This is a genomic window from Paenibacillus sp. GCM10027629 (assembly GCF_042676425.1).
Taxonomy (GTDB): Bacteria; Bacillota; Bacilli; order Paenibacillales; family Paenibacillaceae; genus Paenibacillus_K; species Paenibacillus_K terrigena.
Genome location: NZ_JBHTGZ010000017.1, coordinates 173,015 through 288,357, shown reverse-complemented (window position 1 = coordinate 288,357; position 115,343 = coordinate 173,015). Strand labels below are relative to the sequence as shown.

The window sequence follows — 115,343 nt, the reverse complement described above, 5'->3', positions numbered from 1 at the left end:
CCGACGAGTTTTTGAACAGCTTCTTTCGCGATACCGCTAAGCTTTAAGTGCAATCTCGTATCCTGTGTCCATCCCTGCGAAAAATCAGCAATCGTCCCCGTATACCTATCATTGATTCCTGAAGTTGCCTTGTCAGTTAAGGAATTCGATGTGACCCAGTGTCCATCATACGTATAGAAACTTCTCTTCCCAGACTTATCTTTGCTGATCATTCCATAGAATCCTTGGAACCTCTCCCCATTCGGCAATTCATACACGACGTTCGGCGCCTCTGACAGCACGCATATTAGTGTATCTACCCGACCATTTTTCAAGGTGATTTCAAGCGCTCTAGCTTCAGTATCCGCGACTCGTTCCCCTTTAACGTAGACAGGCAGTTCCTTCACGCTATGAATGAATGGTGCGTCCGTGTATGGCTCCAACACCGAGGTGAATACATGATCGCCGGGTTGTTGCTTCACGAGCATATACGTCAGTCGCTTCGGATTCCCCTCCTTGTTCTGCGGCGGGACGCCGTCAGCCAGAGCTGCTTCTTCATATTGGCCCAGCATCGTTAAGCGCAGCTTCGGACGAATGCGCGAGCCTTTATCCGTTACGCCTTCGTCGTCAGCCGTCCAGCTAGCTTGGAACATGGATTGCGGCTCTGCATCTCTCTCGACTTGCGTTAAATAGTTATAGCCGCTTGTATGCGTCTCGGAGTACCCTTCATCTGCAAAAGCAATGTCTTTCCCTGCATAGGTCCCTGTAGGCTGACTAACCAGTTTAAGCCCTGATGTCCCGACACTTCCTGCCGGACCGTGGAAGCTATATACGCGTTCCTTATCTCCATTGACATGGAATAAATCAACTGCATATGAATGCTCAGTATCAACCGGAACGAGCGCTAGCGTCCGCCGATATTCTTGTACGCCTTCATAGGCTTGCATCGCACGAACATCAATTAGTTTCATCATAGGACTCGCATCAAAGTGTAATGGATCTCCCGTCCACACCTGCGCATCTTGTGGAGCATCGCCATAGACAACCGTATTATGAGCGATCGTATTGGACTCCCATCGATTACGGAGCATATTCTCATCAGCGAATGTTACATAGCCCAGATCTGGCGCGAGATCCACCCCATATCCGTAGAGTCCGATGTTGAGTGCATCCCGATGTGCGTGTGATGTGCCATTCCGTCCATAATACATCCAGGCTTCCACTGGGTTACTTCGTAATACGCTAAAGCCATACCCTGTTAAATTGTTGCTCTTAAATACATACGTCCCTTGCTTTCGTATAATATCCACAAACTGCTTCAATAGATTTTTGTTCTGCACTTGTGTAATTTCACCATGGATTCCTTCCGTTTTATTGCCATTGAGGAAGTAGGCTGCTTGAGCAAACCTCGGATCCCGATATTTCTCAAATGCTTTCCACGCATCTTCCCATCTTGCATAGATCCGAGCTTGGCCTGTGCTCCCCGAATCACCAATGGAAGGCGTATACTTCCCCTGCATAATAAAGTCCATGAACGTACTAAACATTTTTTTCACTTTAGGGTGTTGGTAGAGATCCGCGCCTTCTACGCCATCATAGTCTTCTAACATATCAGCGATCTGTCTGATCTGCTGAATCCAAGTCGCGTTGTATTCTGGGGAAGCTTCATCGCCGTAACCATCGCGATCGATATGATTCGCCAGCACATCATACACTCCGCCGCCATTGATCTGCCATTCACCATCCTTTTTCTCAAGCTTTCCAGGGCGGAATATAAAATCGATCCATTCCTCCGTCTCAGGCTGACGATGATACACAACGGCTGCAAGAGCGACGACACTTTGATGGGAACCAAAATTCCCTGAGATTTGAGCTTTTTTCACAGCTGGAACGACTTGGCGGACAATCCGGTCTTCAATATTAATCCGAATCGCACTCGCTGAATCCTTTTTAACAGATAGGTTATACCTAATTGACTGCTTCTTTAGAAAAGAAACATACGATGCCTTATCATTTAATAGAACTGGATAGAAAGCGTCATAGCTCAATAACAATTCTTTGACGAGACTAACTTCTGCGATAGAACCTAACACCTTCCCCTGGCCCGTACCGCCATGCGCATTTTTGAATCCATCTTCCCAGCGATACTTCGAAACATCCATATCGGGATATACATCAGCTATTCGATCTAGTAATACAATGCCCAGCTCAGCATACGCCGAATCTCCTGTATATAGATAAGCTTTACGTAGATATTCTAATGCATCCACAATCCAATCAGACCATAACACATGATTATAGTAAGCGATAAAAGTGAATTTTTCCCCATTCGTATGCACATATCCGTAGCCATCATCAACACCGAACCCCGCACCTTGATCCTTCATGGTTGTATTGACAAGCAATCCACGATCAGCGCGTTCCGAGTCAAATATACCTTGTTCATTTAATCCACTGTTGTAAAAAGCAGCAAAATCATTTGTAGGGAAATAATGACCATCTAATTTATTTTTTACTTTCCAAGGGTGTTTGATGGGATCAATCTCGTAGTTTTTTCTATCATTCTGAGGTGTGTTTAAATCCCCCATTAAGCTGCCTTCCTCTTCGTTGACATCATAGCTTCTAGGTATAGACTGGGGGGTTACGATATTCCAAATCTGCTCAAAGGTAAGCTTGCGATAAGGCGCTGCTACTCGAATCGCCACATCCTGTTCATATGCCGCCCACGCATAGTTTTTAATATTATCCATAATGGCTTTTCGTTTCTCAGCTGTATAGAATGTACTTCCCGTCTTCACGATATGTCTAGTAGCGCCGTCCATTCGATCAAATCGACATGTCATACCAACAACGAGCACTATCATAAAGACCATAAAAGCTAATACCCGAAAGGATCTTTTTCTCATGACATCTATAATCTCCTTGTACCAACCCATTCTATTATTCATCCATTCTATAAAAAAGGCGTATTTATACCTGAAACCATTACTTCAATAGCTTCATATACTAATGGAGCAAGATCAATTTCTAGTAAAGGAAGTGAGAATATGATCATTTCTCCGATTACCCCGCAGCAAAGCGGAGCCGTATATGATGGTAAAACAGATGATACCGCCGCGCTTCAACGAACCTTGAATAATGCTGCTTATACAGGTGCCACCGTCTATTTCCCGCCTGGGCCAGGTCTTCTCGTCAGTCAGACTATTCATATCCCTCTCAATGTCTCCCTTGTTATGGATGCCCCCCTTATCTACAACGGACCGAATTCTCAACCTTGTCTCATCATTGGATCTGAGACAGATTCTGTATGGTTAACGTCGTATAAGATCAATGTAAAAAGTAAGCAGGTATCGGACTGGCAGCAAGAAACCAACATTGGCGTTCAAATGATCAACCTCATTTCGTGTTCCATTCATATCGTACAAGCGGATGGGTTCACCATAGGCGTGCAGGCTGCAGCGGTATCTAAAGGCTTCTCCTATAACCAACTGGAGCTTGGCCAGATCATGAACAACAAGATCGGACTCGATTTATCTGCAATTAAATCCGGTTGGGTCAACGAAAATTTATACACGAACGGTAGATTTGGTTCATGGAGTCATGTGAATCCTTCCTTGAGCCGCTATGGCGTTCGTATTCTATCTCCTGATCAATCGTATCTGTACAACAATAACAACAACTTCTATAAGCCATGCTTTGAGTTAGGCCAATCCCTGTTAAGCGGAAGTGCGGAGGCCATCCCGATCCTCATCTATCATGGTGAACAGAATGCCTTTTACGATTGCCGCAATGAAGATAACAATAAATTCTTCGCACGGGTATTAAACCAATCTTCCAATCATATATTTACAACCGGCTACGGTGAATGTTCATATGAAAATATTGACGATCAAAGTCAATATCCTGTTAGTACGGTCGCCGCACGAGCAGAATTATTCTCCTCATTAAGCGGCCATCTTATTTTTAATTCAGGCGCAATTTACAAGAAAGCTTGTTATTACAACGGAAATACGCTAGTTAATGTGCCAACGGTTAATATGATGAGTTCCACTCAAGTTACTGCTAAAAAATTTGCAAATATGAAACTTAACCTTGATTATTTGGAGCTAAACAGCGCCGCTTTGGGTATTTTCGTCGATACGACAGAGTCCAGTCGATTTGTATTGAAAAAAGACGTCGAATCTGGCTACGGTGGACGGGTTATTATTGTTTGCTTTAACAAAAGCGGAACCGTTCTTGGAAGTATAATCAATGGCGTTCCGACAGTAAAAGGAGCCTCAAATGCTTCCCCATACTTTAGCCCCTCTGTCTATGGAGGAGGAGGTGTTGGAGGCTATATTACAGGTTCCGATACGGAGACAGATTATTATTTCTGGATTCACCCGAATGTTGCATATATTCACGTCATGGTAACGGGCGGCAGTAATCCTCTCCGTATACGAAGCTTCTGCTTATATGCTTTTGATACGATCGCTACAGTATGGACGGGGTATGAAGAGATTATTCCGGGTGTGAATCTTGGCATTACCCCCCCAACGATAGGTACTTGGGAGAAGGGGCGTCTCATCATGAATGACAATATTACTCCGTTAGGCTCATCGAGCAGCCGTTACATTGTTGAGGGCTGGCAATGTATTGCCTCTCCGAACCAGTGGGTTGAGAAGCGAATCAATATTAACGGATAGCGAGTCCGATTAGGAATGGATTGCGCTAGAACGAGCTTGTAATTGCTCATAGAGTCTGTTGATTACTCTCTCCTGCTCTTCAGCAGAAAGATTTGAACCGGAAGGAAGGCATATGCCTTCATTGAACCATTTCTCAGACACAGAGAACTCTCTATGATGAGGAACATAGAGACAATCTTGATATATAGGCTGCATATGAAGAGGCTTCCATACGCGTCGTGATTCAATGTGATCTTCTGCTAATGCAGCCATCATCTCCTCAGGTGTTACGCCCGATACTTCTCTGTCAAGTAAAGTCACCGTTAACCAGTTGGTAGCTCTTTCATCTCGGGACTCATTGATGAATTGCACCCCAGGAATATTCGCAAGCGAATGCTTATACCGCTGGTGGATGGATCGCCTAGCCTGTATTCTACTTTCGATCACAGCCAGCTGTCCTCTTCCGATTCCTGCAAGAACATTACTCATCCTGTAATTAAAGCCGATTTCGGTATGATGATAATAAGGAAGTGGAGATTTCGCTTGGGTCGCCCAATATTTGGCCTTCTCAATATCCCCTTCATCTGCACTGACAAGCATACCACCTGCCGTTGTCGTAATAAGCTTATTTCCATTAAAAGAGTATATCCCATATCGGCCCATCGTGCCGCAGCTGCGCCCTTTATACTTGGTTCCTAGCGCCTCCGCTGCATCCTCTATCACGATTAATTCGTAATGCTCGCAGATTCTCATCAGTTCATCCATTCGAGCACTATGTCCATACAGATGAACAATGACAACCGCTTTAGGACGATGTCCTAAGCTCAACACCATCTCACAAGCTGTCCGCAGCGCATCCGGCGACATATTCCAAGATTCCGGTTCACTATCTACGAATACAGGGATCCCCCCTTGATACACAATGGGATTGGCGCTTGCAGCGAATGTTAGCGAGGAACATAGCACATAGTCACCCGGTCTTATATCCGCTAGCTTTAATGCCAAATGAAGCGCAGATGTTCCTGAATTTAAGGCTAGTGCAGCACTCTGATCCACATAGGTGCATACCTCTCGTTCAAACCGGTCCAAGTGAGGTCCAACGGGAGCGAGCCAATTGCTCGTAAAAGCTTGCTCCACATATTGGAGCTCAAGCACTCCCATATGCGGAGGGGATAAATAGATTTGATCAGACACCCACTTCACACTCCTTCTGCGCGATAACTTGAAGCTCTGGATTGCGATAGCTTGGAAAATAACTGACTTGATCCGTAGATTGGAGATTTAACCGTCTCTCCAACTCTCTATACCAGTATTCATGTCTAATTTTCATCCCTACATAGTAGTTGCAAGGCTCATCACGGTTAAACCCCTTCTTGAACCTATACAAGGAATCATTGCCCGCGTATCCTCCCCCCAGATGTATAAAGGAGTAGCCTTGCTCTTTAAAATGTATCGCTGCATAGTACATCATCGCATTATTAGGAGATACATGAAGATATGCTGGATCGGAGGCACCCAGGTGATAGTGTACACTCTTCCCCATATGTATAAAGAGTGCAGTACTCACGACGACGCCTTCCTCGTTATATACTTCCAGTATCGTAATCTTATCTTCTAATGTTTGGAACATCTGATGGAAATAAGAAGCTGGGAAGAAATAATATGCCTGCGCATCCTTACGGTTCATGGTCTGGTGGTACATGGCGATAAAGGTCTCGATATTCGAAGAATCTACAACCCGGTACTTCAAATTCGCCTTCAATGACGTTCTAAGCCGGTTGCGATTGTGTGCCGTAAATCGAGACATAATGACATCTACTTCTCGATCAATCGGAATCGAAATCGTATTTCGAAGGAAAATCGGATCAACTGCCGGGTAATCCTTCTCATTCTCAATAAATGGACTAAACCTGACAAACTCAGAAATAATACAATGCTGCTGGCAGTATTGCTGAAATGCATGTGCAAACGCACTGACTAATGCTACCCGATCCTGCCTTTCGCCTAACGAGCATATGGGGCCTCCGTAACCATAGGGCGTAATGATATCATACAGCTTGGGATCAGAATCCTGTCGCAAGGCCTGCAGATACGGCAGCGTATAAACCTCACGAAGTAAAAAAGGATACAGCACAAAGCCGGACTCATCTTTATATACAAATAATTGGGCTTTTCCTTCTTGATTGGCTTCATATAAGGCGCAATAGCCTGATAACCAATACACATCTGGATGCTCCGTTTGATAAACCCACTCATCCCAACGTTCGGCTTGCTCTAATGACAGAACTTCTACGTTGTTCACTCTTAACGTCCCCTTCCAGTAAAAAAGACTGATATATGGGCCTATATGGATCCCAGGTCCGGCCAGATAGATTGGAATTATGCCATAGAAGAACAAACTGTCCCCCGTATCGGCGAACCTTCTGCTGCAAGTCATTCATCCGATCAAGCATATCTTGCGGTGATAAACCAAGGTAACCGACAAGGCTTACTTCCATAACGGTTAAAGGCATCTCTCTTAGTGTAAGTTCGCATCGGTTGTGCACATCAAACACCTGATACGCTTGACAAATCCCGCTTCGAAATCCACCATCCTCTGCGAATCCTAATGTGCTGTCCAGCTTCATCCCGGCTTCTTCCCATATTCTCCACGTCTGATCAGCATCAAATCTCAAATAATGCTGCCTTCCCTCGTCGATCTCACATTGAGCCACTTCCTCTAATCGAAGCTTTTCAGCAATAAACTGCTCTTTATTGGTAAATGAATGGTAACTTGGATGAAATCCAAGCTTGTGCCCGCGATGTTGAATATGCTTAAGTAACCGTTGACACGCTTTACTCTTAATGGCATATCGATTATCGTACTCGCTGATGCCGCCCGACATAAAATAAAATCGAGACTGAACTCCAATCCGCTCTGAGATGTCCATGAGCCAATCAAACGTCAAGTAGGGGTCTTGTTCCTGACCTCGCTTCACTCTTACATAGTTTTGTAATACCCGGTAAGCTTCAACCGGCTGCATCTGCAAGCAAGTTCGTCCAAGTGAACGAAGAAGTCTGAACTTTCGTCCCCAATATGCCAAATCATCTACATCATGCGTAATAACCATCTCAAAGGAAGCTGCTCTACGTTCCTGTTCAATTCCAATCAACTGCAGCAAGTTCCACAGCATTTCCGCTGTTTCATTAACGACGGGCCGCTTCCAGTATTGATATTTATAAGCAAGACTACTCTTCAAAGGAAATCTTCCGTGCATATCTCTCTCAGAAGAGGCCAACTCTTCCCAACGCGTTAACATGAAGAATACCCCTGCCAGGAGGTCAGCTTCACAGATAAGATCCCCTTCATCCACCCTAAGCACCGCTTCCCCGAACAACACAGGGAGGCTTCCTTCCGGCGCTGCATCATGATGCCAGTCCTTCACTTCAATCTTGGAAACATCCGTATGCCAATATACTTCGCCATCCTTGAACTGGCTGAAAAAAACATCTCGTATCCATAAGTTTCTCCCATTCGGCAGCGCAATGATGGTGTAATCCATGGATAGATTGGTTTCATGAATATGAACCGAGTAGCTAAGACCTAATAATTCACCCAGCAATTGACGAATGACATAATTCCGTTCAGGGATAAAGGTCGAGGGGATTTTAATGGCTAGCATGTGTATCACCTTCTATCTCATAATGAACGAACCGATGTTTCCCCCTGTTTAACTTCAGTTTGCCGAAGTGAGTGTCCGCCTCATCCGTAAGCTCTCATTGACAAGCTTCATTGCAGTGGATGTGCAATGGGGATTCCCGTCCGTTATTAGAACTTTTCGCTCCTCCCCAAGCTGTTGCAGCGCTAAGACCACCTGCTTGACACGAAGAGCTTCGCCGCGCAATCGATAATATTGATCTTTGAGCAGTCCGACCGCCTCTTCACCAAACGCGCCTTGGAGCGTGAACGAACCTAATCCATAGCACTGGTTCATCGCTTTCGCCTCTGCCCAATTCATCATTCGAATACCGTTATAATCGTATGAATCCACTTCGAAAGATGCTGCATCCTCTAATTCCAACTCATACCATCCAGAGATATGCTCACTGTCAAACCCTAAGCGCTCATAGAATCTTCGAGCACCTTGGTTCCAGGTGAACACGTCTAAGCTGACGTGAGAAATTCCACTCTTACTAAAATGCAAAAGCATCTCTTGCAAATATGTACTCCCCACACCTAAACAACGAATCGCATCATTCAGGAAAAAATTATTAAGCACAACCGTCGTACCTCTAAGCTTCCATTCTGAAAAGCCTTGCAGCTGACCACTTTGATAAAATCCATGAAAACGATCATTCTGGCAACGAAGAGGGACTCCAGCATTTTGCTGCAAAAAACTGGCATATCCATGGGCAGAAAATACCGTCCGTTCAAAGACTTCTCGTGGGAGCCAACGTGCAGTATATATAGGCACTCGCACATAATCCTCTCGATGAAGAGGTCTAATCTCAATGTCTTTTCTGTCCAGCTTATATGTCTGTGGGAGCCAATCATCTAACAAGATCATCCGGTCACCTCGCTTTCCATTCGTTCCATGTCTAGATCAGGCTCTTGCCATACTCCAGGCGTAGCAACATCGGCATGAAAGACGACCTTCTTAACCGTTGTTAGCAGAATACGAATATCTTCACGAATCGATAAAGTCTCTACATACTGGACATCTAACTCTAAGCGTTCATTCCATGATAAATAATTGCGTCCATTGATCTGAGCTAGACCGGTTATTCCCGGCCGTACCCGAAACCTTTTGCGTTCTCGATCGCGATAATAAGGCAAGTATTTCGTCAATAATGGACGAGGTCCAACCAGACTCATATCGCCCTTCAACACATTCCAAAGTTGAGGCAGCTCATCTAAGCTCGTTGATCGAAGGAATGAACCGAATGCAGTCAATCGAAGTTCGTCAGGCAGCAATTCTCCTAGTGAATCCCTCGCATTCGTCATCGTACGAAACTTATAAATATGAAAGATCTTCTCAAGACGTCCCGGACGCTTCTGAATAAATACAGCAGGGTACCCTAAGAACAAGCATACGCCGATCGCCGTAAGCAGCATGATTGGACTCAGCACAATCAGGAGCACGAATGAGACGGCAATGTCCATCCCTCTCTTGATAAAGAATGTCATGTCATTGCGACTTCAGCAGCTGTGCTTCAGGCACTTCGCGAAGAATCCGGGCAGGAGCCCCCATCACGAGCTGTTGCTGTTCGATATCCTTCGTTACGACACTGCCTGCTGCGGCCGTCCCTTCCCGTTGTACAATCACGCCCGGCAATGTGACGACCCCCGCCCCCAAGCGGCCGCCTTGCCTGATCGTGATCCCTTTCATATGCTTGAAGCGTTCCGCTGTCCTACCCATAAAATTATCATTACTTGTGATGACGCCTGGTGCTATAAATACATCATCCTCTACATGCGAATAGGCTGTCAGGTAAGCGTTCGTCTCAATCTTGCAGCGCTGCCCAATCTCACAGTCATTTTCAATCGATGCTCCTCTGCCAATGATTGTTCCGTACCCAATCTGAACGCGTTCTCTTACCGTTGCCAGGTCAGCCACGAATACGTGCGGACCTAATCTTGCTCCTGCATATACAATCGAGGAGGTACCCAGTGTACTTCCATCTTCTAAGACCGCTGGCTCAAGCTGGCCATGACTCGCAAGTATCGAACGTTTCGCACGAAAAGGCTGCTTGCCTACGACCGCATGATCCATGATGGTTACTCCTTCACCGATACTTGCGCCCTCTTCAATGCATACATGATTACCGATACGAACGCCGCTGCCAAGTGTGACCCCTTTACCAATAATCACCCCATGACCTAACGTTACATGATTCCCGATTACCACTTCATCACAAATGACACAAAAATGCCCGATCTGTATCCCCTCACCTACGACCACACTATCCCCTACGACAGCAGTCTGACTGATGAGTTTATGATTTTGATAAGGAGATCCTATTCCATTATTCGACATCAATATGACTCCCTCTCTACATGTTTATCGTCTTACGATACGAAGAAGCGGACTGAACAGGTTCTAGTTCGTTCAGATCCTCTCGCATGACATCGGCTAATCGCTTCGACAGCGATCCCCATTCATGCATCCTCTCAACATACCTTCGTGCCCGCATGCCCATCGCAATACGTTCTTCATTCTGATTCATAAGCAGGAGCATCTGCTCAGCCAAGACTTCTGCCGATACGCCCACCGCACCAATTTGCTCTCGTTCAATGATCGAATCCTCCAGCGAGCCGACCATCATCGTCGGCAGTGCCGCCGCCATATAATCGTAGAACTTATTAAAGCTCATTCCCCACTTATATACGCCGGCATCCTTCAGAGCGAGGAGCCCAAAATCAGATCGATTCAATAACGTAGGAATGCTTTCTTTCGGAATCGCCGGGAGAAACTCAACCCGGTTCAATCCCATTTCATTCGCTAGTTTGACGAGGCGCTGTTTTTCAGGTCCTTCGCCAACGAATAGAAACCGAATTTTAGCCTGCTTCTGCTCCAGCTTCCTTGCCGTCTCGAGCAGCAGTTCAAGACCGTCGGATATGCCATGTGAACCGGTATACACGGCTACCAGATCGGTATGACTACGCTCAAAGAAATCATCATAAGATGCAGGAAGCTTCCGATCTCCGGCTGAAAACCGTGATATATCCACACCATTAGGTAGATAGATGGATTTGTAGCCTAATCCCGTTCTTTGTTCGATATAGTCTGGTGCCTTTTCGAACAGTACGATGATTCGCTTAGCCTTGCGATATAAGTAAGATTCAAGTCGATATAAGCACCATACGATTGGATGCTTCTCTTTCACCTTACCGAAGTCGATCAGTGTCTGCGGCCATAAATCCCTCTCCTCAAAGTAAAAAATGGCTTGATGGCGCTTGGCCAGACGAGCTCCAAGCCATGCTGCCAATGGATGCATGAGTGAGCCGATCACGATATCTGGCTTATTAACGCAGCTTCTGCCATAGCGATAACAGCGATAAGTGAAATCAAGCATATTTTTGACTCGACGCCAATTGTTCCTTGTATAAGCCGAAGTCTTAAACCAGACAAACGTGATCCCGTCGATGACTTCTTCCTTGTACCATCCACGATCTTCTTCAGATAGACGGTTCGTTCCTGTCTGATGCCCGAAAGCTGATCCAAAGATATGTACCCGAAATCCTTGCGAGTTCAACTGTTTCGCAAGATCATAATGGCGGGTCCCGCCGCTCCCACCAGGGGCAACAGCATAGTGATTAATAATCCAGACCGTCTTTGTTGACGCATTCATGCCTTCACCTCCACCTTCCAGGAGCATTCCGCCACTTCAAATACATAATCAAGAGCGCTGAGTCCGTTCGTAAATGATTGCTGCCCCCGTTGCGGATATATAATTGGATCGTATTGAACGTACTCCACTAGAATCCCTAGTGCATGAAATACAGACTCATCCAAATATTGACGACCGCTTGGTCCAGACAAATACACGGTTCCGCCCACTTCGTTCACCAGCTGGGCCAAGTACTCAGATTTCGTTCCTACAACGGGAAGCTCACTTGCTAGTATCAGCTCCGTATCAATTTGAAGCATCTCCTTGATAAGCCGAATCCCCGGAATCGAAAATGACGTTAATCGCTCCGCAGACGAATCATAAAGTTCTCTGATTAGCTCTATTCGCGCTTCATACATTGGGGCTTGTCGATAGGCTTCATGAAGTATATTGAAATGCTCCTCCTGCCATTGACGCGTATTTGCAATGAACACCTGATCCGTTCTCGCACCGTACAATCCTTCCTTCACCACAGGAATCGTCAACCACTTGACACCATACGAGGTAAGAATTTGCGTTCGATTCTGATAGCTATTCTTCGTAAATTGAACGGTATCCAGCAGAATAAAACGATCCGCCTGCCTCATCTTGTCGAAGTAGCCCAGCCATGGAAATACATTAGGTTGATGAATGCTCACTTTCATAATTTCACCCGCAATGGCTCGTAAGCTTCGGCCCACTCAGCACCGATCTGTACACCTCGTACTCTTGCTAGCCCATATATAAATTCTTCGGAGAAATAAGACCGCTGCAATTTTAGCTGTGAGTGGTAGTTGGTAAGTGCCTTCCATTTCAGATCAACATGTCTCTTACTCACGGTAGCAAAAGCCCGATTCTCGGTCTGAAGTTGATTCCATGGCAGCTCGTAGCCAAATACAGATTGTTCTTTAAAGGCCCTCATACCTTCCGAATATATCGTCTGGTGATCCTGATGGAGATCTACTGAAGAGGGAAGAAGAACCATATCAGGTTCTACTTCTCTTTTCAATACGATGAGCTGATCCAATATTTCCTGTCGATACGCTGGAAACTTCCTAACAGGAAAGGGCAACACGTAACGCCGATCGTGTGGAATGCCCAGATCCTCCATCGACGCATAGAACTCCTGTACAAGTGTATCTCTCGGCATATCTTGCGGCACGGATTCTTCGGCTGTCGAGAATGCGGCAACAACCACTTTGGCACCTTGTTCGATTCGCTTCGCTATGAGCGCACCGCAACCAAGCTCCGCATCATCCGTATGAGGAGCCAGAATAAGCAAGGTCGAACAAGAACCTTCGATTTGAATCATTTTCCAACAACCTTCCTCTCTACAATATCAAGCTTGTAGTCTTGGAGCGGTGCCGCTCGGTGTAGAAGCTCCTGGTAGAGGTCAATGAGCTTACTCTCCTCTGCATTCCAGTTGTAATGCTGCAGGACAGCCTGTCTTCCCTTCGCTCCCATCTTCCTAGCTTCTTCCGGATTTGCAAGAAACCACTCTATGTGACCGACAAGTTCGCTAACTTCAAACGGCGGGATACAGAAACCACTCCCTGCTTTCTCCACAATCTCTTTCCACTTCGGAAAATCAGAAGCAATGACGGGTAGTCCAGCTGCCATATATTCAAAAAGCTTGATTGGGAGCGCATCGACATAGTTGACCGTTGGATGAAGTACAACCAAACCGACAATGGACTTCTGAATCGTGTCAGCTACCTGTGCTCGATTCAACTGGCCGAGTTCGCGCACCTTCTTCCAGCCTGGGTGCTGCACAGCCCATTCTCGCTCCGTTGCATTGGCAAAGGTACCGGCGAGCATTAACTCTACTTGCGGCCCACAATGGTGCAAGGCTTCCAACATCACCTCAAGACCACGAATTTTCGAGATTGAGCCGACATAACAGACGGAAAATTCCCGAATTTCTTGATGTTTGAGAGGTTCGACATGAAACTCTTCAAGCTTAGGATAATTACAGACGGTCATCACTTTAGCCCCATAGTTCTCGAATCGAGCAGCAATATGAGGTGTAGCTGTAATCACTGCACTAAAACGTTTAGAAGCATAACGTTCCAGCCACTCCACCGACTTGGCAATCCCCATTCGGAGCCTAGAAGGGATCCACTGCTTGCTCATCACCTGTTTAGGAACATCTTCATGAACATCGTAGATGACTTTTTTCCCTCGAAAACGAAGCCATAATCCTACCGGAATCAACTCCGGATCATGAAAATGATAGATATCCGCATTCAACGCCATTGCTCTCTTCAGCAATGCTCGCGTAGTTGTGAACATGCGATCAAATCTTGATTTGGGCTGAGGGAGAGGAATGATCTGTACGCCACTAATGATTTCTTCACGTTCATGAGGAACTATAAAAGCTACTTCATAACCTGCTAGAGCCAAGGATTGAGACTCCTTGTATACGATTCTAGAATCATGTGCATCGTGTACCGAGCTTAGAATACATACTCGAGCCTTCTTTTCGTTATTTGTGCGCTCCATCGGATTCGGCATTCAGCAAGGAAGCTGAGCCTCCCTTCCTTTCGCGTGAGTGTACAGCCATAAGCAACCCCATCGCTGCAAAAAACACTCGATTATCTGGCATGTCGCCGCTAACAAAAACATTAAACAGCATATAGATTGCCATCATAACGAGCACGATCATCGTTTGGGATAATGGTTCCCTGTAAATCAGGACAATGCTCCTGATCGAGTAAGACAATAAGATCAGCAGAAGCAGTATGCCTACTATCCCTAATTCAACCAACACTTCTACGAATAAATTGTGAGGATAGTCCCTGAAATCATCCATCTTGGTAAGTATCGGCCATGAACCAATCCCATTCCCGATGAACGGATGATTCATCCAGAGCTGAATGGCATCATCAGCATTATTCACTCGTGTAGCTGCCGAGCTGCCAATCCCATCACTCCCGGGCAGCAATAGCTCCAACCGGCTTAGCGTCTGCGGCGGACTGCCCGACTGTGACCATGCCCATGCCGAGAGCACAAGAACTGACATGAATAGCATTAACACCAAGGCAAACCGCTGGATATACAATCGATTTCGTCTGACGGACAACATATAAGGCATCAACATGACACAAGACACGATAAAAGCAAGAAAAGGTCCTCTGCCACCTCCAACCAATAATTGAAACAGACATAAACCTAATACGAGGAAAGAAACTAAGTTCCCTCCAATAGATCCTTTGCTTAACAATCCGTAACAGAGACTTACGATGGCTCCAAGACCAATGATCTGTCCAGCACCTAAGTAAGTCCCCCCCATGACGTTCACGAATCCCCCGTTGCCATTTTGCATATAAACAAGGACCCCTTCGAATGCAATCCATACTGCAAATAGCAACAGGGCCTTCTGAAATCTGGCGACACGTATAGGATCCTGTGCAATAACCCATGCACTTCCAATCGAGGACCAGCCCACGAGAGTAATCATTTTGGTCGCTTTATCCGTGGCGTAGATCACGCCAGGCGTCCACAGCAGTGAAACAATAGCGAAAAGTGCGAAAGCAAGATAAGCGATGCCGAACAAGATGGCCGTTCGCTCTACATACAGATTTGATTTGAGCATGATCCAAAAGCCTAGCAGAATCGTCAGGACCATCATCAATAGCGTCAGATCTATCGGGATCCACGCAAATCGAGGGTCGGACTTAAACACCCCTGCGAATAAAAATAAAATAAAAAGCATTTCAAAAGAAAACACTGTATATGCTGCCGAAACGAGCCTCTTATACCACATGGCATTACCTCATGATTTGCTATAGATGATAATACATTTTGGTGGAAGGATAATGGTTCTTCAGCGCATTTCGAGTATCGAATAATACGCTAGCTTCCTTGGCGATTTGTTCATAGTTGAATAAGGAGTGGTCTGTCGTAATGACTGTAATATCCGAGGTTGCAAGCCGCTCATTCGTGACGGGAACGGACTCATAGGTGTAGTTATGGTGCGTGAAGCTCGTAATGTGTGGATCTGAGTAGATGACTCTCGCTCCCAGAGACCTTAGCGTATCAATAATTGATAGAACAGGGGACTCCCTAAAATCATTAATATCTTTTTTATATGCAACGCCTAATAGATAAATGGTAGATTGCCTTACAGACTTCCGTTGCTCATTCAGAATCGAGGTGATTCGTTGAACAACATAAGCAGGCATCGAACGATTGATATCTCCCGCTGTCTCAATCAGCCTCATCTGGTAGTTATACTCACGCGCCTTCCAGCTCAAGTAGAAAGGATCGATCGGGATGCAGTGGCCTCCAAGTCCCGGACCTGGATAGAATGCCATAAATCCATAAGGCTTGGTTTGGGCTGCTTCAATCACTTCCCACACATTGATGTTCATCCGATTGCATAGAAGCGTCAGTTCATTGACGAGCGCGATATTGATATTACGGAACGTATTCTCGAATACCTTCTCCATTTCCGCCACAGCGGGAGAACTCACCTCAACCACTCTTCCATCCGTAATCGATCGATAGAGAGCCGAGGCTGCTTTCGTGCAATCGCTCGTCATCCCACCAACAACTTTCGGCGTATTCTTCACATTGTATTGTTTATTACCTGGATCAACACGTTCTGGCGAATAGGCCAAGAAGAAATCGACGCCACAAATGAGTCCGGTTTTTTCTAAAATTGGCTTCACCAGTTCTTCAGTTGTTCCAGGATAGGTCGTACTTTCTAATACAATCAGCATGCCTGGCTTCAAAAATTTCGCAACTTCTATCGTAGATTGACTCACATAGCTCGTATCCGGTTGATGATATTCATCGAGCGGCGTAGGGACACAAATCGTGACAGCATCTACATCGTAGATCCGCGAGAAATCACTCGTTGCATGTAATCGACCTACATCGACCATCGCCTTCAGCTCTTCATCGCGTACATCGCTAATATAGTTCATACCTTGGTTAATGAGATCAACCTTCATCTCTTGAACATCGATACCAACCACATGATATCCGGCCTTTGCTTTCTCAACAGCAAGCGGTAGCCCTACATACCCAAGTCCAACTACGGCAATGGTTGCCTCTTTGGAGAGAAGTTTCGAAATAAATGTATCCAGATGCGACACTGAAGTGGAGGATGCGAATAAACTCATTGGCTTAACCCCATCTCTCTGCAAAAAGTATGAATCGTATCCACAACATACTGCTGATCCTCGTCGGTTAGTTCAGGATACAAAGGTAATGCAAGACCATAACGTGCAGCGTCTTCGGAACAAGGAAGTGAGCCTTCCTCATATTGAAGCCCTCGGTATACTTCCTGTCGATGAAGGGGAACTGGATAGTAGATGCCAGAGTCAATTCCGCTTGCATTCAAACGCGCTAGTAAGGCATCACGGTGCTCGGTCTCAATAATATAAAGGTGGTAGACATGTTCGCGATCTTTATTCGCAGCAGGACGATTGATCGGTAAATGAGCGAGCAGCTCATCATAGCACTTCGCCTTCTGAATGCGGGCAGTTGTCCACTCCGGCAGCTTCCGCAGCTTCACTCGAAGAAGAGCAGCTTGAAGCTCATCAAGTCGGCTGTTATACCCCAAAATCGCATGATAATATTTTGGATTTGATCCATGGACGCGAAGAACTTTCACCTTGGCATATAACGCTTCATCATTCGTTACAATCATCCCTCCGTCACCGAAGCCGCCAAGATTCTTCGTTGGGAAGAAAGAAAAGCAGCCGGCTGTACCCATAGAGCCTGCCATCTTGCCTTGATAAGAAGCCCCCAGCGCCTGGCAAGCATCTTCAATGACATGTAGCCCATGCTCCTTGGCGATACGTCCAATTTCATCCATATCTGCAGGCTGACCAAATAGATGGACGGGAATAATCGCCTTCGTCTTAGGCGTAATAGCTTGTTCTATCGATTCAGGTTGGATCAGGTACGTATCCCGATCAATATCGACAAATACAGGGGTCGCGCCTAGGCGAGAAATCACTTCCGCGGTTGCAAAAAAAGTATAGGGTGTCGTTATGACTTCATCTCCTGGTCCAATTCCAAGGGCATCCAACGTAAGGAGCAGTGCATCCGTTCCATTAGCGACACTAATGGCATACTTTACACCGATGTATTGTGCAATCTCTCGCTCGAACTCAAGTACTTCAGGCCCCATAATATAATGACCTTTCTCAAGCACTTGTTCCGCTGCTTGAAGCAGCTCTTCTTTAATGGACTGATAGGATGCTTTCAGATCCAATAAAGGTATCATTTTTTTCTCCATTGTCATCATAGAGTCATTCATTTTTGCTTCCCCCTCAACCCATTCATTTCTGTATTCTTATATCAATTGCCGTTGTTCATGTTCAGCTGCTGCATAGATATCTAATACGAGCTTTAGTGCAGCTCTCCCATCTTCCCCCTGAATCGAAGGTCTCTCATCTTGTTTGATCGCTTTGACCATGTCCCGTATAATCGACAAATGACCGGATTCACCATACGGTTCCGCATTAATGCGCTCTTTCAATTGTAAAGACTCTTCGTCCGTCATCGATTCGAACTTCCATTCCACGATGTGATGAGCCGTGGGTCCTCCTCCGATAACTACCGTGCCATACTCACCGAATATTGCTATTTGTTCCTCTAAGCTTGTCGGATATACGGTTGATGAGACCTCCACAGAACCGAGAGCCCCATCCTTGAAGCGAAGAGACGCGATGGCTACATCTTCCGTCTCGATCTGGCGAAAACGTCTTGCCGACATCGCCTGTACTTCGGTTGCATCACCGAGAAGCCAAGCAATCAAGTCCATTGCGTGTATTCCTTGGTTCATCAGGACGCCTCCATCCATAGCCTTCGTTCCGCGCCAATCCGCAGATCCGAAATACCGATCATCCCGATTCCAACGAACCAATGCAGAGACATGGCTGATTCGACCAAATCTCCCTTCATCCCACATTCGCTTTAATTCAAGCATCGCTGGTCGATATCGATTAGGATGAACAACCGAAAGCTTAACTCGGTAGTCATGACAAGCTTTAATGATGGCATCTGCATCTTCTAAAGTTAGAGCAATCGGTTTCTCTACAACGATATGCTTCCTTGCTTTAGCCGCAGCGATAGCCATTTGGCTATGTAATCCGCTTGGCGTGCAAATGATGACCGCATCAATCTCTTCATCATGGAGCAGTTCGTTATAACTCGAATACATCTGTACATCGAGCAATGGACCGACTGCCTTCTTCATACGTTCTTCATCTGTATCACACACGGCATGTAATACCGCGTCGTCAAGCAACGCAATCGCTGCAATATGCTTCGAAGCAATGTGCCCACACCCTGCAACTCCAAAACGTATCATGGTACCATTACCACTCCTTCAATGATTGGTGTCTCTATACATGTCGCAGCAAACCGTATATACGTTTTCAGTGTTTCGCTGTCCTCCTCTAACAGTTCTTGTGTATGTGTGTATATTTTGTCTATGAATGACGTATTCAGAACCGGAGGTGTAGCGACATAAATTCGTTCGTTCGCTGTTTTTCTAAGTCCCTCGGCCTCCGTAGAGAGCTCTTCATAGAGCTTTTCCCCCGGACGTATCCCTGTTATTTGGATATCAATATCTTCATAAGGCTCATATCCAGATAAACGAATGAGATCTTGAGCTAAATCTAAAATCCGCACAGGTTTACCCATATCTAAGATAAACACTTCTCCGCCTTGCGCTAACGCGCCAGCTTGTATGACGAGTGAGACGGCTTCTGGAATGGTCATGAAATAACGCGTCATCTCTTCGTGCGTAACGGTCACAGGTCCGCCTGCTTTGATTTGTTCTTTAAATAAAGGAACAACACTGCCACGACTCCCTAGAACATTACCGAACCTCACAGATACAAACTGTGTTTCACTGTGTTCATTCAGCTGTTGAATATACATTTCAGCAATACGTTTTGTAGCACCCATGACATTTGAAGGTCTTACAGCCTTATCTGAAGAGATAAGCACGAAAGTATGTACTTTATATTGCACTGCACAATCCGCGACATGCTTTGTACCGAACATATTGTTCATCACGGCTTCTACAGGATTGGCTTCCATTAAAGGCACATGTTTATGAGCGGCGGCATGGAATACATATTGCGGCCTGTAACGGGCGAACACTTGCTCCAAGCGTTGTCGATGCTGAATATCCGCGATTATCGGATAAATATCCAGTTCAGGAAACATCCCTCTTAGTTCAAGTTCAATGTTATAGATACTGTTCTCTCCATGGCCGAGTAAGAGAAGTTGCTTAGGCTCATGCGCTGCAATCTGTCTGGATAGCTCTGAACCGATTGAACCACCAGCCCCCGTTACAAGAACCACCTGGTCACGTAAATGATTGAATGAGTCACTTAAAGCTAGCTTCACAGGTTCCCTTCCCAATAGATCCTCAAGCTCCACGTGTCGAACATCACTGACAGATAACCTACCATTCATCAAGTCACTTAAGCTTGGCATTGTGAGAATACTTGCTTTGGTCACTTTACATGCATGAATGATTTCTGCCAAACCTTTGCGCGGCATAGAAGGAATCGCAATGATAATTTCAGAAATTTGATATTGCTCTGTGATCTGAAGAAGATGCTCTCTCCCCCCTGCTATAGGAACTCCACATACCTGACGATTTCTCTTGAGAGGATCATCATCAAGGAATACGACAGGGATTTTCGTCGAGCGCTCATCATCTATCATTTTCTGAGCCACAAGTGAACCACAGTCCCCCGCTCCATATATTAATACTCTTCGCCTAAGCTCTCTGGAATTGGGCGATACCTTCATCCGAATACTTCCTCCATTCCTAACCCCGTCCGTTGAGATCAGCCTGATTGATGATACTGCCGATAATCTTTCCATTCACACACTCAATGGATTCTTTCACTTTTTGCAATATGTCCGTAGAAACCTTGTTATGCTTAACCACCAATAACGTCCCACAGCATTTCGCCGTCATCACGAGTGCATCCGTTACATTAAGAATCGAGGGAGAATCAATCAGGATATAATCGAATTTAGTAACTACCTCACGAAGAAGCTGATCCATCTTCTCTGACCCTAGCAATTCAGACGGATCGGCTTCCGTAATCGTACCTGGGAGTAAATAAAGGTTCTTGACATCAGTTTCTTGAATAATCACCTCTGGAAGTCGATCACCTTCTAAGTAATGACCAAGGCCTATCATATTCGTTGCGCCAACGACCTTATGCAGCTTTGGTTCGCGAAGATTGGCATCGATGAGCAGTACTTTTTTACCTTCAAGTGCAAAGGCCACGCCAATATTCGCTGCAATCATGGTCTTCCCTTCCCCGCTGTATGCTGATGTAATGAGCAAGGTTTGACATCGACTTTGTGTGAGCATTATTTTTAGCTTCGTCCTAAGAAGTCGGAAAGTTTGCGCCAATGAGGATGTTTTCTTCATATTGATGAGGAGAGGAGTCTTAGACCGTAGCCGTAACATTTTTTTCACCCGCCTGTTTATTCCTTGTCTTCTTTGGATTATTTAGATCACTTCGCTTGTATTTATGTAATGTCACGAGGGGAGTTAAACCAAGCTCAACAAGCTGCTTCTCCGTTTTGACTTTGTTGCTTAGCAGTTCTTTAGCAGTGATAGTGAACATCATGATCATGAATATTGCGAATCCAGCGATCAATGTGTTTCGAGTTGCATTTGATTCAATCTCTGGATTGAAAAATTTTTGTTCCTTGGGATCGTCTAGGATCGTAATATTATTCATTCTGTACAGAACAGACACTTGATGCTTTAATTCGTTGGATAGTTCATGTAGAATATCGGCACTGCGTTCACGATTCGAATTCCTGACTGTAATGGTTAGAACAGGCGCCTGTTCACTGGTAGACACACTTACTTGCTCGGCTAAAGCCGTCGTAGCTAATTCCCAATCCGGATTACGATCCAGCACGGCTCCAAGTACACTTGGTGTCTTCAGCAGCTCCTTAAATGTATTCATAAGGGAGATATGCAGGTTCATCTTCTCAATGGTCATTTCCGAGGTGCCATCAGAGCTATTCAAGATCAACTTCATTGAAGAACGATATACAGGCTGATCATTCACGAACAAAAACGTTCCAATGACGGTTGTGGCCAAAGCCGTGACTCCAATTAATATCCATTTTCTTAGGTACAGGATGCGTAATAATGACAATAATTCGATGATGCTCACCCTCCTTCTTCATTCTAGCGTTCAAAGTTTTATACGCTTTTCCATCATCACAATTCGGCAAAATGTGACAATGCGTATCGATCATACCTCTCACCTGATTCCCTATTTTTGCGACTATTTCACTAATGCACAGCTGTCAGAAATATAGTAAAATGATATTCTAGTGATCCGATGACACACTTCGTAACAATGTGCTATATAATTGATGAATTCGCTCTTGCTCAGGAATGATTGATCTTAGATAGTCATGGAGTAATTTACTTAAGAGGAGCCTCTCAGCCTCAGTCTGAAGCAGCGTAACGCCGTATTCGTACAAGTTCTCTTCTTCAGTCCTCCACTCAACAGCGCCCCTCAGTTCCAAATGAACCTGAAGTATTCGCATTTCAATTCGTAATTCATAGTGGGACTCTACAGGGAACTTGAGGTGCGAGCAAATTCGCAATCCTGAAGGACTCATGTGGACGATAAGCACAGGATGTGCATTGCTCTTCACAGGCTCACCATTTACGGCTTCAATACGCAACTGGCCGATCAGAGGTGGGATGAGCCGAAGTCTGATATTCTTTCTTCCAATAGGTTTTTGTTTATGTTGCATACACCGATTCCTTCTTTTATTCATGGGAATGAGCAGGATTAACCTAGCTTAAAAAAGGGAATAATGCTACTTGTTGTTTCAAATTATCGCTTTACGATACATTTTGTATCATTGATGACACTATTAATTTACGATACAATTTGTAACATGTCAAGCGTTTTTTATCGTTGTCGATTTTAGATTGCATAGCATCCTTGGGGAGGAAAACATATGAAAAACGGGAATCGAATCTCAGAACTGCGGGAGCAAAAAGGGTGGACGCAAGAGGAGTTGGCAACGATGATCGGCATCAGCCGAGCAGCACTGTCACACTATGAGAAGAACCGCAGAAAGCCAGATTTTGAGACGTTGACACAGCTAGCCGATTTATTCCAGGTCTCCATCGACTACCTCATCGGTAGAACGAATACCTCACAGCATGTTCTAGATCCTGAAATCGAACACTTTACGGAGCAATTAGAGCTCTCCGATTCAGAACTCTTAGAGCGATTTAATCTAACCGTCGATGGACAACAATTAACGGATGATGAAGCCCGTCGCTTTATCGCATTTGTACGCGCCGAACGGATGATGAAATCATAAGAAGAAAACATAACAATCCTCAATCAAGTGAATGAAATCTCTCGCCATTCATTTGACTGAGGATTGTTCGTTTGTTAAGAAGGATCTGGCAGCACACGCTTCTGAATGATCTCCAAGGGCCACCGTTTCTCCTCAATTCCGAGCTGATGTAGCATCTTAATGACATCGATCTCAATCTTAGCCAGTGCATCCGCTTCCTTGTGAACCGATACGGTTTCAAAAGCTTGCTCTTCGCTCATATTATGTACCCTCGCTTTTTAATATATTTCTATGTATCACGTATCATCATCTGGCAGCATTTTGGGCTTCCTAATGAAGCACAAGCCTTATTATAAGGGAAGCGATCACAGGATGTTGTCGTTATCTGGAAGGGATGAACAGGTTTTTCATTCTTTTTTTGTCGAATCCATTTAGGTTTAGTTTAAAGTGTTAAAGTGCAGTTAGAGGAGATGCTTCGACCAAAAAAATATTAGATAAACCCCTTCGTTTGCGCATTGGAGGGATGGGTATAGGGTTCCAATCGCTGTTAAAATCGTGTCCACCTGAATGGATGTAATAGCGGTTTTTGACACGATTTTAAAGGCGAACGCTTCGCTTTTCCACACTATAATTAACACAAAAAACCTCAACCCGTTCAAAACGGATTGAGGTATCTCTATCTCGACTACACCTTCACAACTTCACGCATACTGGTCTCGAAAGCCGACATCAGTGCATTCTCGCCCTCAAGACCTTTCGCTTCAGCCTTCGAGATGTATTCAAGCATTTTCTTATAATCTTTAGGAATGACACGTACAAAACTCGGAAGCGTCGCATCCCAATTGGAGAGGATCCGTTGACCAAGCTCACTGTACGTGTAACGAACATGCTCTTCGATCATCATACGTAATTCCTTCACTTCTTCCGTATCCTCAACACGTTCGAGCAAGACCATCTCCAGGTTCACACGGTTCACGAAGGACTGATCCGTATCGAGTACATACGAAATCCCGCCGGACATCCCGGCTGCGAAGTTACGTCCTGTAGCACCAAGAACAACAACACGACCACCCGTCATATATTCGCATCCATGATCACCAACGCCTTCAACGACAACATGTGCGCCGGAATTCCGAACAGCAAATCGTTCCCCAGCAATCCCGTTAATATAGGCCTTACCGGATGTCGCGCCGTAGAAAGCCGTATTTCCGATAATGACGTTCTCTTCTGCCTTGAATGTCGCCTTCGCAGACGGTCTGACGATCAACTTACCACCGGACAATCCTTTACCAACATAGTCATTGGAGTCACCCTCTACGGCCAAGGTCATCCCCTTCGGAATGAAGGCGCCAAGACTTTGGCCTGCCGTACCTACAAAGTTGAAACGGATCGTATCTTCTGGCAAGCCTGCTGCACCATAACGGCGCGTCACTTCGCTGCCAAGAATCGTACCCGCTGCTCGATCCACGTTCGTGATCGGAAGCGTCGCTTCTATTGGTGTTCCCGATTCTAACGCCTGCTCAGCAAGCGGAACTAGCTTTTTCATATCGAGCGTCAACTCTAGACCATGGTTCTGCGACTGTACGCAATAACGTTCGCTGTCCTCAGCCATTTCCGGTTGATATAACATCGATGAGAGATCGACGCCTTTGGATTTCCAATGCATAACCGCTTGCTTCGAATCCAGATACTCCGTACGTCCAACCATTTCATTCACGGTACGGAATCCGAGCTCAGCCATAATCTCACGGAATTCCTGAGCGATGAAGCGCATGTAATTCGCCACATGCTCAGGGTCCCCTGTGAAGTTCTTACGCAGCTCTGGATTTTGTGTCGCTACCCCTACAGGGCACGTATCCAACTGGCAGACACGCATCATGATACAACCAAGGACGATTAACGGCGATGTCGAGAAGCCATATTCCTCAGCACCTAGCAATGCAGCAATCGCCACATCGCGTCCGTTCATCATCTTCCCGTCCGTCTCCACTACGACGCGATCCCGGAGGTTATTAATCATGAGCGTCTGGTGTGTCTCTGCAAGTCCTAACTCCCAAGGCATCCCTGCGTGGCGGATCGATCCCTGTGGCGAAGCTCCAGTTCCGCCGTCATAACCACTCACGAGAATGACATCTGCGCGGCCTTTTGCAACCCCAGCAGCAATCGTCCCCACACCAACCTCGGATACGAGCTTCACATTGATGCGAGCACGTGGATTAGCGTTCTTCAGGTCATAGATCAATTCAGCCAAATCTTCAATCGAATAGATATCATGATGCGGCGGCGGCGAGATGAGGCCTACGCCTGGCGTTGAGCCACGAACTTCAGCAACCCAAGGATAGACTTTACGTGCTGGTAGCTGTCCGCCTTCCCCTGGCTTCGCGCCTTGCGCCATCTTGATCTGAATCTCATCGGCATTCACGAGGTAATTCGATGTTACACCAAATCGGCCAGAAGCGACCTGTTTGATCGCACTACGCCTTGAATCCCCATTCGTATCCGGAATGAACCGAGCTGGATCTTCGCCACCTTCACCGGTATTACTCTTTCCTCCGATGCGGTTCATCGCAATCGCAAGGCTCTCGTGCGCTTCTTTACTAATCGAACCGAAGGACATCGCCCCTGTCTTAAAGCGGCTCATAATCGACTCAATAGATTCCACTTCATCAATCGGTACAGGCGTCCCTGCATGCTTAAAGTCTAACAACGAACGCAATGTTAAGTGCTTTTTGTTCTCACCCTGCACAAGGTTCGAGAATTTCTTATATAATTTGTAATCATTCGTGCGGCACGCATGCTGCAGCGTATGAATCGTCTGTGGGCTAAATAAGTGGTCTTCACCGTCTTTACGCCATTGATACTCACCGCCCGAATCGAGCGTTAGGTCATTCGCTGTTCCTTCCTCAAAAGCACGGCGATGGGGCGCAAGCGCTTCTTCCGTAATTTCCTCAAGACCAATCCCGCCAATGCGAGAAGGCGTCCATGTGAAATATGCATCAACAAACTCTTCTTTCAATCCAACAGCTTCGAAAATTTGCGCTCCACGGTACGATTGAATCGTCGAGATGCCCATTTTGGATAGAATCTTCACGACACCCTTCGTCGCGGCCTTGATGAAGTTCTTCACGGCTTTCTCATGCGTTACACCGCGCAGCAACCCTTGACGGATCATATCATCGAGTGTCTCGAACGCAAGATACGGATTCACCGCACTAACACCATAACCTAATAACAGGGCAAAATGATGTACTTCACGCGGCTCGCCGGATTCGAGCAGGATGCTGACCTTTGTTCTTGTTCCTTGGCGAATTAAGTGATGATGGAGCGTCGATACGGCGAGAAGAGCTGGAATTGCCGCATTCTCCGCATCAATCCCACGGTCAGATAGAATAATGATATTATGTCCCTTGGCAATGACACGATCCGCTGCTTCACACATCACTTGCAGCGCATCACGCAGCCCTTTGCTTCCCTCATTCGCAAAGAAGAACATCGGAATCGTAATCGACTTGAAGCCTGGTCGATGAAGATGACGCAGCTTCGCGAACTCTTCATTCGACAGTACTGGCGTACTTAGATGAATTTGACGGCAGCTCTCCGGCTCCGGATTTAATAGATTCCGCTCTGGGCCAATCGTTGTTCCCGTCGCAGTAACGATTTCCTCACGAATCGCATCGATTGGCGGGTTCGTCACTTGCGCGAACATTTGCTTGAAATAGTTATATAATCGTTGCGGATGATCCGATAACACGGCCAACGGTGCATCGTATCCCATGGATCCAATTGCTTCCTGACCAGTTGTCGCCATCGGTTCTAGCACTTTGCGCAGCTCTTCATAGCTGTATCCGAAGGCAAGCTGACGGCGGTGAACCGCTACGCGGTCCGGTTCAGGCATTTCCTTCGCATCCGGTAAATCCTCAAGGGCCACCAAATGCTCATCCAGCCATTCCTGATACGGGTGCTCCGCAGCGATTTGCGCTTTCACTTCCTCATCCGAGATAATGCGGCCTTGCGCCGTATCCACGAGCAGCATCCGACCTGGACGCAGACGTTCCTTATAGAGGATACGCTCTTGATCCAGCTCTAGTACGCCAGCCTCTGAAGCGAGTACGATCATATCGTCTTTGGTCACCACATAACGTGCCGGGCGAAGACCATTTCGATCTAGAATCGCACCGATCTGAACACCATCTGTAAAGGCCATTGCCGCTGGGCCATCCCACGGTTCCATTAACGAGCTGTGATATTGATAGAAGGCACGCTTCGCTGGATCCATACTTTCATGGTTCGACCACGGCTCAGGTACCATCATCATCGCAACATGCGGCAGGGAGCGTCCCGCCAAATATAAGAACTCTAGCGTATTATCGAACATTGCCGTATCCGAACCGTCCTGGTTAATGATCGGCATAATCTTCGCTGTATCTTCACCGAACATATCCGATGCAACCAGCGTCTGACGCGCATGCATCCAGTTCACGTTCCCGCGAAGCGTGTTGATCTCCCCGTTATGAATCAAATAACGGTAAGGATGCGCCCGCTCCCAACTCGGGAATGTGTTCGTACTGAACCTTGAGTGAATCAGCGCAATCGCTGACTCCAACGCCGAATCCTGTAGATCCACATAGAAATCTCCGACTTGCTCTGTCGTAAGCATCCCTTTGTAGACAACCTTACGGCAGGAGAAGCTTGAAATATAGAATGTATCCGCACCTTCGCCACCCGCATAACGGATCGCTTGTTCAGCACGTTTACGAATCACATACAATTTCCGTTCAAATGCAAGATCATCCGCTGCAGCAAGCGCCTCGGAACGTCCGATCATCACTTGACGCACATAAGGTTTAACTGCCTTTGCCGATTTTCCTAACTTCTCGTCGTTCGTTGGAACCGTTCTGTAACCTAACAGCTGCTGTCCTTCCTCTTGTACGATCGACGCAAGAATCGCTTCATGCTTCTCCCGTAACGCTGCGTCTTGCGACATGAACAGCATCCCTACGCCATATTGTCCCGCTTCAGGAAGCGTTACACCCATCGCGCCCATTTCTCGAGCTAAGAAACGATGCGGGATTTGAATCATAATCCCTGCGCCATCGCCTGTATTCGGTTCACTTCCTTGACCGCCACGGTGCTCCATGTTCACCAAGACGGTTAGCGCTTGTCGTACAATTTCGTGCGACTTTTGACCTTTGATGTGCGCAACGAACCCCATACCACAGGCATCTTTTTCATATTGTGGATCGTATAATCCCTGTTTCGGAGGCAGGCCATTACCGTTCTGTATCATCGTAGCATCGCAACCTTTCAAAGAGTAATAGAGGTTGTTCAAAAAGTCATCTTTTGATCACGATGAGATTCAAGTAGCGGATTCGACATCGAATCTTGCGCTCACCCTCGAAGTCCGGTACTCATTTAGGTTTTGCCTAAACTCCGTTCCTCCTCCTTCAGGTTCTCCCAACCTTCTCGGTGCTAAAAATCTGATTTTTTGAACATGATTTAAAGTATAAAAACGTATACAGTCTCAATATTGTTCAATCATTGTATCACCCGCAAAAAGGTCAACACAATTTAATTCTTTTTATGGTCGTGATAAGAAAGTTTATACTATTTTCGGCAAAAAAATCTAAAGTTTGTGCAAAAATGTACATGGTAAAACGATAGAAAAAATGCTCCAGAAGCGCATAACTGTGCATTCTAGAGCATTTCTCACATTCTATACGATTATACTAACGCATTTTCCTTTTTATTACCATACACAGCTTGGAAGAATACGAATGTCAAGATCAAGAAAATGATCGCGAAAATGGATAAGATCCCTGCATTATTCCACATCATGGCATGATCGCCCATCGAAATAATCGCTTTAAACCCATTTACAGAGTACGTCATTGGCAGCCAAGCGCCTAGCACTTGATAGAACTTCGGTGTCAATTCCACAGGGAACGTACCGCCGCAAGTTGTCAATTGTAGAATCAAGATCACAATCGCAGCGAATCGTCCAGGGTTACCTAACACCGTTACAAGACCTTGAACAATGAACATATACGTTAAGCTCGTGATAATACTGAATACCACGAATAAGGACACACTTTCCACTTCTAATCCTAATCCGTACAGAAGAATAGCATCTGCGAATAACGCTTGAAGCACACCTATACCAATCAAAATAAATGTTTTACTTACGAACCGACTCCAGCCTGATGCATTCGCAACTGGGCTTTCACGCAGTGGAATGACAATCGTAGAGATCAAGGCACCGACGAATAATCCGAGCGATAGGAAGTAAGGCGCAAATCCAGTACCATAGTTCGGTACTTTGTTAATGCTCTTCTCTACCAGCGTTACCGGTGACGCGAACATATCTACACGTTGGTCCGTACCTTGAATGCCCGATGTTTTGTCTGCTGCTTCATTCAGCTTCGTTGCCAGTTCGCTAGAACCGTCTTTCAACTTCACAAGTCCTTCTGTTAATTTCCCAGCACCGTCATTCAATTGCGTTGAACCACTGGATAATTTAACAACTGCATCGCCAACTTGCTTAATTCCTCCAGGGAGCTGCGATGTTCCTGCTGCGAGCTTCTCTGTCCCTGCAGCGAGTGCCTTACCACCAGCAGCCGCTTCAGACAACTTCGTACCAAATTGCGTCATGCCGCCTTGCAGTTGTGCTTGCCCTGCACCAAGCTGTGTAGCCCCTTGGCTTAGCTTAACTTGGCCATCATGCAGATCCGCTGTTCCTTTCGCAAGCGCTTGGCTCGCTGCTAATAGCTGCTGTAACGCAGGGTTCTGTTCACTCTTCGTCGCTTGAATGTATTGTTCAAGACCTTTCGAGAGCTGCTCCGCGCCGCTCGACAATTTTGCACTGCCGTCCACCGAAGCGTTCAAGCCTTGTGTCAATTGATCTGCCCCTGCATTGGCCTTATTCGCCCCTTGCAGCAGCTGTTGTTGTGCTCCGTTCAATTGTGCAAGACCGCCTGATAGCTGCGACGCACCCTTTTGAAGTCCTTTTGCACCTTGATCTACAGCTTGAGCTCCACTATGGAGCTTATCTACACCTGTCTTCAATTGACTTGTACCCGAGACGAGCAAGCCTAAATTTTTCTTGAGTAGATTCGCGCCAGATTCCGCATCATTGACGCCGTTCGTTAACTTCGTTGCACCGTCGCCAGCTGTCGTAAATCCTTCTGAAACTTCCGTCAGCTGATCGAATACGGTCTCTGTATAAGATTTCGTCACCTCTGCCGATACTTCAGACTTGAGGGTCTTCATCCCCGAACCACCGAGTTGCGCCGCTAAGTAGTTATGTCCTTCATTGGACTCGACAATAATTTCTGCTTGCTGCGGTTGATCTTCCATGAGCGTTGTTGCTTTCTTTGAGAAATCTTCAGGAAGCTTTACCGTTAGATAATAGCGGTTATTCCGAAGTCCATCTTCCGCTTCCGCTTCATCGACGAAATGCCACTCAAAGGACGGATTTTCTTTCAATTTCTTCACAACATCCGCACCGACATCAAGTGATTTCCCTTCATAATTCGCACCCTTATCTGCATTAACGACTGCAACAGGGAGCTCGTTCAACTTCGCGTAAGGATCCCAGAACGTTCCGAGGAAGATCCCGCTATACAGTAATGGAATGAACAAAATCGCAATAACAGGAATTAATACTTTTGGACTTCGCACAATCGTGGAAATCTCTTTAGACAACACCGACAAACCTTTCATATTTCTTTCTCTCCTCTATCTTTAATATATTAAGATTGTACTAAATGACCATTATTGTCATTTAGTCAATCTCGGTGAAAATAAAAACGTCATCGATTCATGACGCTCTTACAACCTACGCTTTAGGCGACAATCCTTCTATAAAATACAACCGAAAATACTCTTTAATGGATTCCTTTTCGAGCGGTTCATGCGTTTTTCTCCAATCGGCTGTCAAAGCCACATACAGCTTCAACATGACAAATGAGGTGACCCCTGGATCGCATGCTCTCAATTCGTTCTTAGCAATGCCACGGCGAATCTCTTGTTCTATATAATGAAGAATCATCGATTCAATCTTGCTTAAGCCTTCGTTCGCCTTCTGGGTCCCGAAATCCCGTACTTCATGAGACAACTGAATGATCAACTCATGATGACTGCGATAATCCAGCAATCGATCTAGAACACGATACAGATTATCGAAGAACGGCTTATCTTCCTGAATTTCACCTTCAACGATATGTTTCATCTCTTGAATGACCTGCTGCAAGATCTCATCAAACAATTCTTCTTTATTTGCGAAAAAAGTATAGATCGTCCCTTTTCCAACGTTCGCAATTTTCGCAATCTGATCCATTGTCGTCGCTTTGTACCCGAACAGCGCAAATGATTTGGATGCTGCTAGAACTACTTGTTTCCTTCGATCAATGATCAACGTACAAACACTCCTTTCTTTCGTGTATAATATAATGGAGCCGAAAACGGACTGACCAGAATTCCGAATTGGTCATTTGGTCATTCATTACTTTACCATGCCTTTTTACCAATTGCAAGCAAAACAAATTCTTTTTTCATTCATTCTTTCTCTTACATATTTATATATTTATGGATATTTTACATTGAATGGTCTATCCAATACAGCAATCCTTCGTTACAATGGAGTATAAGAAGTAGGTGAAAACATGCGAAAGAAACGGGTCCTTCTCTTATCCGAAGCATTCGGAACGGGTCATACCCAAGCTGCTTATGCCTTAGCTGTTGGCCTTAAGCAACTGTCCCCCCAAGTGCATACGCGGGTTATAGAACTCGGTAAATTCCTAAATCCTACGGTAGGTCCCTTAATCGTCTCTGCCTACAGGAAGACTGTGAGTACGAGGCCTGAATTAGTCGGTAAACTATACCGTAATAAATATAAAAAACCATTAAACCGCATTACCCAGCTCGCGCTGCACCGAATTTTCTACGCGCAAGCCGCGAGTGTGGTTCGTCATTTGAAGCCGGATATGATTGTATGCACACATCCGTTCCCGAACATTGTGATTTCAAGGCTCAAACGCCTCGGGCTGGATATTCCATTATTTACGCTCATTACGGATTATGATGCCCACGGTACATGGATCAATCCGGAAGTGAATAAATTCCTCGTCTCAACACCGAGAGTTAGAGAGCTGCTGCTCGCACGAGGCATTCACCAGAGCCGGATCGAAGTAACCGGCATTCCGGTACATCCGAACTTCTGGAAGCCGCATAATCGCGATGAAATTCGTGCTGAGTTCGGATTCCAAGCCGTACCAACCGTAATGGTCATGGGCGGCGGATGGGGGCTCGTATTTGACGAAGGGCTGCTTACCTATATGGCCCAGTGGAAAGATAAGATCCAGTTCATCTTCTGTATGGGCAGCAACCAGAAAATGATTCAGAAGATGCAAGCCGATCCGAATTATCAACATCCGAACATCCACATTCTCGGTTATACGCACGAGGTGCACAAAATTATGGATGTCTCTGATCTGCTGATCTCGAAGCCCGGTGGAATGACGTGTACGGAAGGACTTGTCAAACGAATCCCTATGCTCTTCTATGATCCCATTCCTGGGCAGGAAGAAGAGAACTGCGAATATTTCGTCCAAAATGGACATGCAGAAATACTTACATCGACCGATACACTGGATAGGTGGTTCTCGCTCCTTGTAAATGATTACGAGGCCGTCATAAGCCGCCGTATTCAGTTGACACAGCAGTTGACCGCATCCTCATTCGACCATCCTTCTCACTGCTCGCAAGCGGTACTTGATCTTTTATAAATAAAAGGCTATCCGAACAAGGTCTTACAAACCTTGCAGGACGGCCTTTTTTCATTGCCCTTCAGGGCCCATTTCCGATTCTATCGATTTGGTTAGATACCCATAAACAACAAAACCTTAACCTTTTTCAGCTTATCTGAAAAGAATTAAGGTTTCTCGTCGTTACTCCCCGTGGTGTTCGTAAGGCTCCATATGAACATGGACATTCATAATATTGTGTTTCTTCATCATCCGTCGTTCGATTTCATCACTAATTCGATGCCCTTCCGCTATATTCAATCCCGGATTCACTTGAACCACAACATCGACGAGCACTTTATTCCCATGTACCCGCGCTTTCATATCTTTGATCGTCTCGACACCTGGAATTCGGGCAACACTCGTACGAAAATTTAACAGCTGCTTCTCATCGAATCCATCCGTCAACACCAATGTAGCATCCGTGAAAATATCCCAAGCGGTTTTACAGATCAATACAGCCACGAACAGCGCAGCAACCCGATCGAGCCATGGAAGCCCGAACTGTGCCCCTATAATTCCGATCGCCGCGCCAATACTGACGAAGACATCGGAACGGGTGTCTTTGGCCGCAGCCATTAACGCTTGGTTATTAATCTGAATGGCGAGCTTGCGATTATACCGATAGACAAAATACATGAACACCGCAGAGATCAGCGCTATCCACGCCGAACTCATATTCGGCACCTGCGAGCCTCCGCCTGCTACCCAATTACGTATTGTCTCGATAAAGAGCTGAATGCCGACAGTCGCCATAATGAACGAAGCGAGCAGCGCTGCAACGGTCTCTGCCCTAAGATGCCCATAGGGATGGTCTAGATCCGGCGGCTTCTGCGAAATTCGAAGTCCAACGAGTACCGCCACCGACGCAATGATATCCGTTAAGTTATTTAAACCGTCTGCTGTCAGCGCGCTCGAACCAAAGATCACCCCGCTGATCAACTTGAATGTGGATAAGATCAAATATGAGATGATGCTAATCCATGCGCCACGCTCGCCTTTTTTCATATCTGAGTATGCGTCCAGAACAACACCTCCAATCACCTTTCTAATCTATTCATCAATATTCCAATTTGAATACATTCTTTATCATTGTCTCCTTGAAGCGGACCTCAAAAACGTATACAATGAAAAGGTAACAAAACCCTATCGTACCGAAGCACACGCTTCGATATATTGAAGGCAGGTGGAACGGAATGTCCGAAACCAATGAACCGAAAAAAATAAACTTGGCTGATGCCATCAAACAAAAGCTTGCCCAAAAAAAGGAACAGCAATCCCAGCAGAAGAATCAATTTAATGGTGCTGGCGGCGGGAAAAAGCTCGTATCGCAAAATAATAAAAAGCCAAATAATCAGAGACGTCGTACAGGCGGATCGTAGGAGGAAAGACCGGGAAACGGTCTTTTTTCTTTTTGTGCGGGAGGCGTGATGAATTTAGCAGGCTGGGGAGGGGGCTGGGTATGTCCGCTATCGTCGCTGTTGAAAACGGGAAGGTATGATTGGATTTTGTGTAGGTAACTTCCCGTTTTCAAAGGCGAACGCTGTCGCTCTCTATCGGACATACCCTGCTCCCCTTTTGGCCTGCCAAATTCATTCAGCTTGCCGACCGTTTCACGGTCGGGGGAGGGCAAAGCAGGGTTCACTCCCGGCTGCGCGACGGGGTGGCGATATTGTTGGTTTCGTACACGGCTGCGCTCGGTGAGGCGGCTTAGTTGGGAGAATACTCGACTGCGCACGGGGTGGCGGCTTGTAAGGTCATCAATCGGGCGAGATTGGCGCAGATGCTCCGTTCACGTCACCTTCGGGTTACATTGCTTACAAGATGACCGGAGTTCGTACCTTTCACCTGCTCCATCTTTCACCAACCTTCTATCTCTCATCATCCATGTGATATGGTTGGCAATGCCTCTCGACTACTTCACCGCGCGGCTATGTTGGATATTTGCAGTAACTTCGGCTCGAAATGCGGCGATTGAGCTGCTACAGTGGATTTTTGCACTAACTACGGTCGATTTGGGCAATGTAAAGGTGATATTGGGCATGCTATCCTGCAGGAATCCAGTATAGATGAGGCGCACTGCCCTTTTTACATCGCTATGTTGGATGGAATCCAATATAGACGCGCAGAAGGCATCTTAAATGCGATGAAGGTGCGTTGATCACTCAATGCGATGCGTTAAGAGCACCGAATCAACGCGGCACGGCAAAACCTCCATGCCACGCGCTACAGAAGCTTCATCACGCAAAAAAAAGGCTCACCCTTATTCGTATCCGAATCTGGGTAAGCCTTTGATTAGTTCCACCACTTATAATATACCGTCGCGTAAGAGGTTGGGCTTGTAATCTGTGGATCGATCACGAGCGTCTTACCACCAACAGTGACGGTGACCTCTTTCTTGTTCTTCTCGGCCTCTTCGATCTTCTTGAAGAAAGTGTTATCAACCTTGAAGCCGTACAAATTCAGAATATCGAGCATCATGTTGCGCTGCACGATATCTGTGCAGTTGGATAAAGATACCCCGCTGAAGCCCTTCAACTGCTGTTCGAATTGAACGGCAACCGACGTATCCGTCTGGTTCTGCTGCAATGTTTTCGTCAGAATGATCTTGTTCACACCGTCATCGTACATCCGGTATCCGGTGTAATTCGGGAATACTTTTTTCCGAATCGCTAGATACATCTCATCTCGGTACGTATCCCATGCCGTCGGCAGCTTCGGTAATCGAGCCTCTGACGTCACTTCGAGCGGTCGATCATACATCTCCTGCATGCCGTGATCCACCAGATTGCGAATCAATTGCAGCACTTCGGCGCGTGTAATCGTCGCTCCACCCATGAAGCCCTGGATGGTATTCTCGCCTTTGATGCGGCCGTTCGCATATTTTTTACCCAGTACATATTGAATGGCTTGATCACCTGAGAAATTCACGCCATCGCTGCTCGAGACGAGCTCTGCCACATGCGCTCGATTGACGTAGCTATTCCGGTTTTTCGGATTATCATATCCATCCACCGGATAGTTCTTAAAATGAAGAAAATCATAATATTTGTCTGACCAGTTGTCAGTAATGAAATTATCTTCCAAGTCCTTGCCCGTAATCCCCACAACGAGCATCCGAATGAATTCCGCCTCCGTCACGTTCTGATTCGGCATGAACATCCCATTCGCGTAGCCCTTCACGATTCCTTTCTCAACGCCCCATTCAATCGTCGTCTTCGCCCAGTGATTCTGTATGTCGTTAAAAGAAACACTACTCGCCGCAGATGCATTACCTGCCAAGAGCAATCCTCCTAAAACGATAGCCGAAAAAACTTTGTAAAGCGTTTTCATACCTTGACCTCCATTGTCATGTTCTTCCACCTTATCCCGCATGGGAGTAGGCCTACCGAACACATTCTACCTGCCTCAAAATCAGACGGTCAAGCATAATAGCCACAAAAGTCGAAAGTTAGGTGAATCAGACTAATCCTGTCGAATCAATAGGAGACTTAAGCACTAGGACTGACGGTTTCTGATTTGTGAACCGAGTCCGGCGTCAATGCGATCCAAATCGAACCGCATAACAAGATGATACAGAGTGCAAATCGAAGCAGATGATTCACCTGATACAAAAGTGTGCTCGCGAGAGGAGTGATGATCGCCGAGACACCATTAACGGATTGCGTCAGTCCTGCCACAGCCCCTTGCTGCTCTTGTGAGACGGCTAGCGACGCCCCCGTCATATATATACCCTAGCAATTGCAGTCCACTGCCGATACCGAGGATGAAGAACGCTACACAATAGGTCCAATGCGATTCCGTGACGAGCAAAATAACGAAACCAATCACGGTCATCAAAGTCCCGATCCAGATCATCTGCAAAGGGGTAAATATCCGCTATCATCAAAATGAGCTGCGTTATCAGCATCGCAACGCCGGTTAAGGTCAATGCCAGCGCGAGCATTTTGGCCGTTGAAGCAACCGATAGCCCCAGGCGATCCTGGAAGAGTAGAAGGCGGCAAAACAAAAAAAGAGCGCAAGCCATTGCTGGCCCTGCACTCTTTTTCAATAAGCTTAGTTATATATCTTCTCACGCAATTGTTTGATTTCGTCGCTCTCCAGGTATTCATCATACGACATTTGACGATCGATGATACCGTTCGGCCCAATCTCAATAATGCGGTTCGCAACCGTCTGAATGAACTGATGGTCATGGGATACGAAGATCATGGTCTCTTTGTAGTCGATCATACCATTGTTCAGTGCTGTGATGGATTCGAGATCCAAATGGTTCGTCGGTTCATCTAAGAGCAGCACGTTCGCGCCATGAAGCATCATTTTGGATAACATACAGCGTACTTTCTCGCCCCCGGACAATACGGAAGCTTTCTTCAATGCTTCCTCACCAGAGAATAGCATACGTCCCAAGAATCCGCGCAAGAACGTCTCGTCTGGATCTTTAGAATATTGACGAAGCCAGTCAACCAAGTTGATGTCAACGCCGTCGAAGTATTCTGCGTTATCTTTCGGGAAGTAAGCCTGGGACGTCGTAATCCCCCATGAGAATTCACCGCTATCTGCTGTCTTCTCACCCATCAGGATTTGGAACAACGTCGATTTCGCAAGTCCATTTGGTCCCACAAGCGCGATTTTATCGCCTTTGTTCACGATCAGGTTCAAGTTCTCGAACAACTTCTCGCCATCCACGCTCTTCGTCAAGCCTTCAATCGTAAGGATTTGTTTGCCGCCTTCACGATCTGCTTTGAAGTTAATGAACGGATATTTACGGTTCGATGGACGAATGTCATCAAGCGTAATTTTATCGAGCTGCTTCTTACGGGAAGTCGCTTGCTTCGATTTGGAAGCATTCGCGCTAAAGCGTTGAATAAACGCTTGAAGCTCTTTAATTTTCTCTTCCTTCTTCTTGTTCGCATCGCGTACAAGTGTCAGAGCCAATTGGCTAGACTCATACCAGAAGTCATAGTTACCGACATACATTTGGATTTTACCGAAGTCAATATCCGCAATATGTGTACATACTTTATTCAAGAAGTGACGGTCATGGGATACTACGATAACAGTACCTTCATAATCCATCAAGAAGTTCTCTAACCAGCTGATCGATTCGATGTCCAAATGGTTGGTAGGCTCATCGAGCAGTAGGTTGTTCGGTTGGCCGAACAAAGCTTGTGCTAAGAGAACGCGGACTTTCTCGTTACCGGAGAGTTCCGCCATCTTCTTGTCATGCAAATCACGAGAAATACCAAGACCGATTAAGAGCGCCGAAGCATCTGACTCGGCCTCCCAGCCGTTCATCTCAGCGAAGTCGCCCTCAAGCTCACCCGCACGCAGACCGTCTTCTTCTGTAAAGTCGGCTTTGGCGTACAGCGCATCTTTTTCCTTCATAATGCTATATAGCTTTTGATGACCCATAATAACGGTCTCGAGTACCGCGTATTCATCGTATTCAAAATGGTTCTGCTTCAATACGGCCATACGCTCGCCTGGCGTCATGCTAACGTCACCAGTGTTCGCTTCAATTTCGCCCGATAGAATCTTAAGGAACGTCGATTTGCCCGCTCCATTCGCTCCAATTAGTCCGTAGCAGTTGCCCGGTGTGAACTTTATATTGACATCTTCAAATAGCGGGCGCTTGCCGTAACGCAAACTAACGCCTGTTACTGTAATCATGAATTAATCCGTCCTCCCTTAAAATAAACCCAAAATCCTTACCAAATCCCTATTATAGCACAAAATGGTCCGATAAACGTACTGTTTCGCCGTGTGCGGGCACAATAATTCGCTCTTTCGCAATATTTTTGCGTCTGCGTTCCGTTTCCAGCCGATCGAGTGCTTCCTTAGGCGTATCATCTGCTAATCGGAATGCTCCATAATGCATCGGAATCAACACTTTTGCACGCGATTCGACGAACCCTCGCAGCGCTTCTTCCGGCGTAACATGCTGCGTTTGCATGAACCATTCAGGCTCATACGCGCCAATCGGCATGAGTGAGACATCAATGTTGAACCGCTCGCCAATTTCTTTGAATCCGCGAAAATACCCCGTGTCCCCCACAAAATGAATCGTTGGATACGGCGCCGTCGAAGACGGAATCGGTTCAATCATATATCCGCCCCAATGGGACGTGTTCGTATCGGTTAAGGTACGTCTTGTCCAGTGCTGCGTCGGAACGAAGGTGATCTGCACTTCGCCCAGGGTCAACGCTTCCCACCAATGCAGCTCTGTCACGTTGCGGAAGCCTTTGCGCAGCATTTTGCTCTTGAGTCCGGCAGGCACGACGAGCATCGTCTTCTCGTTGTACAATTTCCGAACGGAACTGATATGCAGATGATCATAATGCGAATGCGATATTAAGATCACGTCCATTGTCGGGAGCGCTGCAAGCGGCACACCCGGTTCTGAGAGGCGGCGTTGGAGACCCATACGCTTCGCCCACACAGGGTCGGTCACGATATTTAAACCAGCATATTGTATGAAAAAAGTGGAGTGCCCGATCCAAGTCACCGTTGGCTCGGTGCGATTTCCCTTTAAATATTCAATGTCCGGTTCGACATTCGGAACGACGAAGGTATAATCTTTCTTCTTCGCGCGCCGTTCTTTCTGCCACTGTCTTAAGCTCTTGAGGTCATTGTTCATCTTCTTGAAGTCTAAATTGTGGAATCGTTCTTTTGCCATGCCTTCTGCGCTCCTTTCCCGTAATTCTACTATAGCAAAATTTGGACGCAAAACAAAAAAATCCGCTCTCCCTCAGAATTCACTTACGTAAAGATACCGGGGCGGGGTATAATAAGATAACCCCACAAAGTCCAGACCTGGCTTCGAAGCTGATTCAGTTACTTTGCGGGGGGCCTGAAAATATATAAATTCTAGTGCGATAAACAAAGAACGTTGTAAATCCATAGGAGGAAGAACAATGAAATTAATATCAATTGAACCCACGCCAAGTCCGAATTCCATGAAGCTTCATTTGGATGAGAGCCTTGCGCATGGCGTTCGTAAAACGTATACGCATGAAAATGAACGCTCTGCACCACCTTTTATTCAACGCATGCTGGCCATTAACGGTGTGAAAAGTGTGTTCCACACTGCGGACTTTGTGGCGCTTGACCGCCACCCGCGCGGAGATTGGGCCGCTATTCTCGGCGAGGTGCGCGATATTTTCGGCGCTGCTGACAGCGCGCCGCTCGCCGCATGGGATCCAAATGCGGCGGTAAGCTACGGTGAGGCACAGGTATTCGTGCAATATTTCCGCAGCATTCCGATGCAGATCCGCGTCAAAGCTGGCGTCAGCGAGGAGCGGATCGGGCTAGGTGACCGCTTCACGCAGGCGGTCACGGCGGTGGCGAGCGCGACGATGATTAAGGAGCGCCGCTTGGTTGAATTTGGCGTGCGCTATGGCGAGCTTGCCGACATCGCACGTGAGGTAGAGCAAGAGCTCGAGGCGGCTTATCCGCCTGAGCGGTTGCAAGGCCTTGTCGAGAAGGCGATCGCGCTCGGTGCGAGCGAGGAGCCTTTGATTGAGGAGCGCGGCGAGCTGACGGACAGCGAGCTCGAGGCGCTCCTGCGCGACGCGGACTGGCGCGTGCGGTACGCCGCGCTAGACCGCATGCAGCCGAGCCTGGCGCGGCTGCCGCTGCTGGCGGAAGCTTTGCGCGATGCGCAAAGCTCGATCCGCCGCCTCGCCGTGGTATACCTCGGCGAGCTGCGTGCGCCTGAAGCGATGCCGCTCCTTTTCGCGGCATTGCGTGATTCGTCCGCAGCCGTGCGGCGGACGGCAGGCGACACCCTGTCCGATCTAGGCGATCCCGCCGCAATCGGACCGATGCTTGAAGCGCTGAGCGACTCGAACAAGCTCGTTCGCTGGCGCGCCGCCCGCTTCTTATATGAAGCCGGCGACGAATCCGCGCTCGACGCGCTTAGAATCGCGACGGCTGACCCCGAGTTCGAGGTCAGCCTGCAGGCCAAAATGGCGGTCGAACGCATCGAATCCGGCGAGGCCGCAGCAGGCACAGTCTGGCAGCAGATGGCGCGTCGCGGCGACGAAGCGTAAATCGCCTAGTACGCCAACTAAGACCCCCATTCGCACACATTTCGCTCAATCAACCTGCCTGCCTTATTCAAAAAAGGGAATCCCCCTTTTCCTGGGAACTCCCTTTTCCTTTTGATATTTTCAAGTTATACTATCCGTATATTGCAGGTCGTGAAGCACACGCCGCTTTGTACCTTACTTCACCTTAGTGGGTGAGTATGTGTCAGAGCGGCTTTTTTGCGTCCTGTCCTGCGACCATAAACACGAAAGGATGTGTTGAGTCATGTCAAGATTTGACCAAGCATTCGAAGAGTGGATGCATACTAGCATCACGCAAGAGCAAAATCAAAGAAGACGTGAAATACTCGAGAAAGGACTTGGTCACGGTACCATTGAATTTTTGCGAAGCGTCTGGTTCCCTGCCGTGAAAAACTTCGATCATCTGCAACCGGAATGGGAAGTCCGCGATTTTCATAACGGCTATAGGTATCTGGATCTTGCCTATATGCCTGGCGGCGATGTCAAAGGTGGGATCGAGATTCAAGGCTATGGTCCTCACGCAAGGGATCTCGATGTACGACGGTTTAAGGACTTGTGCTGGCGCCATTGTCTGTTAGCACTGGACGACTGGCTATTCCTGCCCATTGCCTATCTATCGATAACTGACGAACCTAAGCGTTGTCAGCAGCTCGTCCTTTCTTTTATCGGTAAGTTCATTTCAACGGATGTACCTGCACATTTGTCCTGGCTCGAAGCCGAGACCCTACGCTATGCGAGACGACTTATTCGTCCATTTACACCTTCAGAACTGGCAATCCATCTGCGCGTGACAGACCCACATGCGAGACGAATCCTTCATAAGCTAGTCGAGCTCCAACTTTTGTTCGTGGTCAGCGGCAATCGACGTTATCGTACATACGGTTTACGAACCCAATAACTCTTATTTGCTCAAAAAACTGCATTTTAGAATTCTAACGAACTCCAACGGCGCTATTCCTCGTAAAAGTGCTTCAAAACAACCCAAATAGGCACAATAACGCTTCTGGAGTTCGTTAGCTCGAAAAAAGGCCCGTTTTCTCACGAATAAGCATTATACGATTCGTTAACGCGAGTGACTTCACTCATGTGACGTCCCACAATGGTAATTGAGTGTGATAAGCCACATCAACGCGATCTCACTTTCCGCTTACGAACCCAGTAACTCTTATTTGCTCAAAATTCCGCATTTTCGAATTCTAACGAACTCCAGCGGCGCTATTCCTCGTAAAAGTGCTTCAAAACAACCAAAATAGGCACAACAACGCTTCTGGAGTTCGTTAGATCGAAAAAAAGCCCATTTTCTCACGAATAAGCACTTTACGATTCGTTAGCCGCGGACTAGACTGGCATTCAGATACCCAAATCCCACATTAACCCCCTCAACCGAAACCGCTTACCTCCAACTGACGTACAATATACAAAGGAGATGATCTCATGTTCTTTTTCTTCGGTTTAATCATCATTGCCATCGGTCTGCTGAATATAATCAAACCATCCTTTGCGTGGTATATCAAAGAAGGCTGGAAGGTCAACGGCGATTCTGAACCCAGTGATTCTTACCTCGCCTTAACCCGATTCAGCGGCATTTTCGCTATCGTCATAGGTTGTATCATCATGTTCGTGGGGTCCTAATTTTTGTATACCCGCTACACCTTCGCAAACTGCGTCTCATACAACATCGCATACACACCATGCTGCGTAAGCAAGTCCTGATGCCGCCCACGCTCCACTACGCGGCCGTCCTGCACGACTAGTATCTGATCAGCAGCCAGAATCGTCGATAGGCGATGCGCGATAACAAGTGTCGTACGGCCCTTCATCAGCTCCTGCAGCGCTTCCTGCACATACCGTTCGGACTCCGAATCCAGATGCGAGGTCGCTTCGTCGAGCAGCAGGATTGTCGGATTTTTCAGAATCGCACGCGCGATCGATATCCGTTGCCTTTCGCCCCCTGACAAGCGATGTCCGCGTTCTCCGACCATCGTGTCATACCCATCCGGCAGCGATTGAATGAATTCATGAATATAGGCTTTGCGGCAAGCCTCTTCAATCTCCTCCTGCGTCGCATCTTCGCGTGCGAACCTCAGGTTCTCCCGTAATGTCGCATGGAACAAGAACGATTCCTGCGTTACATAGCCAATATGGCGGCGCAATTCTGCGAGCTTCACGTCCCGCAGGTCCATATCATCCACCTCGATGCAGCCCTCGGTTGGATCGTAGAGCCGTGCGATGAGACTAATTAACGTCGATTTCCCAGCACCGCTCGGACCAACGATCGCGACCACCTCATTTGGTTTCGCCTCGAACGTGATACCCTTCAGCACGAGTTCATCCTCCTGCACCTTAGAGCCCGCTTCGAGCCGATCATCTCCATGGTCGCCATCGCGTCCCTGCTTCCCGCCAGCATAACCGAACTTCACATTCTGGAATGTGACCCGACCTGCCGGCGCGTCCAAAGCCTTCGCATGCGGTCCATCTTCCATCTCCGGCAACATATCCATGTATTCGAAGATTCGACCGAACACGCCCAGCGCCGTCACAACTTCTACATGCAAATTTAGCAAAGTTCCGAACGGCTGATATAACCGTCCCAAATAGGCGGCAAAAGCGACAATCGCCCCTACCGTCATCGTTCCTTGAATCACCGCAAATCCGCCATACAAATAAATAATGGCGGTGCCGATCGGCCCCAACACGCCGACGAACATCATGAACCAGCGTCCCATCAGATTCACCTTCAGCTCCATGTCCATCACTTGCTTATTCGTCGCTTGGAACTGTGCGGCCTGACTTTGTTCACGCCCGTAAATCCGGGTCAACAACGCGCCCGAAATCCCGAACACCTCGCCCAGCTGGGAGGCCATCTGTGCACGCACCTTCTGCGTTTCCTGCCGCATTTTTTTACGAAGGCGAGATACCTTGCGCACTGGAATCATCGAAATCGGCAGGATAATCATCGACAACAGCGCCAAGCGCCAATCCAGCACGAACAGGATAACCGTTGTTGTCACGACAACCACACTCTGCGTTATCGTATTGACGACCAGATTTGTTACCACGCCTTGTACCGCCTGCACATCTTCGGTCACCCGCTGAATAACTTCCCCAGATCGCGAATTCGTGAAAAATCCGATCGACTGCCGCTGTAAATTGCTGAACAACCCTTGTCTCAGATCCCGCATAATCCCCTGCGCGACTTTAAAATTCATATAATTCTGCCACACCCCAATGACGCCGCTAAAGACTGGCAAGCCGATCAACAGCGCAGCCATCACGATCAATTGTTTACGATCCCCAGCTGGAATCGCATCGTCAATAATCACTTTCATGACAAGAGGGGGGCCGAGTCCAATCACGGCACCCGCCAGGGCAAGTAGAATAATAAAGCCGAGCAGCGCACGATATTCCCGGAACAACTTCCACACCCGCCGAAGCGATACTTCTTGCACACTATCTTTTAATGTTTTCTTCGGAATCGCCCTTTCCGATCCCTCTACACCACGCCATGCATGTCTCATCCCTATAACACCTCAATTCTCTTCGTACATTATAGGCTGATCATGAGGGACATTTCATCCTGAATTTCAAAAAAAATCCCCCTGTCAAGTAAACGTCATGCGCTGTACCAGCACCGTTCACTTGAAGGAGGATTTAGAACACTTAAAAGTTATAAACCTATTTTACGATGATCTTCCCTGTCATAAAATTATGTGGTTTACAGTAAAACTCATACTCCCCGGCTTCAGTGAAGGTCATTGTAAATGTATCATTCTTCCCAAGGGATTCACTGTTAAAGGAACCGTCCTTTGATGATACTGTATGATCCACATCATCCAGATTGGTGAACGTAACCGTGGAGCCGGCCTCTATTGTCAACTTATCGGGTTTAAAGGCGAATTCAGAAATACTGACCGTATATTTCTTGGCAGATTCCGCCTTATCCGCTCCTTTCGGCTGATCAGACGCTGCCTTTGTCGTAAAAGTGATCACTTGCTTCACTTCCGGCTTAATTGGTTGGTGATTATTCCCTACCAGCTGGACCGTCAAGGTGTGCTTGCCCGGTTTAACATGCTCGAAGACGGCGGGTTCACCGTTAATCATTTTATAGGCCACTTTGGGATCGCTTGCGTCGGTATCCAGCCAAATATGGACATGCCCCTGGCCTTCATGTGGCTCCATATGCGTGCGGAAATCTGTGAGCGCATGGTTAAACACAGCAACTCCGACTTTTACCTTATCCGTATACAAAATTGCATCTTTCGTAGGGCCCAGAATTCTTAATGAAGGCTTATTCGTTGATTGTAAAGAAACCGTTTGCTTGGCGGCATCGTACTTCACATCCACCCCTAAATTCTCCGATACGAATCGGATCGGAACCATCGTAACGCCTTTTACGACCCTTGCCGGTTCATCTAGGGCTACAGGAACACCATTCAAGGTTGCCGTCTTCGATTCTAGTGGAAGCAAGTAGGTGTTAGTTCCTTTGGTGACCTTAACCGTTTTGGTCGCGGCTTCATAACCAACGACAGCACCGATGGCTTCTGCTATTGGTCTATAGGGAACGAGCAGTCTCCCATGACTGAGCAACGGCTGCTCACTGAAGGTAATCGCCTTGCCGTTGAATGTCGCGGACACACTGGCTGGCGACACTGGCGCCTGCGCTGCAACAGGCACCGTTCCGAGCATGGCTGCGAATAACGCAGTCGTGAGAAGCATTTTACTAATCTTGTTCATGGTTGATCCTCCTTAAATGTACCGTACTTGACGGTGAATGCCTTTATTTAAAGGGAACGAACACATGAGCAGTCCGGTTTGATGAGATGACAAAAAAATTTTTACGTACCCAGCACCTTCTTACCGCGAGGCTTCTCCCCGACTGCATCGGGCTCTAGCGTAATACCAATGGCTTCAAAAGGAACTTGTTGCTCTTTCATATCATACGTAAGCACGCCATTTCCCTGCTCGTCGACAAGAAACACCCCTGCACTCCTGCGCGTTCCATTGTGGATGAGCCACACTTGATAGGCTTCCTGCCCCTCCGCCTGCGATAACCCTTGCACGCTAAATACGAGCTTCTTCGCATCGCCTTGCTGCATCAGCCACGCACTGCCTCTAGCTGCATCTCTACCCGAGTCCGCGGCGTTCAATGCAAAGATTTGCAGCACTTGCGTCGGGAGGCTCGGATTGGTCTCCATCGCTCCAAGCTGATTCCTTAGGTGGTTATTATTCCAGGAAACCCCAGCCAGTAGAAGCATAAGAACTGCTGCTGCGATCCATCCGGTATTCATGGACCATTTTTTCTTCATCACAGGCTGCTCTGCCTTAAAAATAGAATCCATGACCTCGGATTTCAAATCCGCTGGTGCCTCTATTTCTTCCATCTCATAAGGGATTGCATACCACACATCTCGCATCTCTTCCAATTCTTTCCGACAAGTCTGGCAAGATTCGATATGATGTTCAATGCGTATCCGATCTTCTTCATTTATTTCACCGAACATATATTCAATGAGTTGATCTGTTCCGTGGCAGTTTGGGTTCTCCATTTACGTCTCCTCCTTTTCATGCACCAAGTGATTTCTTAGTATTTTCAACGTTTGGTGAAGTCGGCTTTTAACCGTACCTACGGGTTCGTTACGCATCTGAGCGATTTCACGAAGCGAATAACCTTCCCAGTATAAGCATTGAATGAGTTCGACTTGGCTCTTCGATAGATACTGATAGGATCGTTTCACTTGTTCCCGGATCAGCTTCTGTGACACGACATGCTCCGGCGTGTTCTCTGTTCGGTCGGGCATGACCTCCCATATCTCCGGGTCCATCGTAACCGCTGTCTGATCTCTCCTCTGTTTACGGATATGGTCAATCGTAATATTCCGTGTCACCGTAATCAACCAATTGATATATTCGCCCTTACTTGGATCATATCCCGTCCGGGTCGTCCACAAGCGCGTAAACACAGACTGCACAATGATTCTTGCTTGTTGTTCATCTTTCGTTGACTTCATGGCAAAAGAGTACACGAGCTTCACATATCGATCATATAACTCTTCCAAAGCCGGGCGATGCTTGATTATCACAAGCTGCATGAGTTCAAGATCTGTCTTATTCTTCACGAGATCCGCTCTCCCTCTTTTCTGGTCCCTGTTCTTGCACCCATTCTACCACAGATTTCCCCATGTTCTTTCGAAATTCTAGTCCATCGATTTTTACTGAAAAATGCTACCCAATAGCCGCAATTGTTCGATCGATCCCGATTGAACACCGTAGCCCTGTCCCCCTCGTTCTGGCTCCCTAATCAACGAATTGGAAGCAACTAACATTGATCCTACGTTGGTTCTCAGCTATACTAAGACTCAAATTTGCAATTGAATAGAAAACCCTCATCTTACGAAGGATGAGGTAGAGGTCGCGGTTGTTAAGAGTAAGAAGCGGAGAGCCAGAGAAATGCTCAATGATGCTATTCTGAAAGGAACCACCGCCGAAGTTCGTCAAGGTACTCTGCCTTTGCGTGCTGGGGCTGCTGCTGAATAAGCGCAGAACTGTCACATGGGATGCATCCCATGTGTTGTGCTATCTTATTCGTACATCGTAGGAGCCGTAGGGGTTGAAATTGAACCGCCGTACATCGCTACGGCGGTTTTTTGGCATTCTAGCAGCATAAAGCCTTATATCGTTCTGACATCTAAGAAGGAGTGTTATTATGTCTAAATCCACATCCCAAGCCGCTCCGGAGCTCAAACGCTCCCTCAAAGCACGCCATCTCACAATGATCGCGCTTGGCGGCTCCATTGGTACTGGCCTGTTCCTCGCATCAGGCGGTGCGATTGCTACAGCTGGACCTGGTGGTGCATTGCTCGCATATTCCGCTGTTGGCATCATGGTATATTTCCTGATGACAAGTCTCGGGGAGCTCGCCACTTATATGCCGGAATCCGGTTCATTCAGTACCTACGCAAGCCGTTTCGTCGATCCGTCGCTTGGCTTCGCGCTTGGCTGGAATTTCTGGTACAACTGGGCGATTACAATCGCCGCGGAGCTCTCTGCTGCGACGCTTATTATTAAGTACTGGTTCCCGGACACCAATTCCTTCATCTGGAGTTTCCTGTTCCTTGCCATTATCTTTTTACTCAATGCACTATCTGTCAAAGGCTACGGTGAGTCGGAGTATTGGTTCGCCTTGATCAAAATTGCTGTTGTCATCGTCTTCCTCATTGTCGGTGTGCTCATGATCTTCGGAATTTTGGGCGGCAAATCTCCTGGCTTCAGCAACTTTACTATGGATGGCGGTCCGTTCCACGGCGGATTCTTGACCATTCTCGGGGTCTTCATGGCTGCCGGATTCTCTTTCCAAGGAACAGAACTAATCGGGGTTGCTGCCGGGGAGAGCGAAAATCCTCGTGAAAATGTACCTCGTGCCATCCGTCAAATTTTCTGGCGTATTCTCATTTTCTATATTCTCGCGATCTTCGTCATTGCGATGTTGATTCCGTATACGAATCCAAACTTGGTGCGCGGCGGTTTGGAAGACATCGCGATTAGTCCATTCACGATTATTTTCGAGAATGCAGGACTTGCTTTTGCAGCCGCTGTGATGAACGCCGTTATTCTAACGTCGGTATTATCCGCCGGTAATTCAGGGATGTATGCATCCACCCGTGTCCTATGGGTTCTCGCAAAAGAAGGCAAAGCACCGAAATTCCTTGGCAAACTGAACCGCAATGGTGTACCGATCAATGCACTGTTGATGACAACAGCCGTAGGCATGCTCGCTTTCCTCGCATCCTTCTTCGGTGACGGTGTCGTATACACCTGGCTGCTTAATGCCTCCGGTATGTCCGGGTTTATAGCTTGGGTCGGTATTGCGATCAGCCATTATCGGTTCCGCCGAGCGTTCACAGCGCAGGGCCGCAGCCTCGATGAGCTCCCGTATCGCGCCAAATGGTTCCCATTCGGTCCGATCTTCGCGTTCATCGTCTGTATGATCGTTATTCTCGGTCAGAATTTTCAAGCTTTTCTTGGCGATACGATTGATTGGAACGGTGTGCTCATCTCCTACATTGGACTGCCGTTATTCATCATCGTCTGGCTCGGCTACAAATTCATTAAGAAGACGAAAGTCATTCCGTTACATGAATGTAAGTTGGATCCTCCAACAAAATAAACCTTTAAGAGGTTGTTCAAAAGGTCATCATTTGATCACGAAGTCATTCGAGAAGCATAATCAACATCGAATCTTGCGTTCACCTTTGAAGTCCGGTACTCATTTAGGTTTCGCCTAAACTCCGTTCCTCTAAAAGTTTTTCGAAGAAAAACTCGCTACGGAAGCATATGCCCTTCAGGTTCTCGCAACCTTAGCATATGCTTACGATGTAAGTTTTCATAGAAAACTTTCAGGTGCTGAAATGCCGACTTTTTGAACACGCACTTTAAATGATAAACAGCCTCTCGATCCACGTTCAACGTGATTCAAGAGGCTGTTCTTATATAACTATGCGTGAACTGCTTGCTGCTCCCGCAAATGCGTTAAACAGCTCTTCGGCGTTCGGCCGACCATTAACGCGCCATTCGCGACATACCCTTCTTCTCGGTCGCGAAGCTCATGAATAAGACGTGATCTACCTAAGGCAAGCTCCGCTTCGTATGCAGCATCGGCCACTAAGTTTCGCAGCTCCTGTGGATCTTCATCCAGATGGAACAGCTGCTCCTTACCTGTCTGCGAATACCAGATGTATTTCCAATGCCCATCTGTAATATAGTGATGCGACAGGGCGCCATACGCATGCTCACCATGTAGGTAGGTTCGCCATGAGCGCTCCTCTGAATCATTACAGAGAGGTACGACGCTTTGTCCATCGACGCAATCCGGAATCGCTGCACCTGCTGCATCGAGGAGCGTCGGCATAATATCCCGCATCTCGATCACTTCGGAGACAACGCTGCCTGCTTTGAATCCAAGCTTACCGGTCCGGTCGCTAATAATGAACGGCACTTTGGCACTGCCTTCATAAGCAAGCGCTTTCCGATAATAGTGATGATCCCCCATCATTTCACCATGATCCGAAGTGAACACGATCACCGTATTATTCAGTTCTCCATATTCACTCAGAGCATTGATCAAGCGCCCAATTTGATAATCCAAATGTGTAATTAAGGCATAATACCCGGCTCTTGCTCGTTGCAATTCATCCGCACGCAGCTTCTTCAATCCCGTGACTGGACTTGCACTGCCTGCTTCTGCTGCGAACTCGTTGACCCAATCACCGACAGGTGGGTCTGGCAATGTCTGATGGATATACATATCCAAATACGCCTGCGGCGGATCGAAAGGCGGATGCGGACGGACGAAAGAGGTCCAGAGGAAGAACGGCTTGGACGGATCGCGGCGGCGCAGGAAATCTATCGATTGGGACACTGCCCAATTCGTCGGGTGCAGCCGTTCTGGCAAATGCCAAGGTAAAGTAACCGTCGAGGCATTACAATCGAGCGCCATATCCATGATGTCATGATGCGAACCAGCTTGATCACGCAGCCATTGCAAGTAATCATCGCATTCATCGAAATGTCCTGCCGCGGATTGAACCTTGCGATCACGATTATAGTGCATATAGCCATCGTGCAGCACGACATTATGGAATCCACAGAGATTGCGCGTTGGATACACATGCATTTTGCCAACACATTGGGTATGATAGCCCGCATTCGCCAGTTCACCCGCTAGCATATGCTCATATTGCCAAGGCACCCGATCTTCGTAGCCGACCCTACCATGCGACTGCTGGCTCATCCCCGTCATAATCGCCGCCCTCGCCGGTACACAGCTTGGTGTTGCCGTATACGCATTGCGAAACATTACGCCGCTTTCTGCGAGTCCATCCAGATTCGGTGTGCGTACAACCGGATGCCCGGCCGCACTTAGACAATCTGCTCGCATCTGGTCCACGGTAATCAATAAAATATTCGGTTTCATTCCTCTACCTCCGCCTCATGTTAGAATCATTATACGATTTGCGCTTCCAGCCTTAGGAACGATGAAGTGCCTCCAGCGCCGACTGCTCTTCCGCCAAGAAAAACACATGACTGCCTTGATTGCACTCGTAGATGAAATCTCTCAGGCTTTTACTGGTATATCCGCTATAATCCCCTACAACCGCGATTTTGAGCTGGTAATTCATATATTTCTGTAGAATCTCACCTGCCAGCTTCGTACTTAAATCGAAGAAGCTTTCCGTAATATTGGATTTGTGAAGGATGATCTTATCGCACTCCTCTTGATACCTCACCGTGGCCATCAAATCCAAAGCATCTTGTACATCCTGGATTAGCAGCCCATCATTCTCTACAATAGCCACCTTAGAATTTCCTTGTTGATCAACACGAATATGCATAGCCTTACTCCTTTCTCCATTCATAACGCTGTACTTTACCTGATTTTACCACGAATTTGATTCAATCAGTAGATAACACGGCACGACCATTTTGGTCGATATTTACAATTTGTCGTTGTTATGATATTATGCAATTACGTAATTACGTATTTAAATAAAATAACGAGGTGATCCTGTTGAAACGGAATGTTGAAGCAGAATTAGATGCACTAAAGGTACAGATGACCGAACTTCATGCACTTGTGAGACAACTAACCGTGTCAAACCCTACGCCTACTGCTAACCCCGCATTAAACCGCGTTGCTGCCCATCCTATCCAGACGGAAGTGCCGCAAGAATCAATCGACCATGGCGGTGTCTATTTTTCCGGGCAATATCAGGGGGCCTTCTCCCAATATCGATGGGAACCACAAGAACGCCGCATTAGCCAGCTGCTTGATCTGGATGGCGACAAAGTTGCCAAGGTACTATCCGTACTTGGACACCGTCAGCGCTTAGATATTTTGCGCGCCGTCATGCAGGAACCCCTAACAGGGGCTGAGATTGTAGAACGCTTGAATATGGGTACGACCGGTCAACTCTATCACCATATTAAAGCTTTGCTCGGCGCAGATCTCCTAGTCCAGGAGGAACGCGGCGGCAAATATACTTTGCCTGAACGACGTGCTCTCCCACTGCTCCTTCTGTTCGCTTCATCGGCCGAACTGCTCGATACGAGCGATTACATGGAACTTGCTCATGTGCGAGAAGATGCAAGCGGGTATCTGGGCAGCTCGCAGGACGTCTATGATCCGCATTTACTCTTAAGATCCGTCATTGAGAACACCTTGCTGGAACACCAAGCCGGTTATTGTTCAGAGGTTAGCATTATTTTGCACGAGGATGGCAGTGTGACGGTCGTAGATAATGGCCGAGGGATTCCAGTCGTAGCATTCGCAGGCTCATCCAAACCGCACGTGCAAGCCGTGCTCACGGAACTCCATGAGAATGCCAGTGCATCCATCCATGCCTCGAACCGTAACAAAGGGATCAATATCCCCGTCGTCAATGCGTTATCAGAGAAACTATCGGTTGAGGTTCGTCGGGAGGGCAAAATCTACCGTCAAGACTATAAGCACGGCATCCCGCAATCGAATGTGCACACCGTTGGACTCACGCGCGATACAGGCACGAGCATGACCTTCCTGCCAGACCGCGACATCTTCCGTAAGTCCTTCGATCGCAATCGGTTGGCTCAAGAGCTTGATGAAATCTCGGCCCATCATGCAGGTTTGGCTCTGCATTTTCTACAGGACTAACAAATAAGAGCAGGGTACGAGGTACCCTGCTCTTCTGGGCTGATTAGGATCCCCAGAACACTTCTGTCTCATAATCGAAGGACACTTGACCACCCTGTTCGTTACGTACAAATAATTCACGCAATGCATCCATCATCGCATCGTAGCTCGGATCCCCTGGTACGGGAATGTAAGAGGAAGACAAAACTCGTCCCGCTAGCCCTTCTAAATCGAATAATTGATGATTCGGGAATCTTCCGATCTGCATATCCCCTGTTTCGAAAAATTGCATCAATGCATCAGGCGTAATATTTTTCTGCGTCACCGTCTTATAGTCCGTACCGAACGTATGTAGAAACTGATCATATTCTTCCCGAAATGGCGTACCCTGCGTCAGACGATTGTTCCAGATCAGAACGATTTTTCCATTCGGCTTCAGAATACGCTGGAACTCTACCCGCGCTGCCGCCCGATCGAACCAATGGAACGACTGCGCACAGACAATAAAATCGACAGAATGGTCCAGTAGTCCTGTCTCTTCTGCCGACCCTGGCACGGCACGGTAATTCGACTCTCCGCCAAGGTCCTTCTCGGCTGCTTCACGCATCTCCTTATTCGGCTCGACTGCAATCACTTGACTCCCGCGATCCAAGAGCAGCTTGGAGAAAATCCCTGTCCCTGCACCGACGTCCGCTACAACACAATCCTGTTTCAATCCAATGACACCGTACAAATAATCCATGACTGCTTGCGGATAACTCGGACGGTACAACACATACGTATCGACCCGGTTCGAGAACCGCTCCTTGCTATTCATAAGATCACGCTCCTTCACAGATCATCATTGCAGGTCAAAGCGTGATTGGCAACTTATATATTCATGCCTGAAAAAAAGACGCCCCTTACGTGGAAGCGTCTTTCTCCTCTTCATTCTTACCGCCGGCGCATCTTCGCAATCTGCGGAAGGACCAACCCTAACGCAATCAAGAGACAAGCCGTTACAATGTTCATAATGAATTGGAAGTACCATTCGCTGGTATAGGCTTCAACCTTTGGGAACATCCCCATAATACAGGCGAATGCGGTGAAGATGAAGCACCATAGACCGATGATGAAACCCCATGTTTTATTTTTGACAAATTGGTATTCCGACTTGAACTTATCCGCCGCCTTCATGAGCGCCATGAAAGCAAGGAAGACGAATAAGTAACGAAGCGGCATGACGATAGAATTGAGGTCAAGCAGCCAATTGTAGAGAGAATTCATGTTGCCGATCCCGAGCGCCGGAATGATAATCAGAATCCCGACCAAGATCCCTGTCATTATATAGCCATTCACCGGTGTGCCGCGGGAATTGGTCTTCATTAAGCCTTCCGGGATGTACCTGCGGTCCGCATCACTTAACAATACTTTGAGCGGTGCATCGATAGAGAATGCAAGGGCCGAAATCTGCGCGAGCGTATTCGCGATCGCATACAGAATCATGAGACCATTGCCGAGTCCGTAATATCCCCCAAGGATCTGGAAGGCATAATACTGCCCGTTCATCTTCAGATCGGCTGGAATGTTATTCGAGTCGAACATCAGTCCCATCGCGAAGGAGCCAAGCAAGGCGCAGATCGCAACCATAATTGCAAGTGCAATCATCCCGCGCGGGAATTCTCGTGCCGGATTACGCGTCTGATTGACGTAAGGGGATATTTTCTCCGCTCCGCCAACCGCGAAGACGAGCATGGAGATCGTCGTGAAATAGGCGAAGTTAAAGTCAGGAATAAAGGTCTTGAACGTAATATTCGCCGTCGCAATCTTCGCCCCCGTCAAAGCTGGAGCTGTAATGGCAAGCAGTATGTACAGCAGTGACATAATGAAGACTGCAAGGCCTGCGATCGTGCCGATCCGCTTCAAGGAAGCAAGCCCATAAGATGCAATCCATAAGAATATCAGGAAGACGACAAGACACGCCGTCTGAATGAGAATGGGAGAATATTTCGATGTCAATCCGCCCGTCCCTGTAAATGCCCAGCCCAGTGCGATCAGAATCCCTTGCGGCTTCTGGGCCAAATAAGGCACATGAACCACCCAATACGTCCATGCGGCGAAAAAAGCAACGGTTGGACCCATCGTTTCTTTGATCCAGCTGCTGACACCGCCTTTCCCTTCCTTGAAGGTAGAGCCCATTTGACCGACCATCAGCGCATAAGGAACGAAATATAACGCGATAATCAGAATCCATGATGTAATAACCGTTAGTCCCTGGTTTGCATAGTTGTTAACAACATTCCCGAATCCCCATACTGACACGAAGGCGATTAAGGCAACGTTATACCAGCGGAGCTTTTTCTGTTCGATGCTATTCATTTGTTCTACGTCTTGCTCCTCTCTAAGATGTACCGTTTAGCCTAATTAATCTACCCCTATCGTTTCCAATTCGCTATGAATTAAGCCACAATGGCACAAAAAAATCGGCCCTATAAGGACCGATTCATTGGAGCGGCTTGCTGAGGCTGCAGCTCCTTGAACGATTGACGATACAAGTAACCAATACCCGTTGCCACTAAACTTAATAACCCACAAATGACGTAGATGGCTGCAATGCCGAACAGATCCGAGAGAACCCCAAGCACTACCACCGATATGCCGAAAATAAACGTGTTGAGCGTAGACATCGCTGCGAGCACCTTCGGCAGCAGCTCTTCTTCCACGCTAAGCTGTCTGATCGTCGTAACCGCTACCGTACGCATTTCAACAAGAGGACCCATAAATAATGCGAGTGCTAGAGCAATCCAAGCGCTCGTCATATATCCAAAAATCAGGGTCAACACACCGTAGCCGATCATTCCGATCATCATGGCACCAAAGCGGTTGCGGTTCAACCATGAACTGATCGCAACAATACACAGACCGCCAATAATCGCACCGATAAAGTAGGAGACATTGATATACCCCCACCACGTCTCATCGCGGTGAAGCACAGTCTTCACGTAAGCTAACAAGAATGCACCTGCCCAGACCGAACCAGCTAATCCTTCTAAGAAATCCATGATGGCTAGCGACCGAAGTGCAGGACGTGACCAGATAATCAACCAGCCTTCGCGAAGACGCTGCCAAGCGCCTGCTTTAGGCGCCTCCTTTGATTCAACATCCGATGCTGACTTCTTCTCGCTCTTCCGCTTCGGTTCATGCACCATCGAGGTCATCAAGAACGCGAGGAAATACATCACCGCGATGCTAAGGAGGGTGTACGTTCCGCCGAGCCAATTGAACACGATGGCACCACCGGCCCAGCCTGCGAGCTGAACGATTTGATTGGCTGTCCCGAACACGCCATTCGCCTTCATGACATGCTCGGAATTGTCGAGCAACCTCGGAATGAGGGCACTGGTAGCTGGCGAGGTCCAACCGTCAAGGAATGCCCACACCATAATGAGGAGGAGCATTACCCAGAGCGTCTCCGGACTAAGCGACTGCCACGCATACCAGCCAATGATACAGAACAAAATGAACTGCAAAAATTGAGAGCTTTTTAATAAAAACGTTAATGGATAACGATCTAGTAAGAGCGGCGAGATGAGCCCGCTAATACTCTGACTGATCATTCTTACTAGTGGAACAAGTGCAGTATACGTTACCGAATTACTAATATGATACATGAGCGTAACGATCGTAATGGTCGCCATTACATCAGCGAGATTGGACAACGTCTGACCGAATACTAAATTTCTGACTGAACGATTAATCACGGAATCTATTCCTTTTATTTCAGAGTTATTTCGAGCAAAATATCACCCGTATTCTCAAAATCACGGTAGCTGTATCGAATGGACCCTTCGAATCCGCTTATATCTTGCAGCGCTTTACTGAGGTCATCAGACAGTGTTGCCTTGCGTGTGTAGCGTATTTTTACCGATGAATTCCCTGCACGCACAGCCTTCTCAATCTTCGCAGATAGTGCCGACACGGAAGAGACAATGTTCTCCGGATTCAAGTAAATATAATTCAGGTCAGTCTCCAGCTTGGTATAGAATGCAGTGCGGCTCTGATCATCCTTCTTCAGCCGTTCTAGCGTCATGTCATAAGACTCAGCTGCTGCAGGATATACCTTCGTCCACTGATGATCCGCTCTGAGCTGCTTATCTGTACGCAAATAATAATTATAGCTAACTTTGCCCTTCTGGTCCGGAACAGGGTCATCCCAAGTCGTATCCAGGTGATACCACTTACCATCGAGGTTCACGACATTCCATGCATGCAGCTGCCCCCCGGCCTTTCCTTCGGCAATCCGATTCGTAATTCCCGCTTCCTTCAACATGCGGTATGTCAATAAGGCATAACCTTGACAGACCGTCTTGCCTTCTTTCAATCCCAAATACGCAGTATCATTCTTCAGGGATGTGTCATAAGCCAAATTCAAGACGACCCAGTCATGAATGGCTTTTACTTTCTCATGCGCGTTCATATTCTTGTTAATGATTGTAGGTAGTACGCGCTTCACCGTACTTGTCACATACGCCGTCTGATCCGCGTCCTCACGGTACTCCATATAAATCGTAATGCTCGAGGATAGCAGCGAGCTTTTGTATTGATAGGAATATTGACGGACCATAAACTGAACGTAAGGATCCATTGCAATTGCGTCCTGCAATGCCTTCTCGATCTTGGACTTGGATACACTGCCATTAATAGAGTAAGTCATGACCGTATCGCGGTTCAGCATCGACTGATAGATTTCCTTCGTAAGTCCTTCCATGGAATTCACCGTGGGCGTATCCACCGCCGCCGTGACAGGATTATTGATTACTTCAATCAGCGCAAAACTCAGCGTACTTGCGAACAAAATTTTGAAAATATGCTTTGCGAATCGAGGCACAACTCAACCCCCTTGTGAACTATCGTTGAATTTCAGAATCAATTCGTCCCTGAATTTCAACCAGCTTCATAATGGTCTCCGCTGCTTCTGCACGTGTGACCGTAGATTTCGGATAGAACTTGCCTCCGTCCGTGCTCATAATGCCTAATTTCAGCATAAGGGCAACGACACCTTTGTTCTGCACCTCAGCGGCATCCTGCAACTGCGTCACTTCCAAATCTTTGGATAAGAATTTCGCTAGTTGCTCGTATTGTAGTATACGAGAGACCGATTCGGCAAGTTGTTCACGGGTTAATTCGGTCTCAGGTCTCAGAAATTCGGATGGATTTCCCTTCAACCAACCCTTGGAGATGAAGAAGGATACAGCAGAATAATAAGTGCTGTCGGATGTTATATCCTTGAAAAGCGGCTTATCATCACGGTTAGACGCATAAGGCTGCACCGAATTGCTGATCCATTGTATCCAATCGCCGAACTTGATCTTATCATTCGGTTTCACCAACCCATCGACATCCGATTTCAACACGCCAGCCTGAAGCAATTTTTTGAAAGCAGCCTCCGAAGTCGTGCCTTGGATATCTTTAGCATTCAACGCATCCTGGTTGTTCCTTGCGTTATACCAGCCTGCTTCGAATTTACCTGTTATAGCGTTTAGTACAGTCTCATTCTCTGGGTTGAATTTGGGGCTATAGACAAGTCTTTGCTCTGATTTGATATTTGGGTTTGCATTGCTGTCATAAGGTCCAACACGTGAATAACGAAGTTCCATCCCCAGATGATCTAAATACGTAGAACGCGCTTCTTCAGCAGTCATGGATGGCTTAAGACCTTTCACGCTTTCTAGGTTCAACGGTTGGATCGACGTCTCATAGTTCACAAGCTCCCCACGGCTGCCTAGCTCCATTCGGACGCTATTAAAGCTCACTGGAATACCACCCACAAATTGCTGGTACTCGAAGTGAAACCCGCCATTATCCTGCACATTCTGCTCTTTGGATGGGGTGCTCAGTTTCAAATTTGTCGCTGCTTCTGGATAGAGAAGATTGATCCAGTAGTTGGCTTTTTTCTCTGCGTCCGATAGGCTGATCTCCGGATTCTTCTTCTCGGTCATGTTCTCATTACGGTACGGCCGATATGGATTTCCAATCGATAGAATTTGACCCGTCGCTGCATGGATGCGTGCGACAAATTGATTATCGTACCCCCCATTTGGCCCCGACCCCGCAGGGTTATCCCACGACAAGTACCACATTTTCACCTTCGGGTCATACCAATCATTCTGGATATGCTGATTCGTACGCGTATTAGCGGCAGGCGGCTTCATCACGTTCAACGCAATCTCTTTTGCCTGCTCATCAGTCAACTCGCTACCTTGATACGCTGCAAACAGCTTGGCTGTTGGTGTAATACTTTGATATGTATTTGGCTTCATATTCGCTTCTTTGCCGGTTGTCACATCGACGAATTTGCCACTCTTCGCATCCAGAATACCATATTGGATATTCGTCGGTTGATAGGCGAGCATCATTTCCTTCGATGGTCCATAAGGCTCACCCACAGGCATATAGACGAGCTCCATTTTCAAATTCTCTGCATACAACGATTTCGCTTTCTCTGCCGTAATGGATGGAGTCGCCGATGGATAGCTCAGTTCCGATTTGGACCGAGTATAACCAAAGATGTTGCCTTCCCCATCGATGGACACGTAGATCGCTTCTTCCGAAGGCAGCCCATTTACAGGGATGTTATATGAAAAAGAATACCGTGCAGGTCCGAACAGGCTTGTGCCATAATCATAATATGTTGAATCTTGCCCTTTCAGCTTCTGCATATCTACGTTTGGTGCTACACGCCCAACTAGCTTCTTCACGAGTTCTTCCGCTTGTTCTCTCGTGTAGGTCGGCGGATATTTCACTTTGTCTCTGCTTAGATCCGTCCATGGAGAGAAATTCACCTGCAAAATTTCACCGGTCAGTGCATCGACACGACTGTCGAACCCGTAACCGTTATTCCCTACTTGATATTCCCATTGAATGGTCCAGACCATTTCATCGCGAGGCGGATAGACATTCGGATTCCCTAACGTAACGGACTGTACCTCAGCATCTTTAAATTGCGGGAAAAATTCTCTGATCTTTGCTACAGCCTGATCTTTGGTAATGACAGGGTTTTTCTTCACTGATTTGTCCGTTGTGGCCTGGGTGCTACTACTTGCCGAAACCGAAATAGTGTCTGTTTTTACCGTCTTTTCATTTACGCCGTAACTTTCAGCCGCTGCAACTTGTTGCATTAGACATACACTAAGCGTTGTAGCAATAGCTGCTTTTCTAATCAGCACCGCTTGGCGATTTTTCTTTTGCTTCAATGTCATCGCTCCTCCTAATCGCATACCAGATATTTCCTTACATATCATGTTAAACGGTTGAAGAGGAGAAAAGTTCCTATAATTTCGTTATATCCCAGAAATTAGGACCTCTGAGCCATTCCGTGCTCCGAAGCCGTAGGGAAATGCTGTCGAAAAAATGGAATAACATGCCCCCAGAATTGATGATCTTTCTCCGAACAGCTGTGACCTTCAATATCAATGAATAAATGCTCGACCTTCGTGCTGACATGATCAATAATGTATTGTAATTCTGAATGTGGGATAAACCCATCATGCCGTGAATGGATGAAGAAGACAGGAATCTTCGCGCCCTGCGCATTCCGATTGAGGACATGGATGACGTTCATTTTCTTGAACAGCTGTGGTGTGATCCGGGCACGAAGCAGCCAGATGAACATCACCATATAAGCGAGTGGAAACATGGGGACATGAATGCGGCTGCATTCCGATTGAAGCACGGTACGAAGTCGTATAGGCATCGAATCGGTGATAACCGCTTGAACGGAAAGACCGAGATCTAGGGCTAGAATTGCGCCCAACCCACCGAGAGAATGACCAACAACGCCGACCGCATCCTGCTGAACATCAGACCTAGAACGCACGTATTCAACGGCTGCCAGAAGATCATCACGAAATGTATAGGAGGAGGAGGCTGGTATCTCTTCGCTGTCGCCATGACAACGAACATCGAACAAGAAGACGGAAAACCCGGCATCATATAAGGGATCGACATACCGTAGGGAATATGCGCGATTCGAACCCCAGCCATGGACAACAATGATCGTCGGTGCCGTCATATGCGCCTGTGACGTGACATCACGACTCGGGATGAACCATCCGCAGCACTGTTTGTCGCTGCTACGGAACTTTACCTCTTCATAATGCTGCTTCGGTAATGCATCATTCACACGCCGAAGCGGCGTCTGCGTTCTTACCCCGAGCAACCACACCAGTACAAGTATGAGCGCCACCACAAGAATTGCTACCTGTAAGATCATTATTCCCTGCATTCAAAGCACCTCCGACAGCACTTTCATGCCAATTAAAAGTACCTCTAGTGTTCCCCGTTTTGCAGAAAAAAGTGATGAAAACCGGTGTGAAAACTGCCCAGTGTCACCTGCGTATTCCAAGTCTTGCGTGATGCAGTTTCATGCGGGAAAATTTTGCAGTTATTATGGGCGGGTTGCGCCACTACGAGAGGAAATAACTGCGGTTATGCAGTTATTTTGGGTAGGTAGAGCCAATGCGAGCGAAATAACTGCACTTTTGCAGTTATTGGGGGCAGGGAGTGCCTCTACGAGCGAAATAACTGCACTTTTGCAGTTATTTGGGGCGGTATGTGTCTTTACGAGCGAAATAACTGCACTTTTGCAGTTATTTGGGGCGGTATGTGTCTTTACGAGCGAAATAGCTGCATTATTACAGTTATTTCGGGTAGGCAGAGCCAATGCAAGCGAATTAACTGCTGCAGTTATTTGGGTAGGTAGAGCCAAATCCGAGCGAAATAGCTGCACATTTGCAGTTATTTGGGGCGGGATGTGTCTCTACGAGCGAAATAACTGCACTTTTGCTGTTTTGGGTGGTATGTGTCTTTACGAGCGAAATAACTGCACATTTGCAGTTATTTCGGCGGGCGGAGCGGGGCGTGCCACGCAACCATCCTAAAAAAGACTTCCATATCCCCACGGACATGGAAGTCTCCACACTGCCTGTCTATTCAATGGGTCGTATTAGCCGCATTCACATACGCCCGCGCATTCGCTGTCATCTGCTCGAAGTCTCCGCTTGCGATCAGATCCGGTCGAACCAGCTTCGTACCGAGACCAACTGCAGCAGCACCGGCCGCGAATGTCTCTGCAATGTTGCTCAGATCGACGCCGCCCGTTGCCATGATCGGAATATGATCAAGCGGTGCACGAATCTCACGCAGATAGGACAGTCCGAGCGATGCCATCGGGAACAGCTTCACCAGCTTCGCCCCAGCGTTCCAAGCACGAACGATCTCGGTCGGGGTCATGACGCCGGGCCAGACATCCACGCCACGTTCTGCGCCGTAGGCGATCACCTGCTCATCTAGATTCGGTGAGATCAAGAACTGTGCTCCTGCAGCAATGGCTTCCTTCGCCATCGCTACATTTAAAACGGTACCGGCTCCAATATATGCTTGTCCGACGAACGAATCGCGCCATCTCGCAATAATCGGCAGCGCTCCAGCCGTATTCATGGTTACTTCCATAAAAGCAACGCCGCCATCGACAAGCGCCCCTGCGGCTGCATCCGCCTGATGGTCTGCAATGCCGCGGAAAATCGCGACGATGCGATGCTGTAATAATTGCGTCGTTAAATCCAACTCCACTCGTCCTCTCCTACCAAATCGTCCCTAAGATCGCGGGGCCCATAACATAATGGACACCCCGACAATACAAATGCCTGCGCCAATCCAGTCATATACGTCTGGTGTTTTCCGGTCCACGAGCCATCCCCATAAGACAGCAAGAATAATGAACACCCCGCCGTATGCTGCATAAACCCGGCCAAAGGAGGGGAATTTCTGCAGCGTCGGTATCACACCGTAGGCGATAAGAATCGCCGACCCAAGGAGGCCATACCACATCGGTTTGGCCTCACGCAGCCATAACCAGACCAAGTAGCCGCCGCCAATCTCGGCGAGTCCTGCGATAATGAACAAAATAATAGCAATCATCATTGGAATTCGTTGCTATGCTTGCTTGGACACGCTGCTATTCGCGAATGCAGCACTTCCAATAACGCCGCCGTTATCGATAAGCTCTCCGACACGAATACTGAGGCGCTCCAGATACCCTTTGTAGACTGAACGATGCAATTCTTCGCGCATAGGTTTGAGCAGACGTTCTCCTGCCATCGCGCCGCCCCCGCCAATCACAACGACATCAGGGCTGAACAAGCTGATAGAATAAGCAAGGCCTTTTCCAAGCACCTTACCGGTATAGTTCATAATTTCAATGGCCAATGCATCTCCAGCATCGTAGGCCTTCGACACTTCCGCCGCCGTAAGCTCACCCTTGTCATAGACTTCACGTAGCGAGCTCTCACGTCCCGCAGCTAGCGCTTCGGTTGCTTGACGCGCAATCCCTGTAGCAGACACAACCGTCTCCAAGCAGCCCGTTAGTCCACAACCGCATGGCGTCTTCTCGCCATCAATCGTGACGTGTCCAAGCTCTCCTGCCATATACCCGCTTCCATAGAACAGCTCACCGTTCGATACAGTCGCTGCCGCAAGGCCCGTTCCAATCGTAACGCCATGTACGACATTCGCGCCTTTACCGGCACCTTTCATCGCTTCACCAAAAATGTACATCCGTACATCATTATCTATAAATACAGGTACGCCAATTTTCTCACTCAATAAATCTGCGAATGGAAGGTCTCTCCACTGCAAATTCGAGTTGAACGTGACATACCCTCTCTTCGGATCAATAAATCCAGGGATCCCTGCGCCAACTGCCTTTAATTCGCTACGATCCACTTTCGCATGATCTAGCAATTCGTCGATCATCGATACCATTTTGTTCAGCACGTGGTCGCTGCCTAGATGCCGTTCGGTCGGCCGCTTAAGCGTTTGCAACAAGTTGTATTCCATATCGACCAGACCGCATACAATATTCGTTCCTCCAACATCAATCCCAACCAAATAACTCACAACTTCTCCTCCTGCTCTCTAAAGGAAATAGATTCATATAATCTATCGATTATTATATCATATCGGTTCCCGTGGATTCGGAAAATTCTTAATTTCGCCCCATTTGGAAAAGGATTATTAAGGTAAATGTCGGCAGCATTCTATATAATACTATTGTGATACTCGTCACACGATCTCGTTATCGAATTCATTTACGGGGGTTATTCTAGTGACCATTGTTGATATTAGTCAAATTGATGCATCGCTATTCATTACGATTGCCGTCTTCTTGATGGTAATTTGCCCACTGCTTAGCCTTGGGGTATTGCGGCTCTTTCAGGAGAGAAAGCGTGCTGGACTATCCTATATCGGGGGATCCATTGCCGGCTATATTATTTTCCTCGTCGTCATTAAATTGTTTTTCTGATTTCATCGATCAACTACATATTTTCAGATGACTTTATCCCACCCTCGTGCTTAGCATTTTGCGGCGCGCTGGTGGGATTTCTATTTTGTACCTCTCACTTGCGGTTGAGATTTTCCATCAATTTCACTATAATAGAACGGTTGTGCTGTTTACATCTAGAGGAGGATACATCATGAACAATGATTCCACATCAATGCAAACCTCGAGATTGCATTATTTTATTATGATTACGGTTATTATTGTGACGGGCGCGAGCCAGGGACTTCTGCTGCCGCTGCTAACGGTTCTGCTCGAGCATATGGGCGTCTCATCCGACTTGAACGGATTGAATGCGGCGATGCTCTATATCGGTATCTTCTCAACTCTCTTTTTCGTGGAGAAATTATTAGCCTATTTCGGGTTCAAAAAACTCATTTCACTCTCATTGATGCTCGTCATCATTGCTCTCGTACTGTTTCCGATGTTTAATAGCATTTGGATCTGGTTCGCGCTGCGTTTCTTAGTCGGTGTCGGTGACAGTGCGCTGCATTACGCATCCCAACTCTGGGTGCTTACATCGAGTAATGAACAGAATCGGGGACGCAACCTCTCCTTCTATGGCATGAGTTACGGGATCGGGTTCAGCATTGGGCCGCTCGGCATGAATTTGCTTGTGTTCGGCGATTGGGTGCCTTTCGCAGCGATCGGCGTGCTATGTACCATTGTGCTGCTCCTTATTGTGTTCATTCTGCCTGACTATCAGGTCATGGGTACCAAAAAAGATGCGCCTGTGCTGGAACGCCGCTATACACGGTCTTTCCAATGGGCATGGTTCGCACTCTTACCGGCTTTCCTATATGGCTACACCGAAGCATCGATGAACAGCAGCTTCCCGATTTATGCGCTTCGGATTGGACTGGAACAGAACTGGATTTCCTTCCTTCTGCCGTTCTTCGGCATCGGAGGACTTATCCTGCAATTGCCGCTTGGCGTGCTAAGTGACCGGATTGGACGAAAAAAAGTGCTCATGGGCGCTGGCTTCCTCGGTGGGATTGCCTTCTTACTCATTCCGCTCTATGGAGCGAATCCGACGGCCATTCTGATCCTATTCATGATCGCTGGCGGCATGTTAGGTTCCTTCTTCTCGCTAGGACTTGCCTTCGCCGCAGATATTCTACCCAAAGCTTATCTGCCTTCGGCCAATGTCGTTGCCAGCTTCATCTTCAGTATCGGCAGCATTCTTGCACCGAACTTGGCTGGGATCGGCATGCAGCATATTTCCATTTCATCGCTATTCTGGCTTCTTGGCGGTATCTTCATCGTGTTCGCTGCGCTAGGATTCTGGTTCAGACAGAAACAAGGAGAGTCCGTGCGTATTCGTGAATCGGCGCTTGACGTCTAGCCGTACGTACGCGTATGATACAGGAAATGGAAATAACTTACTGAACGACGTTGAAAAAGGGTAAGTAAAAACGCGAATGAGGACTTGCAGAGAGCCGGTGGGAGCTGTGAACCGGTGTCCAGCGTACTTTGAATGGCCTTTGGAGTTGTCTCCCGAACCGTATCTACGAGAGTAGGGAGTACCGGGTTTCCCGCCGTTATCAAGGGAGCGATATCGATGAGCTGTGCCGGTGTTCGGCAATGCATCAGCGATTCCGTATCGTTAGAGCGGATCTGTCCTCCCCTTTCCTGGGCGTGTGACGATTCATAAAGGTGGTACCACGAAGCTTTCGTCCTTTCTATAGGCGAAAGCTTTTTTTGTTCAATTTGACATGTTGAGGGAGGTGATGGTCATGGAAGATGGTTGGTGGTGGGCGTGGTTCGTTCGTTGCATATGTTATCACAATGAAAAAGGACACCAGCTGCGTGCTGCCGTGTTCCTAAGGAGGAGCTTATATGACACAAGAACGCGTATTAACAGGAGATCGCACAACAGGCCGACTTCACCTTGGCCATTACGCCGGAAGCTTACAGAACCGTGTACAGCTGCAGCATCAATATGATACATTCATCATGTTAGCCGATGTGCAAGCTCTAACAACTCATTTTGACCGCCCCGAGTTGATTCGGGAGCATGTACGCGAAGTTGCACTCGATTATTTGGCGGTGGGAATCGATCCGGAGCACGCGAATATTTTCATTCAGTCCATGATTCCGGAAATTGCTGAACTGACCGTATTCTTCTCGATGTTCGTGAAGGTGAATCATCTGCGTCACAATCCAACGATCAAAGCGGAATCCAGAGGCGGCTCATTTGATGAGCTCTATTACGGCTTTCTGGGATATCCGATTAGTCAAACAGCCGATATTACGTTCTGTAAAGCAACGATCATCCCCGTCGGCGAGGACCAACTTCCGCATTTAGAAAGTTCACGTTACATTGTGCGGCGGTTCAACGAGCTCTACGGACCTGTGTTCCCTGAGCCTCAGGCCTTGCTGAGCAAGTTCCCTCGACTCATCGGGCTTGACGGCAATGCGAAGATGAGCAAAAGTCTCGGGAATGCTATCGCCTTAAGCGCGAGTAGCGAAGAGATTGCACTCAAAGTGCGGAAAGCCGTGACCGACCCTGCACGGATTCATAAGAACGACCCGGGGCACCCGGAACGCTGTCCGATCTACCATTACCATCAAGCTTTTCGAGCGGATGAAGCAGCCGAAATTCATGCTGCATGCGAGCAAGGCACCATCGGCTGTACGGAGTGCAAGCATCGCATCACGAAAACCCTCCAAGATCTGCTTGGACCTATGCGGGAGCGTCGAGCTGCCTATGAAACCAAACGCGGATTCGTTGATGAGATGCTCCAGCATGGAACCGAACGTGCTCGCGGTATCGCGCGCCATACGATGGAGGAAGTACGTGAAGTGATGGGGATTCAATATTTTAAGTAAATAGATTGCAAGAAGGGAATGAATCGCACATGATCCATTATCTCGAATACTGCTTAAGCAAACCAGGTACTAGCCTGACTTTCCCCTTCGGGAATGAAGTGCGCGTCCTCAAGGTAGGAAATAAAATGTTCGCACTCATGTCGTCCGACGATCCAGCACCCGACATCAGCTTGAAATGCGATCCCATTCGTGCCGCTTCGCTTCGGGAACAATATGCGGAGATCAAGCCCGGCTACCATCTGAACAAGAAGCATTGGAACACCGTCACCCTAGATGGCAATCTTACGGACGAAGAGATAAAGATGCTGATCGATCATTCGTACGAGTTGGTCTTCAAAGGGTTAACGAAGGCGGAGAAAGCCGAAATTACGGGGTAAGTTAAAATTGGCTAGGAAGATGAAGCAAGAGATGTTCTTGCTTCATCTTTTTTTTGGGGGACAGTATTACATTGTACAATGCTTGTTCCCTGCTGCTATGTTGGATTTCGTACAATATAGGACGTAGATAATAACCCTTTGCCTCGTCTATCATGGATCTGAGCAGGATAGAAGACCATAAATGGCTTGTTTGCTCCGAAATAACCCCAAGTTACTGCAGGAATCCACTATAGTATAAGATTGCTTCTTATAGGACCCAAGTTACTGCAAATATACAGGTTAGCCACGTTATCTCGACTGGAGTAGGGTTATCCCAAGGATCCATGCTAATCAAGTCTCGTAACGTTCCTCTCGTCCATGCTGCCTCCTCCATACTCAATAGAGACGCCCATCTTGGTCTAGACCCAGATAGGCAGCTCCTTTAAGAAGTAAGATTATGCTTTCGCAACATGCTCCGCATAATGCCGTCCCCAATGCGGTCTTGTCCCATCAAGATCCGTGAAGTCGTACACCTCTGACAGTCCCCATGTGCTGTAGGTTCCGCCTGTTTTCTCGAATACGTTCGGATCGCTCGCCAGCGCAACGACAGCTCGGCCGATATAATATGGCGTCTCGGATGCGATGAAGTTAGGGTCCTTCTTCGCGCCTTCCTGCCAATTCGCTTCGGTAACACCGAAGTGCTCCAGCATCTCCTCCGACCGCAGAAATCCTGGCGTTAACGATAGTGCCGCTACACCATGAGGACGCAAGTCCGCAGCCATCGCTTGCGCCAGGTGAATGTTCGATATCTTGGCCAAGCTATAGTACAGATTACCGCGATAATCATAGCTAACCCCGTCTGTAATTTCGAGAATCAACCCTTGCTTATTCTCGACCATGAGCTGCGCCGCATAGTAGCTTGTAACCATGTGCGTTCGTACGGCTCGCTCCTGCACGAGCAAACCTTTCGCAAGTGAATGCTCCCAGAACGGTTTCGTCCAATCGACCAGCGATTCGCCACCCCAAATATCATTGACGAGAATATCCAGACGTCCTTGCTCCTGCTTCACACGCTCAAATAGGGCAACAACTTCCGATTCCTCCGTATGGTCCACACGAATAGGAAAGGCTGTGCCGCCTCTTGCCTGAATCATCTCCGCTGTCTCATCAATCGTCTCGCTGCGTCCGATATCCGATAGAGATCCGCGGACACTGCGCCCCGTCACATAGACCGTCGCTCCCGCTTCCCCCAAGGATACAGCAATCGCCCGCCCTGCACCGCGAGTTCCTCCTGCCACAACAGCTATTTTTCCTGCCAGCGATTTGATCTGCATAGAACTTGTCATAAGAATCGTCATCCACCTTTCCTATTTGCTTGTTACCTGTGTCTAATGTATCATCCCTATGATGACATCTATTGTCATATATGAAATTCAGTTTGATCCAAGGAGGTCTTCAGCATGCGCGGTGACCGATTATTATCCATTCTGTTATATCTTCAGAGCCATGGCAAAATGACAACATCCGAACTCGCAGCAAGACTCGAAGTCTCTGAGCGAACCATTCATCGGGATATGGAAGCCTTGAGCACGGCTGGGATTCCTGTCTATGCAGAGCGCGGCTCAAGCGGCGGATGGGCGCTCATGGAAGGATACCGCACCAATCTTACGGGATTGCATGCGGACGAGATGATGTCGCTGCTGTTAGCTCATCCCTCGGAGACGTTGTCTGAACTAGGTCTACATAAAGAATATGATTCCGCCCTGCTCAAGCTGCTCGCTTCTTTGCCCAAAACCCTCCAAGCGGATGCTGAATTCGTCCGGGAACGCATTCATATTGATGGCGCGGGCTGGAGCACTGGGGGCAGCAGCGCTTCCTGGCTATCAGTCGTCCAAGAAGCCGTGTGGGAAGCAAAACAGCTACTCATTCACTACTCTTCATCCTCACAGTCTGAGGTGACCGAACGGATGATTGAACCGTTAGGCCTCGTCGTCAAAGGCAACGCGTGGTATGTCGCCGCTCGTACGCTTGAAGGAACGTACCGCACGTACCGCATCTCCCGGATCAAGCATGCCAACAAGACGGAGCACTCCTTCGATCGCCCCGCCGACTTCAACCTTGCTGCTTACTGGGATGCATCCGTGCAGAGCTTCAAGACCAACCTTCCTCGCTATGAGGCCGTCATTCAGGTACATAACGCCATCCTAACTCGGATTGAGTATGCACGATTCGCAACCATCTTACACAAAGAGCCCCTGCATGACGTTCCCCAGTGGAGCACCGCACGTATTCAATTCGATACGCTCGAATCCGCAGCTTCCTACCTGCTAGGCTATGGGCCCGACGCCGTGGTCGTAGCCCCGCAGGAGCTTCATGATCTCGTCGTGCGGCAGGCTGAGGCCATTGTGAAGGCGTATCGATATGCAGCGAACGACAAAAAGGGCTGAACAGTCTATGTCTCTGTTCAGCCCTCATCACACAAATCCGTTAACGATTCGATGTAATTATAATATCCGAATACCCTAGTGTTTTCAATTGTGCTTGTGTCATGAAGACATGGTCATTCATGATCCTACTGTTATCCGAGGTAAGTTCGATTTGCCGTGAACCGACTTGGATCGTGTAGCGATATCTCGGTGCTGCTGCACGATCCTTAGCGGACTCCAGCTTGACTTGCCAATGCAGCTTCTGCGCCAGCTCACGCATCGGAATCCATTGCGCTCCATCTCTGTTGAAGACATATGGGACTGCAATCTCTTTGCCGTCAACATGAACAGTATGCAATGTATCCCTTACGACAGCAACCGGGTGAACCGGGAGCTTCCAGACGTCCAAATTCGCATCGAGCTTCGGTTGCTGTTCATATCCTGGCGGTGACCAAGCAAATAGACGGCCCCGCTCCGTATCATCAACTAGAGGACGTGACTTTTTCGTACCAAGATCATATACCATTTCTTGTCGAGACGGTTCATTATGCACATAAACCATCAGGTTGCTCTTGATATCATAGGCATATAATGTCCCTAACAAGATCCGCTCCCACTTCCCAGATGCAGGATCGTATGTCACAATCTCATTCTGACGGTCTTTCTCACTATAGCGCTTCAAAATGATCCGATCGTCTGCCGTCCAAGCCGCTCTTGCATTTCCGTAGCTCTCATTCCACTCTACAATCTCTCCTGTTTCGACATTACGCATCCAATAAACATAGCGTTTGTCACCCACAGTGAGATAATACGATTGCTCGATAAAAGCCCACTTGCGATTCGGTGACAGTATGAAGTTCGGACCCTCGTGGACCGTGTCCTCCGTCCAGTCATAATAAGAGGGTTGGAATTCCATATCCACATTGTACGGAATCCAGACGTTAGGCGCGTCCTTTGGGGTCCCTTTACTTACCCAAGTAAATCCTTCTCCCCACCGACTTAGGCTTCCATCCGGCTTGCGTTCAACGACGGCACTCCAGTAGATATCTCCATCATGTCCACTCACATTGTAATAAACCGTTCCCCTCTCCTCATCGATATACCCAACGTATTGATTCTCAATCTTCGCGACGTCTGGACGATTCTCCACGACCGTACCTGCCGGCGCATTCGACTCTGCTGCATAACTCACGCTATTACCCATCAGCAGCGTAGCGCTCAGAGCAGTCAACGCGGCAATTCTCCACTTCCCGTTCGTTCTCACAAGTAACACTCCCCAATAGGAATAAAATGATAGGTTGGAAATTAATGTAATTACCATCCTATAGACGCCCCTTCGCCAGAAAGGTTGCAGTCCACCACTAATTCGTATTAAAGACACTATCCGTAATCATCTTACTAAATACATCCTGCGCGTCAGGCGAGATCTGCGTTCTGACCGGTTCGAGTAGGGACTGGACTTCTTTATTACGGAAATCGTAACGATTCGCTCGAAATACCTTAGCAAAATGCGCTAACGTCTTGTCCAAGGCTTCCGGCGTCACACCTTTAGCCGGTCCTTCTCTTTTCAACAAAGTCATATATCGGTTCAAATAATCGGCCTTATCCTCAATTCCTCCGTCAAAAATGTACGCAACCCGTCTCGATATCTTCTTCTCGCCCGAACTTGATGCACTTGTAAACGGTGGGAGCCACCCTTCATTCTGATAAATGATCACAATATCATAACTGTCTGCGGTAATTCGCGGATCCGTGAAGTCGATTAAGAACTGCCGTATCCCCGGATTTACGTATATTTCTTTAAGCCGGATTCCTTTCTCCTTCTCATTGTCCGCATAAGGTGCAGGCACGAGGTAAGCTCCCACGGCATTGCCCTTGAACTTCACGATCGCAGCATCATCTTTGGACGAATAATATTCCGTACTCGAGACGGCTATGGATGGGAACCATGCGCTTTTAGCCGATGGATATATATAGAAGGCGATCATGAAAATAAACATCATCACGACGTACAATCCATAGCTTTTACCGATATATCTCTTGGTGGAAGTCACACGAATGATCAGATAAAAGCCCAAAAGCACGAGCGCGATCACCACGGCAACGATGAGATAACTGATCGAATCCAGCTGATGATTTTGCAATACATTCACCAATAAGTAGATAAATAATAGCGGAAATGCGAGCGCGCATAAAATGCTTAACCCGCAGTAGTAGAGCACGATCGTAAAATACTTCTCAATCTTAGCCAGTGTAATGCGAGAATCTTGTATGAAATAGAATGCAAAATGAAAAAGATAGAACACAATGGGGATAAAAATAGAGCAGACCATACCCTTAATCATATAAATCACGAAATTCCACATCATATTCAAATCGATCTGATCATCGACATAAATATCCCGCTCCATAGCACCCACCGTATTAAAAATATAGATTAACGCCATGATAATCGCGCCAATGATAATCGTGTGACGAATATTAATGCGATCCACCGTCGTTATCCCATCCTCGAGAAGGGCAGGTACGGTCGGCTTCTGAGGCTGCTTTCCGGTCCTCCACCTCCATTTCCATCGTTTCTGCTTGTACGTCTTCGCACGAGACAATTCGACTTCATTTTCCATCGTTTTTCTCCTCTCCCTTTAGAATAAGTACGGCTGCTCGAACTCCTCCGTCGCCTTAAGTTCCTCCACCTTCGCAACACATTCCGGGCCATCATTCTTTACGCTTCCCACGGTGCTGGACACCGCGTAGCGCATCATTTCGGATTCTGGATAAGGTTTCAGCAGGGTCAGCAGCTTGTCCGGGTTCGACTGATGGCGGTCCAGCCAGTAAGCCTCATCTTCCTTCCGCAAAATGACCGGCATCCGATCATGCACATCGGACACCAGGCCGTTCGGCGTCGTCGTAATAATCGAGAACGTGCTGATCTTCTCGCCGTCTTCCGGGTTCACCCAGCTATCATATAAAGCCGCCATGCTGAAAATCCCTTCATCCCTCCGCATGAACCGCATCGGCTGCTTCTTGCTTCCAATCGCCTTCCATTCGTAAAAGGAATCCGCTGGAATGATGCATCGTTTACGGTAGACTAGATTACGATACGAAGGCTTCTCCAGCAGCGTCTCCGCCTTCGCATTGATCATGCCGCCCGCCTTCCGCTGATCCTTCGCCCAGTTCGGGACAAGCCCCCAGCGCAGCGGGCCTAGACGGTTGTGGCTTCCATCGTTAATAATCGCGGGGACAATTTGCATCGGAGCCACGTTGTATCTGGGCAGATAGAAGGGGTCATTCACTTCTTCGATAAAATATCGCACGACTAACTCGTCGAAGGTCATCGTAATGGTATATCGTCCGCACATGAGGCGGTCCTCCTCGAGAATAGATTTCGAACCGTAAAATCGGTTATCATGAATATATAATTACTTCCATCTTAGTCCAAGATTGAAAGGGGAACAAGAACATGTCTGCCACAGAGAAAATTAAATTAACCTCTTATTCCACGAAAGGCGGATGCGGGTGCAAAATCGGCCCTGCGGATTTGTCGCAAGTCATTCGCTCCTTACCGCCAGCGATCCCGAACCCGAACCTTCTCGTCGGGATCGATACGAGCGATGATGCGGGTGTCTATAAACTGACTGACGATCTTGCAATCGTGCAGACCGTCGATTTCTTCACCCCGATCGTGGATGATCCGTATGCCTTCGGCCAGATCGCTGCTGCGAATGCGATCAGCGATATTTATGCAATGGGCGGCAAACCGCTTACTGCACTTAATATTGTAGCTTTTCCGATCCATACGTTGGACAAACAGGTCCTCGCCGATATTCTGCGCGGCGCCCAAGACAAAATGAATGAAGCAGGCGTCACGCTCGTCGGCGGGCACTCTATCGATGATAAAGAGCCGAAGTTCGGTCTTGCCGTGACAGGTCTTGTACATCCCGATAAAGTCCGTGCCAATGCAGGAGCCAAGCCTGGGGACAAGCTAATCCTCACCAAACCGATTGGCGTCGGCATCCTCACAACATCGATTAAGAAAGATCAGCTTAGCGAGTCGGAAGTCGAACGCGTAACGAGCGTCATGGCGACGTTGAACAAGAAAGCCGCTGAGACGATGGAGTCTTTCGATGTTCATGCGTGTACAGATGTTACGGGATTCGGCTTGATGGGACATAGCCTTGAGATGGCCAAGGGCAGCGACGTTGGCTTGATCATTCATGCGGATCAAGTCCCTGTACTGCCACGCGTGCGTGAGCTAGCTGAAGCAGGCTTCGTGCCGGGCGGTACCAAGAACAACTTCGCTCACGTGCAGGAATCCATCACCTTCCCGGCCGAGCTGGATCAGGTCGGACAATGGATTCTGTGCGATGCCGTTACCTCCGGTGGACTCCTCATTTCCGTCGCTGGTGATCAGGCCGAGGAATTACTTCAACAACTGCAACAAGCCGGCGTCGAAGCAAGCATAATTGGCGAGACGACCGAGAATCATCCAGGACGTATCGTCGTACGCTAAAGGGGTCCTTCAACCGTGTTCCAAGATATCACCATTGAACAATTATTAACGCGAAGAACATCTGGTGAACTGACCTTAATTGATGTCCGTTCGCCTTCTGAATATCAAGAGAACACCATTCCAGGCAGTCTTAACATCCCGATCTTCGATGATGCTGAGCGCGCTGAGATCGGTACGATTTATAAGCAAGTCAGCGTCGAAGCAGCCAAGGACCGTGGACTCGAAATTGTCTCCGCCAAGCTGCCGACCTTCATCAAGACTTTCGCCCAAATCCAAGGTCCGAAGGCCGTCTTCTGCTGGCGGGGCGGCATGCGAAGCAAGACGACAGCGACGGTACTCGACCTGATGGGCATCAAAGCTTCTCGCCTCATGGGCGGGATTCGAGCCTATCGGCAATGGGTCGTCGCTACACTGGACGGGTTGGAACTGCCGCAGGCTGGATATGTCATTAACGGCAATACCGGCACTGGCAAAACGTTGATTCTGCGCCGCCTCCAAGCCGAGGGATACCCGGTGTTGGACCTGGAAGCGATGGCGGGTCATCGCGGTTCGATCTTCGGACATATCGGATTGCATGCGAACAATCAGAAATCCTTCGAAGCACTGCTCGTCGAGCAAGCACTCATGCTGCAAGGTTCGCCTTATGTCCTCATGGAAGGTGAGAGCAAACGTGTCGGTAAGGCCGTGCTGCCCGACTGTGTCGTGCGTTCAAAAGAATCCGGCACCCAGCTCTTCATCGAGCTTCCGCTAGAGGAACGAGTACGCCATATTCTCGAAGATTATCAGCCGATGCAGCATAAGGATGAACTGGTGCAAGCCTTCAAGCATATCAAGAATCGCATCCATACCCCAATCGCGAAGGAAATCGAAGCCAATCTGTTGATCGGACAATTCGATCGTGCGGTGAAGCTGCTGCTGGATCATTATTACGACCCAAGATACGCACATGCGATGAGCCAATACGAAGGGGATCGGATCGTCATTGAAGTGCATACCATCGATGAAGCCATGGAGGCAGTGAAGGCGCATCTTCCCGTGAAGACTCCATAATAGACCTGTCAAAAGATAGCCCGTGGGGCTGTCTTTTGACATATAAAGGGAATAGTTTACAAATGTCGAATTTAGTCTACACGACAATTCGAGGAGTGAACCTATTTTGCGTAAACCGATCCAACTTCAGCTAGTCATTGCTCTTGTATTCATTTTAAGCTTCGCTTCCATTCCATCCGCTTTGGCAGAGACATCCCTCATCCCGGACAAGAATCTGGAACAAGCGATTCGCATTGAGCTCAAGAAGCCGACTGGTGCAATCACGAAAAAAGATTTGGCGTCTCTGACGTCGCTCTATCCCGAAGATCCCGAGAAGAAAGTCGGCAGCTTAATAGGGCTCGAGCATGCCGTTAATTTAGAGAGCCTCATGCTCCCGGGGCTCGGTATTAAAGACATCAGCCCGCTGAAGGACTTACATAAAGTCACCTTCTTGGCGCTGAGTGGCAATCAAATCCGCCAATTGGAACCGCTGCAAGGGTTACACCAATTGGAACAGCTCATGATCGATGCGAATGAAATTGAGAAGCTCGATACATTAGCAGGATTGACCAATTTGACGGACTTGTTAATCGGTCATAATCGGATTAAGGATCTGTCGCCGATCCAATCGCTAACCAAACTGAGTTGGCTCATCGTCAGCGATAACCAGATCGAGTCGCTTGAACCGCTTAGAAATCATCCGAATATTGAACATCTATACATCGAGAATAATCAAATCCAAGATATTAGCGTCTTAACGACCCTACCGAAGCTTCAAGAGGTATCGCTAAGCAACAACCCTCTGGACGCCAATGCAGAGAAAGTGCTGGCCGAACTTACCGCCAAAGGTGTGAAAGTGCTTGAGGATGCAGATGAGCAATCGACACCGCCTTCTGAGCCAGACGGAATCACCGTTCTGTTGAATAACGAGTTATTGAAATTCCAAGCCCCGCCTATCCAGAAGAATGGTTCTGTGCTGGTTCCATTCCGGGCGATTTTCGAAGCCTTGGGACTTAAAGTCGACTGGGATCCAAAGGCGCAATCCATCACGGGCAGTAAGGCCAATACGCTTATCAAGCTAAAAGTCGGGTCCGGCACGGCAGAAGTAAACGGGAAGCAGATGAAACTGACGGCAGCGCCATCGACAATTGGTGGCAGCACCTACGTTCCGTTACGTTTTATTGGCGAAGCTGTGGATGCCAAGGTGGACTGGCAGGAGATGGTTCAAACCGCCGCGATTTATACAAAGCAGCCATTTGCGACCAAAGACAAGAAAATCCAAATCACAGCTTACCAAAACTGGAGTGACGTGACTTCTTCTATTGAGAATGCAGGAGATCACCAGCTGATCTTATTCTCCTCCGTGATGAGCACGATGGTTATTCAGCATTATAGCAAGAGCGATTTAGATATGAGCTTCGACGAATATGTTAGCTTCGCCAAAAAAGATCTCACAGATAGATATGGGATGAAAATGACGGAGCAATCCGTAAAAGTTGGGAAAATCGATGCAAAGCAGTTGAACTACAGCTTAATCATCAAAAATAAAACCAATGAATATCGAATGATCCTTTTCGAGCAAAACAATGAATTCTATACCCTATTGCTAACGACTCCACCGCAGGTCAGCAAACAAGCCAACGCCGAGTTTAACGAAATCCTCACGAGTATAAAAATTTCTTAGCACAATGAATAACGCCCGCTCCCCGGTTGAACGCCGAAGAGCGGGCGTTCATTGTAAATCCCCCTTGCTATGCCAGTACAAGTGATATGGGAAGTGAAATAACTGCTTTTTGGCAGTTATTTGCACCACGCAGCGCTACTTCGAGCGCATTAACTGCTTTTTTGCAGTTATTTGCACCGCGTGGCGCTACTTCGAGCGATTTAACTGCTTTTTTGCAGTTATTTGCGCGTGCGATGCCACTTCGAGCGATTTAACTGCTTTTTTTTGCGCGCGCCTACCTATACCATCCCACAAAAAAAGAAAACCGTTCTTTCAACCTCGGCCATACTAGCCTCTGTCAAAAGAACGGTTAACTATATCAACTAAATCTCCGGAATCACAATCTCCACTTCCCGCTTCAATTGCGACGAACGCAAAATGCCATCCAGAATCGCTTGATTCCGCAGAATCTGCTCACCCGGAATCGGCGCAGGCTCCCCGGCACGAACAGCGCGAACGAAATCCTTCACCTTCTCCTCGAACACATTAAGTTTGTGCTCTACGATCGGGATCGCGCTCTCCGTATGATGACCATGGATATCATGGAATAGCGAAATCGAACCGACGCTGCCATCCCATACGCCACTCCATGGACCTTTGCCTGCTGGCGTCACCTTCATCCCTGCATCCGTCCCGAGGAACATCGTCGCACCAAGCGTGTCCATATGCATCGCCCAGGAGGTCTTGAAGTTCAGCACCAAATCGCCTTCGAAGCGCACGATAGCAACCCCGAAATCTTCCACATCGAACTTTGACGCTTCCCCATGGTATTTCGGATTCGTGCCGAAATAGTTCGATGTATACGCCGAGACCGTCAGAGGCTTCGGATACCCGAGTGTGTTCAACGCCAAGTCAAGCGAGTAGCAGCCAATATCCGCCATAGCACCAGCCCCTGCAATCTCCTGACGGATGAACGATCCACCCGGCATACCGCGGCGGCGGCCGCCACCGGTTTCCACGTAGTAGACTTTGCCCAGTTGACCGGACTCAACCATTTTTTTAATCGTGCTCATATTCGGGTCATAACGCGGCTGGAATCCGACATTGAGCATGAAGCCAGACTTCTTCGCTACCTGGACCATATCGACCGCTTCTTCGAGCGTAACCGACATCGGCTTCTCCAACATCACATGTTTACCTGCATTTAACGCGTCAATCGTCGTCTGGTAATGTGCCACATTCGGTGTGCAGATACTTACGCCGTCCAAATCCAGCTCCAGCAGGCGGCGGTGATCTTCATAAGCTGCGGCGCCCTGCAGCCCCCATCGCTGGATGAACTGCTCCGCACGGCCCGGCATAATGTCTGCCACCGCGACGACTTCAACGTCTTCCATGCGTTTATAGGCCTCAACATGGCCGCCAGCAATACCGCCGCTTCCAATAATCCCAATCCGAATTGCTCTTCCCATGGCCATTGTCACCTATCCTCTCGCATTCATTCTTCGATATAGCGATGGCGTCATCGCATAGCGTTTCCGGAATACCGTATGCAGGTAGCTTCCGTTCGAGAAACCCTCTTTAAGCGCAATATCTTCAATCGGCATCGTGGTCTCAACCAATCGCCGACATACCGCATTTAGTCGTACATCCTCTACAATTTCACTGAAGGAACGTCCATCCCCCTGCTCCTTCAAGATGCGCTGCAGCTGCCGCGAACTGATATGAAGCTTATCTGCGACATCGTTCAGTACCAATTGGCCTGTCGAATTCGTCTGAATATACTCCAGCGCCAATTGATATCGATACGCCTTCATATCGCGGAACGGCAGCTCGGCTTCATTCGGTTCCGAATAATATGCACGCACCGCACGCAGCAAGATTTGGACAATACATTGCTTAATCGTCGTATATACGCCGTTATACCGCTGTGCCGTCGCTTGATAGGCATCTAGGAAGTATGGCATCGCCCGGTAAATATCCATCGTCGGCTTCAGCGGAAGCTGCCTTAGCTTCTCCACACAATCGCGTGCTTCATCCACTTCCCACGGATTGATTAGGGAATCTGCAAGCAGAGAATCCTCATCCCGCTCAACAATATCCACATGGAGACATAACTCTTCCATCGATTCACGGGGATCCGCCTCTTGATAGTGCAGCACATCCGGCCCCGTCAGATAGAACATGCCTTCGCGAAGCGTGTACGGCTCATCAACCAGGATCACACTCCCTTTGCCGCGAGGGATGAAGTGAAATTCAAATTCCGCATGCTTATGGAACGACACGATCTTCCCTGGTGCAAAAGATGTGAGATGGAACCGGAGAACGCGAATTTCATAATTTCCCCATGTAATGCTCAAATCGAGCCTTTCCAGCGCATCTTGGCGATCTCGCATCACTTCATAAGGAAAACTGCTCATTCCATACACCTCTCATAACATAACCTTATAATATTTTAGGCTTGAAGCTCATCCAATCGAATACTACGCTGCTCGCGAGCCGATTGATTCGCTGCCTCCATTAATTTCGTCAATTCCACCGCAATCGCGATGTTCTCATCTGCTGTTGTATCATTCTTAATATGGTTAATCCATTGCTCGAATGCGCTCTCACGCTTCGCAGGTAACGGCTGTTCTACCCATGCGTTAGCGGCTTCTTTCGCTGGGTTCGATGTACGCAGCAGCAATTTCTCATCCGGCGTACCGAATAAGAGCGTACCTTCCGTGCCATGTACCTCAATTGTAAATGGAGAGAAGTTATTGACGAATCCGGCTTCCACAATCCCTACAGCGCCCGACGTCGTCGATAGTGTTGCAACAGCATTATCTTCCACTTCTTTGCCTGTTACATAACCGAATTGCGCCTGTACGCCCACTGGCTCTTCCCCGAGGAATACGCGTGTCAAATACATCGGATGGCAGCCAAGGTCGATCAATGCGCCGCCCAGACATTCATCCAGACCATAGAAATGCTCTGGCAGCCAACCTGCCGTCGCACCATTGTGAGAGAGTCGTACGCGAACGAGCGTTACTTTGCCGAGCAATCCTTGATCCAAGATGTCACGAATGGCAAGGGTATAGTTATCGTTTAATCTTGGCAAAGACACCGTCAATTTGACATGGTTCTCCTTCACCGCGCTTAGAATTTCATTCACTTCATGAAGCGTTGGAGCTAGAACTTTCTCGGTAAAAATATGTTTGCCCGCACGTGCCGCAGCAAGTATGACGTCACGGTGCATCGATGTAGGCGCATCCACAATCACGCCATCAATATCATTCCGCTGCAGCATTTCTTCGAGTGAGGCATGGAACTGTGCCCCTTGTTTGTCTGCCGCTTCTTGACCACGCGCTGGGTTCTCATCCCATACAGCGACGATCTCCGCTTCCGGATGTTCCTGTGCTTGTTTCGTGTAATCCCATGCGTGTACGTGCCAATAACTAATTTTTCCGATTCTAATCATTCTTAAGCTCACCTCTGTATTTAATATTAGGACATCATGAACATAATCTATCATATCATTTTAGCTTATTTCACTATGTTTACACGACAGATAACTTAAAATTCACGACATAAATTCAGAAAGTCGCATTTCTATATATCTTTCAAATCCAAGTGATGAATTTCATGGAAAAGATATTGGTCTTATGCCTAAATTCCGTTTATAATTGGTAATGAGTCTAAATTGAACGAGCTTAAATTATTAGGAGGCGTATACCATGTTCAGCAACATCGGAGCGAGCGGTTTTATCATGATCGTTATTTTAGCGCTTATCATATTCGGTCCTAGCAAATTACCCGAACTCGGCCGTGCCGCAGGCAGAACGCTGCGCGAATTCAAAAATGCGACGAGCGGTTTAATGTCAGACACCGAACCTGCGAAGAAAGAAACATCTTCTCCTGCTGCGCTGCGGTCCGAATCCGAAGAAAAAGACAAAAACACGCAGCAATAAGCTGCGGCTAGGTGATAAGGATGCCCGAGAAACTACAAGCCATATTACAACATATTGGTGATCTACGCAGACGGTTGATATGGATCATCGCAGTACTTTTCCTGACGGCCATTATTGGCCTTTTTATTTCCCAGCAATTGATTGCTTATCTCAGAAGCGTTCCGCCGGGATCGACGTTCGAATGGAATGCTTTTTCACCGTGGGATGCCATTAAGGTCTATATGAATGTGACGATCCTATTCGCCTGCGTCATTACCCTGCCATTCACCCTATTTCAGCTCTGGAAATTCGTGAAGCCAGGACTACGGAAGAAGGAGCAGCAGGCGACCTTACGATACATCCCGTTCGTCTGTCTCATGTTGATCGTCGGACTTGCTTTCGCCTACTTCGTCGTCTTCCCGATGGCGTTCAAGTTCACGACCCGGATGACTGTAAGCATGCATCTGATTCCGACGTACGGCGTGTCGCAATACTTTGGATTCATGTTCAGCCTGGTTATCCCGGTGTCCCTAGCGTTCGAGCTGCCTGTCCTTGTCATGTTCCTGACAAAGCTGCGCATCCTAAACCCGAAGAAATTGCACAAGTTCAGAAGATATGCCTACTTCATTCTCGTCATCGTTGCGACCATGATCTCACCTCCAGAGCTGATCTCTCACCTGATGGTTGCCATTCCACTGCTCATCCTATATGAGATTAGTGTTGGCGTATCCAGCATCGTGTACCGTAAGCAGCTCATCGCCGATGAACAACTTGAAGCGGATGTCGATGAACAACATATCGCTTAGGAGGACGCAGATTCTATGATTCGAGGCTTATACGAGACCCACTTGCCGGTTCGCAGTCTAGCGGTCTCTATCCCATTCTATGAACGGCTTGGATTAACCTTCGCCAGATGGCAGGGCGAACATACCGCATTCTTATGGATAGAAAAAGGCAAGAGCTGGCTCGGTTTATGGGAAGGAGAGCAGGTCAACACGCCTTACCATGCATCACTGCGCCACATCGCCTTTACAACGACTTATGAGGATCTTCGGCATGCTGCGGTATGGCTCCGATCCATGCAGATTGAGCCCGTCATTTTCCCGGGACAAGCGACAGGCGACCCCGTCGTTCGTCCGAATCAGGGGAATGCCTCGATTTACTTCGATGATCCCGACGGGAACAGTCTGGAGCTCATGGCGAACATTGATGTCCCTGCTGCGCTGCGCGAGATCACCACGCTGCTGACCATCGAAGAATGGGAAGAACAACTGCGAACGGTACAACAATCCTAAATGTATAGCAATGCCTCGAATAGCGGTGAATGACCTGCAAGTTGTATGGGCTTCACCGCTATTCGTATAGTTTTCCCTACGATTCAATCGTGATATAGGAATTTGCGATGAGCAAGATCAGTGCAGCACCGAACTTGCTTCCTAATCGCAAGAAGTTCATACTGTAGGTAGATTAATTTGGAAGCCTAGACAGGCTTGAATTTTTTCATAAAAGGAGTAAATAAGCATGCAACAAGAAACGTTGGATCTGTTCCGCAAATTAACGGAGTTCCCTGCCGCATCCGGATTTGAACGCGGGCTTCGTGCACTCGTCAAAAGCGAAATTTCGAAATACACCGATGAAATCATCCATGATGCGCTCGGCGGCGTGTTCGGCGTCATGCGTGGGAACGAAGAAGGACCTCGCGTCATGGTGACAGGACATTTGGATGAAGTCGGCTTCATGTCTACGCAAATTACCGATACCGGGATGATCAAATTCACGACCCTCGGCGGCTGGTGGGGACAAGTCATCCTCGCACAGCAAGTCGATGTCATCACACCGAACGGCCCGATCCGCGGTGTTGTGGGTTCCATTCCGAAGCATCTCTTGGATGAAGCAACTGCGAACAAGCCAGTCGATCCGAAAGTCATGTACATCGATGTCGGTGCAGACAGCCGTGAAGATGCCGAAGCAGCAGGTATTCGTCCAGGCCAACAAATTGTGCCAGTCTGCGAATTTACACCGATGCTCAATCCGAAGAAGATCATGGCCAAAGCTTGGGATAACCGTTATGGCGTAGGGCTAGCGATTGAACTAATGAAGGAATTACATAACGAGAAAGTGCAGCTGCCGAATATTCTGTTCGCGGGTGCAACGGTTCAAGAAGAAGTGGGACTTCGCGGTGCGCGCACAGCTGCGAATCTGATTCAACCAGATATTTTCTATGGACTGGATTGCAGCGCAGCCAACGACATGACAGGCGATCGCAATTCTTTTGGCCACTTGGGCAAAGGCGCATTGCTGCGTATCTTCGACCCGACGATGATTACGCATCGCGGTCTTATCGAATTCGTACAGGATATTGCGGATACGCACAAAATTCCTTACCAATACTTCGTATCGCCAGGCGGTACCGATGCAGGTCAAATTCATATGAGCGGCATCGGCGTACCTTCGACGATTATCGGGGTGGTTGGTCGTTATATCCATACCCCTGCTTCGATTGTACATACCGATGATATCGATGCAGCCAAAGAATTGCTCATCCAGCTCGTGAAACATACCGATCGTACAACGTACAATACGATTGTGGAGAATAGCTAGTCGGATTGATTCACAAATCCAAGAAAACCCCACTGCTCTGAGAGAAGGTAATGAACCCTTTCCCAGACAGTGGGGTTTTGCTATGTATTCTTAATGAATCCTTTAGGCTTGATGCTCTGCCAATTGTTTCAGACTGGATACGCGTTGATCCAGACGATCATATCCTTGAACGAGCGCTTCAATTTGCCCATCTTGATGTTCCATGCTCGCTGTCACTTCTTCAATCGACATCATATGCTGTTCCGTACTTGTAGCAATGGAGATCATACCTTGAGCCATCGTACCATACTGCTGCTCCAGATCAGCTACGGCAGTGCGCATAAGCTCTGCTTGACTGTTGACTTGATTCGTATTCCCCATAATCAACCGCACGATGCCTTCTACGGCATTCGTTGCTTCAACGCTTGATGTTACAGCGCCTTCGCCTTGATCAATCAGGTGGGCTGCATCTGTAATCTGACTCTGAATACTTTCAAGGATGGAGGCTATATCCTGCGCCGCACGCTGAGAATGATCAGCGAGCTTACGCACTTCATTCGCGACCACAGCAAAACCCGATCCATGCTCACCTGCGCGAGCCGCTTCAATCGCCGCATTCAATGACAATAAATTGGTCTGAGCAGATATCTCGCTGATGGTCTGCACGATGCTACCCACTTGATCCGTCTGTGCCGTAAGTCTATTCATCAATTGAACCGTTTCACGGATCATGGATTGGACATGTCCAATTTCTTGGACGAGTGTTGATATTTGGGTATTCCCTTGCGTCACCAGATTCAGCGTCTCCGTCGCAACTTCATCCAACTGCCCGCTACCCTCGCCGACATGTCGCAACGAATGCTCCACGGCTTGAACCGAAGCATTCATTTGATGTAGATTATTCGTCTGCTGCTCAATCGAGCTTGCGATCTGAGCAAAGGTTCCCACGACTTCGCGGGAAATGCTGCTCGTCGTCACTACGCGTTCCTTCTGCTCTATGCTAAATTCATTCAACATCGTGACGGATTCACGAATCTCAGTTAGCAGCTTCTCTGTTTGCGCTTTGGATTGCAGCGCTGCTTCGCTATGCTCCAGCACTTGCCGCTGCAGCTTCTCGATGAATATAGCTGATGCGCACAAGGCAATGGTCGCCAATACCACATACAATAACAAATAAAGAAGTGGCTCCTTCGTGAATAATGCATTATGCAAAACCGGATGATTGTACACATAGATCGTTGTAGCAATACTAAGCACACCGGTCAACAGCACAGGACGGAAGTTCGAATAAAGCGTCATGATACCCATATTCACATACACAAGGAGGTATGTACTAAAGATTGGGTTCGGGTCGGAGAGCATCAGCAATAGAATAAGTCCTGTCATAATAACAGGAACGAGATACATAATGTATTGGACTGCAAGACGCTTATACGTCAAAAATGTTGCAATCCCGCAGCCTACCGATCCACCAATGACTAACGTGTATATCAGCTCGGCCTGAGCCCCTGCTGCAAGATTCGTTACGGTTCCTAACACAATCATCGCCCATATTATTTTGACAAACAATCGGTTTCTCTTGTCTAGAATATGCCGCTCGTTCAAACCTTCCACTTCCTATTCATTAATTTATCCTACTATCGATACCCCCTCTACCTCTTGGGGATCCGGCAATAACCATTCAAAATCGGATTTATTCTCACGAACTTCACGCACGTGAATAATCGTAGGTATGACATCATCTCCTTTATAAGCAGTTCGACCCGCAATCTGAGTTGTTGGCACGTGGAACGATACCCGAAGCGCACGGGCAAATACCGGCTCTAGCAAACAAATAAAATAATTCAAATGATGCTTGTCCGCATAATGCACCATCGCCGAAAGCAAACGCGAGATGTTCGGTCCCCGATATTGTTTTAATAGAGCTACTTTGTCCACTTCTGCGACACGCGCAGAAGGTTCTATCAATTCTGGCTGCTCATGAAATGGCGCAATTTGGTGAATGGGATTGCTCTTTTCAGCGTGATAAGGTTTAATTTCAAAAGTACCTACATGCACACCTTCTTCATCGCTTACGATCAGCCGATCCAGGACTTCTTGCCCATATTCAAGTTCAAACCCTTTTTCACGCCATACCTCTGTCCAAATGCGATGAAACTCCAACAGTTGCGAATGATTCTGAACAACGGTATACATCATACAACCCCTTCCCATTTTTAAATAAATTGGTTATTATTGTGTGTTCCTACCCTTATTTTACTAATACATCAGGGAAAGAACCATACAAATACCAATATTTCCTACTAAATACCTAGGAATAGTTTTATTTAAAATGGTCAATAGAATTGATGATCTTTTTTATCACTTGTTATTATTTATCGGCAAAACTAACCATTTCATTGAACATTACGGAGCGGTACCATTTAACATTTCCGTGAAAACATATCCCGCTAAAACAAACAACCCCGCATCACGCGATAAAGGGATGACCCTTTGCCACGAACTACGGGGTTCATTGGTACTGAACAACGTAAGCAGTATTGCTTACAACATCAAAGTGAAATACACGCTAAGCCCGATAACCAAGACAGACGAAATGCTGCATAAAACCGTGTGCAGCCCCTCCATCCGATGCTTCACCGCATAGATCAACTGTCGAACCGCAAAGAGAATACCCACCACATTCAATACGATGACCAGAATCATGAACACATTCATGAACGTCGACGAACCCGCAGCCATGTCATGATGATGCATCGTCGCCATGGTACTCATCAGCATGGGGGCCGAGAGCCAGTGCACCGTATGCAGCACAATGACGCCTAGTAGAGATAGAACTGAAGCTGCCGAATACTTCGATTGCGCCCGCATTCGCATCATTCTCGATAGCATGCTCACCACATCCTTCTATCCTTGATGGCAGATGTTCGCAAGAACTTCCTTTACTCATTATACGGGGGAAGCTTTAGAACATTCGTAATGATTCCATCTCACTACTCGTTGTTTCCTCGTCTATGATTTGGACAAATTCTGCCGGATAACACCGAATATAAGCGCCAATCCGCTGTAATGTGGCAGGTGCGAACTGACGGAACATTTGATCCAGCGGTGAGATCGCAGCAAACATTCGCTCATCCTCATCTAGATCCTGATGTGCATGATGGATTTGATCAATGTCCCGGGTATCGTATCTTGAAGTAAATACCTTCTCCACTTCCTCGAGCAGTCGCAGCATTGTAAGTTCCCCAAAATACTGAAACGCCTTCTTCAGACTCGACCAGAACATCGGCTGCGCAAAAAAATACGCACTCCACCAGTAGAACTCGGCTTGGGACAGTATGGCATGGTGATGATAGGAACAATACATAAATAACGCTTGTTGACCCGGGGTCAGCTGTTTATAGAATTGAACTTTGGCTAATACGCCGTCTCCGCCCATCTCTTCATTCTTCCGTATCAACTCTTTGTAGGTCGCGATGATCGGCTTAAAACATACCCATACCAAGCTTTCATCCGTTGAGGAATCGAATGCTTGGCGTTCTACAAGAAAGTCCATCTTTTTACCCACTCCCTACGTATAAATATACAGGAAATGGAAGGTGTAGGGTAGGTGTTTATTTTGATTTTGTTGCATTTATGTTTGTGATTTCCAAATTTAAGCGAATTCGACAATTTCATTTATTGCCATAACTTCTGTAGATCAATTCCTTCTAATTCGGGAAAAGCTCGACGCAAGCGATTCCTCCCTTAGAACGATTCTTCATTAATTCACCAAATGGCACGCGACATAATGGTCGCTGCCGACATGACGGAATTGCGGAACTTCTGCTTTACAAATATCCGTTGCAAAAGGACAGCGTGTATGGAACTTACAGCCTGACGGCGGATTCGCCGGGCTAGGAATGTCCCCTTTGAGTACGATACGATCCCGCTTCAGCTTCGGAATCGGAATCGGCACCGCAGAGAGCAGCGCCTTCGTATACGGATGCAGCGGATTACGGAACAACTCGTCGCGCGGAGCCGTCTCCATCATCGAGCCCAAATACATCACGCCAATTCGCGTGCATAAATGTTCGACGACGCTTAGATCATGCGAAATGAATAGATACGTAAGACCTTGCGACTCTTGAAGGCCGCGGAACAAGTTAATAATCTGAGCTTGGATGGATACATCAAGCGCCGAGACCGGTTCGTCTGCAATAATCAAAGCAGGATTGAGGACAAGCGCTCGTGCGATACCAATACGCTGCCGTTGTCCGCCGGAGAACTCATGCGGGAACCGATCATAATGATAGGATGACAAGCCACAGGCTGCCAGCACTTCTTCCACACGGTCCCGGACTTCGACTTTCTGCAATATACCATGATCGAGTAATGCCTCTCCAATCGCATCCCCTACGCGGACACGCGGATTAAGCGAGCTATAAGGATCTTGGAAGATCAATTGCATTTGCGGGCGAAGCTTCCGCAGTTCCTTCGGAGGAAGCGTGTGAAGATCGATCCCCTTGAACAGAACTTCACCGGATGTCTTATCGGTTAGGCGTAGAATGGTGCGTCCCACCGTGCTCTTCCCGCTGCCCGACTCCCCGACGAGGCCGAACGTCTCGCCTGCTCGGATCGACAAGCTAATATCATCGACAGCCTTCACATGGCCGATCGTACGATTGAACAACCCGCCAGTAATCGGAAAATACTTCTTCAAATTCTTTACTTCAACGATAGGTTCAGACACGAACGGCCACCTCCTCGTATAACCAACATGCCACCTTCTGGCGGTCTGCAATGTCTCTTAACTGCGGCTCTTTCGATTCACAGATCGCCATGCACTGGCTGCAGCGATCATGGAAATAACACGATTCCGTCAAAGACAATGGATTCGGAACTTGTCCTGGAATGGAATACAGCTGATCCTGCCGCTGATTAATAATCGGCTTCGATTTCAATAAACCTTGCGTATACGGATGTCTCGGGTTGTTGAAGAGCTCGACGACCTCACCTTCCTCGACGATTTTGCCGGAATACATGACGATCACATAATCCGCCATCTCCGCCACGACACCAAGATCATGCGTAATCAAGAGGATCGACATATTCGAATGCGCCTTAATCTCCCGGAGCATATCCAGAATTTGCGCTTGGATCGTCACATCGAGTGCCGTCGTCGGTTCATCGGCGATGAGGAGCTTCGGATTGCAGGAGATCGCAATGGCGATCATGATCCGCTGCAGCATGCCGCCGCTTAGTTCATGCGGATACGAATTGAAAATTTGCTCCGCTCGCGAGATCCCCACCTGCTCAATGAGTTCAATCGCATGCTTGCGCGCCTCCTTCTTGCCCATTTTCAAATGCTCCATCAGCGGTTCCGTAATCTGCTGACCGATCGGAAGCACCGGGTTGAGCGAAGACATCGGCTCTTGGAAGATCATCGCAATGTCGTGTCCGCGAATCGTGCGAATCTCATTCTTGCTCATCTTCAGCAAATCTTCGCCTTCGAACCCGATCCGACCGTTCACGACTTTGCCTGTTGGTCCTTCGATTAATCCCATAATCGACATGGCTGTCATACTCTTCCCGCAGCCAGATTCGCCGACGATGCAGACGGTCTCTCCTTCACGCACACGCAGACTAATATCGTCAATCGCCTTTACTGTACCTTCCTCCGTATAGAAATACGTACTTAAATGGTCGATTTCTAATGTGTTTTTCATCCTCATTCACCTACTTCTTCTGTTTGGGATCCAGCACGTCCCGAAGCCCGTCACCGAATATATTAATGGCGATTACCGTCGAGAAAATCGCAAATCCTGGCGGGATCCAGAGCCAAGGATGCTTCTCGAAGTCAATGATGCTATTCGCCGCATCAATCATATTCCCCCATGTTGCCGTAGGTGGCATAACGCCAAGGCCAAAATAACTGAGCACCGACTCCGATAGAATCGCACCCCCGATGTTCAGCGTTGCAACAACGATTAAGAGCGGGAACAAGTTCGGCAGCAGATGATGGAACAGTTTCCGTCGATCCCGAAGACCTAGGACAACAGCCGCCTGCATGAACTCACGTTCACGAAGACTCAGCATCTGTCCGCGGACGAGTCTCGCAAGACCCGGCCAGCCGACGAAGCTCAGCATCATCATAACGATATACATCCGGTAATCGGTCGGAATTTTCCATTCGGACAAGAGAGCCCCAAGGATGAACAAAATCGGCAGACTCGGAATCGAGAGCAGCAGATCCGCAATCCGCATGATGATTTGATCCACGATTCCTCGGTAGTACCCCGCGATCGCACCGAGCAAGCTGCCGATAAAGACCGATAGCAACATCGATGCTAAGCCGACGGTGAGTGATATCCGGCCAGCTTGGAGCAGGCGTGTCAACACATCGCGACCCAGCATATCCGTCCCTAGCCAATGTTTGAGATTCGGCGCATTGTTCATCGCCGTCACGTTCACCTTACCGTCGGTGTATGGTGAGAAGAACGGCCCAATAAAGCATGCCGCGAACATAAATACAATAAATATAAAACCCGATACCGCTAATTTATTCCGGAGCAGCTTCCGCACGGACTGCGTCCATAATGACGTTCTCACTGCGGGGAGTTTGCTGCTACGACTTTTGACAACTTCACCTTGAACCATCGACATAGGCCCCCTCCTCACAGTTTCACACGCGGATCCGCGATGTTATATAGAATGTCAGATATGAGCGTACCGATGACCGTGAGAACGGCGATGAACATCGTAAAGCCCATAAGCAGCGGATAATCCCTGGCACCAAAAGATTGCATGTACAGCTGGCCGATCCCCGGCCAATTGAATATTTTCTCGATGATAAGTGAACCCCCGAAAAGCCCCGGCAGTTCGAAGCCGACGAGCGTAATCGCAGGCAGCAGCGCATTGCGCAGCGCGTGACGGAATAACACCTTCTTCTCCGTCATCCCTTTGGCACGGGCCGTGCGGATGTAGTCCTGTTTGATGACGTCGATCATATTACTGCGGAAATACCGGGTTAACGATCCTACGCCAAGCAACGTCATCACGATCACCGGCAGCGCCATGTGATTGATGACCTCCTTGATATAAGCTAACCCCGTAGCATTGCTGCCAGTTGTCATCATGCCACCCGGAGGCAGCCACTTCAGATCGACGGCCAGCGTCTTGATCAGGAATAGTCCGATAAAGAACGAAGGAATCGACATCGCCGCGAAGATCCCGATCATGACGAGCGTATCGAACCAAGAGTATTGTCGATAGGCCGAGATTACCCCAATAATGACGGCGAGCAACCAAGTCAAGAAAGTCGAAGTGATCGCCAGCAGGAACGAATTCCAGATATATTCATTGAACAACGTCAGCACCGGCTTTTGCTGCGCCAGCGAATAACCGAAATCGCCATGCAGCGCATTTTTCATCCAGAGGAGGTACCGTTCAAATAGCGGTTTGTTCAAGCCATAAATCTCCCGAAGCTCGGCTTTGCGTTCCGCCGTCAGCTTCATATTGCTGGATATGAAGTCCCCTGGCGTTAAGGCATATAAGAAGAAAATCAGCATCGAAGCGCCGAGTAATATCAAGACCATATAGATCAGACGTTTTGTGAGATACGTGCTCATATATTTGGCTCCTTAATAGTCCATCCCTTGTCTGCACGACAAGGGACGGAGAGGTGGTATTATTTCAAAGTCCACTCCGGCAAGCTCGCTGAGATGCCTTGCGATGGATTGATTTTGATATTCTCAATACGGCCGTTGTACGCCAGGATCAACTTGCTGTAGCTCGTGAAGATGTATGGAGCATCTTCGTTAATCACTTGATACAGCTCTTTATAAATCGCTTTGCGCTCTTCGATATCTGTCGTTGCAAGACCTTTCGCATAGAGCTCCTTCACTTTCGGATTGTCGTACCCTTTCACTTCGCCATCGACGAAGGACAACACGCCATCCGAAGGGTCACCCAAAATCGATGTGGAGAAGGAGACGAGATCGTAGTCACCACTCTCGAACTTCGCAATCTGTGCATTGAAGTCTGCGAATTGTTCAGCTTCCAGCTGAACGCCGATCGCAGCATAGTTTTCTTTGGCTACCGCGATGAAGATGTCCGTTCCTTTCTTCTTGGAGCCGATGAAGTGAACGCTTAGCTTCTTGCCATCTTTCTCACGGATGCCGTCCGTGCCTTCCTTCCAACCTGCTTCATCCAGCAATTGCTTCGCTTTCTCCGGATCATATTTGTACGGGTTGATTCCTTCTTCGGTATAAGACCATGAGCTCTGCTGCGTTGGAATGTTCGCGATTGTCGCTGCCCCTTGGTTCGAATCCACATAGATGGTTTGGCGATCGAGTCCATAGGTTAATGCTTGGCGAACGCGTTTATCCTTCAATGCTTCATGTTCCATATTGAATTGCAGATAGCCATAGTTGCTTGCCGTATACGGCTCTAAGTTCAAGAAACCGAGCTTCTGCAGACGGTCAATATTGTCCGTTGTCGCCGAGAAGCTGCCATAGTCCTGCTCGCCCGTCTCGATGAATTGGAATGCGTCGCCTTCTGTTGTTTTATAGATGAAATGTTCCGTCTCCGGCTTGCCTGCATAGTAATTCTCGTTCGCTACGAAGCGCACTTCCTGACCTGGAATGAATTTATCGAGCTTATAAGGCCCATTGCCGAGCGGTGTGGAATGCAGATTTTTGATGTAATCCAATTGGCCGAACTTGTAATCTTTGCCGTAGTAAGCTTTGGACAAAACATCCGAACCTAGTACTTGAAGCGCCGTTGCATTCACCTTCTCCACAGTTACCGAAATCGTCAGCGGGTCGATGACTTTGATTCCTTCGATGGATGTTGCTTTCCCTTCCTTGTAAGCTTTGCCGCCTTTCACGTTCGTCGATAAAATGTCGTATTGGCCATCGTAAGCTTTATCGTGCAGAATCGTCCATGTGAATGCCACATCCTCCGCCGTCAGCGGGGATCCGTCGCTAAATTTCAAATCCTTGCGAAGGTGGTATGTATAGGTTAATTGATCTTCCGAGATATCCCATTTCTCTGCAAGACCAGGGATCGGAAGGCCTTTCTCATCGACTTTAACCAGTGAAGAGAAGAGCACCGAAGTCACGTTGCCATCATAGCCACTCTGTAGGAAATAAGGTGTAAATGCACCGCTTGGATCTGTTAAACCGACGATGATCGTATCCGTACGTTTCTTCGCATTCTCCGGAAGTTTCGCTAGATCTGTCGCTTTCACCAAGCTCGTAATGCTGCCAGCCGCCGGTGTTGTTGTCTGTTCGGAAGTTGTCGCCCCCGCTTCGGTCTTGCCGCTCTCCGCTGCAGGCGTCGAAGCTGGTGATGAACAAGCAGATAACAAGAGTGCCCCGCTAATGATAATCGTTAGTACAGAAAATAAACCTTTTCTCATAATACATCTCCCCGTTTCCAATAAAATTGAATTAAACATTAAATTCCGACCCGAAAGGTATGAATTAGTTTGATTGGTTTTATTATAAGAATCAAAATGTGTTCTGTAAAGAGAGAACTTAAAAAAAGTTTTGTGTAAAGAGAATATAATTCAAGTTCATAAAAAGTCATCTAGACAAAAAAACGCCTCCAGCGTCCTTTCAAGGACGGGAAGCGTCTAGGCGAGAAATAGAAAAACAATATTTTCAAAAAAGATCCAAGTCGTTCATTTCGCTGACTATATTATTGCGACATCGTTGTGATATAGCGGTATAGAATCTCGTCAATTTGCCTTACTGCCTTGAGCCGAAGACTATAATGCGTCGTAACTTCCCCTTCGACATGGGCATGAATGAATCCCGCACTGCGCAGTTTCCCAATATGATCGTGGGTAATCCCTTTGGAAATTTTCAAATGACGAACAATTTCGGTAAAAGGCTGCGGACCATGATGCAAATAACGCAAAATCTTCATTCGGCTCTTCTCGCCAATGGTCCGAAGAACTCGATAATGATGAGGAGAGAGCTCCCCAGGTTGGTCCATATACACTCTTGCTGCATAGTGGCAAAGTGTTACTTTACCAAAGTGCCAAATGACATTAAGTGGTTGAAAATGGTACTGCGGAACAAGGATCAATTCTTCAAGCCCCGGTATAGGGGTGAACAGCATCCCGTTCGTCGTATCATCGACGAAATCCTCTGGCGACAGCTGGGTCAACATCTCCGTTCTCCGAACTACTTCCGCATGAAGCAACCGAAGGATCTCCGGGTCCAGTTGACGGAAATACTCTTCATTCCAAGCCGTCAACAATTGAACAGCATGCGTGCGGAACGCTTCCATCTGCGCTGGAAATTCATTGCCATACTGCGCCAGCAGTTCGTACAACTCACCCACGGAATGACCTTCAATCCACGTCACGAGCTCTTCGGGAGATGCCGAGTCCGGACAGACAAGGGCCAGCAAATAGATAAATCTCCAAGCGCCATTCACCTCGGTATTATCGAGCATACTTCGAAGTTCAGGCGATAACCGCTCCTGCGTTGTCTCTACCCATTCCATCGAGAGATCGATTTTTTTATAGGATTTACGGCATAAATAAGTATGCAGACTGCTAATAAATTCATGCAACGGCGTAAATCTCACGCACAATCGATAATCCAATGCCACACCCCTCCGCTCCTTTCCTATCCCTTACGGTTATCGATATTTTCATCTTCTAAATGTATAGAAAACTGTATCTATAATCAAGCGGTTCTGTAGCGTACCCCTAAAACAACCCCACAAAGTGGGGATTCCGAAAACTAACATAGACTCGTTCCCGATCATCAGCCCCTTGCATTTATTTCACAGATTTTGTATAGTGTTTGACAATATATCTTCAATTTCGTTGATCGGGAGAGTAATTCATGTGAAGCGTCCAAGCGAACCGGGATAGTGTGAGCCGGTACGACAGCATGAATGAAGCGGACCCGGGAGAAAATCTGCTGAACCAGCGCGCTGCAGCCGCTGTGGTAGGGAGATTCGGCGCCGTCCGTTATCGGCTAGAGGGGTTAGACACATCATGTCTAGCAACAAGAGTGGTACCGCGAAGCAACAGCCTTCGTCTCTTCATAGAGACAGGGCTGTTTTTTTCATTTTTAGGGAGGAATTCGTATGAGATTACAATCGTTTATCATCACGCAGATTGAGAAAGCCATTACACTTCTTTATGAGCTATCATTTGCTTCGGATCAGAAGTCGCAAGTCGCCGTGCGGATTGAGCAGCCATCCCATATGGAGCACGGAGATTATTCCACGAATATCGCGATGCTGCTGGCCAAGGTTATGCGCAAATCACCAATGATCTTGGCTTCTGAGATTGCGGCACAGCTCACGCAAGACGGGATGATGGAACAACTCGTCGTTAAGATCGAGGTCGCACCGCCTGGATTCATGAATCTGTTCATCGATTGGGGCGTATGGGCCCGTCGGGATTGGCAGCTTGAAGCCACTGGAGAACAGAAGAAGGCGATTGTCGAGCATACGTCCATTAATCCGAACAAATCTGCCCATATCGGCCATCTTCGCAATGCCTGCATTGGCGACAGCATCGTCCGTCTACTAAGACGCACAGGCGTTGAGGTTGAGGTGCACAATTACATCGATGATCTTGGCAATCAACTCGCAGACACCGTTGTCGGGATGCTTCATACGCCGCTTCAACAAGCACATGCGAGGTTCGGGGATTTCTGCTGGGATGTGTATTCCTCACTGCATCGGGAATACAAGGTTCGCCCTGCCTTAGAACAAGAGCGTTCCACTATCCTTCACGCGCTGGAAGAAGGCAATAATAATATCGCTTGGATGGGGATGCTGGTCGCAGAGCGCATCGTTCGCGAGCAATTGGAGGAAATGGAGCAATTCGGTATAGGTTATCATCTACTCGTGTGGGAGAGCAATATTGTGCGGGAAGGGTTCTGGAATGCGGCCTTTGCACTGCTGCAGCAGACACCGCAATTCAAGCAGGAGACAACAGGCAAGCTGGCTGGCTGTTGGGTGTTGAAGCAAGGGGAGACAGGAGCCATTGAAGAGCACGGGGATGATCCAGAGGTAGACAGCGAGCATCAGCAGGATAAAGTATTGGTGCGTTCCAATGGCATTCTGACGTATACGGCCAAAGACATCGCCTATCATCTCTGGAAGTTCGGCTTGCTAGGCAAAGATTTCGGTTACAAGCGATTCGCAGACGGGTTGTTCACCACGACTGCAGCTGGAGGGTCTGGAACCCATGCCGAGGCTGGTGCCTTCGGTCAGGCCGACACCGTCATTAACGTCATCGATGCACGCCAAGCGTATCCGCAGATGATGGTGAAGCAGGCGCTAGAAGTGCTCGGCTTTACAGCTCAAGCGAATCAACTACGCCATATCAGCTATGGCGTAGTCTCGCTCAGTCCGCGATCGGCGGCAGAGCTCGGCATCGATACGTCAGATGGCAAAGCTGCTTACGCAATGTCCGGCCGCCAAGGGATTGGAATTAAAATTTCACAGCTGCTCGATTTGATGGAACAAGTCATCGCGGATAACCGCTCCAACTCGGATGGACTATCCAGTCGGCTGATCGCAGCCGCTTCAATACGATACTATCTGCTGCGGTTCAATCTGCAGACCGAAGTCGTCTTCGATCTGCAGCAAGCGACCGAAATCTCAGGCAATACCGGCGTATATCTGCTGTACGCCTATGCCAGAGCCAGCACCCTATTGAACCGCGCCGCAGAAGAGCATGGGATTATGCCGCAGAACCCTGCCGTGTTCCCTCTGTTACATCGCGCAGAATATGCACTCTTAAGGCAGATCGCACTGTGGCCCGATACGCTGCACAAAGCAGCCGAGGAGTTGTCCCCGAGCCTTATCTGTACGTATGCCCATGAGCTCGCGACGTTATTTAATAACTTCTACGGCGCATGTCCAATTCTGAAAGGCGATGAAACTTCGAAGGCATTCCGTGTCTGGTTGACGTCCAAGTTCCACGAGACGCTTGGCGATGCGCTGCAAACGCTCGGGCTACCAACGCCAGAGCGCATGTAATCAGGCGATCTGCGGTGTGGAGCTTAGATCCATTCGCCGTCTTCCAGGATAAGTACGTTATAGGTCTTCTCTGATGCGGCGAGTGCTTCCCGAAGCTTCGCGCGTGTGACATGACAATGATTGATCGCATCCATATGGACGGCGACAACCTGCGTATAAGGTGCGTGCTCGCACACAGCGATGACATCCGCTTCGTTCATTGTGATCGGATCGCCAGTAACGAACTTCGCGCCTCCGGCGTTCACTATCGTTACGTCAGGGTGATACGCATCCAGGGCTTGAACGACGTCATCGCACCAGATCGTGTCGCCAGCGATATATAACGTTGGTTCGTTCGCCGCTTGCAGGACAAAGCCGGATACTTGGCCCATCCATTGGCCAATTTCCCCCGTGCCGTGTTGACCATCGGTACGATGTATGGTGATCTCCTTCCAGGCTAGTGTTGTATCGATCGGTGCGACGTCCGTGAATCCATGTGATTGAATTTGATCCTCATTACCGGGTTGGCACAAAACCGACGTTGACTTCGGTAGGTGCGTAACCGCCGCTGTATCGAAATGATCTTGGTGAAGATGCGTGACGAGCATCAGATCGGGATGCTGCCATGCCGCAACTTCTGCTGGCAGCGGCACGAGTGGATTGCGTCGATCATTATTGGAATTTATTATAGGCGGATTTGCACCCGCGTCGCTAAACATTGGATCCACGAGGATCTTAGCACCTGCATATTCAAGCCATAGTGTTGCATTTCTTATCAATTGTATATTCATCCTGACATCCTCCTTTACTTCCTGATACAATGATACACAGGATCATGAACCACATAAATAATCGGATGAAAGGAAACGTCGATTCTTACTTTCACGATGTAAGAATTTCAGCGTTGCATAGAGGTGTTCAGCAAATGAATGATGGAACCATTGATTCCGTAGATTTGGATATACTCCAATTATTGATTGAAGATGCGAACCGATCTCACAAAGAAATTGGTCAAATCGTCCACCTAACGGGGCAAGCGGTCGGTGCTCGCGTGCGCAAGCTGCAAGACATCGGCATTATCGAAGGGTATACGGTAAGGTGGAATCGGGATAAGCTCGGGCAATCCGTCCAAGCGCTCATCACGATTTTCCTGACTTCCCATCATGCACATCAGCAATTCCGCTCCTTCGTCGCCAGCAGCGATGAAGTGATTGAAGTCTATAGCGTTAGCGGCGAAGGCTGCTATTGGATGCGTGTTCGTGTTGCATCGCCCTCTGACTTGAGCGCATTTCTCGAACAACTGCTGCGATTCGCGAATTATAAAGTCAGCCTCACGATTGATCAGCTTAAATAAGAAGGACCGTCCGGATCCACTCGACCGGACGGTCCTTTTTGGGTGTGAAGACCCATACGTTGTGCGTAAGGGAGAGATGGGTATCGGCTACAGCCGCTCTTGAAGTCGTGGGGACGTGGCTTCGAAGCTGATTCAGGTACTTTGTGGGGGTTTAGAAACGAATAGAGTTGAACGAAGCGGCCCAGCTTGCGATTGATGCAAGCCGGGTTTTTTGGCGTTAGACCGCAGCGTTGATTCTTCACACCATCTTCACGCCCAGTTTGGTAGGATATGGGTAGATTGACACGAAGGGGGAATTTAATGAGAGAGTGAATCGAAGCCACGCATGGATCACGCACCGTTAAGTAAGCGCTACCTATTTTACTATTGGGAGGTAATAAGTTTGAAAAGGAATAAAAAGAGCACGACTAGGTTGCTTGTATTCCTCATGTTAGTATCTTTGCTTGGCGGTTGCACCAGCGATAACGAAAATGCGAAGAAAACGGAACCGGAAATAGAGAAGAGCGATTCGGCAGACACGGTCAAACAAACCGATAACGAAGTAGTTGAGATCACAGTTTTATACCCGCACCCGGAAGAAAACTTCAAATCCCGATTCGGAACAATTAGTGAGAAGCTGAAAAATATTAAGCTGGTGCAGCTGCAAAAAGGAAACAATCTGGAGTCGCTTCAGGAACTGAACGCCCAGAAGATCGTACCTGACTTGATTTGGGGCGACGGCGACGCAATTGAAGCGACCAAGGAGCTCGATATGATCGAGCCGTTGGACGAATTGGTCAAAGCCAACAATTTCGATTTATCAACAATCGAGCCTTCGATCATCGCTACTTACCGCGCCATGAACCCGAATGGCAGTCTGATCGGAATGCCTACTTTCAGCGACAACTTCACACTGTATTACAATAAGGACGTATTCGATAAATTCGGTATTCCATACCCGAAGGAAAATTTGACTTGGGACGATATTGTCGACCTGTCCAAGAAGCTGACAGGCGAACGTGACGGCATGCAGTACCATGGTTTTGAGTTTGGTGCTTATGGCGAAGCACTTGTACCGCTCAAGCAATTTTCCGTTAACTTAACAGATCCGGATACCGGAGAAGTCCTCATCGACAAATCGCCGGAAGTTACTAAATATTTGGAACTGATGAAGCGCATATACAGCATCCCCGGTTTGTACAACAAAGAAAGCTACCAGTTTCCGAAAGGAAATGTCGGCATGATCGTCACGTGGCCGCAATACTTAATGTGGGGGATCGGCGACGCGGACATTGTTAAAAATGTCGATGCTGCGCCGCTGCCATCTTGGCCGGAGCTTCCGAACGTTTCACCGACTTCGTATTCACATCCGATCATTCTGAACAAATATAGCAAAAACAAGGACGCGGCTTTCAAGGTTATGGCCGAGTTCGTATCTGTTGAAAACCAGTCCAGAATCACAAGAAAAGGCGTCGACCCTTCTGTCCTCAATGCCCAAGAAGTCAGGGACCAATATGCCGTTGATCAAGAACTGTTTAAAGGCAAAAATATTAAAGCATTTTTTGCATCAAAACCGGCTCTTCCGCCTTCAAAAATAAGCCCATATGACAAATACGTCAATATTAACGAGAGTTTGGCCAAATTCGCTGAGTCCGACATGAATATTCCGGAATTTTTACGAAAACTGAAAGAAGAGTCGGGGGCCAAAATCAAAGACGCGATATCCAAACAAAAGTAAAGCGAATACTTATCAGATTGAATAAGAAAAAACGGCTGCCTTCAGGTATATAACCGGAAGCAGCCGTTTCTCATGATCATGATTGTGTGTAAAAAAAAGGATTGCCGCTAATATGGCGGCGCCATTCTTCATTCGTTATCGATCGATCATCTTGTTTATGTTCCGAGCCTTCTATCATCTCTTCAGCAAACTCTACATGCGCAGAACCATCGTAATAAACTGGAAACTTCTGATCTCGTGCCGACATCGTTCCACTCCTCAAACTATTGTTCTTAAACAGAAGATATGCCTCGTTATTTGCCGCAATTCATCCCATTCCATTTAGAAACGTTTTGCAGCCTCCTTGGCTTTAGTGATCGCTTTTTCTTTAATGGATTGCGCTTGATCCGGCATAGCCCCCATCCCTTCAACAAAGATCCCTTCGAACGACGGAACGCCGTGGAATTGCATGATCTTTTGCAGGTAGCTATGTCCGTATTCCATGGCTGCTGCCGGCCCTTCTGAATAAATCCCGCCGCTCGCCTGGATATGAAAAGCCTTCTTGTTCGGCAGCAATCCGACGGGGCCATTCTCGGTATATTTGAACGTTTTTCCTGCGACGCAGATCGCATCGATATACGCTTTAAGAATCGGTGGGAACGAGAAGTTCCACATCGGCGTAACATACACGTACTTATCCGCTGCCACGTATTGATCGACGATCTCGTTCAGACGGGCTACCTTGGAACGCTCATTCTCTGACAGCTGATCAAAGGAAGATCCACCTTGGAGCTTCCCCCAACCGCTAAAAATATCTGCATCAATATGCGGGATATTCAATTTGTACAAATCCAAATGAATGACTTCATCATTCGGATTCGCTTCACGATAAGCTTCAATAAATTCTTTGCCCACAGCCATGCTGTACGATACTTGATGATCGTTCGGATGTGCAGTGATGTAGAGGACGGTTGCCATGTTCCCGAATAACTTCCCTTCTGTCTATAATTTAACGAAAATGGATTCACCAGCAATTATACGATGTCCGCAATGATCGATTTCTATCCCTCGTGCAACCTATGCTTTCTAATATTTGCACAAAAAGCCGCCCCAATCCTTCATTCAGGATCAGAGGGCGGCTTATTAGAATCATGCCAAATTTATTCGTAGTTCACACCAACACGTACCGGCTTGACGCCGATTGTGACGATCTCGCATGGACCCAGCGGCAGCGTTACACCTTCCGTCGCCTCGCTTGCGAAAGGCTCTGCAGACTGCTCCAAGATCGTCGTCTTGTAGAGCTGCTCGGTCTGAATCGTTGCGTTCAGCACCATGTCAACAGGCTGTGCGCTCATGTTGTACCAACGCAGCATCATGTCGCCAGTCTCCGGACTCATCTTCAAGGAAGAGAAGGCCGCAGCCCTCGATTCCCAGCGGAACGGCGTACATACCGCACTCACTCGGCCCGCATGAACGCCCGTCTGACATGCCGTCCAAGGCACTTGGAACTGGTAGGCTTCTGCATATGCACCGGATTCAATGCCGTCGCCGTCATGCGGGATGACTTCCATCCGCACCGTATGCTCACCGATGCACTGCGCTTCCGGTGTCGGGAAGTAACCCCAGTCGCCGAGTTCGCCGACACTGCGCAGCAAGGTCACCGCAATCGTATTGCGTCCATCGCGGAGCACTTCGTATTCATTCAAGCCGAAATTCGCTACCGTGAGTCCCGCTCCCGCTTCGCTCACATCAACAAAGGCTTGCTGATGCTGCGTATTGCTCGGATTCGTCCACTCCGGTGCAGGCTCGATCGAGCGCTTCACGATTTCGAACATCGAATCCACGTCATGCGTGCTCGCTGTGACATCTGTCGGGAACAATGCACGCAGACGATGATCTTGCGCTTGATTGTTATACGATGTCTCAATCTGTACGCCACGACCATTACGATCAAGCGTCAATACCGTACGAATCGTAAACGGTACCATCTTGTTCGAACGCTGTGCCTTGCGCACCGACCAGCCGACCAACTCGCGTTGTTCTGTACCGAGCAATTCCTCAGCCGATGCTGGAATTTCCCATTCATGGACAATCTCGAACGATGCCCGATACGCCGAATCCTCAAGCACGCGAACTTGTGCAGGAAGTCCCTTCGTCGTTAGCGCTTGCTCCCCTTCCGGTTGCTTGTACATATATTCGTTCCCGATATCGCCTGTACTTTCATAAATACCAAGATCCGTGTACACACGTCCCGTACGCTTGTCCGTCAGCGTATAGGAGCCATCTTCAGCAATCTCCACTTGCAGCAGATGATTCGCCATGCTGCGATCGCCCGTCACCAGGGAGCTCAACTGCGATGCCTCTTCACTGCGTAATACCCAAGCATATGTGTGCAATCCAAGCGCAGGAATTCCCTCTGCTTGGAACGTAAGACGAACCTTGCGCGTTAAGAATGGCTGACGGAATTTATCGTTCGGCAAATCATATCCGAACACCACACCCAAATCCTCGACCGTACAAGGAATCGCGTTCCCTTCCGTATCCACGAGCACCCGTCCCGCGAGGCTTACTGCCTTCATGCGCTCCGTCATTTCTCTCGCTCGAATCCCTTCACGCTCATAGATTTTCGCGACTTCCAGCTCAACCGATACAACCCCTGTACGGCTCCAGCCTGTCGTATTGAAGACAACCAGCGGTAATGGCTCTTCACCATAGGCTTCAAACCCTGTCGTGTCCACCGCATCCGCAATCGTACGCACGCTTGTATCCACAATCGATTCCGCAACATGACGGCTCTTATCGAAGCGCGTCACCATCTCGCGGTGCACTTCATCCACGCTGCAGCCGCAAATACTATCATGTGGGTGGTTCTGCATCAGCGTCTTCCATGCATACGTGAGCAGATCATGCGGGTATGGACGGCCGAGCAGGTCTGCGAATGTCGCGAGCGGCTCTGCTACCTTTTCCAATAGCATCTGTCCTGTCTGGTTCATCTGCTTCAAATAGACGCGCGCCGACGCCGTATTCACGAGCGTGCCCCATCCATCCGTACGCTGGCTGCGAAGTTCGCCGCGAACCGAAGATAACTCCCGTTCCATCGCACCTTCGACGGCCGCTAGATAATCGATGAAGTTCGAATGAATGAATTCCGTATCCGGATAGAGCTCCTTCGCGACGCGAATCGCTTCCGGTACGTCGAGCTGAATCGGCTGATGATCGCAACCGTTCATGAAGAGCAGCTCCCGCGTTGATGCGTATTTCTCTGCATCTGCAAGCTTGCGATCCCAGAATTTTTTCGCTTCTTCTTTATCTGTCGGTACCTCATTCCCGTTCGAATACCAATTCGCGAACAGAATACCGAGCACCTTCGAGCCGTCTGGGCCTTCCCACATGAGCTCGGAGAACGAGGATTCATAGCCCCCGTCTGATACCGTGTTATTGAAACCGGTCGGCTTCACGCCGCGTCCGAAGAATGCGTTCGTTATGCCTGATTGCTGCATCAATTGCGGCGTCTGTCCCACAAGGCCGAACGTATCTGGGAAATAGCCGATTTTCGCCGGCTCGCCGAATCGCTTCGAATCCTCATGGCCGACCTGCATATTGCGCACGTTCGCTTCGCCGCTCGTCAGGAACGCATCCTGAAGAATGTACCAAGGGCCGATCATAATTCGACCTTCTTGGATATATTTCGTCAGACGCTCACGCTGACCGGGACGAACCTGCAAATAATCTTCGAGAATAATCGTCTGCCCGTCGAAGCAGAAGCTCTTGAAATCCGGATCCTGATCCAGCTTGTCCAGCAAAGCATCAACCAATTCCACAAGGCGTACATGATGCTTCTCATAAGGGAGGTACCATTCCCGATCCCAGTGGGTATGCGAAATAATATGTGCTGTTCTACGTTGTTCCATCGCTTAGTCTCTTCCCTTCACTGAAATGTTCACTTCTTGTGGACGATAAGTGGATACGAGCTGTCCTCCTTGATCCGTTGCGAATAGAATCGAGCGCTCTGCTGGTAACGTGAATTGATACGTCATACCTGAGATCGGATCTTTGATCTCAACCGGCGCATCCCAAGCATATTCCGATACGAAAATATACAAGTTCCCGTTCTTGAACGCCAACTTCTGACCATACACGCCCGGCAAATCACTGCCTGTAAGCCATTCCATGACAGGACTTACACCTGCTTGGCCTGCTGCATAACGATACAACGCTTCGATAGCCTCATCCCGTTCATTCAGTTCAACTGCCAGCGGACTCCAGAGAATCCGGCCTTGGCCGATCGACACTTCAACGATGGCATCCCCATCCGTCGCTTGTTGTACCGAAGGCACTTCCTTCGCGAGCTGTGCAATACGGCGCTGTCCGAAAGATACCCGGTAGCGCTTGTCACCGATCAACAGCATCTCTTCACGACGAACATTGCCAATCGTCCGCTCACCGAACTGCTCGTTCAAGCGGTTCGATGGCTGCCAATAAGCACCGATGCCTACAGGACCTGTAATCAACAAAGTCGCACCGGTCTCCTTAACGATCTCCACGAGCTGTTCCATAGCTTGATCATCTACATTGTGCGCACTCGGCAGCACGATGAGCTTCGCCGGGTTCACACGCAAATCTTCCAAGTGGTATTCCGAAACCCCACGGAACGGCCATTTCAGACTATAGTTCATGACACGTGTAATCCGCGTCGTCGCATCGAATGCCAACTTCCGATTCGAGAAATCATTCGAATACGGGAAAATAACGGCGATGTCTTCAAGCGCACGATCTTCGAACAAATCGCGGTTCTCGTTCATGAATTGACCGAAATCATAGGATACATCCGCTTCCGGCTTCTCCGTACCATCGGCACGCAGTGCGCCGATATGCGATTCATTCGCGTTATCCATATAGAAGTTCGTGTTCCAGATCCATTGAATGGCACCTGCACCGCCCGTGGAGAAGGCATACGCATATTTGCGCTCCAAGATGCTCCGCAGTTCAAGCTCAGAACGCTTCGCACGACCATCCGGTGTCTCGACATACATGATTCCTGTCTCTTGAATCACATTCGGCTTATTCGCCGTCTTCGCGAAGATCCCATCCCAGACCAATTGATCGTTCAACCACCAGGAATGGACGGTCGTATAATCGACGGCTTCTTCATAGAAGAACGGTGACGGACGCTGTGCACCGAGCGCTTCATCCTGACCTACCGTGACAAGATGATTCGGAACAATGTCCTTAATGGTATCGTACAACGCCTTTGCCCAACGATTATGCATCTCCATCGAGAACAAGCAGTAATCCAACCAACGTGTCCCTTTCTTGCCTTGGTGCATATTCTGAACGTCGAAGTTGATCTCTTCCTCTTCCGGCGGCAACACCACATCGAAGCTTGGCAGCTGTGCAGGCGACATATTCCAGCGCTCTTGCAAGAGCTCGATCGAGCCATGACGCTCTTTTAGCCATGTACGATACGCTTCCCGCTCGTAAGGATCATGCGCAGAACGAGGGCCTGACGAGAAGATTTTCTCCGGCGCGAACATCGATGGTTCATTGATCAAGTCCCAGTCCACATTCGCCGTGTCCCGGTGACGGCTAACAATCGCGCGAATGAAGCGCTTCTGTGCCTCGACGCTTTGCGGATCCAAGTACGGATTTACGCCTTCCCATGTCTCTGGTGTGAACGAGAAGAAGGTGAAGGTAAGCTGAAGATCATGACGCTTCGCCGTCAAGATGAACGCATCGATGGCACGCAGTACTTCCTCGGACGCGTGACCGTCCACTTGCATAATGTTTCGATACGCCGTCCATACGCCCGTACGAATCCAATTGATGCCGGCTTTCTTCATCTGTGCCATATCGCGATCCCAGACGTCCACATTCGGCAGGAACAAGAACTTACGCGCCACATCCGATGTCATATAAGTCATCCCGACCACAGGGAACGGACGTCCATCTTTTACGAAATAATCCCGATTGGCTGAGATAGGCTCGCCCTGGCGAAGCAATGCCGCATCATGGCCCCAGAATCCTTGACGAAGCACACGTACTTCACCACTAGCCGATGTCGCTTCACAACGAAGCTGATAGAAACCGCTACCGATCTCTACTGGCACAGGGATGCGCACGAACTGAAGCTCACTTCCAGCTTCCGCTTCCACGTGGTGCGTCCAGCAAGCTGTCTCTTCATCATGCCGTGTTAAGGTAAGATCAAATGTCCATGACTCCACAGCAGCCGAAGTACCTGCGATATTGCGCTGCAAGTTCTGTGTCTGAAGCATAAGCATTGGACGTTCACCAGCTTCATAATTAGCATAATTCGGTTTAATTGAAATTTCCGTCAGACCTCTGCCGCAGAACGCTGCCAACTTCGCAATCACTGCCGCACCGCCTTGCGACCAGAATGAAGCACTAAGCGGCATATGGATGAAGATCCAGCGGGATCCCACGAATGTCCCACGCGAATTCTCCCATAAAACAACCGGTGCGCTAAGCTCCCGATCATCCGCGCTCTTCCCGATTAATAATGGGGTGATTTGCGTGCTCATCGTACCCGCCGAACCCATCTGGAGCGGCAGATCCGCGTTCTTCGTCGTATGCGGAACGAGATTCCATGTATCTGCAATATCGAATAGCCCTACTTGATCGGCAAGCATTGGATAGGCCTCGGATGCCTCCACACGTGCTACTTTCGCAGCATCGACCTTGAGCGCTTCATGAATATACAATTCCTGATGGTAACCTGTTTGCTCCGCTTCCACGATCCATTCGCCGTTCTCATGACGAACCGGACGTTTGAACGGCGCACCACCGACGCTTAGAAGTCCGCCGCCATTTCTCAAATACTGAATGATCCCGTTCCATGCGGATTTCGGGAAATACGGCGCATGCATATTCACGAAGCAGCCGCCTTCTACGCCTTCCAATGCGGAAGCAAGCCCCTCGGCTCCTACCACAGTGCCGAATTTAGCTAACTCCTCTACTTCAATGCCTTCTGCATGAATGATAGGAAATGATGGATCATAGAAAATAATAGCTTTTGTATTCATAGCAATCCCTCTTTCATAGATTTGTAAGATTTCGGTGTATGCGGGCTTCCAATCCCCTGTGCTGCCTGACTTTCAACGTATTAAGGATTCTTTTCACTCGGCGCTAAACGCCGTATTATTTCTGAAAACGATTGGATCCTCATTCAAGCGCTTTCAAACGAACTAATAAATTCAATCTATCGGAAGACCCGTTCGGTCAATTCTTTATCTATTAACGATGCGCAACCACAGTGGACATATTTCCCGAATATTGTAACGGAAGGCGTGGCCTATCGCAATTCTAATATTACGACACAAGCATGAGATAGGCGGTGCGATATGTCGTGATTTTAAACACTCGCCAAGATCCTAATATCAACCCGCACTCTGATCGGAGTTCACCTGCACTTTTCCCCATATACTCTTTGAAACGTTTGTAGAACGTATCCAGTTTGCGATACCCTACTTCTGTCGCAATTCCATATATTTTTTTATCCATATTTAGCACGAGGAACTTCGCACGATCGAGCGCGCTCTTGAACACTTGCCCCAAATAGGTTGGATTCATATAGATTTCTTCAGCTGGTTGCCGAGCAAGAACTGCGATTCATAACCGGTATTGACGATAGAGCCTAGTGACATAATAAGCAGCATCGTCGCTATTCTTTTGATCGATGACTGTCTGATAGTAATCCCTCCTTATCAGAAATTGCGAGACGTGGCAAACCTACAATACGATAGAATATTACTCCCAGAATCTTATAATCGCACGCCATCTTGAGGGGGTGGTGGTGTTCTTGCATTGACACAGTGATCAGCGGTTCCGTATAATTTTCATGAAACCAATAGGTTTCGAATGTACATTATTGGAGGATTATAACCCATGACGAATCACCCCGGGACTATGCCCGATATTGTAAAAGAAATCGAATTCAACGCGCCCATCCAGAAGGTATGGGATGCCGTATCAACAGCGGAAGGCATTGCCACTTGGTTCATGCCGAATGACTTTGAGCCTGTTCTTGGGCATAAATTCACCATCACTTCCGCCTATGCGGTATCGCCTTGCGAGGTGCTTGAGATCAATCCGCCGAAAAAGCTTGTATTCAGCTGGGGGGAAGATTGGATCATTACGTTTGAGCTGACAGCGATGGAAGAACGGACGGCATTTACGCTGACCCATGGCGGCTGGGTGGACAAAGTGGCTTCGGATACGGGGATTCCTTATTCGGTTGCTCGCGAGCGCATGAACGGTGGATGGGACTCGAGCGTACTCCCTGCACTCAAGAAATATGTTGAGGGATTGGCATGACAGCTGCTCCAAAATATGACGTGTTCCAAGCGATTGCTGATCCGACGCGGCGAAAGCTCCTGCACTTGCTCGCAGAGCAAGAGCTTCCTGTAAATGTGATTAGCAGCAATTTCCCGATGAGCCGGACCGCGGTATCGAAGCATTTGCATGTCCTTGAGAGTGCGGGGCTCGTCACGGAGCGCAAGATCGGCCGCGAGACAAGGTACAGTCTTCAAGCTGCACCACTACGAGAGCTGAAGGATTGGGTCGCGTACTACGAGCAATTCTGGGATAACAAGCTCGCCTTGTTGAAGCATTTGGTGGAGGCGGCAGATGGGGGTACAAATGCAGATCCGAGTCAATCGAGTATGTCGGGTCCGCTCAAGCCGCTCTAAGGCTTGCCTTCACAATAGATGGGATGAAAGGAGCATGCCACGATGAGAATACATCTCCTCGTTGCGGACGATGATCCGCATATCCGCGAGCTGCTGCGCTTTATTCTGGAGAAGGAGGGTTACGTCCCTCATGAAGCGGAAGACGGCGAGCAGGCGATGCGCATTCTGGAGAATGAACAAGTACATCTTGCCGTAATCGACGTCATGATGCCAGGCAAGACGGGGCTTGAGTTGTGCGAAGAGATTCGGCGGCACCACGATATACCCGTCATTTTATTGACGGCCAAGGGTGAAATCGATGATAAAGAAAAAGGATTCTTATCCGGGACAGATGATTACATGGTGAAGCCCTTCGAACCGAAGGAGCTGCTGTTCCGTATTCGCGCGCTGCTGCGGCGGTATCAGCTCGTCTCCTCGGAGACGATTAAGCTCGGCCGAACGATGATTGACCGCAGAAGCTATGAAATTCATATCGATGGGGACACGCTCGTCCTTCCGCTCAAGGAATTCGAGCTTCTATCGCATCTCGCGAGCAATCCTGGACGGATTTTCACACGGGACCAATTGCTGCAAGCCATCTGGGGTGCGGATTATGAAGGCGATAGCCGAACGATTGATGTGCATATTAAGCGATTACGCGAACGGTTCCATGACAGACCAGAGGACTTCGTTATTACGACGGTACGAGGTCTCGGCTATAAGCTTGAGGTGACGGAACCGTGAGAACCCTTTACGTTCGAATCGTCATGATCTTCCTGCTGATTAGCTTCCTAGGAGGTATTCTCGCCCTCATTGTCACGAACTTCTATTATCTTGGGCATATTCAAGATTCGAACGAGAAGAAGATTATGAGCATCGGCGAGGACATTCGCTCACTCTATGAGCAGAATCCGAATATGGAGCTCGGCAGTTATTTGACACATATCGCGAACCTCGGATATCAGATCTATGCTGTCGACAGTGAGCTGAACGGGACATATTACGGTACTCCGTTCAAGCACAAACAGTTCAATGGTGAGCATATTAAACATGTCCTTGAAGGTGGTGTCTATAACGGCATCAAGCAAGAATCGCAATGGCTCAAAATCAATGGTCTATTCGAAAATAGTCTGCGCAACAGCGTCGGGCTGCCTGTGCAAGTTCACGGCGAGCCTTATGCGCTCTTCATCCGACCAAATATGGAACAACAGATCGGCGAAGTGAGGATCATCCTCGCCCTGCTTCTCGGCTTCTCGTTCCTCTTCAGTATCATCTTGATCGTCGTGCTGTCGCGATTTATCGTCAAGCCGATCAAGAAGCTGACCGATGCGACGCACCGCATTGTCGGAGGCGATTATCATATGGAGCTTGATGTCACGCGGCGTGATGAGATCGGGGATCTCGCAAGGGACTTCACCCATATGGCACGATCGATCAAGCAGCTGGACGACATGCGGCAGGAATTCGTCGCGAACGTCTCGCATGAAATTCAATCGCCGCTGACTTCGATTCAAGGCTTCGCCCATTCGATCCTCGAGAAGAAGACGAGTCCCGAGGAAGAAGAACGTTATTTGCGTATTATTGAAGAGGAGAGCAAACGACTCTCTTCCCTCAGCAAGCAGTTGTTAACCTTGGCGACGCTCGACAAGGAAGATCATGTCTTGAAGCGTTCGAGCTTCCGGCTGGATGAGCAGATCCGACAAATCTTCATCGTGACGGAGCAGCAGTGGTCCGACCGCGATATCGAGCTGGACCTCGACCTGCCGGAGGTCGTCGTGACTGCCGATCAGCAGCTGCTCAACCAGGTGTGGTACAACTTGATCACGAATGGGATCAAGTTCACGAACCCGGGAGGCGTGCTGCGCGTCGTGCTTGCGGCGGAGGGCGGGCTTGTTGTCGTGCGGATCGCCGATTCGGGCATCGGCATCCCGGAGGCCGAGCTGGCACATATCTTCGACCGCTTCTACAAGGCGGATAAGATGCGCAATCGCACGCAAGGCGGCAGCGGATTGGGCTTGTCCATCGCGAGCAAGGTCATCGCGCTGCACGGCGGGCGGATCGAGGTGACGAGCAAATTGGGCCAGGGAACCGAGTTCACGGTTCGGGTGCCGATGGGGTGAGCCGCGTGTGGTGCAGGCGGCGGATCGCGTGAAATAACTGCAGTTTTGCAGTTATTTCGGCGCCACGCAGCCTCTTCGAGCATATTAACTGCAATTCTGCAGTTATTTCGGCGCCAGGCGGCATCTCCGGGCCCATTAACTGCATTTTTGCAGTTATTTCGGCGCCAGGCGGCCATTTCGAGCATATTAACTGCATTTTTGCAGTTATTTCGGCACCAGGCGGCCTCTTCGACCCCATTAACTGCACTATTGCAGTTATTTCGGCGCAAGGTGGCCTCTTCGGTCCCATTAACTGCATTTTTGCAGTTATTTCGGCGCCACGCAGCCTCTTCGAGCATATTAGCTGCATTTTTGCAGTTATTTCGGCGCCACGCAGCCTCTTCGACCCCATTAACTGCATTTTTGCAGTTATTTCAGCACCAGGCTGCTACTTCGCACATATTAACTGCATTTTTGCAGTTATTTCGGCACCAGGCTGCCACTTCGCACATATTAGCTGCATTTTTGCAGTTATTTCGGTGCCAGGCGACCTCTTCGGGCACATTAGCTGCATTTTTGCAGTTATTTCGGCGCCAGGCAGCCTCTTCCAGCACATTAGATACATTTTTGCAGTTATTTCGGCACCAGGCGGCCTCTTCGAGCATATTAACTGCAATTCTTCAGTTATTTCGGCGCAAGGCGGCCTCTTCGAGCATATTAGCTGCATTTTTGCAGTTATTTCGGCGCCAGGCAGCCTCTTCCAGCACATTAGCTGCATTTTTGCAGTTATTTCGGCGCAAGGTGGCCTCTTCGGTCCCATTAACTGCATTTTTGCAGTTATTTCGGCGCCACGCAGCCTCTTCCAGCACATTAGCTGCATTTTTGCAGTTATTTCGGCGCCAGGCGGCCTCTTCGAGCATATTAGCTGCATTTTTGCAGTTATTTCGGCGCCACGCGGCCTCTTCAAGCATATTAGCTGCATTTTTGCAGTTATTTCGGCGTCAGGCGGCCTCTTCGAGCATATTAACTGCATTTTTGCAGTTATTTCGGCATCAGGCGGCCACTCCATGCGATTTACCTGCATTTTTATAGTTATTCCCCCACCATATCCCTACACAGCAATAACCGAGACCCCTCTGCATCCAGCAGCGTGGGATCTCGGTTTTTTTCATATATCTCCACACTTGTAATTCCCTGTTCATCATGCGTTCATATTCCAGACCTACAATGCATCGTATAAGAAAAACCTCGATCGAGGTCCTTCAAAGAGGAGCGACCACGTTCAGAGGTAGTTTCTACCGCCAAATAGAATTGGAGGCCTTGAACTATGCACCGATTTTTTCAATCGTTAGCAAAACGTATAACCACACGTAAAGGCGCTTGGACCGTACTCACCATATGGCTCGTCGTCATCATTGTATTAAGCGGCGTAGCACCCAGCTCGAAGAAATTTGCCGTCAGCAGCGGCGAGGGCAGCATTCATGAGAATACGCCTTCGGCAATCGCTGAACAACTGATGAACGAACAATTCCCGTCCGAGGATGGACCTGTCGGGCTGCTCGTCTTCCATGCGAAGCAGGCCATCACGACCGAGGAACGTGTCAAGATCGCCGAAGTCAGCACGTGGCTGTCGTCGGATCAGAAGCCGGAGCATGTCTCCAGTGCACTGCCTTTTCACAAATTCCCGAAGCCTGTTCAAGACAAGATGTTCTCAGAAGATCAGACCACGATCCTTCTCAACATTGCGCTAGAAAAGGATCTCGATTCCGCTCAAGTCTACGATACGATGCAGCAAATTCGAGACAAAGTCGCTCAAATCGGGATGAATGATGTGCAGTTTGAAATTACAGGTCCTGCAGGGATCGCTGCCGACACCACGAGTCTATTCAAGAATGCCGACTTCGTTCTGATGTTCGCAACCGTCGGACTCATTCTTATCCTCCTGATCGTCATCTATCGTTCGCCGCTGATGGCCATCATACCGTTAATCATTGCAGGGCTCGTCTACCAAGTAACCGACCGCATCCTCGGGCTTGCAGCCAAAAATGATTGGTTCGTCGTCGACAAGCAGGCACTCTCCATCATGATGATCCTGTTGTTCGCCGTCCTAACCGACTACTGTCTATTCATCGTCTCCCGCTACCGTGAGGCCTTGAAGTCGATCGATTCGAAATATGAAGCGATGGGCGTCGCGCTTGGTCAAGTCGCTGAACCGATTGCTTTTAGCGGCGGGACGGTATTGATTGCGATGCTGACACTGTTCGCTGCGATTTTTAAGCCGTACCATAACTTCGCACCGGTCTTCTCCGTCGCGATGGTCGTTATTCTGCTCGGCGGGTTGACCTTGATCCCTGCGATCTATACCCTATTCGGACGTCGTGGATTCTGGCCTTTCATGCCAAAGAAAGAACTCGCTCCCGCGCCGAAGAAGCCAGGCTTCTGGACCCGAATGGGCGGCGTTGTAACGAGAAAACCTGGCCTTACATCTGGGATTCTATTGCTCTTCTTAATCGTGTCGTCCATCAATGTGGCAGGGATGAATTACTCCTTCAATCTGATGAAATCCTTCCCGAGCGATACCTCGTCCCGGCAAGGGTTCGAGCTCTTGGAAGAACAGTTCCCGCCAGGTCAATTGGCGCCGGTTACGATGCTGCTCCAATCCAATAAGGAAATCGCCATCGACGCTGCCTATGTAGAGAAGTTAACGAAACTCACCCAAGCGCTCGAAGCAGAGGGCGGCATCCATGACATCCGTCCGAATATCACGAATGACCTCGCAGCGCCGGGTGCAAAGCTGCCAGATCGGTTCCTATCAGATCAGAAGCACACATTGATGTTGAAACTAACGCTGCAGGCGAACCCTTATGACCCCGAAGCGCTAGAGGTTATTAGCAACCTACGCGAGAAAAGCGAAGCCATTCTGGAGCAGAACGGCTTCGATCCGGCACAGAATACGCTTCAATTCGCGGGGCAGACGGCACAACAGCTCGATGTTCGCGGCATGAACAAGCAGGATACCATCGTTACTTTCACACTCATCACCATCTTTATTGCATGCATGCTCGCTTTCCAAGCACGTTCGCTCAAACTCGCTTTCACGATGATCGTCACGATGCTACTCTCATATACTGCTACGCTCGGTCTAGGCTGGATCGTGTTCCACGACATCCTCGGCTATGAAGCAATCAGTTATCGACTGCCAGTGTATACGTTCGTCTTCTTGATCGCGCTCGGCGTCGATTACAACATCATGCTCGTCTCCCGCATTCGGGAAGAAGCGAAGCATTACCCTTGGAAAGAAGCGATCAGCCGCGGCGTCGCCAAAACCGGCGGTGTCATCTCTTCCGCAGGGATCATCCTTGCAGCCACGTTCTGCGTATTGATTACGCAGCCGTTGCAAGAGCTGTTCCTGTTCGGATTCATCATGGCAATGGGCATCTTAATCGATACGTTCCTCGTGCGCGGTATGCTGCTTCCAGCACTGATGACACTCATGGGATCGCACAGCAAACCAATCAATGCCCCGCTTACAAAAGAACAATCCCGATTGTAATCGGCCTTGGATCAGCACGATGTTGTAATGTTCTGTTCATTCTCCGTTCATATTCGTCGCGTATGATGAATCGTGTACATGAACATATTTCAATTCATATCATTCCTAAGGAGTCTACATCACTATGAAAAAGAGTTATTATGCAGCATTCTTTTATCTCATCATTGGCATGCTAGCCGGTGTATTCTACCGTGAATATACCAAATATTCTGACTTTGACGGGCAATCCATTCTTAGCGTCGCTCATACGCATTTACTCGTCCTAGGTTTTCTGTTCTTCCTCGTCGTGTTGATTCTGTGCAAATTATTTGATATTCACAAGCATAAGCAATTTAATCTCTGGTTCATCGTCTACAATGTCGCTTTCATCATTATGATCGGTGCGTTAATCGCCCGGGGTATTTTGCAGATCGAAGGAGCGGATTTCGCTGGGCTTCCGCATATCGCTGGACTTTCGCATACCCTGATGTTCGCCGCATTGATTTGGTTCCTCTTATTATTCCGCAAACAGATCAAGGAATAGAGATATGAAGCCCATTCTTCAACTCGAAGAGTGGGCTTTTTTTATTACCGAGGATTCCCAGCAAAAGAGCGCTATGCTAGACTTGGATCATGACTTTTATCCAAGGAGGAATAGCATTGACAACCATAGCCGTAGACTGGGGCGCATCCCGTGTCCTATTAACTTGGCAGCAAAGCACTGAACTCCCGCCACGGCATCTCATCACAAGCGTGCACGGTTTCTGCTTCCATCATCAGCAACTCCTATTGGTAGACCTTCATCATCGAGGCTGGGATTTCCCCGGAGGACACATTGAAATCGATGAAACGCCTGAAGCTTGTTTCCGTCGGGAAGCGATGGAAGAGGGGTACGTTGAAGGGGATTGCACACTGCTCGGCTATATGATCATTGACCACAGCGAGAACTCGCAATGGAATGATACCAGTCCCTATCCGAAGATCGGGTATCAGGTGTTCTATCGGATGGATATCCATGCCTTGCACCCTTTTGCGGCCAAATACGAATCGTCCCAAAGGAAGCTGATCAACCCCAGCGATGTTGCTGACTACTATAGCGGCTGGCATGAAGTGTATCAGGAAATCTTGGACTTTGCGCTAACGTGAATTGCTCATGTAGCAGTCAGAAACGCTGTTCTATTTTTTAACGATTAATTTACACTGCTTGACCAGATCACAAAAGAATTTCGATCCTTGATGGCTCCAAGCTCTCTCAATAATGGCGCGGCAGGAGATGCTTCAATGGCTGTACCGTCCCATGTATCGATCACCCATTTGCGTGCACTTGTCAGTCGAATGACTCGCTGGACAATATATTGCATCACCGGCTTGTCGAGTAAAGTCGCGAGTGTGGTGGAAGGTTCTGCTCCAAGAGTCATG

At 48.2% G+C, this 115,343-nt stretch carries 101 protein-coding genes, 1 riboswitch and 1 other annotated feature (2 of these 103 running past the window's edge); of the genes, 33 read left to right on the top strand and 68 right to left on the bottom strand.

Annotation, left to right across the window (positions count from 1 at the left end):
• On the bottom strand, positions 1 to 2,885 hold the 5' portion of the coding sequence (locus ACFQZR_RS26860; protein WP_379351416.1) for a heparinase II/III domain-containing protein. The gene continues 229 nt to the left of window position 1, outside the view; only the first 2,885 of its 3,114 coding nucleotides appear in the window; it begins with the start codon at positions 2,883 to 2,885; its stop codon lies off the left edge, out of view.
• Between the two features lie 141 nt (positions 2,886 to 3,026).
• Between ACFQZR_RS26860 and ACFQZR_RS26855 the strand changes: the two genes are divergently transcribed.
• Positions 3,027 to 4,664: a glycosyl hydrolase family 28-related protein gene (locus ACFQZR_RS26855; RefSeq protein ID WP_379351415.1), complete on the top strand. Its 1,638-nt coding sequence runs from the start codon at positions 3,027 to 3,029 to the stop codon at positions 4,662 to 4,664.
• Positions 4,665 to 4,673: 9 nt separating this feature from the next.
• Here ACFQZR_RS26855 and ACFQZR_RS26850 read toward each other — a convergent pair whose 3' ends face one another.
• From ACFQZR_RS26850 to ACFQZR_RS26765, 18 genes are all read right to left on the bottom strand, one after another.
• Positions 4,674 to 5,837, bottom strand: a complete 1,164-nt coding sequence (locus ACFQZR_RS26850) for a DegT/DnrJ/EryC1/StrS family aminotransferase (RefSeq protein WP_379351414.1) — start codon at positions 5,835 to 5,837, stop codon at positions 4,674 to 4,676.
• Positions 5,830 to 6,945, bottom strand: coding sequence for a lipid II:glycine glycyltransferase FemX (locus ACFQZR_RS26845; RefSeq protein ID WP_379351413.1), 1,116 nt, complete (start codon positions 6,943 to 6,945; stop codon positions 5,830 to 5,832). The genes ACFQZR_RS26850 and ACFQZR_RS26845 overlap by 8 nt, the downstream gene beginning before the upstream one ends.
• Positions 6,896 to 8,305, bottom strand: a complete 1,410-nt coding sequence (locus ACFQZR_RS26840; protein WP_379351412.1) for a polysaccharide deacetylase family protein — start codon at positions 8,303 to 8,305, stop codon at positions 6,896 to 6,898. The genes ACFQZR_RS26845 and ACFQZR_RS26840 overlap by 50 nt, the downstream gene beginning before the upstream one ends.
• Before the next feature lie 54 nt (positions 8,306 to 8,359).
• Positions 8,360 to 9,190, bottom strand: a complete 831-nt coding sequence (locus ACFQZR_RS26835; protein WP_379351411.1) for a GNAT family N-acetyltransferase — start codon at positions 9,188 to 9,190, stop codon at positions 8,360 to 8,362.
• Positions 9,187 to 9,810 carry a sugar transferase gene (locus ACFQZR_RS26830; protein ID WP_379351410.1) on the bottom strand — a complete coding sequence of 208 codons (624 nt, stop codon included), beginning with the start codon at positions 9,808 to 9,810 and terminating at the stop codon, positions 9,187 to 9,189. The genes ACFQZR_RS26835 and ACFQZR_RS26830 overlap by 4 nt, the downstream gene beginning before the upstream one ends.
• 1 nt (position 9,811) lies before the next feature.
• A complete protein-coding gene (locus ACFQZR_RS26825; protein WP_379351409.1) occupies positions 9,812 to 10,660 on the bottom strand; it encodes an N-acetyltransferase in 849 nt (282 codons plus the stop codon).
• Between the two features lie 16 nt (positions 10,661 to 10,676).
• A complete protein-coding gene (locus ACFQZR_RS26820) occupies positions 10,677 to 11,975 on the bottom strand; it encodes a glycosyltransferase family 4 protein (protein WP_379351408.1) in 1,299 nt (432 codons plus the stop codon).
• Positions 11,972 to 12,658, bottom strand: coding sequence for a WbqC family protein (locus ACFQZR_RS26815; protein ID WP_379351407.1), 687 nt, complete (start codon positions 12,656 to 12,658; stop codon positions 11,972 to 11,974). The genes ACFQZR_RS26820 and ACFQZR_RS26815 overlap by 4 nt, the downstream gene beginning before the upstream one ends.
• Entirely contained in the window at positions 12,655 to 13,305 is a 651-nt protein-coding gene (locus tag ACFQZR_RS26810; RefSeq protein ID WP_379351406.1) for a PIG-L deacetylase family protein, read from the bottom strand. The genes ACFQZR_RS26815 and ACFQZR_RS26810 overlap by 4 nt, the downstream gene beginning before the upstream one ends.
• On the bottom strand, positions 13,302 to 14,495 hold the full coding sequence (locus ACFQZR_RS26805) for a glycosyltransferase family 4 protein (protein ID WP_379351405.1): 1,194 nt from the start codon (positions 14,493 to 14,495) through the stop codon (positions 13,302 to 13,304). Before ACFQZR_RS26805 ends, ACFQZR_RS26810 begins: the two co-directional genes overlap by 4 nt.
• Entirely contained in the window at positions 14,479 to 15,708 is a 1,230-nt protein-coding gene (locus tag ACFQZR_RS26800; protein ID WP_379351404.1) for an O-antigen ligase family protein, read from the bottom strand. Before ACFQZR_RS26800 ends, ACFQZR_RS26805 begins: the two co-directional genes overlap by 17 nt.
• Before the next feature lie 70 nt (positions 15,709 to 15,778).
• Positions 15,779 to 17,095 (bottom strand): nucleotide sugar dehydrogenase, encoded by a 1,317-nt coding sequence (locus tag ACFQZR_RS26795; RefSeq protein WP_379351469.1) that lies wholly within the window; start codon positions 17,093 to 17,095, stop codon positions 15,779 to 15,781.
• Positions 17,096 to 17,118: 23 nt separating this feature from the next.
• A complete protein-coding gene (locus ACFQZR_RS26790; protein ID WP_379351403.1) occupies positions 17,119 to 18,267 on the bottom strand; it encodes a DegT/DnrJ/EryC1/StrS family aminotransferase in 1,149 nt (382 codons plus the stop codon).
• 36 nt (positions 18,268 to 18,303) lie between these two features.
• The gene (locus tag ACFQZR_RS26785) at positions 18,304 to 19,323 is read right to left on the bottom strand and encodes a Gfo/Idh/MocA family protein (RefSeq protein WP_379351402.1); all 1,020 of its coding nucleotides are present in this window, start codon (positions 19,321 to 19,323) and stop codon (positions 18,304 to 18,306) included.
• On the bottom strand, positions 19,320 to 20,783 hold the full coding sequence (locus tag ACFQZR_RS26780; protein WP_379351401.1) for a polysaccharide biosynthesis protein: 1,464 nt from the start codon (positions 20,781 to 20,783) through the stop codon (positions 19,320 to 19,322). Before ACFQZR_RS26780 ends, ACFQZR_RS26785 begins: the two co-directional genes overlap by 4 nt.
• A gap of 19 nt (positions 20,784 to 20,802) precedes the next feature.
• Positions 20,803 to 21,420 carry a CpsD/CapB family tyrosine-protein kinase gene (locus ACFQZR_RS26775; protein ID WP_379351468.1) on the bottom strand — a complete coding sequence of 206 codons (618 nt, stop codon included), beginning with the start codon at positions 21,418 to 21,420 and terminating at the stop codon, positions 20,803 to 20,805.
• 19 nt (positions 21,421 to 21,439) lie between these two features.
• Positions 21,440 to 22,183, bottom strand: a complete 744-nt coding sequence (locus ACFQZR_RS26770; protein WP_379351400.1) for a YveK family protein — start codon at positions 22,181 to 22,183, stop codon at positions 21,440 to 21,442.
• Between the two features lie 160 nt (positions 22,184 to 22,343).
• Complete coding sequence (locus ACFQZR_RS26765; RefSeq protein WP_379351399.1) at positions 22,344 to 22,778, bottom strand: hypothetical protein; 435 nt, start codon at positions 22,776 to 22,778, stop codon at positions 22,344 to 22,346.
• Positions 22,779 to 22,988: 210 nt separating this feature from the next.
• Between ACFQZR_RS26765 and ACFQZR_RS26760 the strand changes: the two genes are divergently transcribed.
• Entirely contained in the window at positions 22,989 to 23,360 is a 372-nt protein-coding gene (locus tag ACFQZR_RS26760; protein ID WP_379351398.1) for a helix-turn-helix domain-containing protein, read from the top strand.
• A 74-nt stretch (positions 23,361 to 23,434) separates the two neighbouring features.
• Here ACFQZR_RS26760 and ACFQZR_RS26755 read toward each other — a convergent pair whose 3' ends face one another.
• The 4 genes from ACFQZR_RS26755 to ACFQZR_RS26740 all read right to left on the bottom strand — a co-directional run bounded on the left by ACFQZR_RS26755 (position 23,435) and on the right by ACFQZR_RS26740 (position 31,752).
• Entirely contained in the window at positions 23,435 to 23,599 is a 165-nt protein-coding gene (locus ACFQZR_RS26755) for a hypothetical protein (RefSeq protein ID WP_379351397.1), read from the bottom strand.
• 425 nt (positions 23,600 to 24,024) lie between these two features.
• On the bottom strand, positions 24,025 to 28,626 hold the full coding sequence (gene gltB, locus ACFQZR_RS26750) for a glutamate synthase large subunit (RefSeq protein ID WP_379351396.1): 4,602 nt from the start codon (positions 28,624 to 28,626) through the stop codon (positions 24,025 to 24,027).
• 434 nt (positions 28,627 to 29,060) lie between these two features.
• On the bottom strand, positions 29,061 to 31,058 hold the full coding sequence (locus ACFQZR_RS26745; protein WP_379351395.1) for a YhgE/Pip family protein: 1,998 nt from the start codon (positions 31,056 to 31,058) through the stop codon (positions 29,061 to 29,063).
• Between the two features lie 115 nt (positions 31,059 to 31,173).
• Positions 31,174 to 31,752 (bottom strand): TetR/AcrR family transcriptional regulator, encoded by a 579-nt coding sequence (locus ACFQZR_RS26740; protein WP_379351394.1) that lies wholly within the window; start codon positions 31,750 to 31,752, stop codon positions 31,174 to 31,176.
• Positions 31,753 to 31,999: 247 nt separating this feature from the next.
• Between ACFQZR_RS26740 and ACFQZR_RS26735 the strand changes: the two genes are divergently transcribed.
• A complete protein-coding gene (locus tag ACFQZR_RS26735; RefSeq protein WP_379351393.1) occupies positions 32,000 to 33,121 on the top strand; it encodes an MGDG synthase family glycosyltransferase in 1,122 nt (373 codons plus the stop codon).
• Between the two features lie 162 nt (positions 33,122 to 33,283).
• On the opposite strand, the gene ACFQZR_RS26730 is transcribed toward ACFQZR_RS26735, so the two are convergent.
• Positions 33,284 to 34,147: a cation diffusion facilitator family transporter gene (locus tag ACFQZR_RS26730; RefSeq protein ID WP_379351392.1), complete on the bottom strand. Its 864-nt coding sequence runs from the start codon at positions 34,145 to 34,147 to the stop codon at positions 33,284 to 33,286.
• A 188-nt stretch (positions 34,148 to 34,335) separates the two neighbouring features.
• On the opposite strand from ACFQZR_RS26730, the gene ACFQZR_RS26725 reads away from it, so the two are divergent.
• Positions 34,336 to 34,521 (top strand): hypothetical protein, encoded by a 186-nt coding sequence (locus tag ACFQZR_RS26725; protein ID WP_018757550.1) that lies wholly within the window; start codon positions 34,336 to 34,338, stop codon positions 34,519 to 34,521.
• Positions 34,522 to 35,434: 913 nt separating this feature from the next.
• On the opposite strand, the gene ACFQZR_RS26720 is transcribed toward ACFQZR_RS26725, so the two are convergent.
• A complete protein-coding gene (locus tag ACFQZR_RS26720; RefSeq protein WP_379351391.1) occupies positions 35,435 to 36,421 on the bottom strand; it encodes an S-layer homology domain-containing protein in 987 nt (328 codons plus the stop codon).
• Between the two features lie 209 nt (positions 36,422 to 36,630).
• Entirely contained in the window at positions 36,631 to 36,864 is a 234-nt protein-coding gene (locus ACFQZR_RS26715; RefSeq protein ID WP_379351390.1) for a hypothetical protein, read from the bottom strand.
• A 77-nt stretch (positions 36,865 to 36,941) separates the two neighbouring features.
• On the opposite strand from ACFQZR_RS26715, the gene ACFQZR_RS26710 reads away from it, so the two are divergent.
• Complete coding sequence (locus ACFQZR_RS26710) at positions 36,942 to 37,064, top strand: hypothetical protein (protein ID WP_379351389.1); 123 nt, start codon at positions 36,942 to 36,944, stop codon at positions 37,062 to 37,064.
• 131 nt (positions 37,065 to 37,195) lie between these two features.
• Here the strand turns inward: ACFQZR_RS26710 and ACFQZR_RS26705 are convergent, their stop codons facing one another.
• Together ACFQZR_RS26705 and ACFQZR_RS26700 are read right to left on the bottom strand one after the other, a co-directional pair.
• Positions 37,196 to 38,812 carry an ABC-F family ATP-binding cassette domain-containing protein gene (locus ACFQZR_RS26705; protein ID WP_379351388.1) on the bottom strand — a complete coding sequence of 539 codons (1,617 nt, stop codon included), beginning with the start codon at positions 38,810 to 38,812 and terminating at the stop codon, positions 37,196 to 37,198.
• Between the two features lie 52 nt (positions 38,813 to 38,864).
• A complete protein-coding gene (locus ACFQZR_RS26700; protein ID WP_018757543.1) occupies positions 38,865 to 39,818 on the bottom strand; it encodes an MBL fold metallo-hydrolase in 954 nt (317 codons plus the stop codon).
• 238 nt (positions 39,819 to 40,056) lie between these two features.
• Here ACFQZR_RS26700 and ACFQZR_RS26695 point away from each other — a divergent pair, with 238 nt between their 5' ends.
• The 3 genes from ACFQZR_RS26695 to ACFQZR_RS26685 all read left to right on the top strand — a co-directional run bounded on the left by ACFQZR_RS26695 (position 40,057) and on the right by ACFQZR_RS26685 (position 42,843).
• Positions 40,057 to 41,193 (top strand): conserved virulence factor C family protein, encoded by a 1,137-nt coding sequence (locus ACFQZR_RS26695; protein ID WP_379351387.1) that lies wholly within the window; start codon positions 40,057 to 40,059, stop codon positions 41,191 to 41,193.
• A 262-nt stretch (positions 41,194 to 41,455) separates the two neighbouring features.
• Positions 41,456 to 42,109, top strand: coding sequence for a transcriptional regulator (locus ACFQZR_RS26690; RefSeq protein ID WP_379351386.1), 654 nt, complete (start codon positions 41,456 to 41,458; stop codon positions 42,107 to 42,109).
• Positions 42,110 to 42,645: 536 nt separating this feature from the next.
• A complete protein-coding gene (locus ACFQZR_RS26685; RefSeq protein ID WP_379351385.1) occupies positions 42,646 to 42,843 on the top strand; it encodes a DUF6199 family natural product biosynthesis protein in 198 nt (65 codons plus the stop codon).
• 14 nt (positions 42,844 to 42,857) lie between these two features.
• Here the strand turns inward: ACFQZR_RS26685 and ACFQZR_RS26680 are convergent, their stop codons facing one another.
• From ACFQZR_RS26680 to ACFQZR_RS26665, 4 genes are all read right to left on the bottom strand, one after another.
• Positions 42,858 to 44,729: an ABC transporter ATP-binding protein gene (locus ACFQZR_RS26680; RefSeq protein WP_379351384.1), complete on the bottom strand. Its 1,872-nt coding sequence runs from the start codon at positions 44,727 to 44,729 to the stop codon at positions 42,858 to 42,860.
• A 157-nt stretch (positions 44,730 to 44,886) separates the two neighbouring features.
• The gene (locus ACFQZR_RS26675) at positions 44,887 to 45,945 is read right to left on the bottom strand and encodes a stalk domain-containing protein (protein ID WP_379351383.1); all 1,059 of its coding nucleotides are present in this window, start codon (positions 45,943 to 45,945) and stop codon (positions 44,887 to 44,889) included.
• 101 nt (positions 45,946 to 46,046) lie between these two features.
• Complete coding sequence (locus ACFQZR_RS26670; protein WP_379351382.1) at positions 46,047 to 46,757, bottom strand: anti-sigma factor; 711 nt, start codon at positions 46,755 to 46,757, stop codon at positions 46,047 to 46,049.
• A complete protein-coding gene (locus tag ACFQZR_RS26665; protein WP_379351381.1) occupies positions 46,758 to 47,327 on the bottom strand; it encodes an RNA polymerase sigma factor in 570 nt (189 codons plus the stop codon).
• Between the two features lie 279 nt (positions 47,328 to 47,606).
• Positions 47,607 to 47,795: riboswitch (Lysine riboswitch) on the top strand.
• Positions 47,796 to 47,914: 119 nt separating this feature from the next.
• On the opposite strand from ACFQZR_RS26665, the gene ACFQZR_RS26660 reads away from it, so the two are divergent.
• Positions 47,915 to 49,375 carry an amino acid permease gene (locus tag ACFQZR_RS26660; protein WP_379351380.1) on the top strand — a complete coding sequence of 487 codons (1,461 nt, stop codon included), beginning with the start codon at positions 47,915 to 47,917 and terminating at the stop codon, positions 49,373 to 49,375.
• A 327-nt stretch (positions 49,376 to 49,702) separates the two neighbouring features.
• On the opposite strand, the gene ACFQZR_RS26655 is transcribed toward ACFQZR_RS26660, so the two are convergent.
• Together ACFQZR_RS26655 and ACFQZR_RS26650 are read right to left on the bottom strand one after the other, a co-directional pair.
• Positions 49,703 to 51,181, bottom strand: a complete 1,479-nt coding sequence (locus tag ACFQZR_RS26655) for an arylsulfatase (protein ID WP_379351379.1) — start codon at positions 51,179 to 51,181, stop codon at positions 49,703 to 49,705.
• Between the two features lie 52 nt (positions 51,182 to 51,233).
• Positions 51,234 to 51,599 (bottom strand): DUF4180 domain-containing protein, encoded by a 366-nt coding sequence (locus ACFQZR_RS26650; RefSeq protein ID WP_379351378.1) that lies wholly within the window; start codon positions 51,597 to 51,599, stop codon positions 51,234 to 51,236.
• A 176-nt stretch (positions 51,600 to 51,775) separates the two neighbouring features.
• On the opposite strand from ACFQZR_RS26650, the gene ACFQZR_RS26645 reads away from it, so the two are divergent.
• Positions 51,776 to 52,897: an ArsR family transcriptional regulator gene (locus ACFQZR_RS26645; RefSeq protein ID WP_379351377.1), complete on the top strand. Its 1,122-nt coding sequence runs from the start codon at positions 51,776 to 51,778 to the stop codon at positions 52,895 to 52,897.
• 43 nt (positions 52,898 to 52,940) lie between these two features.
• On the opposite strand, the gene ACFQZR_RS26640 is transcribed toward ACFQZR_RS26645, so the two are convergent.
• From ACFQZR_RS26640 to ACFQZR_RS26615, 6 genes are all read right to left on the bottom strand, one after another.
• Positions 52,941 to 53,693: a class I SAM-dependent methyltransferase gene (locus ACFQZR_RS26640; RefSeq protein WP_379351376.1), complete on the bottom strand. Its 753-nt coding sequence runs from the start codon at positions 53,691 to 53,693 to the stop codon at positions 52,941 to 52,943.
• 116 nt (positions 53,694 to 53,809) lie between these two features.
• Complete coding sequence (locus tag ACFQZR_RS26635; RefSeq protein ID WP_018757527.1) at positions 53,810 to 55,234, bottom strand: amino acid permease; 1,425 nt, start codon at positions 55,232 to 55,234, stop codon at positions 53,810 to 53,812.
• Positions 55,235 to 55,344: 110 nt separating this feature from the next.
• Entirely contained in the window at positions 55,345 to 56,616 is a 1,272-nt protein-coding gene (locus tag ACFQZR_RS26630; protein WP_379351375.1) for an MFS transporter, read from the bottom strand.
• Between the two features lie 14 nt (positions 56,617 to 56,630).
• Entirely contained in the window at positions 56,631 to 57,743 is a 1,113-nt protein-coding gene (locus ACFQZR_RS26625; protein WP_379351374.1) for a transglutaminase domain-containing protein, read from the bottom strand.
• 19 nt (positions 57,744 to 57,762) lie between these two features.
• Positions 57,763 to 60,114, bottom strand: coding sequence for an S-layer homology domain-containing protein (locus tag ACFQZR_RS26620; RefSeq protein WP_379351373.1), 2,352 nt, complete (start codon positions 60,112 to 60,114; stop codon positions 57,763 to 57,765).
• 95 nt (positions 60,115 to 60,209) lie between these two features.
• Positions 60,210 to 61,139: an alpha/beta hydrolase gene (locus ACFQZR_RS26615; protein WP_379351372.1), complete on the bottom strand. Its 930-nt coding sequence runs from the start codon at positions 61,137 to 61,139 to the stop codon at positions 60,210 to 60,212.
• Between the two features lie 205 nt (positions 61,140 to 61,344).
• On the opposite strand from ACFQZR_RS26615, the gene ACFQZR_RS26610 reads away from it, so the two are divergent.
• A complete protein-coding gene (locus ACFQZR_RS26610; RefSeq protein WP_379351371.1) occupies positions 61,345 to 61,794 on the top strand; it encodes a hypothetical protein in 450 nt (149 codons plus the stop codon).
• 52 nt (positions 61,795 to 61,846) lie between these two features.
• On the opposite strand, the gene ACFQZR_RS26605 is transcribed toward ACFQZR_RS26610, so the two are convergent.
• From ACFQZR_RS26605 to ACFQZR_RS26595, 3 genes are read right to left on the bottom strand one after another with little or no spacing between them, the layout of a single operon-like run.
• Positions 61,847 to 62,485 carry a bifunctional 4-hydroxy-2-oxoglutarate aldolase/2-dehydro-3-deoxy-phosphogluconate aldolase gene (locus tag ACFQZR_RS26605; RefSeq protein ID WP_379351370.1) on the bottom strand — a complete coding sequence of 213 codons (639 nt, stop codon included), beginning with the start codon at positions 62,483 to 62,485 and terminating at the stop codon, positions 61,847 to 61,849.
• A gap of 24 nt (positions 62,486 to 62,509) precedes the next feature.
• Positions 62,510 to 62,836, bottom strand: a complete 327-nt coding sequence (locus ACFQZR_RS26600; protein WP_379351369.1) for a YnfA family protein — start codon at positions 62,834 to 62,836, stop codon at positions 62,510 to 62,512.
• A gap of 12 nt (positions 62,837 to 62,848) precedes the next feature.
• Complete coding sequence (locus ACFQZR_RS26595) at positions 62,849 to 63,811, bottom strand: ROK family protein (RefSeq protein ID WP_379351368.1); 963 nt, start codon at positions 63,809 to 63,811, stop codon at positions 62,849 to 62,851.
• 208 nt (positions 63,812 to 64,019) lie between these two features.
• Here ACFQZR_RS26595 and ACFQZR_RS26590 point away from each other — a divergent pair, with 208 nt between their 5' ends.
• The 4 genes from ACFQZR_RS26590 (at position 64,020) to ACFQZR_RS26575 (ending at position 67,462) form a co-directional block, all read left to right on the top strand.
• On the top strand, positions 64,020 to 64,217 hold the full coding sequence (locus ACFQZR_RS26590) for a hypothetical protein (RefSeq protein ID WP_379351367.1): 198 nt from the start codon (positions 64,020 to 64,022) through the stop codon (positions 64,215 to 64,217).
• Between the two features lie 82 nt (positions 64,218 to 64,299).
• Positions 64,300 to 65,598 (top strand): MFS transporter, encoded by a 1,299-nt coding sequence (locus ACFQZR_RS26585; protein ID WP_379351467.1) that lies wholly within the window; start codon positions 64,300 to 64,302, stop codon positions 65,596 to 65,598.
• A gap of 494 nt (positions 65,599 to 66,092) precedes the next feature.
• Entirely contained in the window at positions 66,093 to 67,085 is a 993-nt protein-coding gene (gene trpS / locus ACFQZR_RS26580; RefSeq protein ID WP_379351366.1) for a tryptophan--tRNA ligase, read from the top strand.
• 29 nt (positions 67,086 to 67,114) lie between these two features.
• Positions 67,115 to 67,462 carry an MmcQ/YjbR family DNA-binding protein gene (locus ACFQZR_RS26575; RefSeq protein ID WP_379351365.1) on the top strand — a complete coding sequence of 116 codons (348 nt, stop codon included), beginning with the start codon at positions 67,115 to 67,117 and terminating at the stop codon, positions 67,460 to 67,462.
• Between the two features lie 434 nt (positions 67,463 to 67,896).
• Here the strand turns inward: ACFQZR_RS26575 and ACFQZR_RS26570 are convergent, their stop codons facing one another.
• A complete protein-coding gene (locus ACFQZR_RS26570; protein WP_379351466.1) occupies positions 67,897 to 68,769 on the bottom strand; it encodes an SDR family oxidoreductase in 873 nt (290 codons plus the stop codon).
• Between the two features lie 132 nt (positions 68,770 to 68,901).
• Between ACFQZR_RS26570 and ACFQZR_RS26565 the strand changes: the two genes are divergently transcribed.
• Complete coding sequence (locus tag ACFQZR_RS26565; RefSeq protein ID WP_379351364.1) at positions 68,902 to 69,888, top strand: helix-turn-helix transcriptional regulator; 987 nt, start codon at positions 68,902 to 68,904, stop codon at positions 69,886 to 69,888.
• A 40-nt stretch (positions 69,889 to 69,928) separates the two neighbouring features.
• Here ACFQZR_RS26565 and ACFQZR_RS26560 read toward each other — a convergent pair whose 3' ends face one another.
• From ACFQZR_RS26560 to ACFQZR_RS26550, 3 genes are all read right to left on the bottom strand, one after another.
• Positions 69,929 to 71,131 (bottom strand): hypothetical protein, encoded by a 1,203-nt coding sequence (locus ACFQZR_RS26560; RefSeq protein WP_379351363.1) that lies wholly within the window; start codon positions 71,129 to 71,131, stop codon positions 69,929 to 69,931.
• Positions 71,132 to 71,228: 97 nt separating this feature from the next.
• The gene (locus ACFQZR_RS26555) at positions 71,229 to 72,491 is read right to left on the bottom strand and encodes a hypothetical protein (RefSeq protein ID WP_379351362.1); all 1,263 of its coding nucleotides are present in this window, start codon (positions 72,489 to 72,491) and stop codon (positions 71,229 to 71,231) included.
• An 18-nt stretch (positions 72,492 to 72,509) separates the two neighbouring features.
• Positions 72,510 to 73,226, bottom strand: a complete 717-nt coding sequence (locus ACFQZR_RS26550; RefSeq protein ID WP_379351361.1) for an SOS response-associated peptidase — start codon at positions 73,224 to 73,226, stop codon at positions 72,510 to 72,512.
• A 101-nt stretch (positions 73,227 to 73,327) separates the two neighbouring features.
• Here ACFQZR_RS26550 and selD point away from each other — a divergent pair, with 101 nt between their 5' ends.
• From selD to ACFQZR_RS26535, 3 genes are all read left to right on the top strand, one after another.
• On the top strand, positions 73,328 to 74,377 hold the full coding sequence (gene selD, locus ACFQZR_RS26545) for a selenide, water dikinase SelD (protein ID WP_379351360.1): 1,050 nt from the start codon (positions 73,328 to 73,330) through the stop codon (positions 74,375 to 74,377).
• A gap of 15 nt (positions 74,378 to 74,392) precedes the next feature.
• The gene (gene mnmH / locus ACFQZR_RS26540; RefSeq protein ID WP_379351359.1) at positions 74,393 to 75,427 is read left to right on the top strand and encodes a tRNA 2-selenouridine(34) synthase MnmH; all 1,035 of its coding nucleotides are present in this window, start codon (positions 74,393 to 74,395) and stop codon (positions 75,425 to 75,427) included.
• A 106-nt stretch (positions 75,428 to 75,533) separates the two neighbouring features.
• Positions 75,534 to 77,090, top strand: coding sequence for a stalk domain-containing protein (locus tag ACFQZR_RS26535; protein WP_379351358.1), 1,557 nt, complete (start codon positions 75,534 to 75,536; stop codon positions 77,088 to 77,090).
• A gap of 362 nt (positions 77,091 to 77,452) precedes the next feature.
• Here ACFQZR_RS26535 and ACFQZR_RS26530 read toward each other — a convergent pair whose 3' ends face one another.
• The 3 genes from ACFQZR_RS26530 to ACFQZR_RS26520 are packed head-to-tail and all read right to left on the bottom strand — an operon-like array spanning position 77,453 to position 80,526.
• Positions 77,453 to 78,538, bottom strand: a complete 1,086-nt coding sequence (locus ACFQZR_RS26530) for a Gfo/Idh/MocA family protein (RefSeq protein ID WP_379351357.1) — start codon at positions 78,536 to 78,538, stop codon at positions 77,453 to 77,455.
• 12 nt (positions 78,539 to 78,550) lie between these two features.
• Positions 78,551 to 79,486 carry an AraC family transcriptional regulator gene (locus tag ACFQZR_RS26525; RefSeq protein ID WP_379351356.1) on the bottom strand — a complete coding sequence of 312 codons (936 nt, stop codon included), beginning with the start codon at positions 79,484 to 79,486 and terminating at the stop codon, positions 78,551 to 78,553.
• Between the two features lie 35 nt (positions 79,487 to 79,521).
• The gene (locus ACFQZR_RS26520) at positions 79,522 to 80,526 is read right to left on the bottom strand and encodes a Gfo/Idh/MocA family protein (protein ID WP_379351355.1); all 1,005 of its coding nucleotides are present in this window, start codon (positions 80,524 to 80,526) and stop codon (positions 79,522 to 79,524) included.
• A 256-nt stretch (positions 80,527 to 80,782) separates the two neighbouring features.
• On the opposite strand from ACFQZR_RS26520, the gene ACFQZR_RS26515 reads away from it, so the two are divergent.
• The 4 genes from ACFQZR_RS26515 to ACFQZR_RS26500 all read left to right on the top strand — a co-directional run bounded on the left by ACFQZR_RS26515 (position 80,783) and on the right by ACFQZR_RS26500 (position 83,596).
• Entirely contained in the window at positions 80,783 to 81,016 is a 234-nt protein-coding gene (locus ACFQZR_RS26515; protein ID WP_018757505.1) for a twin-arginine translocase TatA/TatE family subunit, read from the top strand.
• Positions 81,017 to 81,036: 20 nt separating this feature from the next.
• Complete coding sequence (gene tatC, locus ACFQZR_RS26510; protein WP_379351354.1) at positions 81,037 to 81,801, top strand: twin-arginine translocase subunit TatC; 765 nt, start codon at positions 81,037 to 81,039, stop codon at positions 81,799 to 81,801.
• 15 nt (positions 81,802 to 81,816) lie between these two features.
• Entirely contained in the window at positions 81,817 to 82,290 is a 474-nt protein-coding gene (locus tag ACFQZR_RS26505) for a VOC family protein (protein WP_379351353.1), read from the top strand.
• Between the two features lie 226 nt (positions 82,291 to 82,516).
• A complete protein-coding gene (locus ACFQZR_RS26500; protein ID WP_314587566.1) occupies positions 82,517 to 83,596 on the top strand; it encodes a M42 family metallopeptidase in 1,080 nt (359 codons plus the stop codon).
• 102 nt (positions 83,597 to 83,698) lie between these two features.
• Here ACFQZR_RS26500 and ACFQZR_RS26495 read toward each other — a convergent pair whose 3' ends face one another.
• The 10 genes from ACFQZR_RS26495 to ACFQZR_RS26450 all read right to left on the bottom strand — a co-directional run bounded on the left by ACFQZR_RS26495 (position 83,699) and on the right by ACFQZR_RS26450 (position 94,159).
• Positions 83,699 to 85,189, bottom strand: a complete 1,491-nt coding sequence (locus tag ACFQZR_RS26495; RefSeq protein ID WP_379351352.1) for a methyl-accepting chemotaxis protein — start codon at positions 85,187 to 85,189, stop codon at positions 83,699 to 83,701.
• Between the two features lie 15 nt (positions 85,190 to 85,204).
• On the bottom strand, positions 85,205 to 85,774 hold the full coding sequence (locus ACFQZR_RS26490) for a hypothetical protein (RefSeq protein ID WP_379351351.1): 570 nt from the start codon (positions 85,772 to 85,774) through the stop codon (positions 85,205 to 85,207).
• A 345-nt stretch (positions 85,775 to 86,119) separates the two neighbouring features.
• Positions 86,120 to 86,467, bottom strand: coding sequence for a hypothetical protein (locus tag ACFQZR_RS26485; RefSeq protein WP_379351350.1), 348 nt, complete (start codon positions 86,465 to 86,467; stop codon positions 86,120 to 86,122).
• 73 nt (positions 86,468 to 86,540) lie between these two features.
• Positions 86,541 to 87,131 (bottom strand): hypothetical protein, encoded by a 591-nt coding sequence (locus ACFQZR_RS26480; protein WP_379351349.1) that lies wholly within the window; start codon positions 87,129 to 87,131, stop codon positions 86,541 to 86,543.
• A 207-nt stretch (positions 87,132 to 87,338) separates the two neighbouring features.
• The gene (locus tag ACFQZR_RS26475; RefSeq protein ID WP_379351348.1) at positions 87,339 to 88,307 is read right to left on the bottom strand and encodes an ABC transporter ATP-binding protein; all 969 of its coding nucleotides are present in this window, start codon (positions 88,305 to 88,307) and stop codon (positions 87,339 to 87,341) included.
• Positions 88,300 to 89,283 carry an ABC transporter ATP-binding protein gene (locus ACFQZR_RS26470; RefSeq protein WP_379351347.1) on the bottom strand — a complete coding sequence of 328 codons (984 nt, stop codon included), beginning with the start codon at positions 89,281 to 89,283 and terminating at the stop codon, positions 88,300 to 88,302. The genes ACFQZR_RS26475 and ACFQZR_RS26470 overlap by 8 nt, the downstream gene beginning before the upstream one ends.
• Positions 89,284 to 89,293: 10 nt before the next feature.
• Positions 89,294 to 90,214 carry an oligopeptide ABC transporter permease gene (gene opp4C / locus ACFQZR_RS26465; RefSeq protein ID WP_379351465.1) on the bottom strand — a complete coding sequence of 307 codons (921 nt, stop codon included), beginning with the start codon at positions 90,212 to 90,214 and terminating at the stop codon, positions 89,294 to 89,296.
• A gap of 17 nt (positions 90,215 to 90,231) precedes the next feature.
• Positions 90,232 to 91,185, bottom strand: coding sequence for an ABC transporter permease (locus ACFQZR_RS26460; RefSeq protein WP_379351346.1), 954 nt, complete (start codon positions 91,183 to 91,185; stop codon positions 90,232 to 90,234).
• Positions 91,186 to 91,244: 59 nt separating this feature from the next.
• On the bottom strand, positions 91,245 to 92,978 hold the full coding sequence (locus ACFQZR_RS26455; protein ID WP_379351345.1) for an ABC transporter substrate-binding protein: 1,734 nt from the start codon (positions 92,976 to 92,978) through the stop codon (positions 91,245 to 91,247).
• A gap of 281 nt (positions 92,979 to 93,259) precedes the next feature.
• Positions 93,260 to 94,159 (bottom strand): ArsR/SmtB family transcription factor, encoded by a 900-nt coding sequence (locus tag ACFQZR_RS26450; protein ID WP_379351344.1) that lies wholly within the window; start codon positions 94,157 to 94,159, stop codon positions 93,260 to 93,262.
• A 235-nt stretch (positions 94,160 to 94,394) separates the two neighbouring features.
• Positions 94,395 to 94,627: a binding site (T-box leader), on the top strand.
• 42 nt (positions 94,628 to 94,669) lie between these two features.
• Between ACFQZR_RS26450 and ACFQZR_RS26445 the strand changes: the two genes are divergently transcribed.
• Positions 94,670 to 96,580 (top strand): arginine--tRNA ligase, encoded by a 1,911-nt coding sequence (locus tag ACFQZR_RS26445; protein WP_379351343.1) that lies wholly within the window; start codon positions 94,670 to 94,672, stop codon positions 96,578 to 96,580.
• Between the two features lie 23 nt (positions 96,581 to 96,603).
• Here ACFQZR_RS26445 and ACFQZR_RS26440 read toward each other — a convergent pair whose 3' ends face one another.
• A complete protein-coding gene (locus ACFQZR_RS26440; protein ID WP_379351342.1) occupies positions 96,604 to 97,350 on the bottom strand; it encodes an MBL fold metallo-hydrolase in 747 nt (248 codons plus the stop codon).
• Between the two features lie 134 nt (positions 97,351 to 97,484).
• On the opposite strand from ACFQZR_RS26440, the gene ACFQZR_RS26435 reads away from it, so the two are divergent.
• On the top strand, positions 97,485 to 97,913 hold the full coding sequence (locus ACFQZR_RS26435; RefSeq protein ID WP_379351341.1) for an Lrp/AsnC family transcriptional regulator: 429 nt from the start codon (positions 97,485 to 97,487) through the stop codon (positions 97,911 to 97,913).
• Positions 97,914 to 98,295: 382 nt separating this feature from the next.
• Entirely contained in the window at positions 98,296 to 99,630 is a 1,335-nt protein-coding gene (locus tag ACFQZR_RS26430) for an ABC transporter substrate-binding protein (protein WP_379351340.1), read from the top strand.
• A gap of 76 nt (positions 99,631 to 99,706) precedes the next feature.
• Here the strand turns inward: ACFQZR_RS26430 and ACFQZR_RS26425 are convergent, their stop codons facing one another.
• The 5 genes from ACFQZR_RS26425 to ACFQZR_RS26405 form a co-directional block, all read right to left on the bottom strand.
• Positions 99,707 to 99,877, bottom strand: coding sequence for a hypothetical protein (locus tag ACFQZR_RS26425; protein ID WP_379351339.1), 171 nt, complete (start codon positions 99,875 to 99,877; stop codon positions 99,707 to 99,709).
• 74 nt (positions 99,878 to 99,951) lie between these two features.
• Positions 99,952 to 100,587 (bottom strand): FMN-dependent NADH-azoreductase, encoded by a 636-nt coding sequence (locus ACFQZR_RS26420; protein WP_379351338.1) that lies wholly within the window; start codon positions 100,585 to 100,587, stop codon positions 99,952 to 99,954.
• Positions 100,588 to 100,769: 182 nt separating this feature from the next.
• Complete coding sequence (locus tag ACFQZR_RS26415) at positions 100,770 to 103,520, bottom strand: alpha-mannosidase (protein ID WP_379351337.1); 2,751 nt, start codon at positions 103,518 to 103,520, stop codon at positions 100,770 to 100,772.
• Positions 103,521 to 103,523: 3 nt separating this feature from the next.
• Entirely contained in the window at positions 103,524 to 106,649 is a 3,126-nt protein-coding gene (locus tag ACFQZR_RS26410; RefSeq protein ID WP_379351336.1) for a beta-galactosidase, read from the bottom strand.
• Between the two features lie 286 nt (positions 106,650 to 106,935).
• Complete coding sequence (locus ACFQZR_RS26405; protein WP_379351335.1) at positions 106,936 to 107,196, bottom strand: helix-turn-helix transcriptional regulator; 261 nt, start codon at positions 107,194 to 107,196, stop codon at positions 106,936 to 106,938.
• 315 nt (positions 107,197 to 107,511) lie between these two features.
• Here ACFQZR_RS26405 and ACFQZR_RS26400 point away from each other — a divergent pair, with 315 nt between their 5' ends.
• The 4 genes from ACFQZR_RS26400 to ACFQZR_RS26385 are packed head-to-tail and all read left to right on the top strand — an operon-like array spanning position 107,512 to position 110,413.
• Entirely contained in the window at positions 107,512 to 107,940 is a 429-nt protein-coding gene (locus ACFQZR_RS26400) for an SRPBCC family protein (RefSeq protein WP_379351334.1), read from the top strand.
• Positions 107,937 to 108,314 carry an ArsR/SmtB family transcription factor gene (locus tag ACFQZR_RS26395; RefSeq protein WP_379351333.1) on the top strand — a complete coding sequence of 126 codons (378 nt, stop codon included), beginning with the start codon at positions 107,937 to 107,939 and terminating at the stop codon, positions 108,312 to 108,314. The genes ACFQZR_RS26400 and ACFQZR_RS26395 overlap by 4 nt, the downstream gene beginning before the upstream one ends.
• Positions 108,315 to 108,356: 42 nt before the next feature.
• On the top strand, positions 108,357 to 109,037 hold the full coding sequence (locus ACFQZR_RS26390; RefSeq protein ID WP_379351332.1) for a response regulator transcription factor: 681 nt from the start codon (positions 108,357 to 108,359) through the stop codon (positions 109,035 to 109,037).
• A complete protein-coding gene (locus ACFQZR_RS26385; protein WP_379351331.1) occupies positions 109,034 to 110,413 on the top strand; it encodes a sensor histidine kinase in 1,380 nt (459 codons plus the stop codon). Before ACFQZR_RS26390 ends, ACFQZR_RS26385 begins: the two co-directional genes overlap by 4 nt.
• A gap of 427 nt (positions 110,414 to 110,840) precedes the next feature.
• Here ACFQZR_RS26385 and ACFQZR_RS26380 read toward each other — a convergent pair whose 3' ends face one another.
• The gene (locus tag ACFQZR_RS26380) at positions 110,841 to 111,476 is read right to left on the bottom strand and encodes a hypothetical protein (protein WP_379351330.1); all 636 of its coding nucleotides are present in this window, start codon (positions 111,474 to 111,476) and stop codon (positions 110,841 to 110,843) included.
• Positions 111,477 to 111,719: 243 nt separating this feature from the next.
• Between ACFQZR_RS26380 and ACFQZR_RS26375 the strand changes: the two genes are divergently transcribed.
• The 3 genes from ACFQZR_RS26375 to ACFQZR_RS26365 all read left to right on the top strand — a co-directional run bounded on the left by ACFQZR_RS26375 (position 111,720) and on the right by ACFQZR_RS26365 (position 115,070).
• On the top strand, positions 111,720 to 113,945 hold the full coding sequence (locus ACFQZR_RS26375; RefSeq protein WP_379351329.1) for an MMPL family transporter: 2,226 nt from the start codon (positions 111,720 to 111,722) through the stop codon (positions 113,943 to 113,945).
• Between the two features lie 124 nt (positions 113,946 to 114,069).
• Entirely contained in the window at positions 114,070 to 114,468 is a 399-nt protein-coding gene (locus ACFQZR_RS26370; RefSeq protein ID WP_379351328.1) for a DUF2871 domain-containing protein, read from the top strand.
• A 116-nt stretch (positions 114,469 to 114,584) separates the two neighbouring features.
• A complete protein-coding gene (locus ACFQZR_RS26365) occupies positions 114,585 to 115,070 on the top strand; it encodes an NUDIX hydrolase (RefSeq protein WP_379351327.1) in 486 nt (161 codons plus the stop codon).
• A gap of 44 nt (positions 115,071 to 115,114) precedes the next feature.
• Here ACFQZR_RS26365 and ACFQZR_RS26360 read toward each other — a convergent pair whose 3' ends face one another.
• On the bottom strand, positions 115,115 to 115,343 hold the 3' end of the coding sequence (locus ACFQZR_RS26360; RefSeq protein ID WP_379351326.1) for a DEAD/DEAH box helicase. The gene runs 4,085 nt beyond the window's last position; the window shows 229 of its 4,314 coding nt (coding positions 4,086-4,314); its start codon lies beyond the right edge, outside the window — the gene reads right to left on this strand; it ends in the stop codon at positions 115,115 to 115,117.

What these genes read in the sequence shown, in the direction of transcription:
- ACFQZR_RS26855 (WP_379351415.1), top strand. Translation starts at nt 3,027, where the DNA reads ATGATCATTTCTCCGATTACCCCGCAGCAAAGCGGAGCCGTATATGAT.
- ACFQZR_RS26840 (WP_379351412.1), bottom strand. Translation starts at nt 8,305, where the DNA reads ATGCTAGCCATTAAAATCCCCTCGACCTTTATCCCTGAACGGAATTAT.
- ACFQZR_RS26835 (WP_379351411.1), bottom strand. Translation starts at nt 9,190, where the DNA reads ATGATCTTGTTAGATGATTGGCTCCCACAGACATATAAGCTGGACAGA.
- ACFQZR_RS26830 (WP_379351410.1), bottom strand. Translation starts at nt 9,810, where the DNA reads ATGACATTCTTTATCAAGAGAGGGATGGACATTGCCGTCTCATTCGTG.
- ACFQZR_RS26825 (WP_379351409.1), bottom strand. Translation starts at nt 10,660, where the DNA reads ATGTCGAATAATGGAATAGGATCTCCTTATCAAAATCATAAACTCATC.
- ACFQZR_RS26820 (WP_379351408.1), bottom strand. Translation starts at nt 11,975, where the DNA reads ATGAATGCGTCAACAAAGACGGTCTGGATTATTAATCACTATGCTGTT.
- ACFQZR_RS26815 (WP_379351407.1), bottom strand. Translation starts at nt 12,658, where the DNA reads ATGAAAGTGAGCATTCATCAACCTAATGTATTTCCATGGCTGGGCTAC.
- ACFQZR_RS26810 (WP_379351406.1), bottom strand. Translation starts at nt 13,305, where the DNA reads ATGATTCAAATCGAAGGTTCTTGTTCGACCTTGCTTATTCTGGCTCCT.
- ACFQZR_RS26805 (WP_379351405.1), bottom strand. Translation starts at nt 14,495, where the DNA reads ATGGAGCGCACAAATAACGAAAAGAAGGCTCGAGTATGTATTCTAAGC.
- ACFQZR_RS26800 (WP_379351404.1), bottom strand. Translation starts at nt 15,708, where the DNA reads ATGCTTTTTATTTTATTTTTATTCGCAGGGGTGTTTAAGTCCGACCCT.
- ACFQZR_RS26790 (WP_379351403.1), bottom strand. Translation starts at nt 18,267, where the DNA reads ATGAATGACTCTATGATGACAATGGAGAAAAAAATGATACCTTTATTG.
- ACFQZR_RS26785 (WP_379351402.1), bottom strand. Translation starts at nt 19,323, where the DNA reads ATGATACGTTTTGGAGTTGCAGGGTGTGGGCACATTGCTTCGAAGCAT.
- ACFQZR_RS26780 (WP_379351401.1), bottom strand. Translation starts at nt 20,783, where the DNA reads ATGAAGGTATCGCCCAATTCCAGAGAGCTTAGGCGAAGAGTATTAATA.
- ACFQZR_RS26775 (WP_379351468.1), bottom strand. Translation starts at nt 21,420, where the DNA reads ATGAAGAAAACATCCTCATTGGCGCAAACTTTCCGACTTCTTAGGACG.
- ACFQZR_RS26765 (WP_379351399.1), bottom strand. Translation starts at nt 22,778, where the DNA reads ATGCAACATAAACAAAAACCTATTGGAAGAAAGAATATCAGACTTCGG.
- ACFQZR_RS26760 (WP_379351398.1), top strand. Translation starts at nt 22,989, where the DNA reads ATGAAAAACGGGAATCGAATCTCAGAACTGCGGGAGCAAAAAGGGTGG.
- ACFQZR_RS26755 (WP_379351397.1), bottom strand. Translation starts at nt 23,599, where the DNA reads ATGAGCGAAGAGCAAGCTTTTGAAACCGTATCGGTTCACAAGGAAGCG.
- gltB (WP_379351396.1), bottom strand. Translation starts at nt 28,626, where the DNA reads ATGATACAGAACGGTAATGGCCTGCCTCCGAAACAGGGATTATACGAT.
- ACFQZR_RS26745 (WP_379351395.1), bottom strand. Translation starts at nt 31,058, where the DNA reads ATGAAAGGTTTGTCGGTGTTGTCTAAAGAGATTTCCACGATTGTGCGA.
- ACFQZR_RS26735 (WP_379351393.1), top strand. Translation starts at nt 32,000, where the DNA reads ATGCGAAAGAAACGGGTCCTTCTCTTATCCGAAGCATTCGGAACGGGT.
- ACFQZR_RS26730 (WP_379351392.1), bottom strand. Translation starts at nt 34,147, where the DNA reads ATGAAAAAAGGCGAGCGTGGCGCATGGATTAGCATCATCTCATATTTG.
- ACFQZR_RS26725 (WP_018757550.1), top strand. Translation starts at nt 34,336, where the DNA reads ATGTCCGAAACCAATGAACCGAAAAAAATAAACTTGGCTGATGCCATC.
- ACFQZR_RS26715 (WP_379351390.1), bottom strand. Translation starts at nt 36,864, where the DNA reads ATGACGGGGGCGTCGCTAGCCGTCTCACAAGAGCAGCAAGGGGCTGTG.
- ACFQZR_RS26705 (WP_379351388.1), bottom strand. Translation starts at nt 38,812, where the DNA reads ATGATTACAGTAACAGGCGTTAGTTTGCGTTACGGCAAGCGCCCGCTA.
- ACFQZR_RS26700 (WP_018757543.1), bottom strand. Translation starts at nt 39,818, where the DNA reads ATGGCAAAAGAACGATTCCACAATTTAGACTTCAAGAAGATGAACAAT.
- ACFQZR_RS26695 (WP_379351387.1), top strand. Translation starts at nt 40,057, where the DNA reads ATGAAATTAATATCAATTGAACCCACGCCAAGTCCGAATTCCATGAAG.
- ACFQZR_RS26690 (WP_379351386.1), top strand. Translation starts at nt 41,456, where the DNA reads ATGTCAAGATTTGACCAAGCATTCGAAGAGTGGATGCATACTAGCATC.
- ACFQZR_RS26685 (WP_379351385.1), top strand. Translation starts at nt 42,646, where the DNA reads ATGTTCTTTTTCTTCGGTTTAATCATCATTGCCATCGGTCTGCTGAAT.
- ACFQZR_RS26680 (WP_379351384.1), bottom strand. Translation starts at nt 44,729, where the DNA reads ATGAGACATGCATGGCGTGGTGTAGAGGGATCGGAAAGGGCGATTCCG.
- ACFQZR_RS26675 (WP_379351383.1), bottom strand. Translation starts at nt 45,945, where the DNA reads ATGAACAAGATTAGTAAAATGCTTCTCACGACTGCGTTATTCGCAGCC.
- ACFQZR_RS26670 (WP_379351382.1), bottom strand. Translation starts at nt 46,757, where the DNA reads ATGGAGAACCCAAACTGCCACGGAACAGATCAACTCATTGAATATATG.
- ACFQZR_RS26660 (WP_379351380.1), top strand. Translation starts at nt 47,915, where the DNA reads ATGTCTAAATCCACATCCCAAGCCGCTCCGGAGCTCAAACGCTCCCTC.
- ACFQZR_RS26655 (WP_379351379.1), bottom strand. Translation starts at nt 51,181, where the DNA reads ATGAAACCGAATATTTTATTGATTACCGTGGACCAGATGCGAGCAGAT.
- ACFQZR_RS26650 (WP_379351378.1), bottom strand. Translation starts at nt 51,599, where the DNA reads ATGCATATTCGTGTTGATCAACAAGGAAATTCTAAGGTGGCTATTGTA.
- ACFQZR_RS26640 (WP_379351376.1), bottom strand. Translation starts at nt 53,693, where the DNA reads ATGAATAGCAAGGAGCGGTTCTCGAACCGGGTCGATACGTATGTGTTG.
- ACFQZR_RS26635 (WP_018757527.1), bottom strand. Translation starts at nt 55,234, where the DNA reads ATGAATAGCATCGAACAGAAAAAGCTCCGCTGGTATAACGTTGCCTTA.
- ACFQZR_RS26620 (WP_379351373.1), bottom strand. Translation starts at nt 60,114, where the DNA reads ATGACATTGAAGCAAAAGAAAAATCGCCAAGCGGTGCTGATTAGAAAA.
- ACFQZR_RS26615 (WP_379351372.1), bottom strand. Translation starts at nt 61,139, where the DNA reads ATGCAGGGAATAATGATCTTACAGGTAGCAATTCTTGTGGTGGCGCTC.
- ACFQZR_RS26610 (WP_379351371.1), top strand. Translation starts at nt 61,345, where the DNA reads ATGCAGTTATTTTGGGTAGGTAGAGCCAATGCGAGCGAAATAACTGCA.
- ACFQZR_RS26600 (WP_379351369.1), bottom strand. Translation starts at nt 62,836, where the DNA reads ATGATGATTGCTATTATTTTGTTCATTATCGCAGGACTCGCCGAGATT.
- trpS (WP_379351366.1), top strand. Translation starts at nt 66,093, where the DNA reads ATGACACAAGAACGCGTATTAACAGGAGATCGCACAACAGGCCGACTT.
- ACFQZR_RS26575 (WP_379351365.1), top strand. Translation starts at nt 67,115, where the DNA reads ATGATCCATTATCTCGAATACTGCTTAAGCAAACCAGGTACTAGCCTG.
- ACFQZR_RS26565 (WP_379351364.1), top strand. Translation starts at nt 68,902, where the DNA reads ATGCGCGGTGACCGATTATTATCCATTCTGTTATATCTTCAGAGCCAT.
- ACFQZR_RS26555 (WP_379351362.1), bottom strand. Translation starts at nt 72,491, where the DNA reads ATGGAAAATGAAGTCGAATTGTCTCGTGCGAAGACGTACAAGCAGAAA.
- ACFQZR_RS26550 (WP_379351361.1), bottom strand. Translation starts at nt 73,226, where the DNA reads ATGTGCGGACGATATACCATTACGATGACCTTCGACGAGTTAGTCGTG.
- selD (WP_379351360.1), top strand. Translation starts at nt 73,328, where the DNA reads ATGTCTGCCACAGAGAAAATTAAATTAACCTCTTATTCCACGAAAGGC.
- ACFQZR_RS26530 (WP_379351357.1), bottom strand. Translation starts at nt 78,538, where the DNA reads ATGGGAAGAGCAATTCGGATTGGGATTATTGGAAGCGGCGGTATTGCT.
- ACFQZR_RS26525 (WP_379351356.1), bottom strand. Translation starts at nt 79,486, where the DNA reads ATGAGCAGTTTTCCTTATGAAGTGATGCGAGATCGCCAAGATGCGCTG.
- ACFQZR_RS26520 (WP_379351355.1), bottom strand. Translation starts at nt 80,526, where the DNA reads ATGATTAGAATCGGAAAAATTAGTTATTGGCACGTACACGCATGGGAT.
- ACFQZR_RS26515 (WP_018757505.1), top strand. Translation starts at nt 80,783, where the DNA reads ATGTTCAGCAACATCGGAGCGAGCGGTTTTATCATGATCGTTATTTTA.
- tatC (WP_379351354.1), top strand. Translation starts at nt 81,037, where the DNA reads ATGCCCGAGAAACTACAAGCCATATTACAACATATTGGTGATCTACGC.
- ACFQZR_RS26505 (WP_379351353.1), top strand. Translation starts at nt 81,817, where the DNA reads ATGATTCGAGGCTTATACGAGACCCACTTGCCGGTTCGCAGTCTAGCG.
- ACFQZR_RS26500 (WP_314587566.1), top strand. Translation starts at nt 82,517, where the DNA reads ATGCAACAAGAAACGTTGGATCTGTTCCGCAAATTAACGGAGTTCCCT.
- ACFQZR_RS26490 (WP_379351351.1), bottom strand. Translation starts at nt 85,774, where the DNA reads ATGATGTATACCGTTGTTCAGAATCATTCGCAACTGTTGGAGTTTCAT.
- ACFQZR_RS26485 (WP_379351350.1), bottom strand. Translation starts at nt 86,467, where the DNA reads ATGCTATCGAGAATGATGCGAATGCGGGCGCAATCGAAGTATTCGGCA.
- ACFQZR_RS26480 (WP_379351349.1), bottom strand. Translation starts at nt 87,131, where the DNA reads ATGGACTTTCTTGTAGAACGCCAAGCATTCGATTCCTCAACGGATGAA.
- ACFQZR_RS26470 (WP_379351347.1), bottom strand. Translation starts at nt 89,283, where the DNA reads ATGAAAAACACATTAGAAATCGACCATTTAAGTACGTATTTCTATACG.
- opp4C (WP_379351465.1), bottom strand. Translation starts at nt 90,214, where the DNA reads ATGGTTCAAGGTGAAGTTGTCAAAAGTCGTAGCAGCAAACTCCCCGCA.
- ACFQZR_RS26460 (WP_379351346.1), bottom strand. Translation starts at nt 91,185, where the DNA reads ATGAGCACGTATCTCACAAAACGTCTGATCTATATGGTCTTGATATTA.
- ACFQZR_RS26455 (WP_379351345.1), bottom strand. Translation starts at nt 92,978, where the DNA reads ATGAGAAAAGGTTTATTTTCTGTACTAACGATTATCATTAGCGGGGCA.
- ACFQZR_RS26445 (WP_379351343.1), top strand. Translation starts at nt 94,670, where the DNA reads ATGAGATTACAATCGTTTATCATCACGCAGATTGAGAAAGCCATTACA.
- ACFQZR_RS26440 (WP_379351342.1), bottom strand. Translation starts at nt 97,350, where the DNA reads ATGAATATACAATTGATAAGAAATGCAACACTATGGCTTGAATATGCA.
- ACFQZR_RS26435 (WP_379351341.1), top strand. Translation starts at nt 97,485, where the DNA reads ATGAATGATGGAACCATTGATTCCGTAGATTTGGATATACTCCAATTA.
- ACFQZR_RS26425 (WP_379351339.1), bottom strand. Translation starts at nt 99,877, where the DNA reads ATGTCGGCACGAGATCAGAAGTTTCCAGTTTATTACGATGGTTCTGCG.
- ACFQZR_RS26420 (WP_379351338.1), bottom strand. Translation starts at nt 100,587, where the DNA reads ATGGCAACCGTCCTCTACATCACTGCACATCCGAACGATCATCAAGTA.
- ACFQZR_RS26415 (WP_379351337.1), bottom strand. Translation starts at nt 103,520, where the DNA reads ATGGAACAACGTAGAACAGCACATATTATTTCGCATACCCACTGGGAT.
- ACFQZR_RS26410 (WP_379351336.1), bottom strand. Translation starts at nt 106,649, where the DNA reads ATGAATACAAAAGCTATTATTTTCTATGATCCATCATTTCCTATCATT.
- ACFQZR_RS26405 (WP_379351335.1), bottom strand. Translation starts at nt 107,196, where the DNA reads ATGAATCCAACCTATTTGGGGCAAGTGTTCAAGAGCGCGCTCGATCGT.
- ACFQZR_RS26400 (WP_379351334.1), top strand. Translation starts at nt 107,512, where the DNA reads ATGACGAATCACCCCGGGACTATGCCCGATATTGTAAAAGAAATCGAA.
- ACFQZR_RS26395 (WP_379351333.1), top strand. Translation starts at nt 107,937, where the DNA reads ATGACAGCTGCTCCAAAATATGACGTGTTCCAAGCGATTGCTGATCCG.
- ACFQZR_RS26390 (WP_379351332.1), top strand. Translation starts at nt 108,357, where the DNA reads ATGAGAATACATCTCCTCGTTGCGGACGATGATCCGCATATCCGCGAG.
- ACFQZR_RS26380 (WP_379351330.1), bottom strand. Translation starts at nt 111,476, where the DNA reads ATGCAGGTAAATCGCATGGAGTGGCCGCCTGATGCCGAAATAACTGCA.
- ACFQZR_RS26375 (WP_379351329.1), top strand. Translation starts at nt 111,720, where the DNA reads ATGCACCGATTTTTTCAATCGTTAGCAAAACGTATAACCACACGTAAA.
- ACFQZR_RS26370 (WP_379351328.1), top strand. Translation starts at nt 114,070, where the DNA reads ATGAAAAAGAGTTATTATGCAGCATTCTTTTATCTCATCATTGGCATG.